This window comes from Allobosea sp. 10L417 (genome assembly GCF_056395485.1).
On the sequence record NZ_JBFTJP010000012.1, the window covers coordinates 1 to 111,487 of the forward strand.

Annotated in this window: 106 protein-coding genes and 10 pseudogenes; 55 read left to right on the top strand and 61 right to left on the bottom strand. The window is 63.6% G+C overall.

Annotated elements, in window-relative coordinates:
- Positions 1–323: Chromate resistance protein ChrB (locus AC1DE3_RS23730; RefSeq protein WP_476852816.1), on the bottom strand; the 323-nt coding region annotated here is incomplete at its 3' end.
- Between the two features lie 99 nt (positions 324–422).
- On the opposite strand from AC1DE3_RS23730, the gene AC1DE3_RS23735 reads away from it, so the two are divergent.
- From AC1DE3_RS23735 to AC1DE3_RS23750, 4 genes and pseudogenes are all read left to right on the top strand, one after another.
- Positions 423–1,391 carry a Fe-Mn family superoxide dismutase gene (locus AC1DE3_RS23735; protein WP_476797826.1) on the top strand — a complete coding sequence of 323 codons (969 nt, stop codon included), beginning with the start codon at positions 423–425 and terminating at the stop codon, positions 1,389–1,391.
- Entirely contained in the window at positions 1,388–1,858 is a 471-nt protein-coding gene (locus tag AC1DE3_RS23740) for a chromate resistance protein ChrB domain-containing protein (protein WP_476797825.1), read from the top strand. Before AC1DE3_RS23735 ends, AC1DE3_RS23740 begins: the two co-directional genes overlap by 4 nt.
- A 458-nt stretch (positions 1,859–2,316) precedes the next feature.
- Positions 2,317–3,206, top strand: a pseudogene (locus AC1DE3_RS23745) (DUF1259 domain-containing protein).
- Between the two features lie 83 nt (positions 3,207–3,289).
- Positions 3,290–4,344, top strand: a pseudogene (locus tag AC1DE3_RS23750) (Cj0069 family protein).
- Positions 4,345–4,688: 344 nt separating this feature from the next.
- On the opposite strand, the gene AC1DE3_RS23755 reads toward AC1DE3_RS23750, so the two are convergent.
- The 4 genes and pseudogenes from AC1DE3_RS23755 to AC1DE3_RS23770 form a co-directional block, all read right to left on the bottom strand.
- Positions 4,689–5,165, bottom strand: coding sequence for a DUF411 domain-containing protein (locus AC1DE3_RS23755; protein ID WP_476797824.1), 477 nt, complete (start codon positions 5,163–5,165; stop codon positions 4,689–4,691).
- A gap of 5 nt (positions 5,166–5,170) precedes the next feature.
- On the bottom strand, positions 5,171–5,386 hold the full coding sequence (locus AC1DE3_RS23760) for a heavy-metal-associated domain-containing protein (RefSeq protein ID WP_441514020.1): 216 nt from the start codon (positions 5,384–5,386) through the stop codon (positions 5,171–5,173).
- A gap of 154 nt (positions 5,387–5,540) precedes the next feature.
- Positions 5,541–5,954, bottom strand: coding sequence for a Spy/CpxP family protein refolding chaperone (locus AC1DE3_RS23765; protein ID WP_476797823.1), 414 nt, complete (start codon positions 5,952–5,954; stop codon positions 5,541–5,543).
- A gap of 489 nt (positions 5,955–6,443) precedes the next feature.
- A pseudogene (locus AC1DE3_RS23770) lies at positions 6,444–8,841 on the bottom strand (heavy metal translocating P-type ATPase).
- On the opposite strand from AC1DE3_RS23770, the gene AC1DE3_RS23775 reads away from it, so the two are divergent.
- Complete coding sequence (locus AC1DE3_RS23775; protein WP_441514022.1) at positions 8,825–9,019, top strand: hypothetical protein; 195 nt, start codon at positions 8,825–8,827, stop codon at positions 9,017–9,019. The pseudogene AC1DE3_RS23770 and the gene AC1DE3_RS23775 overlap by 17 nt on opposite strands.
- 29 nt (positions 9,020–9,048) lie before the next feature.
- Here AC1DE3_RS23775 and AC1DE3_RS23780 read toward each other — a convergent pair whose 3' ends face one another.
- From AC1DE3_RS23780 to AC1DE3_RS23800, 5 genes are all read right to left on the bottom strand, one after another.
- Positions 9,049–9,243, bottom strand: coding sequence for a copper-binding protein (locus AC1DE3_RS23780; RefSeq protein ID WP_476797839.1), 195 nt, complete (start codon positions 9,241–9,243; stop codon positions 9,049–9,051).
- 419 nt (positions 9,244–9,662) lie between these two features.
- Positions 9,663–9,818, bottom strand: coding sequence for a hypothetical protein (locus tag AC1DE3_RS23785; protein WP_476797822.1), 156 nt, complete (start codon positions 9,816–9,818; stop codon positions 9,663–9,665).
- An 8-nt stretch (positions 9,819–9,826) separates the two neighbouring features.
- Positions 9,827–11,386, bottom strand: coding sequence for a DHA2 family efflux MFS transporter permease subunit (locus AC1DE3_RS23790; RefSeq protein ID WP_476852830.1), 1,560 nt, complete (start codon positions 11,384–11,386; stop codon positions 9,827–9,829).
- Positions 11,370–11,876: an isoprenylcysteine carboxyl methyltransferase family protein gene (locus AC1DE3_RS23795; protein WP_476852817.1), complete on the bottom strand. Its 507-nt coding sequence runs from the start codon at positions 11,874–11,876 to the stop codon at positions 11,370–11,372. The genes AC1DE3_RS23790 and AC1DE3_RS23795 overlap by 17 nt, the downstream gene beginning before the upstream one ends.
- Positions 11,873–12,925: a type III polyketide synthase gene (locus AC1DE3_RS23800; protein WP_476797820.1), complete on the bottom strand. Its 1,053-nt coding sequence runs from the start codon at positions 12,923–12,925 to the stop codon at positions 11,873–11,875. The genes AC1DE3_RS23795 and AC1DE3_RS23800 overlap by 4 nt, the downstream gene beginning before the upstream one ends.
- A 904-nt stretch (positions 12,926–13,829) precedes the next feature.
- Here AC1DE3_RS23800 and AC1DE3_RS23805 point away from each other — a divergent pair.
- Both AC1DE3_RS23805 and AC1DE3_RS23810 read left to right on the top strand, forming a co-directional pair.
- A complete protein-coding gene (locus AC1DE3_RS23805; protein ID WP_441514040.1) occupies positions 13,830–14,180 on the top strand; it encodes an antitoxin Xre/MbcA/ParS toxin-binding domain-containing protein in 351 nt (116 codons plus the stop codon).
- An 8-nt stretch (positions 14,181–14,188) separates the two neighbouring features.
- Positions 14,189–14,686: an RES family NAD+ phosphorylase gene (locus tag AC1DE3_RS23810; protein ID WP_476781021.1), complete on the top strand. Its 498-nt coding sequence runs from the start codon at positions 14,189–14,191 to the stop codon at positions 14,684–14,686.
- 113 nt (positions 14,687–14,799) lie between these two features.
- Here the strand turns inward: AC1DE3_RS23810 and AC1DE3_RS23815 are convergent.
- The 6 genes and pseudogenes from AC1DE3_RS23815 to AC1DE3_RS23840 all read right to left on the bottom strand — a co-directional run.
- Positions 14,800–15,450, bottom strand: a pseudogene (locus AC1DE3_RS23815) (IS30 family transposase); the annotation flags it as partial.
- A gap of 108 nt (positions 15,451–15,558) precedes the next feature.
- Entirely contained in the window at positions 15,559–16,857 is a 1,299-nt protein-coding gene (gene melA, locus AC1DE3_RS23820) for an alpha-glucosidase/alpha-galactosidase (RefSeq protein ID WP_441514041.1), read from the bottom strand.
- Positions 16,858–16,911: 54 nt separating this feature from the next.
- Entirely contained in the window at positions 16,912–17,757 is an 846-nt protein-coding gene (locus AC1DE3_RS23825; RefSeq protein ID WP_476781017.1) for a carbohydrate ABC transporter permease, read from the bottom strand.
- 10 nt (positions 17,758–17,767) lie between these two features.
- Complete coding sequence (locus tag AC1DE3_RS23830; protein ID WP_476781018.1) at positions 17,768–18,712, bottom strand: carbohydrate ABC transporter permease; 945 nt, start codon at positions 18,710–18,712, stop codon at positions 17,768–17,770.
- Between the two features lie 10 nt (positions 18,713–18,722).
- Positions 18,723–20,006, bottom strand: coding sequence for an ABC transporter substrate-binding protein (locus tag AC1DE3_RS23835; RefSeq protein ID WP_476797819.1), 1,284 nt, complete (start codon positions 20,004–20,006; stop codon positions 18,723–18,725).
- 50 nt (positions 20,007–20,056) lie between these two features.
- The gene (locus tag AC1DE3_RS23840; RefSeq protein WP_441514045.1) at positions 20,057–21,121 is read right to left on the bottom strand and encodes a LacI family DNA-binding transcriptional regulator; all 1,065 of its coding nucleotides are present in this window, start codon (positions 21,119–21,121) and stop codon (positions 20,057–20,059) included.
- A gap of 254 nt (positions 21,122–21,375) precedes the next feature.
- Here AC1DE3_RS23840 and AC1DE3_RS23845 point away from each other — a divergent pair, with 254 nt between their 5' ends.
- From AC1DE3_RS23845 to AC1DE3_RS23860, 4 genes and pseudogenes are all read left to right on the top strand, one after another.
- Positions 21,376–22,302 carry a Gfo/Idh/MocA family protein gene (locus AC1DE3_RS23845; RefSeq protein WP_476797818.1) on the top strand — a complete coding sequence of 309 codons (927 nt, stop codon included), beginning with the start codon at positions 21,376–21,378 and terminating at the stop codon, positions 22,300–22,302.
- Between the two features lie 46 nt (positions 22,303–22,348).
- A pseudogene (locus tag AC1DE3_RS23850) lies at positions 22,349–23,321 on the top strand (aldose epimerase family protein).
- Between the two features lie 287 nt (positions 23,322–23,608).
- Complete coding sequence (locus tag AC1DE3_RS23855; RefSeq protein WP_476797817.1) at positions 23,609–23,740, top strand: hypothetical protein; 132 nt, start codon at positions 23,609–23,611, stop codon at positions 23,738–23,740.
- Between the two features lie 371 nt (positions 23,741–24,111).
- Entirely contained in the window at positions 24,112–24,468 is a 357-nt protein-coding gene (locus AC1DE3_RS23860; protein ID WP_476852818.1) for a hypothetical protein, read from the top strand.
- A gap of 75 nt (positions 24,469–24,543) precedes the next feature.
- Here AC1DE3_RS23860 and AC1DE3_RS23865 read toward each other — a convergent pair whose 3' ends face one another.
- Together AC1DE3_RS23865 and AC1DE3_RS23870 are read right to left on the bottom strand one after the other, a co-directional pair.
- Entirely contained in the window at positions 24,544–24,696 is a 153-nt protein-coding gene (locus AC1DE3_RS23865) for a DUF6894 family protein (RefSeq protein WP_441514050.1), read from the bottom strand.
- A 559-nt stretch (positions 24,697–25,255) separates the two neighbouring features.
- A complete protein-coding gene (locus tag AC1DE3_RS23870) occupies positions 25,256–25,669 on the bottom strand; it encodes a hypothetical protein (RefSeq protein WP_476797816.1) in 414 nt (137 codons plus the stop codon).
- On the opposite strand from AC1DE3_RS23870, the gene AC1DE3_RS23875 reads away from it, so the two are divergent.
- The 3 genes and pseudogenes from AC1DE3_RS23875 to AC1DE3_RS23885 all read left to right on the top strand — a co-directional run.
- The gene (locus AC1DE3_RS23875) at positions 25,668–26,162 is read left to right on the top strand and encodes a YciE/YciF ferroxidase family protein (RefSeq protein WP_441514052.1); all 495 of its coding nucleotides are present in this window, start codon (positions 25,668–25,670) and stop codon (positions 26,160–26,162) included. The genes AC1DE3_RS23870 and AC1DE3_RS23875 overlap by 2 nt on opposite strands.
- Before the next feature lie 47 nt (positions 26,163–26,209).
- Positions 26,210–26,620, top strand: coding sequence for a low affinity iron permease family protein (locus tag AC1DE3_RS23880; RefSeq protein ID WP_476797815.1), 411 nt, complete (start codon positions 26,210–26,212; stop codon positions 26,618–26,620).
- Positions 26,621–26,798: 178 nt separating this feature from the next.
- A pseudogene (locus AC1DE3_RS23885) lies at positions 26,799–27,094 on the top strand (DDE-type integrase/transposase/recombinase); the annotation flags it as partial.
- Between the two features lie 315 nt (positions 27,095–27,409).
- Here the strand turns inward: AC1DE3_RS23885 and AC1DE3_RS23890 are convergent.
- On the bottom strand, positions 27,410–28,393 hold the full coding sequence (locus tag AC1DE3_RS23890; RefSeq protein ID WP_476797814.1) for an AraC-like ligand-binding domain-containing protein: 984 nt from the start codon (positions 28,391–28,393) through the stop codon (positions 27,410–27,412).
- 111 nt (positions 28,394–28,504) lie between these two features.
- Between AC1DE3_RS23890 and AC1DE3_RS23895 the strand changes: the two genes are divergently transcribed.
- Positions 28,505–30,241, top strand: coding sequence for a putative bifunctional diguanylate cyclase/phosphodiesterase (locus AC1DE3_RS23895; protein ID WP_441514055.1), 1,737 nt, complete (start codon positions 28,505–28,507; stop codon positions 30,239–30,241).
- Positions 30,242–30,451: 210 nt separating this feature from the next.
- On the opposite strand, the gene AC1DE3_RS23900 is transcribed toward AC1DE3_RS23895, so the two are convergent.
- The 3 genes from AC1DE3_RS23900 to AC1DE3_RS23910 all read right to left on the bottom strand — a co-directional run bounded on the left by AC1DE3_RS23900 (position 30,452) and on the right by AC1DE3_RS23910 (position 32,989).
- The gene (locus tag AC1DE3_RS23900) at positions 30,452–31,888 is read right to left on the bottom strand and encodes an NAD(P)/FAD-dependent oxidoreductase (RefSeq protein WP_476797813.1); all 1,437 of its coding nucleotides are present in this window, start codon (positions 31,886–31,888) and stop codon (positions 30,452–30,454) included.
- A gap of 81 nt (positions 31,889–31,969) precedes the next feature.
- Positions 31,970–32,314, bottom strand: a complete 345-nt coding sequence (locus AC1DE3_RS23905; RefSeq protein ID WP_441514057.1) for a RidA family protein — start codon at positions 32,312–32,314, stop codon at positions 31,970–31,972.
- Between the two features lie 57 nt (positions 32,315–32,371).
- Positions 32,372–32,989, bottom strand: a complete 618-nt coding sequence (locus AC1DE3_RS23910) for a helix-turn-helix domain-containing protein (protein WP_441514058.1) — start codon at positions 32,987–32,989, stop codon at positions 32,372–32,374.
- A 301-nt stretch (positions 32,990–33,290) separates the two neighbouring features.
- Between AC1DE3_RS23910 and AC1DE3_RS23915 the strand changes: the two genes are divergently transcribed.
- The 3 genes from AC1DE3_RS23915 to AC1DE3_RS23925 are packed head-to-tail and all read left to right on the top strand — an operon-like array spanning position 33,291 to position 36,835.
- A complete protein-coding gene (locus AC1DE3_RS23915; protein WP_476797837.1) occupies positions 33,291–34,967 on the top strand; it encodes a peptide ABC transporter substrate-binding protein in 1,677 nt (558 codons plus the stop codon).
- Between the two features lie 30 nt (positions 34,968–34,997).
- A complete protein-coding gene (locus AC1DE3_RS23920; protein WP_476797812.1) occupies positions 34,998–35,951 on the top strand; it encodes an ABC transporter permease in 954 nt (317 codons plus the stop codon).
- Complete coding sequence (locus AC1DE3_RS23925) at positions 35,951–36,835, top strand: ABC transporter permease (protein ID WP_476797811.1); 885 nt, start codon at positions 35,951–35,953, stop codon at positions 36,833–36,835. The genes AC1DE3_RS23920 and AC1DE3_RS23925 overlap by 1 nt, the downstream gene beginning before the upstream one ends.
- Before the next feature lie 470 nt (positions 36,836–37,305).
- Here AC1DE3_RS23925 and htpG read toward each other — a convergent pair whose 3' ends face one another.
- The 5 genes from htpG to groES form a co-directional block, all read right to left on the bottom strand.
- Positions 37,306–39,195 carry a molecular chaperone HtpG gene (htpG, locus tag AC1DE3_RS23930; protein WP_476797810.1) on the bottom strand — a complete coding sequence of 630 codons (1,890 nt, stop codon included), beginning with the start codon at positions 39,193–39,195 and terminating at the stop codon, positions 37,306–37,308.
- Positions 39,196–39,300: 105 nt separating this feature from the next.
- Entirely contained in the window at positions 39,301–39,567 is a 267-nt protein-coding gene (locus AC1DE3_RS23935) for a hypothetical protein (RefSeq protein ID WP_441514062.1), read from the bottom strand.
- A 56-nt stretch (positions 39,568–39,623) separates the two neighbouring features.
- Entirely contained in the window at positions 39,624–39,824 is a 201-nt protein-coding gene (locus AC1DE3_RS23940; RefSeq protein ID WP_441514063.1) for a hypothetical protein, read from the bottom strand.
- An 85-nt stretch (positions 39,825–39,909) separates the two neighbouring features.
- Complete coding sequence (gene groL, locus AC1DE3_RS23945) at positions 39,910–41,535, bottom strand: chaperonin GroEL (RefSeq protein WP_476797809.1); 1,626 nt, start codon at positions 41,533–41,535, stop codon at positions 39,910–39,912.
- 56 nt (positions 41,536–41,591) lie between these two features.
- Positions 41,592–41,906 carry a co-chaperone GroES gene (gene groES, locus AC1DE3_RS23950; protein WP_112765056.1) on the bottom strand — a complete coding sequence of 105 codons (315 nt, stop codon included), beginning with the start codon at positions 41,904–41,906 and terminating at the stop codon, positions 41,592–41,594.
- Positions 41,907–42,168: 262 nt separating this feature from the next.
- On the opposite strand from groES, the gene AC1DE3_RS23955 reads away from it, so the two are divergent.
- Positions 42,169–42,438 (top strand): usg protein, encoded by a 270-nt coding sequence (locus AC1DE3_RS23955; RefSeq protein WP_441514065.1) that lies wholly within the window; start codon positions 42,169–42,171, stop codon positions 42,436–42,438.
- A gap of 99 nt (positions 42,439–42,537) precedes the next feature.
- A complete protein-coding gene (locus tag AC1DE3_RS23960) occupies positions 42,538–42,930 on the top strand; it encodes a DUF982 domain-containing protein (RefSeq protein ID WP_476852819.1) in 393 nt (130 codons plus the stop codon).
- Between the two features lie 320 nt (positions 42,931–43,250).
- Here the strand turns inward: AC1DE3_RS23960 and AC1DE3_RS23965 are convergent.
- Positions 43,251–43,720 (bottom strand): annotated as a pseudogene (locus tag AC1DE3_RS23965) (transposase); the annotation flags it as partial.
- A 317-nt stretch (positions 43,721–44,037) separates the two neighbouring features.
- Between AC1DE3_RS23965 and AC1DE3_RS23970 the strand changes: the two are divergent.
- Positions 44,038–45,024 (top strand): GlxA family transcriptional regulator, encoded by a 987-nt coding sequence (locus AC1DE3_RS23970; protein WP_476797807.1) that lies wholly within the window; start codon positions 44,038–44,040, stop codon positions 45,022–45,024.
- 66 nt (positions 45,025–45,090) lie between these two features.
- Positions 45,091–46,932 (top strand): putative bifunctional diguanylate cyclase/phosphodiesterase, encoded by a 1,842-nt coding sequence (locus AC1DE3_RS23975; protein WP_476797806.1) that lies wholly within the window; start codon positions 45,091–45,093, stop codon positions 46,930–46,932.
- Between the two features lie 47 nt (positions 46,933–46,979).
- Here AC1DE3_RS23975 and AC1DE3_RS23980 read toward each other — a convergent pair whose 3' ends face one another.
- Complete coding sequence (locus AC1DE3_RS23980) at positions 46,980–47,933, bottom strand: NAD-dependent epimerase/dehydratase family protein (RefSeq protein ID WP_476797805.1); 954 nt, start codon at positions 47,931–47,933, stop codon at positions 46,980–46,982.
- A gap of 92 nt (positions 47,934–48,025) precedes the next feature.
- Here AC1DE3_RS23980 and AC1DE3_RS23985 point away from each other — a divergent pair, with 92 nt between their 5' ends.
- Positions 48,026–48,946, top strand: coding sequence for a LysR family transcriptional regulator (locus AC1DE3_RS23985; RefSeq protein ID WP_476797804.1), 921 nt, complete (start codon positions 48,026–48,028; stop codon positions 48,944–48,946).
- A gap of 185 nt (positions 48,947–49,131) precedes the next feature.
- On the opposite strand, the gene AC1DE3_RS23990 is transcribed toward AC1DE3_RS23985, so the two are convergent.
- Positions 49,132–49,707: a mechanosensitive ion channel family protein gene (locus AC1DE3_RS23990; protein WP_476797803.1), complete on the bottom strand. Its 576-nt coding sequence runs from the start codon at positions 49,705–49,707 to the stop codon at positions 49,132–49,134.
- Between the two features lie 58 nt (positions 49,708–49,765).
- Between AC1DE3_RS23990 and AC1DE3_RS23995 the strand changes: the two genes are divergently transcribed.
- Positions 49,766–49,951, top strand: coding sequence for a response regulator transcription factor (locus tag AC1DE3_RS23995; protein ID WP_476797802.1), 186 nt, complete (start codon positions 49,766–49,768; stop codon positions 49,949–49,951).
- 367 nt (positions 49,952–50,318) lie between these two features.
- On the opposite strand, the pseudogene glnQ reads toward AC1DE3_RS23995, so the two are convergent.
- Positions 50,319–50,418: pseudogene (glnQ, locus tag AC1DE3_RS24000) on the bottom strand (glutamine ABC transporter ATP-binding protein GlnQ); the annotation flags it as partial.
- 156 nt (positions 50,419–50,574) lie between these two features.
- Between glnQ and AC1DE3_RS24005 the strand changes: the two are divergent.
- From AC1DE3_RS24005 to AC1DE3_RS24025, 5 genes and pseudogenes are all read left to right on the top strand, one after another.
- Positions 50,575–50,748, top strand: a complete 174-nt coding sequence (locus AC1DE3_RS24005) for a hypothetical protein (RefSeq protein ID WP_476797801.1) — start codon at positions 50,575–50,577, stop codon at positions 50,746–50,748.
- Between the two features lie 799 nt (positions 50,749–51,547).
- Positions 51,548–51,970: an ester cyclase gene (locus tag AC1DE3_RS24010; protein ID WP_476852820.1), complete on the top strand. Its 423-nt coding sequence runs from the start codon at positions 51,548–51,550 to the stop codon at positions 51,968–51,970.
- A gap of 19 nt (positions 51,971–51,989) precedes the next feature.
- Positions 51,990–52,421: a MarR family winged helix-turn-helix transcriptional regulator gene (locus AC1DE3_RS24015; RefSeq protein WP_476797799.1), complete on the top strand. Its 432-nt coding sequence runs from the start codon at positions 51,990–51,992 to the stop codon at positions 52,419–52,421.
- Positions 52,422–52,446: 25 nt separating this feature from the next.
- Positions 52,447–53,143 (top strand): annotated as a pseudogene (locus tag AC1DE3_RS24020) (aldehyde dehydrogenase family protein).
- A 652-nt stretch (positions 53,144–53,795) separates the two neighbouring features.
- Positions 53,796–54,380 carry a DUF6647 family protein gene (locus AC1DE3_RS24025; protein WP_476797798.1) on the top strand — a complete coding sequence of 195 codons (585 nt, stop codon included), beginning with the start codon at positions 53,796–53,798 and terminating at the stop codon, positions 54,378–54,380.
- Positions 54,381–54,751: 371 nt separating this feature from the next.
- On the opposite strand, the gene AC1DE3_RS24030 is transcribed toward AC1DE3_RS24025, so the two are convergent.
- From AC1DE3_RS24030 to AC1DE3_RS24050, 5 genes are all read right to left on the bottom strand, one after another.
- On the bottom strand, positions 54,752–56,590 hold the full coding sequence (locus AC1DE3_RS24030; RefSeq protein WP_476797797.1) for a TniQ family protein: 1,839 nt from the start codon (positions 56,588–56,590) through the stop codon (positions 54,752–54,754).
- Positions 56,587–57,657, bottom strand: a complete 1,071-nt coding sequence (locus AC1DE3_RS24035; protein ID WP_476797796.1) for a TniB family NTP-binding protein — start codon at positions 57,655–57,657, stop codon at positions 56,587–56,589. Before AC1DE3_RS24035 ends, AC1DE3_RS24030 begins: the two co-directional genes overlap by 4 nt.
- A 2-nt stretch (positions 57,658–57,659) precedes the next feature.
- Complete coding sequence (locus tag AC1DE3_RS24040; RefSeq protein WP_476852831.1) at positions 57,660–58,370, bottom strand: Mu transposase C-terminal domain-containing protein; 711 nt, start codon at positions 58,368–58,370, stop codon at positions 57,660–57,662.
- Between the two features lie 18 nt (positions 58,371–58,388).
- Positions 58,389–59,945 (bottom strand): ISL3 family transposase, encoded by a 1,557-nt coding sequence (locus AC1DE3_RS24045; protein WP_441514214.1) that lies wholly within the window; start codon positions 59,943–59,945, stop codon positions 58,389–58,391.
- A 385-nt stretch (positions 59,946–60,330) separates the two neighbouring features.
- On the bottom strand, positions 60,331–60,795 hold the full coding sequence (locus tag AC1DE3_RS24050) for a hypothetical protein (RefSeq protein WP_476852821.1): 465 nt from the start codon (positions 60,793–60,795) through the stop codon (positions 60,331–60,333).
- A 272-nt stretch (positions 60,796–61,067) separates the two neighbouring features.
- Between AC1DE3_RS24050 and AC1DE3_RS24055 the strand changes: the two genes are divergently transcribed.
- Together AC1DE3_RS24055 and AC1DE3_RS24060 are read left to right on the top strand one after the other, a co-directional pair.
- Positions 61,068–61,355 carry a type II toxin-antitoxin system RelE/ParE family toxin gene (locus AC1DE3_RS24055; RefSeq protein ID WP_441514106.1) on the top strand — a complete coding sequence of 96 codons (288 nt, stop codon included), beginning with the start codon at positions 61,068–61,070 and terminating at the stop codon, positions 61,353–61,355.
- Complete coding sequence (locus AC1DE3_RS24060) at positions 61,355–61,657, top strand: HigA family addiction module antitoxin (protein ID WP_441514107.1); 303 nt, start codon at positions 61,355–61,357, stop codon at positions 61,655–61,657. The genes AC1DE3_RS24055 and AC1DE3_RS24060 overlap by 1 nt, the downstream gene beginning before the upstream one ends.
- A gap of 111 nt (positions 61,658–61,768) precedes the next feature.
- Here AC1DE3_RS24060 and AC1DE3_RS24065 read toward each other — a convergent pair whose 3' ends face one another.
- The 4 genes from AC1DE3_RS24065 to AC1DE3_RS24080 all read right to left on the bottom strand — a co-directional run bounded on the left by AC1DE3_RS24065 (position 61,769) and on the right by AC1DE3_RS24080 (position 66,456).
- Positions 61,769–64,405 (bottom strand): AAA family ATPase, encoded by a 2,637-nt coding sequence (locus tag AC1DE3_RS24065; protein ID WP_476852822.1) that lies wholly within the window; start codon positions 64,403–64,405, stop codon positions 61,769–61,771.
- On the bottom strand, positions 64,402–65,526 hold the full coding sequence (locus tag AC1DE3_RS24070; protein WP_476797790.1) for a metallophosphoesterase family protein: 1,125 nt from the start codon (positions 65,524–65,526) through the stop codon (positions 64,402–64,404). Before AC1DE3_RS24070 ends, AC1DE3_RS24065 begins: the two co-directional genes overlap by 4 nt.
- Before the next feature lie 336 nt (positions 65,527–65,862).
- The gene (locus AC1DE3_RS24075) at positions 65,863–66,123 is read right to left on the bottom strand and encodes a hypothetical protein (protein WP_441514110.1); all 261 of its coding nucleotides are present in this window, start codon (positions 66,121–66,123) and stop codon (positions 65,863–65,865) included.
- Between the two features lie 66 nt (positions 66,124–66,189).
- Positions 66,190–66,456 (bottom strand): hypothetical protein, encoded by a 267-nt coding sequence (locus AC1DE3_RS24080; RefSeq protein ID WP_441514111.1) that lies wholly within the window; start codon positions 66,454–66,456, stop codon positions 66,190–66,192.
- A gap of 450 nt (positions 66,457–66,906) precedes the next feature.
- On the opposite strand from AC1DE3_RS24080, the pseudogene AC1DE3_RS24085 reads away from it, so the two are divergent.
- The 4 genes and pseudogenes from AC1DE3_RS24085 to AC1DE3_RS24100 form a co-directional block, all read left to right on the top strand.
- Positions 66,907–66,996: pseudogene (locus tag AC1DE3_RS24085) on the top strand (cold-shock protein); the annotation flags it as partial.
- Between the two features lie 14 nt (positions 66,997–67,010).
- Positions 67,011–67,328 carry a YciE/YciF ferroxidase family protein gene (locus AC1DE3_RS24090; protein ID WP_476797788.1) on the top strand — a complete coding sequence of 106 codons (318 nt, stop codon included), beginning with the start codon at positions 67,011–67,013 and terminating at the stop codon, positions 67,326–67,328.
- Between the two features lie 313 nt (positions 67,329–67,641).
- Positions 67,642–68,034, top strand: a complete 393-nt coding sequence (locus tag AC1DE3_RS24095; RefSeq protein WP_441514113.1) for a CopG family transcriptional regulator — start codon at positions 67,642–67,644, stop codon at positions 68,032–68,034.
- Positions 68,035–68,047: 13 nt separating this feature from the next.
- Entirely contained in the window at positions 68,048–69,154 is a 1,107-nt protein-coding gene (locus tag AC1DE3_RS24100; RefSeq protein WP_441514114.1) for an extracellular catalytic domain type 1 short-chain-length polyhydroxyalkanoate depolymerase, read from the top strand.
- A 508-nt stretch (positions 69,155–69,662) separates the two neighbouring features.
- Here AC1DE3_RS24100 and AC1DE3_RS24105 read toward each other — a convergent pair.
- Together AC1DE3_RS24105 and AC1DE3_RS24110 are read right to left on the bottom strand one after the other, a co-directional pair.
- Positions 69,663–70,262, bottom strand: coding sequence for an NADPH-dependent F420 reductase (locus AC1DE3_RS24105; protein ID WP_476797787.1), 600 nt, complete (start codon positions 70,260–70,262; stop codon positions 69,663–69,665).
- Positions 70,263–70,352: 90 nt separating this feature from the next.
- Positions 70,353–71,087, bottom strand: coding sequence for an SDR family NAD(P)-dependent oxidoreductase (locus AC1DE3_RS24110; RefSeq protein WP_441514116.1), 735 nt, complete (start codon positions 71,085–71,087; stop codon positions 70,353–70,355).
- Between the two features lie 195 nt (positions 71,088–71,282).
- On the opposite strand from AC1DE3_RS24110, the gene AC1DE3_RS24115 reads away from it, so the two are divergent.
- Positions 71,283–72,179 (top strand): LysR family transcriptional regulator, encoded by an 897-nt coding sequence (locus tag AC1DE3_RS24115; protein ID WP_476797786.1) that lies wholly within the window; start codon positions 71,283–71,285, stop codon positions 72,177–72,179.
- A gap of 276 nt (positions 72,180–72,455) precedes the next feature.
- Here AC1DE3_RS24115 and AC1DE3_RS24120 read toward each other — a convergent pair whose 3' ends face one another.
- Entirely contained in the window at positions 72,456–73,286 is an 831-nt protein-coding gene (locus AC1DE3_RS24120; protein ID WP_476852823.1) for a M15 family metallopeptidase, read from the bottom strand.
- 389 nt (positions 73,287–73,675) lie between these two features.
- Between AC1DE3_RS24120 and AC1DE3_RS24125 the strand changes: the two genes are divergently transcribed.
- The 8 genes from AC1DE3_RS24125 (at position 73,676) to AC1DE3_RS24160 (ending at position 79,788) form a co-directional block, all read left to right on the top strand.
- Positions 73,676–74,206: an NUDIX hydrolase gene (locus AC1DE3_RS24125; RefSeq protein WP_476852824.1), complete on the top strand. Its 531-nt coding sequence runs from the start codon at positions 73,676–73,678 to the stop codon at positions 74,204–74,206.
- A 330-nt stretch (positions 74,207–74,536) separates the two neighbouring features.
- Positions 74,537–75,583: a PhnD/SsuA/transferrin family substrate-binding protein gene (locus AC1DE3_RS24130; RefSeq protein ID WP_476797783.1), complete on the top strand. Its 1,047-nt coding sequence runs from the start codon at positions 74,537–74,539 to the stop codon at positions 75,581–75,583.
- Positions 75,584–75,609: 26 nt separating this feature from the next.
- Complete coding sequence (locus AC1DE3_RS24135; protein WP_476797782.1) at positions 75,610–76,467, top strand: ABC transporter permease; 858 nt, start codon at positions 75,610–75,612, stop codon at positions 76,465–76,467.
- Complete coding sequence (locus AC1DE3_RS24140; protein WP_441514122.1) at positions 76,464–77,210, top strand: ABC transporter ATP-binding protein; 747 nt, start codon at positions 76,464–76,466, stop codon at positions 77,208–77,210. The genes AC1DE3_RS24135 and AC1DE3_RS24140 overlap by 4 nt, the downstream gene beginning before the upstream one ends.
- Positions 77,211–77,234: 24 nt before the next feature.
- Entirely contained in the window at positions 77,235–78,584 is a 1,350-nt protein-coding gene (locus tag AC1DE3_RS24145; protein ID WP_441514123.1) for an LLM class flavin-dependent oxidoreductase, read from the top strand.
- Positions 78,585–78,744: 160 nt separating this feature from the next.
- The gene (locus tag AC1DE3_RS24150; protein WP_441514124.1) at positions 78,745–78,927 is read left to right on the top strand and encodes a PhnD/SsuA/transferrin family substrate-binding protein; all 183 of its coding nucleotides are present in this window, start codon (positions 78,745–78,747) and stop codon (positions 78,925–78,927) included.
- The gene (locus AC1DE3_RS24155; protein WP_441514210.1) at positions 78,924–79,304 is read left to right on the top strand and encodes an ABC transporter substrate-binding protein; all 381 of its coding nucleotides are present in this window, start codon (positions 78,924–78,926) and stop codon (positions 79,302–79,304) included. Before AC1DE3_RS24150 ends, AC1DE3_RS24155 begins: the two co-directional genes overlap by 4 nt.
- 58 nt (positions 79,305–79,362) lie before the next feature.
- Positions 79,363–79,788: a hypothetical protein gene (locus AC1DE3_RS24160; RefSeq protein WP_476797781.1), complete on the top strand. Its 426-nt coding sequence runs from the start codon at positions 79,363–79,365 to the stop codon at positions 79,786–79,788.
- Between the two features lie 110 nt (positions 79,789–79,898).
- Here the strand turns inward: AC1DE3_RS24160 and AC1DE3_RS24165 are convergent, their stop codons facing one another.
- The 7 genes from AC1DE3_RS24165 to AC1DE3_RS24195 form a co-directional block, all read right to left on the bottom strand.
- Positions 79,899–80,441: a flavin reductase family protein gene (locus AC1DE3_RS24165; protein WP_441514126.1), complete on the bottom strand. Its 543-nt coding sequence runs from the start codon at positions 80,439–80,441 to the stop codon at positions 79,899–79,901.
- On the bottom strand, positions 80,438–81,544 hold the full coding sequence (locus AC1DE3_RS24170; RefSeq protein ID WP_476797780.1) for an LLM class flavin-dependent oxidoreductase: 1,107 nt from the start codon (positions 81,542–81,544) through the stop codon (positions 80,438–80,440). Before AC1DE3_RS24170 ends, AC1DE3_RS24165 begins: the two co-directional genes overlap by 4 nt.
- 41 nt (positions 81,545–81,585) lie before the next feature.
- Positions 81,586–82,848, bottom strand: a complete 1,263-nt coding sequence (locus AC1DE3_RS24175; RefSeq protein WP_441514128.1) for an LLM class flavin-dependent oxidoreductase — start codon at positions 82,846–82,848, stop codon at positions 81,586–81,588.
- 17 nt (positions 82,849–82,865) lie between these two features.
- Positions 82,866–83,837, bottom strand: a complete 972-nt coding sequence (locus AC1DE3_RS24180) for an LLM class flavin-dependent oxidoreductase (RefSeq protein ID WP_476797779.1) — start codon at positions 83,835–83,837, stop codon at positions 82,866–82,868.
- A 20-nt stretch (positions 83,838–83,857) separates the two neighbouring features.
- A complete protein-coding gene (locus tag AC1DE3_RS24185; RefSeq protein WP_441514130.1) occupies positions 83,858–84,484 on the bottom strand; it encodes a GNAT family N-acetyltransferase in 627 nt (208 codons plus the stop codon).
- Positions 84,485–84,871: 387 nt separating this feature from the next.
- Entirely contained in the window at positions 84,872–85,222 is a 351-nt protein-coding gene (locus tag AC1DE3_RS24190; protein ID WP_441514131.1) for a DUF3088 domain-containing protein, read from the bottom strand.
- Between the two features lie 102 nt (positions 85,223–85,324).
- Entirely contained in the window at positions 85,325–86,251 is a 927-nt protein-coding gene (locus AC1DE3_RS24195) for a LysR substrate-binding domain-containing protein (RefSeq protein ID WP_441514132.1), read from the bottom strand.
- Positions 86,252–86,676: 425 nt separating this feature from the next.
- Between AC1DE3_RS24195 and AC1DE3_RS24200 the strand changes: the two genes are divergently transcribed.
- The 9 genes from AC1DE3_RS24200 (at position 86,677) to solA (ending at position 96,786) form a co-directional block, all read left to right on the top strand.
- Complete coding sequence (locus tag AC1DE3_RS24200) at positions 86,677–87,648, top strand: MsnO8 family LLM class oxidoreductase (RefSeq protein ID WP_476852825.1); 972 nt, start codon at positions 86,677–86,679, stop codon at positions 87,646–87,648.
- 34 nt (positions 87,649–87,682) lie between these two features.
- Positions 87,683–89,035 carry an LLM class flavin-dependent oxidoreductase gene (locus AC1DE3_RS24205; protein ID WP_441514134.1) on the top strand — a complete coding sequence of 451 codons (1,353 nt, stop codon included), beginning with the start codon at positions 87,683–87,685 and terminating at the stop codon, positions 89,033–89,035.
- Positions 89,032–90,210: a M20 aminoacylase family protein gene (locus AC1DE3_RS24210; protein WP_441514135.1), complete on the top strand. Its 1,179-nt coding sequence runs from the start codon at positions 89,032–89,034 to the stop codon at positions 90,208–90,210. The genes AC1DE3_RS24205 and AC1DE3_RS24210 overlap by 4 nt, the downstream gene beginning before the upstream one ends.
- 14 nt (positions 90,211–90,224) lie before the next feature.
- Positions 90,225–90,752 (top strand): GNAT family N-acetyltransferase, encoded by a 528-nt coding sequence (locus AC1DE3_RS24215; protein WP_441514136.1) that lies wholly within the window; start codon positions 90,225–90,227, stop codon positions 90,750–90,752.
- A 27-nt stretch (positions 90,753–90,779) separates the two neighbouring features.
- A complete protein-coding gene (locus AC1DE3_RS24220; protein WP_441514137.1) occupies positions 90,780–92,549 on the top strand; it encodes an amino acid ABC transporter permease/ATP-binding protein in 1,770 nt (589 codons plus the stop codon).
- Positions 92,550–92,592: 43 nt separating this feature from the next.
- The gene (locus AC1DE3_RS24225; protein ID WP_441514138.1) at positions 92,593–93,534 is read left to right on the top strand and encodes an ABC transporter substrate-binding protein; all 942 of its coding nucleotides are present in this window, start codon (positions 92,593–92,595) and stop codon (positions 93,532–93,534) included.
- A 77-nt stretch (positions 93,535–93,611) separates the two neighbouring features.
- Positions 93,612–94,532: an ABC transporter substrate-binding protein gene (locus AC1DE3_RS24230; RefSeq protein WP_441514139.1), complete on the top strand. Its 921-nt coding sequence runs from the start codon at positions 93,612–93,614 to the stop codon at positions 94,530–94,532.
- A gap of 7 nt (positions 94,533–94,539) precedes the next feature.
- Entirely contained in the window at positions 94,540–95,559 is a 1,020-nt protein-coding gene (locus AC1DE3_RS24235) for an LLM class flavin-dependent oxidoreductase (RefSeq protein WP_476852826.1), read from the top strand.
- Positions 95,560–95,598: 39 nt separating this feature from the next.
- Entirely contained in the window at positions 95,599–96,786 is a 1,188-nt protein-coding gene (gene solA, locus AC1DE3_RS24240; protein WP_441514141.1) for an N-methyl-L-tryptophan oxidase, read from the top strand.
- 48 nt (positions 96,787–96,834) lie between these two features.
- Here solA and AC1DE3_RS24245 read toward each other — a convergent pair whose 3' ends face one another.
- The 11 genes from AC1DE3_RS24245 to AC1DE3_RS24295 all read right to left on the bottom strand — a co-directional run bounded on the left by AC1DE3_RS24245 (position 96,835) and on the right by AC1DE3_RS24295 (position 108,169).
- Positions 96,835–97,002 carry a hypothetical protein gene (locus AC1DE3_RS24245; RefSeq protein WP_441514142.1) on the bottom strand — a complete coding sequence of 56 codons (168 nt, stop codon included), beginning with the start codon at positions 97,000–97,002 and terminating at the stop codon, positions 96,835–96,837.
- A 761-nt stretch (positions 97,003–97,763) separates the two neighbouring features.
- Positions 97,764–98,786 (bottom strand): PAS domain S-box protein, encoded by a 1,023-nt coding sequence (locus tag AC1DE3_RS24250; RefSeq protein ID WP_441514143.1) that lies wholly within the window; start codon positions 98,784–98,786, stop codon positions 97,764–97,766.
- 32 nt (positions 98,787–98,818) lie between these two features.
- Entirely contained in the window at positions 98,819–99,115 is a 297-nt protein-coding gene (locus AC1DE3_RS24255; protein ID WP_476780957.1) for a hypothetical protein, read from the bottom strand.
- Entirely contained in the window at positions 99,100–99,750 is a 651-nt protein-coding gene (locus AC1DE3_RS24260; protein ID WP_476852827.1) for a hypothetical protein, read from the bottom strand. The genes AC1DE3_RS24255 and AC1DE3_RS24260 overlap by 16 nt, the downstream gene beginning before the upstream one ends.
- Positions 99,722–100,606, bottom strand: coding sequence for an ABC transporter permease (locus AC1DE3_RS24265; RefSeq protein ID WP_441514144.1), 885 nt, complete (start codon positions 100,604–100,606; stop codon positions 99,722–99,724). The genes AC1DE3_RS24260 and AC1DE3_RS24265 overlap by 29 nt, the downstream gene beginning before the upstream one ends.
- Entirely contained in the window at positions 100,603–101,544 is a 942-nt protein-coding gene (locus AC1DE3_RS24270) for an ABC transporter permease (protein WP_441514145.1), read from the bottom strand. The genes AC1DE3_RS24265 and AC1DE3_RS24270 overlap by 4 nt, the downstream gene beginning before the upstream one ends.
- A 34-nt stretch (positions 101,545–101,578) precedes the next feature.
- Positions 101,579–103,171: an ABC transporter substrate-binding protein gene (locus AC1DE3_RS24275; RefSeq protein ID WP_441514146.1), complete on the bottom strand. Its 1,593-nt coding sequence runs from the start codon at positions 103,169–103,171 to the stop codon at positions 101,579–101,581.
- A gap of 64 nt (positions 103,172–103,235) precedes the next feature.
- Positions 103,236–104,927: a M20/M25/M40 family metallo-hydrolase gene (locus tag AC1DE3_RS24280; protein WP_441514147.1), complete on the bottom strand. Its 1,692-nt coding sequence runs from the start codon at positions 104,925–104,927 to the stop codon at positions 103,236–103,238.
- A 71-nt stretch (positions 104,928–104,998) separates the two neighbouring features.
- Positions 104,999–106,549, bottom strand: a complete 1,551-nt coding sequence (locus AC1DE3_RS24285) for an ABC transporter substrate-binding protein (RefSeq protein ID WP_441514148.1) — start codon at positions 106,547–106,549, stop codon at positions 104,999–105,001.
- A 1-nt stretch (position 106,550) separates the two neighbouring features.
- Positions 106,551–107,348 (bottom strand): polysaccharide deacetylase family protein, encoded by a 798-nt coding sequence (locus AC1DE3_RS24290; protein ID WP_441514149.1) that lies wholly within the window; start codon positions 107,346–107,348, stop codon positions 106,551–106,553.
- Complete coding sequence (locus AC1DE3_RS24295; RefSeq protein ID WP_441514150.1) at positions 107,345–108,169, bottom strand: polysaccharide deacetylase family protein; 825 nt, start codon at positions 108,167–108,169, stop codon at positions 107,345–107,347. Before AC1DE3_RS24295 ends, AC1DE3_RS24290 begins: the two co-directional genes overlap by 4 nt.
- Positions 108,170–108,384: 215 nt before the next feature.
- Here AC1DE3_RS24295 and AC1DE3_RS24300 point away from each other — a divergent pair, with 215 nt between their 5' ends.
- Both AC1DE3_RS24300 and AC1DE3_RS24305 read left to right on the top strand, forming a co-directional pair.
- Positions 108,385–109,173: an IclR family transcriptional regulator gene (locus tag AC1DE3_RS24300; RefSeq protein ID WP_441514151.1), complete on the top strand. Its 789-nt coding sequence runs from the start codon at positions 108,385–108,387 to the stop codon at positions 109,171–109,173.
- 49 nt (positions 109,174–109,222) lie between these two features.
- On the top strand, positions 109,223–110,938 hold the full coding sequence (locus tag AC1DE3_RS24305; RefSeq protein ID WP_476852828.1) for a M28 family peptidase: 1,716 nt from the start codon (positions 109,223–109,225) through the stop codon (positions 110,936–110,938).
- Positions 110,939–111,487 lie beyond the last annotated feature (549 nt).

Sequence of the window (111,487 nt, forward strand, 5' to 3'; positions counted from 1 at the left end):
GCCTCTTTGGAGATTTCCTCGTAGTCCTCGTCCCTAGCCGCATCGAACAGCGCGCGGGCCTGGCCATCCGAAAGGCCGTCGATCAGGCGCGCCTCACAGACCATAGCCTCGCCACCGCCCTCGACGATCTCCTTCAGCAGCCACTCGAAGTCCTCCTGCGTCTCGGCGTTCGCGGGCAACGCATAGACCGTGCTCTTCACCGCGACGGCACCGATCCCTTGCAGCCGGCGCCAGACTTTCACGCGGAAGTAGGCGGGCTTGCTGGGCAACTGGTGGATCAGCAGCAACCAGCGCTGGTCTGCCGAGGAGGCGTCATCGATCATATCTGCACCGTATCATCAAATAATCAGAAAGCAACACTTGTATCATTTTAGATTCGGGCGTAGCGTCCGCTTCCGTCGGGTATCCCGAAAGAGGGTGTCATGCATCGGATCATGCCTTTGCCCTTCAAGCCACCACGCCTCGAAGGGCTCTCCGAACGGCTTTTGGCGAGCCACTACGAGAACAATTACGGAGGGGCCGTACGGCGCCTCAACGCCATCGAACGCCGCCTCGACGAGCTCGACTGGAGCCAGGCGCCCGTCTTCGACATCAACGGCCTCAAGCGGGAGGAACTCATCGCCGCCAACTCGGCGATCCTCCACGAGATCTATTTCGACGGCCTCGGCGGAACCGGCGATGCCGCKGGCGACCTCGCCCTCGCGCTGGAACGCGACTTCGGCAGCGTCGCCGGCTGGCGCTCGAAATTCTCCGCCTGCGCGAAGGCGCAGGCGGGCGGGTCGGGCTGGACCCTGTTGGTCTGGTCGGAGCGCCACGGGCGCCTGATGATCCAATGGGGGCAGGATCACACGAACTGTCTCGCCGGAAGCATCCCGATCATGGCGCTCGATATGTACGAGCACGCCTATCACATCGATTTCAGAGCGAAGGCTGGCGCCTATGTCGACGCCTTCATGAAGAACATCCATTGGGAGCGCGTTGGTGCTCGCTTCCAGCGGCTTGCCATGAACCGTCGCATGATCGAGCCGAATACGCCTGCGGCGTCACCGGGCGGTATTGCCGCCGAGGACCTCTTGGCGCGCATGCAGCAAAAGGACGATTTCGTCCTTTTGGACGTCTGCCTTGCTGACGATTTGGCGAAGCGCAGTGACATGATCCCAGGAGCGCATGTGCGCCCGCCCGAGACAATTGCCGATTGGATTGGCGAGCTGCCAAAGGACAAGCCGATCGTCGTCTACTGCGTCTACGGCTTCCAGGTCAGCGGCGACGCCGTCGCTGAAATGCGTAGCCGCGGCCTCGATGCCTACTCGCTCGCGGGCGGAATTGCCGCCTGGCATGCGATCGGCGCCCCGACCGTTCCACTCACCATCGAAGGGAGGCCTACGCCATGAAATGGGTCATACGCGAACGCCCCGTCATCGATCGGATCGCCTGTCCCTGGTTGATCACCCGGTTTATCGACAAGGAACCCGAGTTCCTGTTCGTGCCGCCGGACCAGGTCCGGAAGGTGGCCGAGGAAACCGGTGCCATTCCCTATGATGTGCCCGGCGTCGAGTACACGCATGTCGGCGAGGGATGCAGCTTCGACACTTTCGTCGAGAAGCACGACCTGGCCAAGGATCCCGCCATCACCACGGTGGCCGCCATCGTCCGCGGAGCCGATACCGACAGGCACGATCTCACGCGGCAATCGGCCGGGCTGCTGGCGATCTCGATGGGGCTGCGCGATTTGTCTCCGGATGATCATGAGGTCCTGAGACGCGGCTTCATCATCTACGACGCGCTTTATGCCTGGGCATCCCGCCGCAAGGGTGAAACCCATAGCTGGCCACCGGTGATGAAGGCGACGGCTGCCTGATGATGGGCAACGTGCGTCGCGCCGTTGTGATGGCGGGTGGAGCTCTCGGCTTGGCGGTGCTCGTGGGCGTGGGCCCTGTGCAAGCGGAGACATTCCGCACGCTTCGTGGGGCGGAAATTCGAAACCGTCTCGCGAGCATGGAGTTCACCGATGAGGTTCACTGGGCACTCCTGTTCGGGCGCGACGGAACCCTCACGAACATCGCCATGGGCAAAAAGACCCTTGGGCGCTGGCGGGTGAAACAGGACCAGCTTTGCTTGGACCGCACTGCCGATGACCACCGCTGCTACGCCGTCCAAAACTCCGGAAAGACTTACCGTCTCCAGGAGCCCGACTTCGACATCTACGAGGAAGGCATCGTTCAGCGGCCGTCCGCCGGCACTGAGACCAGGCCCTGCGCCGTGAGCGCGGGCCCAGGGGCAGATCCAACGCGGGGGCGATGGAAATGGAGCATCGTGATGCGAGCATACTTTGCAATTGGAATTGGAATGGCGTTGGCGATCTCAGCGCCCGCGCATGCTGAACCGGATTGGGCCGCAGTCGGTAAGGCGCTCGGGAAGTCCGGTGCGCAGGCTCCGGGCCACATCTATCGCGTCGGGCTCCCTCGATCTGACCTGAAGGTCAGGCTGGACGGAGTGGAGCTGAAACCCGCGCTGGCGTTGGGCTCATGGTTGGCGTTCCTGCCGATGGGCGATCACGACGCCATGGTGATGGCGACCTCGTCCTGACCCAGCCGGAAGTGAACCCGGTCATGAAGAAGCTTGTCGAGGGCGGCCTCGAGGTGACGGCACTTCACAACCATCTCCTGAGGTCGGAGCCCGCGACCATGTACCTGCATGTCAGCGGCCATGGCGATGCCGTGAAGTTGGCGGGAGCGCTGCATGCTGGCTTGCAGGAAAGCGGCACGCCTCTCGGTGAGACGCCACCGGCACCCGCCGCCGCTTCCGCGATCGATCTCGACACGTCGGCCATCGACCAGGCGCTCGGATACAAGGGCAAGGTGAACGGCGGCGTCTATCAGGTCGGCGTCCCGCGTACGGAAAAGATCCGCGATGGCGGCATGGAAGTTCCGGAGGCCATGGGCTCGGCCATCGCCATCAACTTCCAGCCGACGGGGAACGGCAAGGCGGCGATCACCGGGGACTTCGTCCTGATCGCATCGGAAGTGAATCCGGTCCTTCGCACCCTTCGGGAGAATGGGATCGAGGTAACCGCGGTCCACAACCACATGCTCGAGGACACGCCACGGCTGTTCTTCATGCACTTCTGGGCGAATGACGACGCCCTGAAACTGGCCAAGGGCCTGAAGGCCGGGCTCGACAAGACTGCGAGCAGCAAGAAGTCCTAGCGCCCCGTGCGCGCCGATCGATCCCGGCCATCGATCGGCGTCTAGCTCCTCGGGGCCATCCCAATCAGCATCGAGGTGAGATGATGACTACCGCAATGCCCAAGATTGCCGTGGTTTGGCGAGGGGACAGGGAAGCGAGAACCACCGCGACGCCGCAGAACAATCGCTTCCATCTGATCTTCGAGGAGTTGAGCGCGATCGGCATCCAAGCCGAGCCCGCAGTGTATGACGAGGCCTTCTCGGGGGAAGTTCGTGATCAGCTCCTCACTGCGGACGGGGTCCTTGTCTGGGTGGATCCGCTGCATGCGGGCAAGACGCGGCATCAGCTTGATGCCTTGCTTCGAGATGTTGCGGCGAGTGGGCCGTGGGTCAGCGCCCATCCTGACACCATCCTCAAGATGGGGGTGAAGGAGATCCTGCACCGCACGAAACATCTCGGCTGGGGTACCGACAGCCACCTCTACCGGTCCGTGGCTTCCTTCCGGGAGGAGTTCCCGGAGCGATTGCGGACGGCGGGGCCGCGCGTCCTGAAGCAGAACCGCGGCAACGGCGGCCAGGGTGTGTGGAAGGTCGAGGGTCTCGGCGGATCGAATGGCGCGGAGATGGTGTGGATCCTCCACGCACAGAGAGGCAGTATGTCGGAAGAGGTCGCTCTCGCGGACTTCATGGCGAGCTGCGAAGACTACTTCGCTGGCGGGGGCTGCATTGTCGACCAGCCATTCCAGCCTCGTCTGCCCGACGGGATGATCGCTGCTACATGGGCGCGGACAAGGTCGTCGGGTTCGGCCACCAGCTCATTAAGGCACTCATTCCTCCGCCACCCCAGGGGCCGGACTCGGAGGCGGCGCAGCCCGGCCCTCGGATCATGCACGGGCCGTCGGCCGAGGCTTTTCAGAAGTTGCGGACTCTGATGGAAACGGAGTGGACGCCGCAGATGATGGACGTCCTCGGCCTCGACATCGCCTCCTTGCCGATCATCTGGGACGCCGACTTTCTCTATGGCCCGCGTACCGCCGCCGGCGACGACACCTACGTGCTCTGCGAGATCAACGTCAGCTCGGTCTTCGCCATTCCGGATGAGGCGCCGGCCGCCATTGCGGGACTTGTTGCCGCGCGATTGAGGGCCGGCCATCGGTGAGTGAGTAGATGGCGCGATGGGGCGACGCTATTGCCGAGGCGTGGATCGACGTTTCTCCGTCGGCGAAACCACCGTCCGCTGGTACGTGGAATATTGTACGGCCGACATCAGATCCACCTTTGCGGACCGGAGGACCGAGGACGAGGCAGTATCGACAGCGCTGGAGTGGGATCTGCCGTTCATTCCAGTAACTCACTGCCCCTTTTGCCGGAAGCGGTCCCGTCGCGGTGGTATCTCGATCTAGGGAACGATTTCACCGCCCAATGATGGCTTTGGCTCGTATCGATTGCAGAGGAAGCGTTGACGCGGGTCAACCCGCAACCTGAACAAGCTCGCTCCCGAGATCAGACGCGGTTCACACCGCGGTAGCGAGCGAAGGTAGTCTGGCCCGAAGGTCCGAACAGGACGACTTCGTAGCTGTCCGGCGCCTTGCCGGCCACCTCCATGCCGGGAGAGCCCATCGGCATTCCCGGAACGGCGAGGCCTCGAGCCCGAGGCATCTCGGCCAGCAGACGATTGACGGCGTCAGCGGGCACATGGCCCTCGATGACGTAACCGGCCACCTCTGCCGTGTGGCAGGAGGCAAGCTCGTCCGGCACGCCAAGGCGGAGTTTCACTTGGTCGACATTGGAGGATGTAACGACCTCCACGGGAAATCCGGCGGCCTTCATGTGCTCCACCCAGCCGCCGCAGCAGCCGCAGTTCGGATCCTTGATCACGACGACCTTCGGCAGGGCAGACGCAAAGACTTGTCCGGCCATGAGGGCCGCGCCGGAGGTTCCTAGGACAGCGAGGAAGCGGCGGCGGTTGAGCATGAGCATCTCCTTCAGGCGGCGACCGGGGTGTAGCCCGCCTTGGTGACGAGAGCCGAAATGGACGCAAGGTCGCGGCTCCCGCGGACGGATACCAGCTTGGAAGTCGGGTCGGCTTCGACTTGGGTGCCGGGCAGTCCCGTCTCGATCGCGTTCTTGATCGTGCCGGCGCAATGTCCGCAGGTCATGTCCTCGACCCGCAAGGTCAGGGCATTCGGATCACGCTCCACTGCCTGACTCGGTTGGGAGGGGTGATTGTTGCATCCGCACATGGAATTGATCTCCATTTCCTGTCGATGATGCGAGCAGGCTGCACCTTCCCATAAGGGCAAGGTCAAGCGGCGATTTCACCCCGGCGCGCCAATCACCATCCGGGATGGCGTGTCAGTGCTTGTTCGGGGTGCCATTGTCAGCGCCGTCGGATCCGTCGGGCATCATGGCGCCGCCGGAACCCATCATTCCCCGTTCCATCATGCCTTGGCTGCCCATTCGGACGAGTATCGGAAGCCGCCGCTTCTGGGCCTCGTCGAGGGTCGCGTGGAGAGGCGCAGCAGCGTCTGCGAGCTTGCGCATGGCCTCAGCTCCTTGGCTCATATGATCGGCCATGGTGCGGAGCATGCCCACCGGATCGTTTGCCGTCATCCCTTGGGTCTGGCGCATGGCCCGCATATGGCTGAGGTGAAGGGTCGCCAGGTTGCTGAGCGCAGCCTCGACAGGCGGCCATAGCTTTTCCTGGTCGGCGGACAGCTTCAGCCCGGCGTGGATTGCCGCGACGTGGGCATCGATGAAGGCGCTCATCCTCGGACGAGAATCGGCCGATCATTCCCTCGCTCATCATGCCGCCGGGCATGCCTTGACCTTGCATCATCTGACCCATTGGCATCGGCACTCCGGATTGGCCGGGCATTGCCAGAGGTTTTGCCGGAGCTGCGGGTTGGGCCTGCGCCGTGGTGGCGCCACCCGGATGATGCTGATCATGGGAAGTCGGTGCCTGGGCCAAACCGGGTCCAGCAAGGGCAATCAGAATGGTCGCGAGAACGGACGTCTTCATGGCAGGCTCTCCTTTGCGGATCAGTCCAAAAAGGGCGACGGACGGCGTCGACGCTGCTTTCGGGTTATGGGCGAACCATCGCAGCAGCCGAGCATGGTCGCCGGCGTAGACGGGGATTCTTCCCGACGCCACTTCATTGGAAGAAGCCTACCCGGTTTGGCGGACCGAAACATTGCGCCGCATCAAACTGCGGGAAGGGCCGGGTGGCTCCCGATGGGAGCGGCCCAGCCCAACGATCACAGCCGTACCGCCCGCAGGCGGATCGCATTGCCAATCACGCTGACCGAGGACAATGCCATCGCGGCCGCCGCGATGATCGGCGATAGCAGAATCCCGAAGAACGGGAAGAGCACCCCCGCCGCCACCGGCACGCCGAGCGCATTGTAGATGAAGGCGAAGAACAGGTTCTGCCGGATGTTGCGCATCACAGCCTGGGACAGCCGCCGCGCCCGCACGATTCCGGTCAGGTCGCCTTTCAGCAGGGTCACGCCCGCGCTTTCCATCGCCACATCGGTGCCGGTACCCATGGCGATGCCGACATCCGCTGCCGCCAGTGCCGGCGCGTCGTTGACGCCGTCGCCCGCCATGGCGACTACCCGGCCGTCCGCCTTGTACCGCTGGACGACGGCACTCTTCTGGTCGGGTAGAACCTCGGCCTCGACCTCGTCGATTCCGAGCCGCCTGGCGACCGCCCTCGCGGTCGTCCAGTTGTCGCCGGTGAGCATCACGACTCGGATGCCCTCCGCCCTGAGCCCGGCGAGTGCCTCGGGGGTCGAGCTTTTGACCGGATCGGCGATGGCGATGGCACCCGCCACCTTCCCGTCGATGCCGGCGAAGATCACCGTGGCGCCGTCCTCGCGCAACCTGTCCGCTTGCTCTGCCAGGGGGGCGGCGTCGATGCCATGCTCGGCCAGGAAGGCTGTGTTGCCGAGCACGACGCGCCGCCCCTCGACGGTACCCCGCGCGCCCTTTCCGGTAGGCGAGTCGAAATCGGCGACCGGTGCGGTGGCGAGGCCCCGGGCATCGGCGGCCGCGACGATGGCCACGGCCAACGGATGCTCGCTCGCCCGCTCGACGCTGGCTGACAGGCGCAGGATCTCGGTTTCAGCGAAGCCCGGCGCTGGAAGCACGGCAGTCACGGACGGCTTGCCCTCGGTGAGGGTTCCGGTCTTGTCGACCACGAGGGTGTCGACCTTCTCCATGTGTTCCAGTGCCTCGGCGTTCTTGATCAGAACGCCCGCCTGGGCGCCGCGCCCGACTCCCACCATGATCGACATCGGCGTGGCGAGACCGAGCGCGCAGGGGCAGGCGATGATGAGGACCGCGACGGCTGCAACGAGGCCGTAGGAGAGCCGCGGCTCGGGACCCCAGACGGCCCATGCGAAGAAGGCGAGCGCCGCCACACCGATCACGGCGGGCACGAAGTAACCCGAGACCTGGTCGGCCAATCGCTGGATTGGGGCGCGGCTGCGCTGGGCCTCAGCCACGAGCTGGACGATCCGCGACAGCATGGTGTCGTACCCGACCTTCTGCGCCTCGATCACGAGGCCGCCGGACTGGTTCATCGTCCCTCCGATCGCAGTCGCCCCGACTTCCTTGGTAACCGGCATCGACTCGCCCGTGACCATCGACTCGTCGACCGCGCTGTGCCCCTCGACGACGACGCCGTCGACCGGGACCTTCTCGCCCGGCCGCACCCGCAGGCGGTCGCCGACCTGCACGGTGTCGAGCTGGACTTCCTGCTCGGTGCCGTCGGACATGATCCTGCGGGCGGTCTTGGGCGCGAGGTCGAGCAGGGCGCGAATGGCCCCGCTGGTGCTCTCCCTTGCCCGCAATTCGAGCACCTGCCCGAGCAGGACGAGAACCGTGATGACGGAGGCCGCTTCGAAGTACACGGCTACCGATCCGTCATGGCCGTGGATTGCGGCCGGGAAAATCCCGGGCGCCAGCGTCGCCACCATACTGTAGACCCCAGGCCACGCCCGTACCCATGGCGATGAGCGTGAACATGTTGAGGTTGCGCGAAACCAGCGATTGCCCGCCGCGCACGAAGAACGGCCAGCCAGCCCACAGCACGACCGGCGTCGCGAGCAGCATCTGGATCCAGTTCGAGGTCTGCTGGCCGATGTAGTGGCCCAGGCCCGTCAGGTGCCCACCCATTTCCAACGCGACCACGGGCAGGGAGAGCGCCAGTCCGATCCAGAACCGGCGCGTCATGTCGATCAGTTCGTGGCTGGGGCCGGTTTCCGCCGTCGCGAGCACGGGTTCGAGCGCCATCCCGCAGATCGGGCAGGAACCGGGTCCCACCTGCCTGATCTGGGGGTGCATCGGGCAGGTATAGATCGTGCCTTCCGGCGGGGAGGCCGCCTTCCGGGCCGCCGCCCGCTCGACGTAGTAGGCTGGCTCGGCCATGAATTTTGACTGGCAGCCGGAGGAGCAAAAGTAATACGGCTTGCCCTCGTACTGCGCCCGATGCGCGGTTGCGTGCGGGTCGACCGTCATGCCGCAGACCGGATCCTTTACCTTGCCGGCCTCCTCGGCGTGTTCATGATGATCTCCCCCATGGGCGCCATGGTCGTGATGATGGCCATGGCCCTTGCTGGTCGGGGTGTCGGTCATGACGATTCTCCGCATACGCATCGATGAGCTGCGGCAAGACTGGGGCTTCCCATCATGGGAAGGTCAAGCGTTTGCGCTGGAGCCTCTATCCTTCGATGCGATCGAGGCGGCGTTCGATCTTGATGGACCATCCAAACGCTTGTTCTTCCCCAGCGTTCCGAGTGGCCGACCCGGTGCAAACAGTCAGGAATGATATTTACCATCCGGATCGGCCGGGAAGGGCTACTTCGCTTTCTGAAGCTTGGTCACCGTGATCTGCCCGTTGACGCGGTCGGCGTCGAATTTGATCTTGTCGCCGGCCTTCAGCCCTTTGAGCATGGCGGGATCGCCCGCTCGGAACACCATGGTCATCGCGTCCATGTCGAGGAGGCGTGCCCTGGTGAGGTTCACCTTTGGGGCAGTCGCGGGCCGCCACAGCGTCGCCGAGGATGGCCCGGCGCGCGTCCGGACTGTGAGTAGCAAGTCAGATCTGCTGCTGCGACGAAGCCATTGCTTGCTGTTATCGGAGGCGACTCAATTCGCCCGTGACAGGTTGATGGATGCTTCAAGCAGGGAGCCCCGAGCAATTTTTTATCGTGGCGAGGACATCCAAACCGCCATACGACTGCCTTCTCCCGGGCCTGACTTCCTCTCCGGTCCCTAAGCGCACTCCTGGCGTTAGCGATGAGCAACGGCGGCAAGGTCCGCTCCCTCAACTTGATCAGTAGGTAAGGTCAGCCAATGCAACGAGACGTTGGCCGAATGCCAGCGGAACGGACGGCTCGGCGCTTCCCCGGTCGCAAGTCGATTATCCGAGCCGGGATTTCCCGCGCTCGGACACGCTCTCAAGTTTGTGCTCATCGCGCCAGCCGGCCCTGGAACTCGATGTCGATCTGGTCGTCGACGATGTTGACGTCACGACCGATATCGTAGGCAGGGCGTAGGAAGCTGCCGCTGGCGCGGAAGGGCAAATGCGTCGCCGCGCCGGGCTTTTCCGACATATAGCTCGGCACCAAGCCCCTCAGACGCGAAGCTGATCGCCGATGGGCACCTTCCTGGCGAAGGGAACAAATGCCAATGCTGCGATTGTGAGGACAGCAACCAGTCCCCAGGCCTCGTTGATCGACAGGACCAGAGCTGCCTTCTCGACCAGTGGCTGAAGCAGCGCCTGCGCCTGCGCGTCGAGCGGCCCGGGCGGGCGCATTGCCATGAGTCCCACAGGCACGCCGATGAACTTCGCCGTCTCGACATCACCTCTTTGCAGCCGCTCCATGATCGCCGTGCCGTGCAAAGGCGAGCGGCTGTAGATGACGGTGTCGATCAGGGCGAGACCGATCGCGCCGCCAAGGTTTCGCATCAGGTTGAACAGGCCGCTGGCGTCTGGAACGCGCATCGGGGGAAGCTGTCCCAATGCAAGGCGCGTTGGTGGTAGAAGGCAAAACATGATTGACAGGCCACGGACGACCTGCGGCCAGAACATCGCGTCGTAGTCGGTCTGCGGGGTCTGAAGTGCACTCAGTCCCAAGCCGATGGCGAAGAGGGCGAAGCCGATGCCGGTCAACAAGCGGACTTCGACACGACGCTCCAGAGCGACGGCAACCGGCGCGATGGCAAGTTGGGCGACGCCGGTCACCAGCATGATCTTGCCGATCTCAAGGGCGTTGTGATCGCGCACGAAGGCCAGGAAGATCGGCATCAAATAGACCGATCCAAACAGCCCGATGCCGAGAACAAAGCTTAGGATGCTGCCGATCATGAAATTCCGGTCGGCAAACCTTCTGAGATCAACGATCGGATTGTCGGCTTGCAACGTCCGCTTGATGAAGCAGAAACCACTTGCCAGGCTTAGTGCCATGAGCCCCAGGATCAGGCCCGAAATCCATCCACGCTGAGGCGCCTCCTTCACTGCGATCTCGATCGCGGCCAGCGCGATCGCCATCATCACCAGAGACAGGRCATCGAGCTTGCGCGCTTCGGTGAAGTTCGGCTTGTCACGTGGCAGGAGGAAACCAGCAAGTCCTGCTGAGAGGATACCGGGAATGACGTTGATCAAGAACAGCCAATGCCAGGAATAGGTCTGCGTGATCCAACCGCCGACGATCGGCCCGACCGTAGGCGCCAGCACGGCAAAGACGCCAGCCAACGTCGTCGCGATGGGCTGCCTGCTCGGGGGAAAGAGCAAAAAAACAGCCGAAAAAACCGCGGGAATCAGAGTACCACCTGAAAACCCCTGGAGGACGCGCCAAGCGATCAGGGCTGGGAACGACTGACTCGCCGCACAGCCGATGGAAGCTACGGTAAAGATGGCGAGCGCCACGACGAACAGCCAGCGCATCGAGAGAAAGCGCGTCAGGAAACCGGTCAGCGGAATCGCGATGACCTCGGCGATCAAATAGGCGGTCTGGACCCAACTCATCTGGTCGGGCGGAAGGTCCAGTGCGCTCTGGATCGTCGGCAGGGACGTCACGACAACCTGCACGTCGAGGATCGCCATGAACATGCCGATGCACATGGCGGCAAAGCCGATCCATGTCGCCACGCTGACGCGCCTTTCGCCCATCACATCATCCCGGGGCGGCATGACGAACCTCTTCAAGTGCCGTATTCTCCGCGCGAATGCGGATCGTCAGGACGAGGCCGTTGGCGATCGAAAAGACAAGGGCGAACCATGGCAGGCCAAGGCACAGCGGCAAGACAGCGATCTCGCCAATGACGACGATGTAGTTCGGGTGCGACACGAACCGGTAAGGGCCCCGCGCCACGAGCCTTTCGCGGGGTGTTACGATGATGCGAGTCGTCCAACGACCGCCCAGCGTCGCCAGAACCCAAAAGCGCAGCCCTTGAAGCAGGCAGAAAACCGCGAGCCAGCCGAAATGGAGCGCGTGTGCCCAACCAAGCCCCCAGAGCCCGATCAGCCAGGTTGCGTGCAGCAGGACTATCAGCGGATAGTGGCCGGCAGCCTTCTCCACGGCGCCCTTGGCGAGCAAGGCAGACGTGTTTCTCTTCGCGAGCCAGAGTTCTCCGATCCGCTCGGCAGTCACCAGGGCCAGCAAGACGATGGCCGGTGTCATGTCCCTTGCCGCAGCGAGGCGCAGCTCACGGTGAAGCCCGGCCCCATCGCCGTCAGAAGCGTGCGCGAGGGCAGGCCTGCCGCGATCGCACGCTGGAGGACGAAGAGGGCGGTCGGAGCCGACATGTTGCCATAGTCGGAAAGGACGGCACGTTCGTGGTCGAGCGCTCCTTGCCCGAGTGACAACGCGATCTCCAGGGCCTCGATCACCTTCTTCCCGCCGGGATGACAGGCAAATAGATCGACGTCGGAAAGCGATAGCCTTTCACGCTTCAGCATGCCTGTGATGGCCGGGTTGAGCCGCTCCTCCACGAAGGGCGGGATCGCCCGGTCGAAGATCACGCCGAAGCCCTCGGGATCGACAGTCCATCCCATGATATCCAGCGTATCGGGCCACATGTGCTGCCCGGTCATCTCGACCGCGGCGATACCATCCGGTCCTGCCTTCAGGATGCAGGCTGCGGCGCCGTCGCCGAACAAGGCGGTCGCAACAATGTTGGCCTTCGTCAAAACATCAAGTCGGAAAGCCAGCGAGCAGATCTCGACAGCCACGAGGAGGATTGTCGAACCCGGGCGGGACGCGGCCAATCGAGACGCGATCGAGAAACCCGATACGCCGCCGGCACATCCCAGGCCAAACACCGGCACACGTTCGACGTCGCTTCGGAATCCAAGTCTCTCGGCGACACGGGCATCGAGGCTGGGGGTCGCTATGCCCGTCGATGAGACCGTCACGATCGTATCGATCTCGGATGCCTGAAGGCTGGCGACGCCCAGCGCCTTTGTCGTTGCCTCCACGAACAGGTCGCAAGCGCCAGCAATATAGGCGGCGCTGCGCTCGGGCCATCCTAATGGCTGCAAATACCACTCAATCGGCCGGACTGCATATCGGCGGCTGATGCCCGAACTTTCGAAAACGGCCGCAAGGCGCTCGAAATCGGGATAGCGGTCAGCAAAATTCCGATGGGCGGCGGCTGCAACATCGCATTGGCTCAATTCCTGGGGCGGGACAGCCGTCGCGATGGAAACGAGCTTGACCGGGTGAGCCATAGCCACTTCCTGCCATGGCGCGCGGTACCGCCCGATGCGGGCGGACCTGCAACACCATCCCAACTACGTGTCAGTGAGCCCATAAGTTCCTGGACAGGCTGCGTGATTACGGCGCGTGCCCGCGGACTGCTGGCTCGGTCTCGTGCTCACATTCTTCGCCGCCCTATTCTCAGCGTGATGGACCGACGTTGCGACGGCTGCCACGGTCGCGGGAACCTGGGCCTGGCCCTTGCTCCTGGTTACCTGGCTGCTGCTTGGCACCGGATATTCGGGGGTACAGACCCCAACCGGCAGATTGCTGCGGCGTTCCGCCCAGGCTGCCGACAGAACCGCCGTATTCGCGGCGCAGTTCGCGCTCTCATATGCCTGCTGGCTCTTAACCTACCCGCTTGCAGGCTGGCTCGGGGCGACGCTTCCGCTCTCGGTGCGTTGGTCTTCGCTGTGCTAACCTTCGCTGCGCTCGCCACGGCCACTCAGGTCTGGCGGGCGGAGGACGCCGAGAGCCCGGCGCACAGCCATGAAGACCTGCCTCCCGAACATCCGCACCTGGCCGAAGCCAACGGTCAGCCGCTTGATCGCCTTCCTCAAGAAGCCGGTCATCGCTGCCAAAAAGAAAGCCTGCCGCGAGTGCGGTGCGTTGATGCGCCAATAAGGCAAACTATGGTTCCACTCACAACGAGCCCGCCGCTGGTCAGCGGCGGGCTCTTTCTTGGGTGAGGCAGACAAGTACCAATGCGCTGTAGTGTCAAACTCAGCGTCTCTTGAGTCGAGTGAGGCGACGGCTCGGACCGCGTGACCAGATCGCTAAGCACTTCGCGTATGCCTGCTCGTTCAGCCCCTTGCAATGCGCTCATACTGACGCGATATAGCGTCAGTATGAGTGGCGGGCTCGAGGGAGGATATCATGGGTCTCGCGCAATATGCTGATGACGGCATCTTCGCTCCTCGCAAAATCGCGGACGCTTTCCGCACCACCAGCGAAGAGGTCGCCCGGACGGCTGGCCTCGGCAAGGACGCCGTCCAGCGGCGGGATCGGGTTCAGTCGGAGCGGACGCAGCGCCGACTGCGGGAGATGGTCGAGGTAATCAACAAAGTTGAATCGCGCTTCGGATCAGCGCTGATTGCTTATGCTTGGTATCGGTCGGAGCCGCTACCCGGCTTTTCCGGCCAAACTGCTATGCAGCTTGTACGCGCGGGCCGTGCCGAAGATGTGCTCGACTACGTAGACGCAGTTGATGCCGGCGTTCATGCCTGACCATGGCGATCAGCTACCAAGGGAAGCTTTATCGCGCGCTCAATCCGGTTTTTGCCCGCGAGCCGCTCTCAGGGCGCGGAGCTGAGCTGTATGGAGGGCGGTTCAATGCGAAGGGCATGCCGGCGCTTTACACCTCCCTGACTGTCCTGACAGCGCTGCGCGAGGCGAACCAAGTCGGCAACCTCCAGCCGACCACGCTCGTCTCTTATGAAGCGGAGATCGAGCAGATCTTCGACACGCGCGACGTCGACGCAATTGCTGCAGAGGGCATGGACACGGATTTGCTCATGGCGCCAACTTGGCGCGACGAGATGAAGGCGAATGGCGTATCCCAAACGCAATCCTTCGCCCGGCGATTAATGGGAAGCGGTTATCACGGCCTTTTGGTCCGCAGCTTCGCTCCGGGAGCAGGATTGGGTGATCTAAACCTGGTACTCTGGACTTGGAGTGATGCTCCGCCTGCCCGCCTGATCCTGATCGACGACGAGGGGAGGCTGTCGATATAAGTCGAACAATTGCAAGTGTGAGTTCTCGCTGAAGCGCGACTTGCGGCCGTGTGATCCGATCCAACCGACCGCATCTGGGCCCGGAAGACCTCGGCCGGTGTCCTGTAGCCCATTCATTTTCGCGGCGTGGTGTTCAAGCGCTCGCAAATGTCCTTGAGCTCTTGGTCGGCGAGGGAGAGGGGATCGACGTCGCGCGAGAGCCATTTCCTGGCCCGGCCGTTCGTGTTCTCGACGGGACCCTTCTGCCAGGGCGATTGCGGGTCGCAGAACCAGGTCTGAGACCCGATCCCGGCCTGGAGATAGGGCCAGTCGGTGAACTCGGTGCCGTGGTCGAAAGTGATCGAGCGGCGGCGCGATGGGGCAGGGCCTGCAGCACGCCGACGAGCCGCTCTATGATCGGCCGCGATTGCCGATCATTGTTGCGCAAGAGGACGGCGACGCGGCTGACCACCTCGACCAGCGATGTCACATTGGCCTTGCCGAACTTCTGACGGAACTGGATGAGATCGCATTCCCAGTGCCCGAACTGCTTGCGGTCGGCGACGACGTCCGGGCGGCGCAGGATGTTCAGTTCCGGGCTGAAGCGCTGGCCATGCCGGCGCCTGGCGCGGGCGGCGGCGCGCGCGGTGTTCCGGCAGATGCCGCCAGAGCTTGAGGGCCTGACCATCGGCCGAATAGGCGAACTTGTAGATCGTCTCGTGGCTGACCGAGATTGGAGGGCGCTCGAGCCGCATCCGGCCGGCGATCTGCTGTGGCGACCAGCCGTGCTGGATCCGTTCGATCACCGATTGGCCCAAGCGATCAGCCCGCCTTGAAGAGGCTCTTGCCCTGGCGCGCGCTTGGCGTCGGTCCGCTCCGGAAGAGCCGCGCCATCAGGCGGCGTTTCTCCATCTGGGCATGGCGTCGCCGTGAGCAGCCAGGAGTTCGTCGACCATCGCGCGCGTCTCCTTCAGCGACAGGACGCTCGCCGCATGTCGATCGAGAGCGGCGGCGCGGTGTACCCGTTCGCGGTCGCCCTCGAGCGCTGCGCGCACAGTCAGATCCTGAACGAAGACATGCGGGGCGCAATGGGCCGCCAGTTCGGGCGGAAGCGCTCCGGCGTGGCAGGGACGCAGGCCGTTCCGATCGACGATGATCGGCACCTCGACGCAGCAGCCTTCCGGCAAATTGTCGATCAGGTGCTTATTCTCGACATTCCCGTAGATCACGGTCGGCTCGCCGGTGACCATGGCCCGGATGATCAGCGATCCGTATTCGTCGCTGCGCTCCAGCGGGAAGGTCTCGTCGGCCAGAAGCTTGCGACGCGTCTCGGAATAGCGATCGAGATTGCGCAGGCTCCTGCGGACATATTCATCGACCGGCACGTCGTATTCGGCAATCTGGTCGTCGCGACGCAGGAAGTACGGCGTGTACTCGGCATTGTGCTCGCTCGACTCGCTGACGAACCAGCCGAGCGTACGCATCAGCTCGAAGCGAACCTTGTCCTTGGCGTAGATGTTCGGGTCCGCCATCGCCTGCCGCAGGGCTGGGTAGGCATCCCGGCCGTCGATTTGGAGCTTGAGGAACCAGGTCATGTGGTTGATGCCGGCGCAATCATAGCTCAGCTGCGGAAGCTCGACCCCGAGATAGGATGCGAGATCACGCGCCGTGTGCTGGACGTTGTGGCACAGCCCGACGACGCACTGTTCGGGGAAGGCGCGGTAGACCGCCCAGGTCAGGATGCTCATCGGATTGGTGTAGTTCAGCAGCACAGCATCCGGGCAGAGTTCGCGCATCTCCCCGACGAGATCGAGCATGAACGGGATCGTGCGCAATCCGCGGAAGATGCCGCCTATGCCGACGGTGTCGGCGATGGTCTGCTTTAGCCCGTATTTCCGCGGGATGTCGAAGTCGATCATGGTCGCTTCGTGCATGCCGATCTGGACCATGTTGATGACGAAGTCGCAGCCCGCGAGCGCACGCTTGCGGTCGAGATGCTCTTCGATGACGGCATCGGCGCCGAACTGCCTGGCGGTCCAGCGCGCCATCATGCCGCCGGTCTCGAGGCGCTCGGGATCGATGTCGTGCAGTGAGATCACGACGCGCCCGAGCTCGGTGAAGTTCAGGATGTCGGTCAGCAGGTTCTTGACGAAAACGGCGCTGCCCGCACCGATCATGGCAATCTTGACCACCGGACTTTCCTTTTCGACACGTCGGTTTGACTGCGCCCGCCGGCGGCGGACGGTTCACTTGAGCCCGGAGCCGGAAATGCCCTGGACGAAATAGCGCTGGAAGAACATGAAGATGATCAGCATCGGCACCAGCGAAAGCAGCGCGATGGCCATGATCATGGTCCATTCGGTATTGAACTGGCCGCGCAGCAGGTTCAGCCCGAGCTGGACGGTGTACATGTCCTGCTTGATCAGCACGATCAGCGGCAGTGCGAAGTCGTTCCAGCGCCACATGAAGGTGAAGATCACGAGCACCGCGATGATCGGCTTCGAGAGCGGCACGACGATCTTGAAGAAGATCGTCAGTTCGCTTGCGCCGTCGATCCGCGCGGCCTCGATGAGCTCGTCGGGGATCGAGACCATGAACTGGCGCACCATGAAAATGCCGAAGGCCTCTGCCGCGCGCGGCAGGATGACGCCCCAATAATCGCTGAGCAGACCGAATTCGGAGACCACCAGGAAGAGCGGCACGATGATGACCTGGAACGGGATCATCAGCGCGGAGAGCACCGCCAGGAACATGATGTCGCGGCCGACGAAGCGAAATTTCGCGAAGGCATAGCCGCAGAGGAGGTTGATGATCACGGTGATCACCACGGCGATCACCGTGATCACCAGCGAGTTCATCGCCCAATGAAGGAAGGGCACGCGCTCGATCGCCTCGGCGAAGTTGCTCCAGACGAAGCGCGAGGGCACCAGGCCGGCGGCGCCACTGAAGACCTCGTCCTTCGGCCGCACGGCGGTGGCGAACATCCAGTAGACCGGAAAGGCCATGACGCCGGCGCCGGCGACCAGGAGCAGCCAGATGCCCGTGGCCTCGAGGCGCCGGGGCAGGGCGCGCGGGTTCGTTCCTGCGATCATGCCCGGGCCCTCATGCGACATCTTCGACCCGCCGGTTCACCCGCCATTGCAGCAGGGTGAAAAGCAGGATCACGACGAAAAGGACCACGCCCATCGCGCTGGCATAGCCCATCTCGGAACTGACGAACGCGGCCTGATAGATGTACTGGACGATCATCGTCGTCGAAAAGCCGGGGCCGCCGCCGGTCATGACGTAGATCAGGTCGAAGACCTGGAAGGAGTGGATGACGCCCAGGATCAGCAGGAGGAAGGTGGCCGGGCGCAGCAGCGGCCAGGTCACGAAGCGGAACTGCTGCCACCGGCTGGCGCCATCCATCCGCGCCGCATCGTAATAGGTCGGTGAGATCGACTGGAGCGCCGCCAGGTAGACCAGCATGCAGAAGCCGATCCGGGTCCAGAGCGTGGTGACGATCAGGGAAAACAGCGCCCAGCGGGGCGATGACAGCCAGGCCACCGGCCTCAGACCGACATGCTGCAGCAGCATGTTGATTACGCCGTAATTGTCGTTGAAGAGCCAGGCGGCGATGACCGCCGTCGCGACATTGGAGATCACGACGGGCAGAAAGAAGATGCTGCGCAGGATCGTGCGGCCGAGGAGGTCGCGATTGAGCGCGACGGCGAGCAAAAGGCCGATGGCGAGGCTCATCGGCACCGTCGCGATCGAATAGACCACGGTGTTCTGCAGCGACTGCCAGAACAGCGCGTCATTGGCCAGGCGCCCGTAGTTCTCGAGCCCGACGTAGCGCGGCGTGTCGATCAGGCTCCATTCCCGCAGGCTGATGTAGAAGGCGTAGAGCAGCGGGAAGAAGACGAAGACCGAAAACAGCGCCATGTTCGGGGCGATGAACATGTACGGCGTCAGCTGGCTCCGCTTGGCCTGGAGCCAGTAGCGCAGGGGCGCGGCCGTCGCGGGCTGGGCTCGGTCCAGTCCGTTCAGCCTTTCCGCGACAGCCATCCTCCTGCCCTCAGACGAGTAGCGCCGAACGGACATGCCGCTCGATATTCGCGACCGTCGCGGCCGGGTCCTGGCCGGAGGTGAAGGCGAGTTCCAGCTCATCCGCCAGCCTGGCATTGAACCTGTCCCAGCTCGGCATAACGATGGTGCTGACGAGGTGTTCGGGCACGGTTGCCGACTGCTCGAGAAAGACCTTCATCTCCTCGTTGCGCAGGTCGTAGTTCAAGCCCTTGTCCTTCAGCGATTTGCGCACCGGCAGGAACTGGGCCTTCGTTACGAAGCTGCGCATCGCCTCTTCCTCGACCATGAACTTGACGAAGTCGGCCGCCGTATCGGCGCTCTTGGAGTCGCGGGAAACCGCGAGAGCGTTCCCGCCGAGATCGGCCGCCATGGCGACGTCGCGCGGCAGATAGGTGACGCCCCATTTGAACTTGGCCTGGTCTTGGATGAACGGAATCTGCCAGTCGCCATGCAGCAGCATGCCGATCTTCCCGGTGGCGAACAGATTCTGGACCGGCTCGGAGCTCTTCAGCGAGGTGTTGGGCGGCACCAGGGCCTCCTTGAACCAGCTCTGGGTCCAGGCGACGGTCTCGGTCGCTTCCTTGGTGTTGATCTGCGGAGCTTTGAGATCGGAGTCGAGTAGCTGGCCGCCATGCTGGTAGAGATACATCAGCCAGCGATAGGCGTTGGAGTTCTGCCAGTTCATGGCGAAGGCGTAGTTCAGCCCGGCCTTTTCCTTGATCAGCTTGGCGGCGGCGATGAATTGCTGCCAGGTCATCGCCCTGTCGAGGCTCTTCGGCGCGTCGATCCCGAGCTTCTCGAAGATCTCGGCGTTGTAGAACAGCGCGAAGGTATCGGTGTGATGCGGCAGTGCGTGAGGCTTTCCCTTGAAAGTCGAGGCGCGCCAGACCGAGGCGAGGAAATCCTGCCCGTACCCGGCATCGAGATATTGCGAGAGGTCGGTGGCAGCGCCGCTCTGCGCGTAGCGGCCGATCCGCTGATACTGCGCGCGGAAGATGTCGGGCGCCTGTTTGCCGGCGAAGCGGGTGTCGAGTTGCTGGTAGTATTGCCCGCTCGGCACGACCTCCAGCTTGATCGAGACATTGGGCTTCCGCGCCTTGTATTGCTCGATCAGCGCGTTGAACGCTGCGATTTCCGCATTCGAGCCCCAGGACGTCATGGTCAGGTTGACGGCACTCTGGGCGCTGGCTGCGCCCCAATACATGCCTGTGCTCGCGCCGGCCGCTGCTCCGAGGCCGGACAAGACGAAGTCACGTCTATTGATGCTTTTCATTGTCTTCTACCCTCCCTTGATTTTGTCGTGCACGGCTTCTGCGCGCGCTTTCAGGCACTCTCCTGGCGAAGCCCTCCATTCAGCATTCGGCCGCATGATTCCCGGACCAGGAGGCGCACCGGCAGGATCTGCTCGCGCGCAGCCTCCATGCGGCCTTCCAGGCGCTCGATCACCGCCTCGACCGACAGCCGGCCGATATCGGCGCGGGAATAGTCGACCGTCGTCAGCTCCGGCGTGACGAAGCCGCCCAGCCCGATGCCGTCGAAGCCGACGATCGCCATCTCCTCCGGGACGCGTATTCCGCGCTTGCGCAAAGCGTGCAGCGCGCCGATCGCCATCTGATCGCTGTAGACGAAGACGCCGGTGGGGGGGCTGCGCAGGGCCAGCAGCTCCTCCATTCCCGCGAAACCTCCGGCCAGGCTGGGCTCGGCCATGACCATGAGCTCCGGATCGACGGGCAGCCCGGCTTCGGCGAGCGCCCGCGCATAGCCGTCCGAGCGCTCCTTGCGTTTCAGCAGGCGCTGCGAGGCGCTCCCGATATGGCCGATCCGGCGATGGCCGAGCGCGATCAGATGGCGCGTCGCAACATGCCCTCCCATCTCCAGATCGACGCGCACGGCCTGAATGGCAGCATCAGGGCTGTGGTGCTGCATCACCACGATCGGCATGCCGATATCGGCAAGCCGCTTCAGATCGGCGGCGAGGTCGGCAGGCGGCGCGGCGACGATGACGCCGTCGGCGATGCCGCCCGACAGCAGGGAATAGGCGCGGCGCTGCACCTCGTCGAACTTGGCCGACATGATGTTCAGCGAGTAGCCGCGCTCCAGCGCTGCGGCATGGGCCGCGCCGATGATTTCGGCGTTGTAGAAGCTGTCGAGCGTGTAGAGCAGCAGCGCGATGACGTTCGTGCGCCAGCGCCGCAACGAGCGCGCCGCGTGGCTCGGCTGATAGCCGAGGCTGGTCGCGACATCGATGACGCGGGATCGCGTCTCGGGCGAGATGCCGATCTCGCCGCTGCGGTTGTTGAGAACGAGAGAAACCGTCGTCCGCGATACGCCGGCAAGCTTGGCGACTTCCGCGCTCGTCGTCCTCGCTCTGTCTCGCCGCGTCGCCACTCTGCGTCTTCACTCCCGCGAGTTTTTCTCTAAAATCGGAATCTAACACGAGTTAGTGAGAGGTTATTCGTGTTTCTGCCGGTGTCAATACGGCTCGTCGATCGTGCGCCGCCTGTGCGTTTGCGGTTGCGGTCACAGCCCGAAGCTCCCAGTGTCGCGCGCCTCATTCGGCATCCTCGGCAAGTGGGGGTGCCGGCGGCTGCCAAGGCCGGGCTGCCCCTGCGATCCGTTTCGATTGGGAGAGTGCCGAAGTGGTGACGCCGATACGCCTTGCGATCGTAGGTCTGGGCAAGATCGCCCAGGCGCAGCATCTGCCAGCCATCGCGGCGACAGCTGGCATCGAGGTGGTGGCCGTCGCCAGCCGCCATGCCAGTCTCAATGGCGTCGCGCATTTCGCGACGCTGGAGGAGCTTCTGGAGCGGGCTCCGGACATCGAGGCCGTCGCACTTTGCACGCCGCCGCAACCGCGTCGCGCTCAAGCGATTGCGGCGCTCGCCGCCGGCAAGCATGTGCTGCTCGAAAAGCCGCCCGGAGCCACGACGGGCGAGCTCGCCCCGATGCTGGCGAGGGCAGGCGAGAGCGGGCGGACGCTCTTCGCCATATGGCACTCGCGCTTTGCCCCGGCCGTCGTGCCGGCACGACGGCTGCTGACGCAGCACAAGGCACGCGCCGTGAAGATCACCTGGAAGGAGGACGTGCGGGTCTGGCATTCCGGGCAGGGCTGGATCTTCGAACCCGGCGGCCTCGGCGTCTTCGACCCCGGCATCAACGCGTTCTCGATCCTGACGGAAATTCTGCCGGAGCCGGTTTTCGCGACGGGAGCGGAGCTTTCGTTTCCGGCCAATCGACAGGCGCCGATCGCCGCCGACATCGAATTGGCGAGTCCCTCGAGCCTTCCGATCCGCGCCGCATTCGATTTCCGCCAGAGCGGCGAGCAAACCTGGTCGATCGAGATCGAGACAGATGCTGGGGTGCTGCTGCTCTCCTCGGGCGCAGCGAGGCTGAGTTTTGCAGGGGACCTGCTCGTCGACGAGCCTGAGCAGGAATATCGCGGCATCTATCGCCGTTTCGTCGAACTGATCCGCGCAGGCCGCAGCGAAGTCGACCTCACGCCGTTGGCGCTTGTTGCCGATGCCTTCATGCTCGGCCGCCGCCATATCGTGGAGCCGTTCGATGACTGAGCGCAGCCCGCCAATTCGCAGCGTGACGCTGCGCTCGCCCTCCGGCATGGAGGCCGAGATCATCGACAACGGCGCCAGCTTGCGCGATCTGCGCGTGCCGGCAGCGGATGGCTCTTGCCGGCGAGCGGTCCTTGGCTTGCAGAGCCTCGAGGATTATCCAGCACATTCGCCCCATATGGGCGCCGTCGCCGGCCGATTTGCCAATCGCATCGCGCATGGGCGCTTCTCACTGGGCGGCCAGGATTATCAGCTGCCCCTCAATGAGAATGGTCGTCACTCGCTGCACGGAGGCCATGACGGCTTCGGCAAGCAGCGCTGGACCTTCGTCGAAATCGGCGAGCGGTCCGCAACTGGCGCTGGTTTCGCCGGACGGCGATGCCGGATATCCGGGGACGGTCCGTGTCTGGTGTCGGTACAGCCTCAACGACGGCGCGACGCTGCGCATCGAATTTTCGGCCACGACCGATGCTCCGACGATCCTCAACCTGGCGCATCATCCCTATTTCAAGCTCGACGATGAGGCAGACGTGCTGAGCCATCGCCTGCAGATCGACAGCGATCTGGTCCTGACGACCGATGCCGAGCTCATCCCGGACGGATCGATTGCGTATGTGGGCGGCACGCCGTTCGATTTCCGGCAGTTCCGATCGATCGGAGCTGCATCTGCCGGGGCAGCGCAACCCCGCTACGATTGCTGCTTCCTGCTTCGGCGCGATGCCATGGAACGCGACGCCGCCTCGGGGCTGGAACTCGCGCGGGCAGCGACGCTGACCTCCGAGGTCAGCGGTGTGACGCTGGAAATCTGGACGACGCAGCCATGCCTGCAGCTCTATGACGGTGCCAAGCTCGCGCTCTCGGTGCCGGCACTTGGCGGGGCGAACTATGGCGCCTTCGCTGGCGTCGCGCTCGAACCGCAGCACGCGCCGAATTCGCCCAATCTGCGGCACTTGCCTTCGACCGTGCTTTCGCCGGGGATCGTTTACCGGCAAGTCAACGAGTACCGCCTGTTCCAACGCTAGCCACGCCGACCCGCGCCAGCCTGCGCTCTCTCGACGCGCGGGGGATGGCCGATGTCAGAACTCGTTAGACAAGTCTCTTTCTGTGCTCATTAGAAATGTCGCCTGCGGACTTAGGGTTGGAGGTCGCTCATCCGCGCTTCAGCGGGATATCGGTGGCGGCAGGCGGCACCGTCATCAAGACTAGCGGAAGCGAGATGAGAAGCTGGATGGCCGCGCGGCCGGAGCGATGTTGAACTCCCACGGCGAGAACAAGCTGACATGTCCCCAGACGATGGGCACCTGCCTCCTTGGCAGCCTCATATACCTCGGGCGGCGCCACCGGGGTTTGCGAGGACGGCACCGAGGTCCGCTTCGTCGTGACCCATTTCAGCGACCGCTACTTGGCAGTCTCCGGGCGTACCCAGGCGCTCGCGGCCTAAGAGCCTTTGATGTTTAGGCCAACGGCGTGGCTTGCTAGGAACATTAAAAGGTTCCGGGCGTTCCTTGACGTTGGAGCGCCGGGGTCATCGAATGTCCAGTGTGCTAAGCATACATCGCGTCGGCCTTGAATGGGCAGCACGAGATGTCACCGGCGCCAACTACGGACAGTCTCCCGAGCTGTTCGAGGCCATCGAGGCTGCAGAGCGCTTGGCAAGGCGTAACGGTGCTCAGGTGGTACTGAGCCGCGAAGCTCAGAACTACCTTCTCACGGAGCGGAAGGCGAAGCCCAAACGCTAAAAACCTCTGTCCCCCGCGCTTGATCGCGGTGGCTCCTCACTTCTCGCGTCGCACGCGAACGATTGGCCCTCAAGTGAAACCGACAGTCGAGACGTACACGGCAGTCTTGCCGTGGTACGAGCGCGCTGATTTTCAGCGCATGTGGGAGCTCGCCGACGATCATGACGACATGCCAAGCGATTATGAAGTCTGGTATGCGTCAGCGCTAGAAGTCATGAACGCCTGGCTCGCTCACGGGCGAGCGCTTCAGATTGTCACGATCCGTCCGGACGAATTTCTGGATTGGCTACGGGCTCGTGGGCTCCCGAACACCGCCGCGACCCGACTGAAGTACGTGGAGGAAAAAGCGAGAGGCGGCGCCGGCGATTTGGCGGGCTTGGCCGCGGCATCAGGAGCGAGCACGGCGTCTGAAGGAAATCCGCGCGCTTAGTCGCTCTCTTTTTTGAACTTCAGAGAGGCGCGGTAAACTTCCTGGCCGGCCTCATTCTCGACCCGCGCTCTCAGATCAAAGCGATTGCCATCCGGCAACTTGTCCTTGGCTATCGGCGAGGGCTCGCTGAGCATCCTCCTTGGCCGCTTTTTCATTCGGAAAATCCAGGGGCTTCTCGTCGCGGTCCACCCGGTTCCCCTCTTCGGTGGTGAAACGATATTTCGGCATGGGATTCCTCGCATTTTTGGAGGAATACAGAATCGGCCGGGGGTTCCTGTTCCCGACTCGCATATCATATAACGATGGCCAAGATTGCTGCGATGATAGAGCGGCACTGGAGCTTGGGAACTCCGCATGCACGCGGTCCGTACAGCGTCTAGCGTCCCTGTTGTGTGAGGCGTCTCATGGTTGCCGTGCGAAAGCCGGCCGAACTGCCGCCCCGCCGCCATAGCCCTATCAAGCGCGAGCTGTATCGGGAGATGCAAGGATAACGACGGCAACCGAGTGCTACTTCCTGATTGAGTCGGCCCGTCAATTGCTAACGCGGTGCGACGACTGACGTGCTTCGGTGCCTAGGAATTTTGCGCTCGCAGGATCGCGAGGCGCTTCGTGCGAACCATTTGCGACCGCCTCTTAAGCGCAGGGAACCATCATCCGCTTTGCCGGATTCTCGGGCTGGAGCGCATCGAGCAACTAACCGGCACCCCGGAAGGCATGCCCGAGGAGCGCGCTAATCCAGCTTGTTCTCGATGTCGAGATATGGCGGGCGACGCATCGTCTGTAAAGCTCAGGTTCGGCGGTAAGGCTTTTTCTGAAATCGTCGCATCACTCGATGCGCCAATTCGGTCGCATCATCTCCGCCATCAAGCGCAAGCGATATCACAACAAACTGCATACGCCGACGGTGCCACACTTTGTCAGCCGGTGCGATGCCTACTTCCACGTAGTTCCATGCAATTTCCAAAGCCATCTCCGCTCGCGATATAGCCTGCGTGTCTTCGAGAATGGCGAATGGGTCTGCATCGGGCATTTGTTCGCTTCGATTCGAGACTTTGCCTAAGCAGGACGCGCCACTGCGGAAGGCGCCATCAGTCATTAAAAAAAGACGGTTTGAGCTGTGATATTTCGTTAGAGACGGACTGCGGGAACTCGCGGTGCCCGAGATGGTTTGACGGCCATCATCAACCCGGAGGAAGATCATGGCCGCTCAAGAAAAGACCCTGGACGACCTGTTTTTGGACACGCTCAAGGACATCTATTACGCCGAGAAGCAGATCCTGAAGACGCTGCCAAAGATGGCGAAGGCAGCGCAGTCTCCGGAACTCAAGAAGGCGTTCGAAACTCATCGCGACGAGACCGAAGGGCATGTCGAGCGCCTCACCGAGGTATTCGATCTCATCGGCAAGGCTCCGCGCGGCAAGACCTGCGACGCCATCCTCGGCATCATCGAGGAAGGCAAGAGCATCATCGAGGAGTTTGAGGGCAGCCCGGCACTCGATGCCGGCCTGGTTGCCGCAGCCCAGGCGGTCGAGCACTACGAGATGGCCCGCTATGGAACGCTGAAGGCATGGGCGCAGCAGCTGGGCCACAAGGACGCGGTGACCTTGCTCGATCAGACGCTTAGCGAGGAAACGAAGACGGATAAGGTCCTCTCGCAGCTCGGCATCACGGCGACGAATAAAAAGGCCGCGTGAACGCGGAGGCGCCGGGCTCAGCGCGGCGCCTCTTTTCGGGGGTACTCATGACCACAAAGTATGAACATCGTCCCAGCAAGCACAATCGTGCTTCGCTCTTCACACGTTTAGCTCAGGCGGTTGCGACCTGGACCGGGAAACCTGTGACGTTCTTCGCTGCCGTCGCCATCATCTTGGTTTGGGCTGTCTCTGGCCCAATCTTCGGCTTCAACGACACCTGGCAGCTCGTCATCAACACCTCGACCACAATCATTACATTCCTGATGGTCTTCATCATACAGAACAGCCAAAACCGCGACACGGCGGCGATGCAGATCAAACTCGACGAGCTGATCATTCGGCTCGAAGGAGCGCGCGAGGAACTGCTGGACCTCGAGGAGCTTGATGAAAAGGACCTAGCCCTGATTCGCAAGGATTTCTGCGAGCGAGCATCAAAGGCCCGGAGCCGATCGGCTTAAGTGGCGGCTTCGGACCTATGGTGCAACCGGTATTCCAAGCCGAAGGCTGAGCTTCGACAAGCATGACGCATCCTGGCCTGCTGCCGGTCGTGGACACCGAGATTGGGTGTTTTATGAAGCGGGAGATGGCGTATGCGGCGAAGACAATTTGGGCGTGAGTTCAAGATCGAGGCGGTCCGCCTGGCCGCGTCGGCGCAGCCAGCCCAAGGATGACGGCCAGATGTCGACGTTCGCGCAGAATACGCTCGGCCGGGAGTTCCACGCCGAACGGCCCAACCAGCGCTGGATCGCCGACTTCACCTACATCTGGACCGCAGAGGGATGGCTTTACGTTGCAGCCGTCATCGACCTCTTCTCCCGCCGGGGGGTGGGCTGGTCGATGAAGGCCGCGATGACCGCCGGGCTCGTGACCGATGCGCTGATGATGACGATCTGGCGCCGGGAAAGCCGGATGCCCTGCTGCACCATTCGGACAGTAAATAGATCGAGGCCAGTTCCCGGGCGGTCTGTCTCAAATACCGATCGACCGTTTGGTAGGCTGGCGCCGCAAGGTGCCCCGTGCGGTCTGACCCGCATTCCGATCGACCCGCCAGTGTCTTTCCCTGGACCTGTCGGTGGGGAGACCATCGAATGTCGTTGCGCGCCAATTCCGGACATGGGGTGCCTGCCCGAAACCTGACATCAACCAAACGGCAACGAAAAGGCACCTCACGATCCAGGTGCTAAAAATAACGCGGGTGCGTTTTCCAGAACAGCGGCCGGTTTTTTTCCAAAACGCGATGGCGCGCCTCACGTCGCGTCGGTTGTCTTCGGCCCACCCGCCTCGCTCAACGAGCGGCGATATTCGCTGGGCAGTTGGCCAAAAGCTGCCTTGAACTTGCGGCCGAAATGGGTCATGTCCGAGAATCCCCAATTGTAAGCAATATCACTCACGGTCCGGTGCGATTGTGCAAGGTCTTCGAGGGCTTTCCTACAGCGCGCCAGCCGCCTTTCCTGGATGATGCGCGAGATCGACGTGTTTTCATCTGACAGCGCAGCATTGGCGTACCGCACGCTCACACCGGCCGCCGCCGCGACCGATGCCAGATCTATCTTCGGATCAGGCAGGCGCGCTTCAATTGCGGCACGTACTTTCATACGGACCAGCGCACGCGCTGACGAGGCGCTCCTCCCGTTCACGCCCCCCGCTTTTTCCAGCGACAGTGTCATCAGTTCCAGCGTCTGGTTCCGAATGGTTTCTTGGGCCAATGGGTTCAAGCTGGCGACGAACGATGGCAGCATTGCCAGAAAACTCGAGGTCAATCCGACCTCGGCTTCAACCGGCCGAAGGGTGCGGGCAGTGATCGCTCGTAAGGAGCCCAAGTGCGCTTCCAGTTGTCGCCTCGGCACTTTGACTACCAGCAGTCGCGAACCGGCCGAGAACTCCCCCGTGTAGGGCAGGCACGGATCGAGGACTGTTATGTCTCCAGGATGAAGCAAGGCATCTCGCCCCTCCTGTTCCAGGATCAAACGACCCGCGGCTTGGCGGCAGATCAGGACTTCATCGGAATTCGCATTTGCAGCGTGTGCGGCGCTGTGAACGACCGTCATCGCCGCATTGCTGAATTCGACTAAGCCGAGGTCAGCGAGAGCGCTCGACCGAAGCTCTGCATGAAATTCCGGCAGGCAGCGCGGCTTTGAATCGTGATGGATCACGTTCTGGCACGCGACGCTATGCCAGTAGTCAAACCGGTTGCGACGAGGAACGTCCGCCGTCGAGAATATCAACTCCACTTCAGCCTCCCGACTGGCGACGACGGCCGATCATTAATGCCCGCAGAGCCGATCGCCCGGCGTACAAATCGACTAAGGTTCTTGAAATCACAAACATGGCTTCAGTTCGACATGAACGAGATTCACGAACCAGACTTGGATAAATCCGACCTCCAGAATGAGCAGCGTGGATGTGGCTATGATCACATCGCCCTCAAACCGGATTTGACGAGCCTGCTTGACCTATCGACAGATGGAGTGCTCGTTGGCGATCTTCGGGAAAGGGATTGTCCACTGATATATGTAAATCCAGCGTTTGAGCGTATAACTGGGTATACCGAGAGCGAAGCAATTGGAAAAAACTGTCGCTACCTTCAGGGACGAGATAGGCTTCAGCCCGAAATTAAATATCTTCGAGAAGCGATAGATAGCGGACGCAGCGTTTGCGTAACGCTTAGAAATTATCGAAAAGACGGAGAAATGTTTTGGAATGAACTTAGGATCGAACCAATCAATATTGTTGATGGCCGGCCTGCTCACTACCTTGGCCTGATGCGTGACGTAACAGTGCGGAAATGCGCCCTGGATCGCGTCGAACAAAATGCACGTCTCGATCATTTAACCGGCGCGCTCAATCGCAATGCGTTCGCGGATGAGCTCAATCGTCTTGCAGTGGTGAAATCAGAGTCTCTGCTGGTCGCCAAGCTCGATGTTGCCGGGTTTCATGATATCAACTCTGGCTATGGTTACGATGCCGGTGATGAGGTTTTGACACAAATTGCCAAGCGCATCCGGAGCGTGGGTTTCTCGATCGTTTCACGAACGGGATCCAATGAATTCGCGATCGCGCAGCCGCTAGGGCACCAAAATAACACCCCAGAAACGATCAATTTGATCCGCTCTGCTCTAGCGCCAGAATTCCTCGTAGCGGGAGCGACAATCAATATTCGCTTTGCCATTGGCTTTGTCGTCGGCCTTTCGACTTTGGACGCGACGAAGCTGATGCGCCAGGCCGACTCCGCCCTGCGACGCTCCAAGTCCAGCAACTTTCTCGAGGCGTCTGAGTTCAAAGCCGAGGATGAGATGCGCAGTCGCAATCGCATCCGGATGACCAGCGAGATGCAGCATGCGCTGACAAACGACGAATTCGGATTTCAATATCAGCCCAAGATTGATCTCTCGACAGGGGCCATCGCGGGGGCCGAGGCCTTGCTGCGCTGGCGCCACGGCCTATTCGGCACGCAGATGCCCGGTAGCTTCATCACCCATGCGGAGGACACGGGGCTTATCCTCGAGATTAGCAGGCGTGGTCTCCACGCCGTAGCAGACTTCGCCGCCCGAATTAATCGAGCGCGCAGTCGTGCGCTCAACGTGTCAATCAACGTGTCAGCCATAGAGTTCAGGCATCGGGACATGCCTGGATTCGTGAACGAGGTTATTTCGGCGAGCGGCGTCGATCCTCGCTGGATCACGCTTGAGCTAACGGAGAGCAACATGGCGGAGAGCTCGCCCGCGATGATAGCTATCATGACGCGCCTGCGGGACCTTGGCGTTGGCCTCTCGATCGATGATTTTGGAACCGGATACGCCAATCTGCGCTATTTGGAGGAGTTTCCCATCACGGAACTCAAGATCGATCGCAGCTTCATCCGCGGACTTGAGCAGAGCCGATCGAAAACGATCATTATCGAAGCAATTGTTCGCCTGTCCAATGAGCTTGGTTTCCAGGTCGTTGCGGAAGGCATAGAGACGCCAGAGGAATGCGCGCGGCTGCAAGATCTGGGATGCCACTTGGGGCAGGGCTTCTTGTTCGGCAAGGCGATCGATCCGGAGGCTTTCGCAGAAGTCGTCGCGCAAGCGGTAGCATGAGCATTCGAGCCAAACCACGAGAGCGCAGAGTCCGAGAATGCCCCCTTCGCGCGTTGGCATCGCGCCCAGACTGCCCCCGGAACCGGACATTCTTGAGTTCAGGAAATGGCGCCAGACCTCGAACACCCTTGGGAAGGCTTGCTACCTGGCAGGCCCGGTTGGCAACGCCGACACCAGCCCTGCAGGGGGAGGTCGGGCTTCATTTGCGAGCTAACGCGTGCCGATCCGAAGGCCGAATACCTTCGGGACCGCGGCGGCCACGCGCATCATGACGCCTGCCCGATTGCCACGCTCCTCTGCCTCCTCGCAACCGATAATACCCCAGCGCACGAGCCTACCGCCAACAGCTCTGAAGGGTTCGGGTGGCAATTTAGGGACGTCGCGCGTGCACAGGGGCAGCGTCGACCATTCATCCTTCACGCCTAGTACAAGCGAGGCCAAGCATTGTCCGCCCATGTAGCTCGGGTTGACGCCGTGGCCGGAGTAGCCTGCTCCATAGTGGATGCGTGCACCTGCCACTGTCCGGAAGAAAGGCAGCCGGTCGGACGAAACGTCGATGCCGCCGCCCCACACCTTTTCAACGGGGACATCAGCCAAACCAGGCAACAGCCTGCGCAGTCCTTTCTCGGCTCGCGCCGCCGAACCGCGGTCAGTGGTCAATGCAGGATTCCTGGTGTTTCCGGCGAAGCTGATCGGCCCGGAACCGGATCCCATCAGGATGCGGCTATCTACGGTCTTTCGGAAGTAGTGGACGAACATGCGTAAGTCCGCGAGCCCCTGGTCGCGGTTCCAGCCCATCGCAGCTAGCTTCTCGGGCGCCGGCGCGGTCATCAGCGCGTAAGACGAGAACACGCTGACATGCGGGCTTACCTCTGGGCGCTTCGCCAATTCGATGTTCGTCGCGAGGACGACTTCGCGAGCGATGATCTCGCCGGCCGGCGTAGAGATCCGGTTTGGCGAACCGGGGTCGAGCCCGGTCATCGGCGTGTTCTCGTAAATTGCGACGCCAGCCTCAATGGCAGCTTTCCGCAGCGCCCGCGCCAACCGAGCAGGATGCACGTTAGCGCCTTCCGGCAGGTATAGGCCACCGCGGAATACCGGCGAGCGGCAATAGTCGGCCACCTGCTCTGGCGTCAGCGCCTGCGCGCTGTCGGGCACGCCGAGACGCTTTGCCGTTCCGACATAAAGCTGGATCTTCGCATCCTGCGCAGGGGCAGCTGACACACGAACATTGCCCGACTCGCGCCACCAGACATCGCGCCCGGGAGCTGTAGCAAAGGCCCGTATCGCGTCCTGGGCACGCGTACCGGCTCGTGCAACAGCAAGAGCGCCATCAGCGCCGATGTTGGCCGCCATGCCGGCAAGCGAGGCCCAGTATCCATGGACCTTCCCACCGTTCTTGCCGCTGGCGCCGGAGCCACAAAGAGAGGCCTCGATCAGCGCGATCGAGAGCTTCGGCGCGCGCTCGCGCAAAGCCAGAGCCGTCCAAAGCCCGGTGAACCCTCCGCCCACAATTGCGATGTCGACAGTGATCTGGCCGGAAAGCGAAGGCGAGGGCTTCTCGCCGCCCTCCGCGCGAAGCGCGTCGCTGAACCACCAGGAAGGATCCCCGGGGGAAACCGATGGATAGACGGATGGCTGCGACATGGCTGTGCACCGAATGGCGAGGCGAATTGAAGCGGAAGGTCGATGCCCTCCACCGTGCGACACGGCGAAGGGCTTATGAGCTCAGACGAGCGCCTGAACCTGGATTTCGACGAGGATGTCGTCGGCAGCCAGCTTCGACTCCACCGTGGCGCGAGCCGGGGGCTGCTTGGGGTCGACCCAGGCTTCCCATGCCGCGTTCATTTCATTGAAGGTGCTCACGTCCTTGAGCCAGATGTTGGCGACAACGATGCGCGTTTTGTCGGTGCCGGCCATCGCCAGGTAGTTGTCGATCTGGGCGAGGATGTCGGCGGTCTGTTCCTTGACGCCGCCGCTGCGGTCCTTGGCGGTCAGGCCGGACAGGAAAGCGAACCCGTTCGCAACCAGCACCTTGCTGAGGCGGCCGGTGACTTCGTGACGCGTAATCATGATTCCTCGTGACAGTTTAGAAGAATGGGCAGCCTCACGCGGCCCGACGCTATCGCCCTAAAGGTGCGATTCTCGGATGTTGATGATCCAAATCAGCCTTGCCTCACTGCCCGAGCGGTTGGTGAGGTAGTGTGGGATCGTGCTCGGAAACTGGAAGCTGTCGCCTTCTGCGAGCTGAAAGACTTCTTCTCCCACCGTCAGATCGACGTTGCCCGACGTCACGTAGCCGGCCTTGTCGCCCGGCCCAGTGAGCACATCCATGCTCTGGGCTCCGGGCGGCACAGTGAGGATCATGAAGCGGAGCTGATTGTTGTCGCGGGGCGAAAGCAGTTCTTTGGTGAAATGGCTCCCGCCGACGACGATCTTAGGTCGCTCGCCAGGACGTCGAACATAGGGGTTCTCGCGCGGAGCTTCGGCCTCGCTCTCAAGGAATGACCACAGCGTCACGCCAAGCGCGGCACGAAGCTTCTGCAATGTGCTGATTGAGGGGTTAGTTGCACCGCGCTCGATCTGGCTGATGCTGCCTGCCGAAACCCCAGCCTTCGCCGCCATCTCAAGAATGGTCATGCCACGCTCCGTGCGCAGAGCGCGAAGGCGGCGGCCGATCCTTTGATTTTCCAACTGCTCTTCGGTCTCGGATTCGAGGCTTTCGGCAGTCTGAATGGCATCCGACATGGGGGCTCACGGCTAAGAGTGATCAGAAGACGATATGATGAGGAGTGAACGGGCGCAACCATTATACTGAATTTATGCGACCTAGCGATTAAAGCTGTTTGGTATCATCACTTTAGAGATAATTCGGTCGCCTCACCGCCGCTGCGCTGCCCAGAATATGCTTGACGCCAGGCATCGATGATGAAAATTTTCGTCCAAAGTGAACCAGGTCGACAACGTTTTGGCCACTAGGTTCAGTATTCTGATGCTCGATCATCAGCCGGAAGCGACCGCCGGGCGCTTTGGAAGGGGAGATAAAAATATGACGATCAACCGGGCTGGCTGGCCATTTGACCTCAATCGCCGTGATCTATTCGGGCTTGGCGCCGGAGCACTCGCTGCTGCCACTAGCTTCGGCGCGCAGGCTCAGACTTCAGGCAAGCCCAATCCCCCGCCCCCCGCGAAGCCGAAAGGGGTGGTCGTCGTCGGCCTTTCGCAGGAGCCAGTCGCGTTCAATCCTCTGATGCCTGGCGTGGAAGTCGACGAGGTCGTCTGGACGAGCGTGTTCAACTCGCTCTGGGTCGCAGAGCCGGATGGCAGCCTCAAGCCGGATCTTGCGGTCGAAGTTCCGAGCGAAGCGAATGGCGGCATTGCTGAGGGCGGTCTCGCCTGGACGGTGAAACTACGCAATGACGTAAAGTGGCACGATGGCACGCCGTTTACCGCCGAGGACGTCAAGTACTCGCTCGAACTGATCAACACTCCCGGCTTCAAGGCCCGCACGCGCGTCGGCCACGCCTTCGTGAAGGACATCGTGGTCAAGGGGCCGCACGAGATCGCCTGGCGAATGGAGAAAGCCTACGCGCCATACCTGGCGATGCTCGCCAACACGCACATCGTGCCCAAGCATATTCTCGGGAAGGCAGGGGATCCGAACACGGCGGCGTTCAACAACGCCCCCGTAGGAACCGGCCCTTTTCGCTGGGGCACGCGCCAACCCGGCGACAACATCACGCTCGTCGCAAACGAGAGTTATCACGGCGACGGACCCTATCTCGAAAAGGCCGTACTGAAATACGTACCGGACATGACGGCGCTCTACGCCCAGTTCCGCACCGGTCAGGTCGACCTCGTCATCATCTCGGGCATTCCCGCCAACTTCTACCAGGAGGCGATCAAGCTTCCGGGGCGAAACGTGGCGGTCGCGCCCAGCGGCAACCTCGAAATCATCATGCCGAACCTCGGCAACAAGGCCTTTGCCGAGAAAGCGGTGCGCCAGGCGCTCTACGCTGCGATGGACAAACAGGCCATCATCGACGCGATCTATTACGGCGTTCCGAAGCCGACAGAGTCGTTCGCGCCGCGGGAGTCCTGGGCTTTCAACCCGAACCTGCCGGCTCAGAAGCGCGACCTCGACAAGGCCAACAAGCTTCTTGATGACGCGGGCTGGAAACGTTCCGGCTCGGGCACGCGGATGAAGAATGGCGTGCCACTCGAATTCGCCGTTTCGACGACGACGGGCAATCAGCTCCGTGAACAGTGCCAGCAGCTCATGCAGCAGGATTGGCAGCAGATCGGCGCCAAGATGACGATCAACAACATGCCCGCGGCCGTCATCTGGGGCGAGTTCTACGTTCGATCGAAGTTCGAGTCCTTGCTGGTCGGGACGACCTTCCGGACCGGCGTCGATCCCGACCCGGCCTCGCGCTTCGCTTCCGACGCCATCCCGGTCAAGGGCGGCAGCGGCGGCAACTACATGCAGTGGGAGAACGCCGAGGCCGACGCTCTGATGAAGCAGGGCCAGGAAACGTTCGATCAAGAGAAGCGCAAAGCAATCTACCTGAAGCTTCAGGAGATCGTCCGCGAGGAGCTGCCGATCCTGCCGATCTTCCAGTACGCGCCGATCGAGGGCGTCAAGGAAGGCCTCATCGGCTATCGCCCCAACATCAACCAACGCCAGAACGCCTGGAACATGGGCAGCTGGTACTGGGCGAAATGACCTGATGAGCAAAGCTGGGAGAGCGGTGTCTTGATCGGATTTCTCATCCGTCGCCTGGGCCAATCGCTGTTGCTGCTGCTCATCGTCTCGATGATCGGCTTCGCAATCTTGCATCTGGCGCCCGGTGGCCCGCTGTCCCAGTTCGCCGCAGGCGGCGAGATGACCCAGGCCGATCTGGACCGCATCGCGGAACAGCTCGGCCTGAACCGCCCTCTGCCGGTTCAATATGCGGAATGGCTATGGCGCATGCTGAGTGGCGATTGGGGGCGCTCTTACCGCGATCAGCAATCCGTGCTCCATGTGATCACCTCCCACCTGGGCGCGACGCTCGAATTGATGCTGACGTCAACGTTGCTCGCGATGGCGATCGGGGCCTGGGTCGGCATCCTTGGAGCGATCAAGCGCTATTCGTTGTTCGACGCGATGGCGACCGTCGGGGCGATGGTCGCCCTCTCGATCCCGACCTTCTGGTTCGGCCTCGTCGTGATCTACGTCTTTTCTGTCGGTCTCGGCTGGCTCCCGGCCGGCAACCGCTACACGGTCGGCGACGGCTCTCTGCTCAACCAGCTGCATCACCTGATCGGGCCCTGCATCGTGCTGGCCCTGGTTTCAACGGCGGTCTGGAGCCGATACATGCGCTCCTCGATGCTGGATGTCGTCAACCAGGACTACATCCGCACGGCTCGTGCCAAAGGCGTTCCCGAGCGTCAGATCCTGGTGCGGCACGCACTCCGGAACGCGTTGCTCCCGATGATCACCATCACCGGTCTGCACGTTCCAACGTTGCTATCAGGCGCCCTGGTGACGGAGACCGTCTTCGCCTGGCCTGGCATGGGGCGCCTGTTCCTCGATTCCATCAGCTATCGCGACTACCCCGTCGTAATGGGCATTCTGATGTTCTCAGCGGTTCTGGTGCTCCTGGGTTCATTGATCGCTGATCTGCTTTACGGGGTCGCTGACCCCCGTATTTCCGGGAGCCGGTGATGAGCGGCGCGCCATTCGTGAGCGAGGTTTCGCTCGGCCCGGCCCCGGGTTTCTGGACCAGCCCTGGTTTCCGGCGGTTCCGTCGTCACAAGCTGGCCGTCTTCGGTACCGTCACGATCGTCTTGCTGACGCTCGCCTGCGTGTTCGGTCCCATGCTTCTGCCTTATACGGACACCTTCATCGACATTCGCTCGCGCTTCGCAGTGCCTTTCTCAGGTCCGCACATTCTGGGAACCGACCCGCTCGGTCGCGACATTCTCGCCCGTCTCCTGATGGCAGGCCGCATCTCGCTCGCGGTCGGCTTCTCCGCCATGCTCATCGCAATGTGCATCGGCATTGTCGTCGGAATGGTCGCCGGCTTCTATGAGGGGGCCGTTGGCGCAGTCCTCATGCGCTTCGTCGACGCGATGCTGTGCTTTCCATCGATCTTCCTGCTGCTGGCGATTTCGGCGCTGGTCTCGCCTTCGGTGCCGTCAATCGTCCTCCTGATCGCCATGACATCCTGGATGGAGGTCGCGCGCGTCGTCGAGGCTCAGATCCGATCCCTCAAGACCCGCGAGTTCGCCCAGGCTGCCGTCTCCTTCGGCGCCAGCAGCCGGCGCATCATGCTGCGGGAGTTGCTGCCCAATGCCGTGGCGCCCATCGTCGTTGCAGCCACGCTGAATGTCGCACACGCGATCCTTGCCGAGAGCTATATCTCGTTTCTGGGCTTCGGCATCCAGCCGCCGACTCCGAGTTGGGGTAACATGCTTGAAAGCGCACAGAGCTATCTGACCAGCGCCCCTTGGCTCGCGATCATCCCCGGTGCCGCAATCACGCTCGCGGTGACATCGTTCAATTTTATTGGCGACGGACTACGGGACGCTTTGGATCCGAAACTTTAAGTTCGAACTCGCGCGGCCTGCCGACGCGGCTAACGTCCGCTTTCCAGCGGCAGCCCAATGTCAGGAAGCGGCGCAGCGTCGACATGACTTAAGCACGCCCCCTCTTCCGATGCTGTCGCGGTGCAACGCCGAAGCGCCTCAGACGTACGGGTCGATGATCGAATCCTCGTCGAGACAATCATCCGTCATTCCTTCCAGGGAAAGACGGACTGCTTCGGTCTCCTCTGCAGGCCAGCATTCGCCGCAGCTGCAGCAAAGACACCACGAGCGAGCAACTGCCACCAATCCTCGCTGGCAACTGCCAATGCCGCTAGGAGCTAGCCAGCACTCAGCGCCAAGAGCCGACTTCAACTCAGCGCCAGGAAGCGGACTATGCACGCGCTAGCAGCGCAGCGGAAAGCTCCCCCGCTCGCCGCGCTGCTAGACCGAAGAAAGTAGGTAGGACCTGTCCGCGCTCATCTCAAATTGCATCATTCAGCCTTTGCCGTGGCTCTCGCGACCACTCTGCCAACCCGTTCGGCGAAACCGCTCGCATCGGCGGGGGGCTCGCCATCGAGCACGCGGGCGGTGTCGAGGAGAAGATGAGCGATGTCAGCGCGCAGGGCACCATCTTCGATAGACGCGACGGCCGAGACCATCGCATGGCGCGGGTTGACCTCGAGGATCGGCTTGGCCGCGCTTTCGACACGGCCCGCGGCGCTGAGCAGGCGTTCGAATTGGCGATCCGGCCCCTTGTCCGACGCAACAAGGCAGACCGCGCTCTCGGTCAATCGGTCTGAGGATCGGACATCCGCGACCTCCTCGGCCAGAATCTCCTTCATCGACGTGAGAAGAGAGGTGATCTTCTCGTTCGTTTCTGCGGAAGGAGGCGCCGCGCCGTCGAGCAGCGGGATGAGACCGAGATCGGCGGCACCTTGCGTCACCGACTTGAACGGCTTGCCTTCGAAATCCGGCGCGGCCGACGCCCAGAAGCTGTCGATCGGATCGGAGAGAAGCAGCACCTCGATACCGCGCGCCCGGAAGCCTTCGAGCTGCGGGGAGCTGGCGATCCGGGAGGCATTGTCGCCGGCGATGTAATAGATCGCCGTCTGGTTCTCTTTCAGCGCACCGACATAGTCCTTCAGACTACGCCAGCTTTCACCTGAAGCCGTCGTGCGGAAGCGCGCGAGGCTTAGAATTTGATCCCGGCGAGCGAAATCCTCATAGAGCCCTTCCTTGATGACGACGCCGAAATTTTCCCAGATCAGCCGGAACGTGTCCGGATCCTGCTCGGCCAGCTTCGCGAGATCGGAGAGGACACGGTTGGTGACGCCCTTTTTGATCGCGCCGAGCAGCGGGCTGTCCTGGATCATCTCGCGGGAGACGTTGAGCGGCAGGTCGGCGGTGTCGACGATGCCGCGTACGAAGCGCAGGTAGCGCGGCAGGAGTTCGGCCTCGTCCGTGATGAAGACGCGCTTCACATAGAGCTTGATCCGCCCCTTGCGGTCGGCGTCGAAGAGGTCGAAGGGGCGCGCACCCGGGACGAAGGCCAGCGCTGTATATTCGTGCAGGCCTTCAGCGCGAAAATGGATCGTAGCGGCCGGCTCGTCATATTGCCCCGCAACGCTGCGGTAGAAATCGGCGTATTCGTCCTTGGTGATCTCGCTCTTGGGCTTGGTCCAAAGCGCGGCCCCGTCGGAGAGGGCGACGGCGTCTGCTCCCGGCTCCGTAATGAGTGAAATCGGGATGGGCACATGGCCGGACTGTTCTTTGACGATGCGCTCCAGCGTCCAGCGCTCGGCATAGGACTTGGCATCCTCCATCAGGTGAAGCGTCACGCGCGTCCCGCGAGACGGAGCCTCGTCCAGCGCCGCTGGCGCCACCGTGAACTCGCCCTTGCCGTCCGAGGACCAAGTCCAGGCTTCGGCGCTGTCGGCCCGGCGGCTGACGACCTCGACCTTCGCGGCGACCATGAAGGCGGAATAGAAGCCGACGCCGAACTGGCCGATGAGCTGCGCGCCGTCCTTGCCATCGGCGGTCGCGACCCGCTCCATGAAGCTACGCGTGCCGGAACGGGCGATCGTGCCGAGGGCCTCGATCATCTCGTCATGGCTCATGCCGATGCCGTTGTCGGCAATGGTCAGCTTGCCGGCCTCCGGTTCGGCCGAGATGGTGATCGCAAGCTTAGGCTCTTCTCCCAGAAGCTCGGGCTTGCCGATCGCTTCGTAGCGCAGCTTCTCGCAAGCGTCGGCTGCGTTCGAGATCAGCTCGCGCAGGAAAACGTCCCGGTCGGAATAGACCGAATGCACCATCATATGGAGCAGGCGAGAGACGTCGGCTTCGAAGCTGCGATGCTCGGCTGTGGTGGCGGTCGTTGTCATCGGGGTTTCTCGAAGAGACGGGGCGGCAGGGAGTTCCTGGCAGAGAGCGATATCCCGCGGAAACGCGGCAAGCTAGCCGGTCGGGGCGACGATTGGGAGCGGAACTCATCGGCTCCCCGACGCTTGTCGGTTGGAAAGCGTCCTGATCAGAGCAAGTATGGCGTTCAACCGCGCGGTCGCGAACTCGCCCGCGCCGGGCAATTGGGCCTCGACATGGGCGGCGACGGTCTGCCAACTTGCCGATCCATCCCGTGTCATGACGGCCAAGAGGTTATCCTTCAATCCATATGTCGCGCTTTCGGCGTTGGTGATGAGAGCCTTGAAGTGGTCGGAAGGGGCGATGTCCTTAGGTTGCTGCGGGCCGTCGGTCATGTCGGATGCCAGATGCGATTGAGACGAATGCAGGGGCTTTCCCGGGGGGCTCTCGACTAGGCTTTCTCGCGAAACCGATCGATCGCACGCTCTGCGAGATCATCCTCGTCGAGCGCCAGAGGAACCAGCGAAGCAACGATATATGCGAGGTTGTTTCGCTCGTGTTCGCGAGAGCCTTCCGGAAGCGACGGCTTGAGTTCGGCCCATGCCTTTTCGAGTGCGGCCTCGGCACGGGCCAGATCGACGGGATCGGTCAACGTTGAAAAGGGCATGGCTTTGCCTCGGCGTGCCGGGAGATCGCGGCGCTGGAAGAGGGCGCCGCCGAAGCGGCGCCCTCCATGCTCAATAGTCCATGCCACCGGCGGGCATGGCCGGCGCCGGATCCTTCTTCGGCGCCTCGGCGATCATCGCCTCGGTGGTGATCAGCAAGCCCGCGACCGATGCCGCATCCTGGATCGCCGTGCGCACGACCTTGGTCGGGTCGATGATGCCGGCTTTGACCAGATCGCCATATTCGCCGGTCTGGGCATCGTAGCCCCAGGCGTAATCCGTAGACTCCAGCAGCTTGCCGACCACGACCGCGCCATCCCCGCCGGCATTCTCGACGATCTGGCGGGCCGGGGCAGTGATCGCCTTGCGGACGATCTCGATGCCGGTCTTCTGGTCTTCATTGCTGGGCACGACACCTTCGAGCGCCTTGACCGCGCGCAGGAGCGCGACGCCGCCGCCGGGCAGAATGCCTTCTTCCACCGCAGCGCGGGTCGCGTTCAGGGCATCGTCGACGCGATCCTTCTTCTCCTTGACCTCGACCTCGGTCGCGCCGCCGACGCGGATCACCGCGACGCCGCCGGCGAGCTTGGCCAGACGCTCCTGCAGCTTTTCGCGGTCGTAGTCCGAGGTGGTATCCTCGATCTGGGCCTTGATCTGGGCTACGCGGGCGTCGATCTCGACCTTCGCGCCGGCCCCGTCAACGATGGTCGTGTTCTCCTTCTCGATGCGGACCTTCTTGGCCCGGCCGAGCATGTCGAGTGTGACGGTCTCCAGCTTGACGCCGAGATCCTCGCTGATCGCGGTGCCGCCGGTCAGGATCGCGATGTCCTCCAGCATGGCCTTGCGGCGGTCGCCGAAACCCGGAGCCTTGACGGCAGCGATCTTGAGGCCGCCGCGGAGCTTGTTGACGACGAGCGTGGCCAGGGCCTCGCCCTCGACATCCTCCGCCACGATCAGCAGCGGCTTGCCAGTCTGCACCACCGCTTCCAGTAGCGGCAGCATCGTCTGGAGTCCCGAGAGCTTCTTCTCGTGGATCAGGATGAAGGGGTCTTCCAGTTCCGCGACCATCTTCTCCGTGTTGGTCACGAAGTAAGGCGAGAGATAGCCGCGATCGAACTGCATGCCTTCGACGACGTCGAGCTCGGTCTCGGCTGTCTTGGCTTCCTCGACGGTGATGACACCCTCGCTGCCGACCTTCTTCATCGCCTCGGCGATCATCTCGCCGATCGTCCGGTCGCCATTGGCGGAGATGGTACCGACCTGCGCGACCTCCTCCGAACCGGTGATGGTCTTCGAGTGCTCGCCGAGCGACTTCGTAATCGCTTCGACGGCTAAATCGATGCCGCGCTTCAGGTCCATCGGATTGATGCCGGCGGCCACCGCCTTGGCGCCTTCGCGAACGATCGCCTGGGCGAGCACGGTCGCCGTCGTCGTGCCGTCGCCAGCCGCGTCGTTCTGCTTCGATGCCACCTCGCGGACCATCTGGGCGCCCATGTTTTCGAACTTGTCGGAAAGCTCGATCTCCTTGGCGACGGTGACGCCGTCCTTTGTGATCCGAGGCGCCCCGAACGACTTCTCGATCACGACGTTGCGGCCCTTGGGACCCAGCGTGACCTTCACGGCATTCGCCAGCGTGTCGACGCCGCGCAGCATCCGCTCGCGCGCGTCCTGCGAAAACTTCACGTCCTTCGCAGCCATGATTCCTCACTCCTTCAGACTTGAGGTTTCAGGTTGATGATGGGGATGAGGCCCCGTCAGGCGGCCTTCTTGAGGGCGGCAGTCGTCTCGACGACGCCCATGATGTCGGATTCCTTCATGATCAGAAGGTCCTGGCCATCGATCTTGACCTCGGTGCCGCTCCATTTGCCGAAGAGCACGCGGTCGCCGACCTTGACGTCGGGCGGCACGAGCTTGCCGGTCTCGTCGCGTGCGCCGGCGCCGACGGCGACGACCTCGCCCTCCTGCGGCTTCTCCTTGGCGGTGTCGGGGATGATGATCCCGCCCTTGGTCTTCTCCTCGGCGTCGATGCGCTTCACGACGACGCGGTCATGCAGTGGCCGAAACTTCATGAGTTCCTCCGGTTTCCATGTCGGTCACATGTCAAAGCGGGTCGGCCCTGTTCGGGTCTCGCGGCGAGGTTCCGCGCGCCCCTGAGGCGCCGTGCCCGCGCGATGATTTGGGTTGCCCGATTTTTGCCTTCAAGAGGCCGGCAGCACTTTTTTTGATTGAGTGCTAACAGGCTGAAAAGGCAGCGCAAACGCAACTTTTTGGCTTGCCAAGGCGTTGGAAACGCGCTGCCATCGGGACAGTGAAACCTGGGAGCTGAAAGGAATGGTTTCGACAGACTTCGCCCGCCAGATCGCCGGCTACGGATTGACCACCGCCGGGATCCTATACCGCTTGCCCGACCACCCTTCGATCCTGCAGGAGTACATCTGGCAGGACTACGACCTCGCCCCGCGCTTCCCCGAGCTCAACAAGTTCCTCGCCTTCTGGCAGACCAAGCTCGACGGCAAGCTGTTCCGCATCACCGTCGCGCACAAGGACCTGATCGGCCCGGCCGACCTCAGTGCGGTGAGCGGCGAATTCCGGCTCCAGTAGCGACGAGTTGCGCTTCGTCCCGATCGATCGCTGCAAGGGCTTGATCTGAGCAAAACCCTCACCAGAATCAGGGAGCCGCCGATCATGACAATCGGCTCGATGCGGGCGGCAATCAACCAAACCGGATCCATGTTGCTTCCAGGAGGATATGGCTATGGCAACGTTGGCAATCGCTCCTCGTTCGGGGAGGACTGCATGATGACATCAGACGACTTCGAGAGGCCGGTCGTGATCCTGACCGGGCTCGGGTATCCGGCGGCAATCGCCTCTGCGATGGAGGCCTACATGTTCCTGGCCGACTTGCCGATCAGCAGGCGAGATGCGGTCCACGGCTTTGCGCTGAAGGCTTGCCTGGCGGCGATCCGCGGCGAGATCGAACCGGATACGGCGCGCGGCTTGTTCGCGTCATGGGCGGAAAAGCACGAGCTTCTCGCGCCCGACGTCGCCGCATTCGCCGGCAGCCGGAGGGAAGGCTCGCGCGGCCACGCCTGATTAAGGGCCCGACCTCGCTTTAGCGAGGCCGGGCTCTTCGTAAGCTGGGTCTCCGCAGGCGCCCGCCGGTTTGTGTACGCCATGCGCCGATACCGTTCTCTAACGGGTCAAGGTCTGGCAGCTTTGTCATGAGCGGTTGATGCCGTTGGGTGCCTGCGTTCTCTGCGTACTCTTTGGCACTCGATGGGGTCAGCTGGGCGCAAAATTGGCTAGTTGAAAGCGCAGTCGGCCGACATTGGGCAGCGGCATGCTACGGAATCGGCGCCATCATCTGCTCCCTCCCTCGGACGTCGCTCCTTGGGAGCTCGTAGCGACTTAGCCTCGACATCGACGATGACGGCATGGTCGAGATCGATCAGATAGTTGGTGCATAGGCGAACCGTCCATTGCGCCGGCGGATCGGAGCGCGGAACTTCGGATCAGCCCTTCCGCGATGCAGCGCGGGACGGTCTTCTCGAACAGCTCGTTTAGGAGATCGTTCTCACGAAAGCGGCCATGCCGGTTCTTCGAGAAAGTTCGAGTGGTCGGGAACATCGCCCTCCAGCCCAAGTCGCCAAAACCAGCGATAGGCCAGGTTCAGATGGACCTCGTCACAGAGCCGACGCTCCGAGCGGATCCCGAAGCAGTGCCGATGAGCAGCATCCGGATCATCGGCTCGGGATCGACCGAAGGCCGGCCCATCTCGCTGTAGAACGGGCGCAGATGCGCGCGAATCTCCGAAAGTTCGACGAAGCGATCGATAGCGCGCACCCAATGCTCACGCGGCGTAAAACAGAGCTTCTTGCGCCACCCGCCGCTCGCCCCTCGTCGCGCCGCCCTCCGTTAGGACGACTGAATCAGGATTTCACAGCCGCAGCAAAGCCACCATTCCAAGTTTGCCGAAAGCGACAATTCCTGAGAGGATGACAGCATGACGGCAAGAGGATGATCACCTGCGTACGTGAGTGTCAATCGCGGGGGGGCCTCTGATTTTCTTGAGCAGCCCCGCTTAGCCGGAATTGGCCGGCGCCATCGCAGCATGCGTCAGAAGCCACCACGTAGACCGACTGGCTGCTGCGGGCTGGCATATCGCCATATCCCAGTCAGCGCTTCTCGAGGAATATCCACGTGCGGGTCATCATCTTCGCGCCTTCCGACGTTCACTCGCTGGAACTCGCGGGCTTGATGGACGTGTTTGCCGAAGCGAACGCGCGTGTTGCCGAAGGTTTCTACGAGGTCGGTATCGTTGCGGAAGAAAACCGCCCGCTCCGCTGCGGGTCGGGACTGAGAGTTTTGCCCGACTCAGACTACCTTATGTGTCCGAAGGATCCCGACACCCTTCTTGTGGCTGGAAGCGTGGGCATACCCAATGCCCCCGGCAAGGGCATGATCGACTGGCTCTCACGCGCAGCCCCGCAGACGCGACGTTACGGCTCGGTCTGCACGGGAGCTTTCCTGCTTGGTGACGCAGGACTTCTCGGCGGACGCCACGTCGCAACGCACTGGCAGTATGCGCCTCTCCTCGCCCAACGCTTCCCAGAAGCGAAGGTGGACGGAGACCGGGTCTTCATCCGGGATGGCCCCATGGTCACGTCCGCCGGATCGAGCGCGGCGATCGATCTCGGCCTTTCGCTCGTCGAAGAGGATCTTGGCCGGGACGTTGCGCTTTATGTCGCCCGCCGTCTGGTTGTGTTTCTGAAGAGGCCGGGGGATCAGTCTCAATTCAGCATGCATCTGGCGGCGCAAGGTGTCGACCGCAGTCGCCTCTACAAGGTCCTGCAGTACATCCTGAACCACCCGGCTGCTGATCTGTCCGTCAACGCCTTGGCGAAGATCGCGGCAATGAGCCCGCGCAACTTCACGCGGGTCTTCACCCAGGAAGTGGGAACCTCGCCGGCCGAGTATGTCGATCTCACACGGATCGATGTCGCGCGCTTTCTGCTCGAAGGCAGCCGATTATCGATCGATTCTATCGCCGCGAAATGCGGTTTCGGCTCGGCGCGGGCGATGCGTCGCGCCTTTCTTGCGCATCTCGGAGCGATGCCCTCGGACTACCGCGATCGGTTCCGGACATCTGGAGACGGGTCGAGACCCACTATGTCCGAAATCGGCTGACGGTTGTCTCGAAACCGCCGTGCCCGCGGATTGCCCGGCTACGGGCAACAGCGCCATTGCTTGGGTATGAAGGAGTTCAAGGGACTGAAGCCGTTGGAGTTCATGAAGTTCGCGCCGGGACCCTGCGCTGGGAATGGGGATCTCGGCTCGGACGCGCTGCTCCGCTCGATTCTGCCGCCGCTCGTCGAGGAATTCTCCGACGGTGTGGCGATCGCCCGGGTTTCCGGGGGGAACGGACCGCTTCTCTACGTCAACCGGGCCTTCGAACGTCTAACGGGGTATGCGCGTCACGAAGTGCTCGGGAAGGATTGCCGGTATCTACAGGGCAATGAACGCCATCAACCGGAAGTCGCCCGCATCGGAGAGGCCATCAGGGCCACCGAACCGGTGGACGTCACGCTTCGCAATCATCGTAAAGACGGGTCGGTCTTCTGGAACAACCTCAGCCTTAGACCTTTCACCGTCGGTGGCGAACTGCTCTACCTTGGTATTCTTCGCGACGTGTCGGCGACGCGCCAGACAGAGATCGCCCTCGATCGCGCTGCAAACCTCGACGTTGCAACAGGCTGCCTCAACCGTCAGTCGTTCATCGTTAGCGTAGAAAGGCACTTCGCGACATGTGCCGGCCCAGTGCTGTTCGTGAAGTGCGACATCATCGGCTTCCACGACATCAACGCCGGGTACGGCTATGACGTCGGGGACGCCCTGCTGATGGAAACCGGCCGCCGGCTGCGCGGGACCGGGGCTGCTCTGGTCGCTCGGATCGGCGCCAACGAATTCGTCCTGGCCTTCGAACTGACCGATGAGGCCAGCGGGCCACCGATCGTGGCCGAGGTTTGGGCCGCTCTCGCCCCCGATTTTGTGATCCCTGGGGCACATGTTTCCCTGCGTTTCGCCATCGGCTATGCGCTCGGCCAACCCGACGGCAACTTGATCACCTTGATCCGGAATGCCGGCGCAGCGCTGCACGCGGCAAAGGCAGCTCCGCTGAGCGGGCCTCGCCGGTTTCAGCACGCCGATGAAGAGGAGGCGCGCAATCGGGTCCGAATGACCCGCGAGTTGAGAGCCTCTCTCGCAAAGGATGAGTTCATCCATCACTTCCAGCCCCAGGTCGATCTCGCGACAGGCCAATACGTAGGTGCGGAAGCCTTGATAAGGTGGAATCACCCCCTGTTTGGTATCGTCCCGCCAGGCCGATTCATCGAAGCGGCGGAGCGCAGCGGCGTGTTGCTCGACCTCGGCGAACGTGGGCTTGCCGCCGTTGCCGCCTTTGCGCGCAGGATCAACGAACACCGGGATAAACCGCTGCGCTTTTCCGTGAATGTGTCCGCGACCGAGTTTTTGCATCGCGACATGGCGGAAGTTGTCGACCGTGTTTTACGACAGTCCGGCGTCCGGCCGGACTTGCTGACACTCGAAATCACCGAAAGTATGTTTCTCAATGACACGCCCGGCGTGCTGGAGGCGTTCCGCCGGCTGCGGAATCTCGGCGTCGGCCTCTCCGTCGATGATTTCGGGACCGGATATTCCAACCTTCGGTCCCTTGAGGCGTTTCCTGTGACCGAGATCAAGATCGACCGGAGCTTTGTCGGAGGCCTGACCGCCAGCCCTTCGAAGACGGTCATCGTCCGGGCCATCATTGACTTGGGGCGCGCCCTTGGACTCACCGTCGTAGCGGAGGGCGTAGAGACGGAAGCTCAGCGAGTGCTGTTGAAGGGCATGGGCTGTCCAATCGGCCAGGGCTTTTTATTCGGTCGCCCTGAGGGCGGCGAAGGTTTTGCCGCGAACCTGCGTCGGGAATCTCCCGACGACTCGACACATCGCGCAATGAGCGATGGCTCCTTTCGAGCCAAGACATCATTCGGCTCTCTGGGCACCCTTCATTCCCCACGCGGCGACAAATCCTGACGGAGCGCGCCAGGAGTAGACGTTGGCATGCTGCCCGAAACCGGACGTCAGCGCGGACCAGCCAATGCCTCCGAAAGGCAGCCTACAGCCACCAGTGTTGTGCGAAGAGCGTCTTCAAGTGGCGTGTGCGGCTCGGGGCCGATCGTCTCGATGAGGCTCTGGTTGTCGAGGCGCACGCCGTGTGTCCAGAAGGGGCGCATCTCGAACAGTTCGCGCATCGTGACATCGAACAGGCCCGCGATGGGAAGCACTGGCCACGGGAAGGGCCAGATCCGCGCCGAAGTCCTCCCTGCTGCGCGAAGTACCGCCCGAGCGAAGGAGCGGCCGTCGGCATCCCAGTACCCCGCGAAGTGGTAACGCGCGAAGGGCGGCAGCATGTCCTGCCGATGGAGAAGCCGCGCGAAGGTCTCCGCAACGTCCGGCAGATAGGCCCAGGCGTGCCCGGCACCGCGGCGCGAGGGTGTCATCACGCGATTGACCGGCTTGCCGGGCTGGATCATCCCCTGCGAGAGCCAACTGTTGCCGGGTCGAGGTCCGAAGAAGTCGCCAGCGCGCAGAATGAGCGCTCGCAGCCCCGGCGTCCTCCGCATCCGTTCCTCCATCTCGCGCCGGATCGCACCCTTGCGGGTCTGGGGCCGCTGCGGCGCATCCGGATAGGCGACCGGCATTTCGGCCGGATCATAGTTGTAGATCGTGCCCGGCAGGGTCAGCCGCGCGCCGTTGGCGAGGGCGGCGGCGATGCTGTTGTCGAGCATCGGCATGACCAACTTGTCCCAGTCACGATAGCCGGGCGGGTTTACGGCATGCACGATGGCCTCGACATCCTCGGCGGCCGCGAGAACGGTGGCCGGATCCAGCGCGTCGCCGACCCGCCAGTCGATCCCGTCGCCGTGACGGGGCGTGCGGCTGAGGCCGCGCACCTCCCAACCGTGGGCGATCAGGGCCCGTGCCGTCTCGCCGCCGATCCCGCCGCTTGCGCCGAGTACCAAAGCCTTCCGCATGGGTCATCTCCCTTCGAGTTCCGGAAGAGAGATGCGCTGTCTGAGGTCGGAAGGAAATTGCCGAACTTTGACGGTCAGCCTATCATAGTTTGATGAGCTGGGATGACGTGCAAGCCTTTCTCGCCGTGTTTCGAGAAGGCAGTTTGACGGGTGGAGCCCGCGCACTCGCGCTTGCTCAACCGACTGTACGACACAGGATCGAGGCGTTGGAGCGCCAGGTCGGCACGGCACTTTTCACCCGAACTCCTACAGGCCTGACGCCAACGGAGACCGCTTTGACGCTCTTTGGCCATGCCGAGGCGATGAGCCATGCAGCAGAAGCCCTGCTGCGCACCGCATCCGGCTCAGCCCGTGAGATAGCCGGCGTGGTGCGGGTCTCCGCCAGTGAGGTGATCGCGATTGAGGTGCTGCCACCTATCGTCGCCCGGTTGCGCGAGGCCTATCCGGAGCTGGTCATCGCGTTAAGCCCGAGTAACCGCAACGAGGACGTGCTGCGGCGAGAGGCCGATATCGCCGTGCGGATGGCGCCGACGGCGCAGGACGGCCTGGTCGCCCGTCGCATTGGGGCCATCGCGATCGGCTTGCACGCTCACCGCGACTATCTGGACCGGACCGGATGGCCACGCGACCTCGCCGATGTGATCGCGACCGGCCTGATCGGGCTTGAGCATGACGATGCCATCTTGAAAGCATTACGTGCTGCCGGCTCGCCGCTCGCGATGGCTAGAACCGTCTTTCGCAGTGACAATCATCTGGCGCATCTCGCAGCGATCCGGGCAGGCGTCGGCTACGGCTTGTGCCAGGTGCCGCTCGCGGCACGTGACGGCGCTCTCGTTCGCCTATTCCCTGACGACGCCACCTTCGACCTGGAGACCTGGATTGTCACGCACGAGGACCTTCGCTCAATCCCACGGATCAGCGCCGTGATGGAAGCAATACGGGATGGGTTGAGACACTACATCCGCGGCGGTGAGCCGGCGGCGTGCGTGTCGTCACGACCGACATGCCCGTAACCATATGTCTCGAACGTTGAAATGGCCCACGACCGCCCGCTTTCACCATGAAGCAACCGAGCCGCCGGATTGGGCGGCGTGCGCAGATCGGGCGAAATTGCCTTGCGGCTGGCTGGGGCGCTGCCTGCGTCGGGCCGCGGCCGGATACGTACTGAGCTTCTCGGGCGCCTCCAGCCGCACCAAGATCAGTCTCTATCGACGACCGTTGAGCCAGACTCAGATCGCGGCATCGTGCCAAAGCCCTGCGTCGTAGCTGCCACTGCTCCGGCGGCGGCATCCGCATGACCCGTTGCGCCATGCACCACCACCGAGTGCGACGCAAAGGCGATGCCGCGCTCGCCGAACACTTTTACGATCCTCTTCAAGGCCTCTCGCTGGATCACGGTTGGTTTTCCCGGCCGAACCGTGAATTTGAAGCGCACCACAAGAGCCGCCTCCTGAATGTCGACGACACCCTGCATCTTGAGCGGTTCGAGGAATTCGGGCGCGAACTCCGGATCGGCCAGCAGCTCTTCGCCGATCTTCTTGACGGTCTTGCGCACCACCTCGGGATCGACATCGCGTGCCAGGCGCAAATTGAATTTGACCATCAGCCAGTCGCGGCTGCTGTTCGTCACGGAGCCGAGCTGGCCGAACGGAACCGTATGCACCTGGCCGTGCTGGTGGCGGAGGCGGACGGATCGAAGTGAGATGCTCTCCACCGTCCCCTTGAGTTGTCCGGCCTGGATGTATTCGCCGATACGGAAGGCGTCATCCGCCATGTAGGTCCTGCGAGATGCCGGTCGCGCAACAAAGCTTGCTCGGACGCACGTTGCCCAAATGACGCATCGCGAGCGAGAGGTTATGCTCGGCTTGGTAGCTGGCGAGACGAACAAGGAAATCGCACGACGTCTGGGCATTAGCCCCCGGACAGTGGAAACTCACCGTGCACATGTCATGGAGCGGCTGGGCGCAAGAACTCTGTCGCAAGCGGTGTTGCTGGCTGCCTCCACCGGCCTCCTATAGGCACGAACCTCCAGATGAGGCCGATCTCCGTTTGCGCCCAACCGGGATAGCGACCTGATTTGCAAATGAAGCTCGCTACAGGTGCCCGTCCGTATTGCTGTGTTGACCTTCGTCTGGAACTCGATCCGACGCGGTTGTCGCGATCCATTCGGGACCGCGCGCGTATATCTCCGGACATCGAGGTTGGCCCCGCGCAAAACGCCTGCCTATCATGGCGGCCGCGCTTCACTTGAGTTCGGTCGACTTCGCTCGGCGAGCCTCGCTTATCGAACGGCGGTATTCGCTCGGCAATCTCGCGCTTCGACATCGGCACACTGGGCTATGTCTTCGACATCGTGCTCAATCGTCGTCCCTTCGGAGCAAAGCAGCCGCATGGTGTCCAGCACTTCGCCCACGAGCTGAGGGTCGAGAGCGGACGTCACTTCGTCGAGCGGCATATAGTCCGGCGACATGGCGAGCGCGCGTGCTCGTGAAATGTACATTTCAGTCAGGAAGAGGCCTTTTTCCGTCATTGTAAGAGAGCCCGTCATCAGGTCAGCGGCGATGAGGGCGCGCCCCCCTTCCGCTTCGCCCCTTGACCACGCGTCCAGCGTGCGCTCCGCTAGGGCATCTGGGAGGAATCGATGGCAGACGAGACCCCCGAACATCAGCTAGCCAGAATAATAGCTGGGCCGCTTACGCCAGCGATGCAAAAGGTCGTCGACGAGCAAAACGCGAAGATGCGGCAGCTGACGAAGGATGCGCTCGCGAAGACCGTCAAGGACATAGAGAAGCGCCCCAGCAGCAAGTTCAAATAACCGGCCCGCACCGCAGCCGGGCCGGGGGGTATGCGAGCGTCAGCGCGCGAATTGACCCGCGATCGAGCCAAGCAGTGCGAGCGCTCCAAGCGGGGACAGGCTTCTGCCTGTTGATTGGCGGATCGTAGGTATGGATCATGCGCCGCTCAGCCCGAAGCTGATGGGATCCCCCAGCGTCGGGCGGTGAATCCACACCTCGATGGCGCTTCGGGTTGGCGATGAGAAGTCGCCCGAGCCGGAATGGACGTTGCCGGAAGGCGCGTATGTCAGGACCAGGCCGAAGCGACACCCTTTGACCGCGCCGCAGCGGGGTTCGGCGTTCGTTCACGAAAATGACGTAACGTCATGGCGTTTCCTGGACGAAAAGCGCGACTCAGTGCCGCCCGCCGCGTCCTCTCCGTTGTACGCGGCGGGCAGTACTCCTACCAATCGTGCCGCTCGCCGCCGAACTGGGCTTGAAAGGCCCAAGCATGAGCCTCGTTGCGAAAGCTAGTGCGCACGCGGCGCGAGTGCGGGTCCATGGTAATGCGCACCTGGTGAGGAATCTTCCACTCGATCAGGTAGTCCAGTCCAGACCGGTCTCGTCATCAGGGCGATGCGGTCCGCACCGTTCACGCTTCCTCATACGCGGCCTTCACATGGGAGGCGCTGAAATAGCTGCAAATCCATTGCCGATGTCGCGTATGGCGGGATCACTGTCGCGAAAAATGACCTTTGTCGTTGGCCGGGCAAACCGGCGTCCCCAGCCTATTGCGATTATACAGTATATCTGTATAATTATGACATGCAGGAGGATCGCATGTTGCTGGATTATGCAAAGACTGTGGTGCGGCGCTTCAACGAGCAGGTGATAATGGGTGGGGATCGTCAGGTTTTTGAAGCACTGATCGCGCCTGCCTTCATAAACCGCTCCGCGCCTCCGGGCTCTCCGAACGGGCCAGAGAGCATGTGGAACACCTTCCAGAACATACTGCGCCCGGCATTGGCGGGACTTTCCGTCACGATCCACGATCAGGTTGCTGAGGGCGACAAGGTGACCACGCGCAAGACCATCTCAGGCACGCATGTCGGTCCGCTGCTGGGCGTCTTGGCGACAGGCAAAGAGGTCAGCATCGAGGTTATTGACATCGTGCGTGTCGAAGACGGCCGCTATGCCGAGCACTGGGGCATCAATAACCTTCCAGCAGTGCTCTCCAGTCTGAAGCAGGCGAGGAGGGATTGAAAACTGTGGGAATGATGCGGTGAGCGAGACCGAGGCACACCGGTTAGCGGAAGAATTGCGGCGAAGCGTCGGTAGCTTTGTTCGCGCAATCCGTCAGGGGGCCGGAACCAGGAAATCGGCGCAGTCTGAGACACTCGACATGCTCGGCCGGCTCGGACCGATGAACGTCGCGAAACTAGCGGAGACGCGCGGTGTCACCCACCAAACGATGCGGATCGTCGTTGCGCAGTTGCAAGAGGCCGGGCTGGTGACCCTAGAATTCGATCCATCCGATCGCCGCAGCCGATTGGTGTCAGTGTCCTCCGTTGGCCGTGACGCACTCGTGGAGGAGAGGCGATCGCGCACATCGCATATCGCTGGTTTGATACAACGTCGTCTCTCTGCCGAAGAGCGCGACGTCCTTCGCGCCGCAACGGCGATCCTTAATCGCTTGGCTGCGCCTATGTCGTAAGTCGGTCCGTGAGCGACATTTCGCAATGAGTGGTGCTGCATCGCCTGGCCAGGGGCCACTTCGCGTGAGGCAGGTACTGAACATCGTCTGGGGCGAGCCGGCGGCCATCTCGGACGTGCTGATCCGGCATCCGCTGGTCAAGAAGATCTCCTTCACCGGCTCGGTCGCGGTGGGCAAGCAACTGGCTGCGCGGGCCGGCCAGTACATGAAACGCACGACGATGGAGTTGGGTGGCCGCGGCCGCGGCCGTTTTGGCTGCGCAGAAAGTTCGGAATGCCGGGCAGGTCTGCATCTCGCCGACACGGTTTTATGTGCAACGCAAGGTGCATGACCGCTTTCTGTCGCAGCTTGTCGACGGCATGGCGATGGCGAAGACACGTGTCGGAGCCGGCTTCGAGGACGGAACCCAGATGGGTCCGCTTTGCCATGAGCGCAGGCTGAACGAGATGGAGACGCTGGTCGAGGACGCGCGCCAGAAAGGCGCCACCATCGCGCTCGGCGGCGAGCGGACGAGCAATCGCGGCTTCTTCTTCGCGCCCACAATCGTGGCTGGAGAAACGGAAGACATCCGCCTGATGAAGGAGGAGCCCTTCGGGCCGATAGCGGTGGTGTTGCCGTTCGAGGATTTTGAGGACGTTATCTCGCGTGCGAACGGCCTTCCGTTCGGTCTGGCATCCTACGTCAACACCGGATCGCATGCCCATGGTGTGGTGGCCGCATGAGCCTCGTCGAGCGCTTCGCGCCGGGCGCGGCCCCGCGAAGCATCGTCGCCGTCAGGATCGACACCTCATGGCGATGGCGCCGCGGCGGCAACCTGAGGAAGCAATGCCGGTCTCTGCCAGAGAGCGGGCGATCCTGTTCGGCCCGATGGCGGAAAGGGAGATTGCGGCGGTCCCGGATCCATTCATGCCCAGCCAGCAGCCCGGCCCCGGGCATCTCGATCGGAGCATCGCGCCGCCGTCCCGCGCCTCGCACGATCCCGCAGACCACGCCGCGCCCCGAAATACCCATAGCACGGCCCCGGACCGCGGGTTCCCCCCCAGGAGGCTCTCAGACGCGGGCCCACGAGGCTCGCCATCAACGCTGCGCAAGGGCCCGCATCTGAGACCCTTCACGAGGGCGGACGTTGGCTCTCTGCCGGAGAGCGGACATTCCGTGAGCAAGGCTTCCGCCGCCGAACGCCGACCAGCCGACCAGTCGCCTGGCACAGAGGAGCCGAGGGCGTTTGCTTGGATGACGAACCAGGGGCACAAGTCAATAGGGTTCCCCAGCGAGCCATGTTACCTTACGAAACCGCCGGCTTTGCCCAAGCCGAGCATGTGGCGGTGTCGACGGGCAGTTCGCAATTGACGGCATTTGCTGCGGACGAATGCCATGAAGTTCATCAGTCAGCGTTCGGTCGCGGTTGCCGCGTTGCTCATGGTTGCCGTGATCTTTGAAGCGCAGGCACGCGACGAGACGATCGAACGCCTGCGCCTAGGCTCAGGCTTCGAGATCGTCATCGGTGAGAGGCAACCCGATCCGGAAGGACCGCTGCTGGAGGCTCTTGCAATCTGGGTCGGTGCGAAGCTGAGGCAACCGGTGCCCGCCGCCTTGCCTAGGCTCGTATTCAAACCGAATAGCCAGGTCGCAGCATTGCGTCTCAAGCAATATGCGTCCGAGCTCGTGCAGCAGCGGGGGCGGCCGAGCATCATCTCAATCTACGACGCTCGCGAGAAAATCATCTACCTCGAAGAGGCGTGGAGCGGCGCAACGGCAGCGGATTTGTCCGTTCTTGTTCACGAGTTGGTTCATCACTTTCAAGAGGCACAACAGACCAAATTTGAGTGTGATGCTGCGCGGGAGGCGAAGGCCTTCGAACTGCAGGAAAAGTGGCTGAGATTATTCGGGGAATCTCTTGAAGAGGCATTCCAGATCGATCCATTCACACTCCTAGTCAGGACTTCCTGCGGAATGTGAGGATGTTTCAACCGAGCCTGACGCCATCGATCGGCTTTGTCTCCATTCGGTTTCGCGCCAGGTGCGGAATCTCCGGGCTCTAGCCGGGTTTGATCCGCCCGGTCTCGTCCTGAACAATAGGAAAGAGCTTAGAGCGCCGCTCGCCCGTTCGTCAGCGGGGAGTGTGCCTGCACCCATAGTTTGCCGCAAAATGGAAAATCGACTTTGAAATCATTGATGAATTTCTAGACCATGACAACGGCGATACCGCGATTGACGCAACAGCCTGCCGCAGTTTCAGGGACACTCGGGAGCCTGGCGCGACGCCGAAACGAAAAATGCCCCGAGGGAGGTCCCTCGGGGCATTGGCTTCTTGAGCAGAGTGCGAACGGCTAGGTCGGCAAATCGGCGCGACGGTAGAAGTGCCCCTCGAGGATATCGGGATCGAAGGCGAACCCGACACCGGCTTCGCGCAGAATCCGCATCAGCCCGCGCGACGCCACTCCGCGGTCTTTCGCAAGCTGGCTCAGGCTGACGAAGGTCGACTGAAAATCAGCAAGGTCGCCGGGCATAACGATCGTCTGCGGGCATCGGTTCGTCGGGTTGATTGCTTCCCGGGCGGGCAGGTGGCCATCACGGAGGAGGGCCTTCACCGCGTTCGTCCCCGTCAGGAGACGCTTCTCGACCTGCCTGAGGGAAATGCCACCATGGTCATCGAGGCGGACGCAGCTCCTGACCTCGTCGACGTTGACGATGGCCGAGAGATAGCCGGTCTCGCCTTCCAGCTTGCCCACCCATCGCAACCTGCCGTCCAAGATCAGCTTCACGATCTCGGCCGCTGAGCAGCAAGCGTGCCGTCCGGCATCGGGAAGGTTCGCTTGGTCGGACGAGAGCACTGCGACGGGTTCCGCGCCATCCAGCAAGCGGGAGAGGAAGGTGTCGAGTTCGGCACGGGAAAACGCGTGAGTGTGGACCGTCTCGTTCCCGCCCTCCACGAACGGCTCGATGAAGCCCTGCTCGAAGAGCATGCGGATCTGTACCCGGGGTGCGTTCAGGTATTCACCGGCCGCCTTGAGTGACATTGAACTCGCCGCTTCGCCCAGCCAGTCGGCCGCGAGCTCGGCAGGAAAAACGATGCGGTCGTCCGTCAGAGCCAGATCGTCATCGTTGATCACGCCCAGCTTCCAAAGGAGCTTACGGAGGCGCTTCGGATGACATCCGGTTTCACGCCAGGCAGACCGGATCGAGTGGATCCGCCGAACGGCGACGGGTTCGCCGAAGATGACATCGCCGGGCCCCAGCGGCATCGTCTCGATGCAGCGTTCTCGAAAGATCGTCCGAAAGCGATCGTAGACCGGATCGTCGTCCTCGTGAGCGAGCCACTCGTAGAAGCGGCCATATGTGGCCCGCAGGCCCCAGTCATGAGCCGTTGACGCCCTCCGCAGGTCATCGATCAGATCGACGAACGTCGCGGCTCCGCCGATCAAGATCTCATAGCCCGCACCGCCGGCCTTCGACCATTCGCTGGCCGACATCGCTTCTGCGCGAAAGCGAGGACCGAACAGGGCTACGGCTCCGAGCATCTCGCTGATGCGCGCCGCCGCGTACCAGGGCAGGTCGTCCGCTGACGCTGTCGGCTCGCGGTCCTTCGCCCAGAGCCGCTCCAGCAGATAGCGCTCCAGAGGGGTCTCCGGCAGAGCCGGTGCGGTTTCAACCAATTGATCAAGATCCGGAGCGGTTTCAACGATCGCGCGGGCGAAGTCGTAAGCGCGAACTCCGGCGCGGGTCCCCTCAAGGCAGACGAGGGCAATCCCATGCCTCGAGCAGGACCGAACCGACGCGAGTGACCAAGCGGCCCGGGCGAACATCCGCAAGGCCGGCGGCCCACCATGCTGCGCGGCATCCTCCTGAAGGCAGGCGGGGCATACGTGAATCCGCTCGCGCCGCAAGCTCGCCTTGCGCAGCGTCTGACCGTTCAGGAAGAAATCATCCCTGGTGCGAACCAGGGCGTAGGGAGAGAGGGCCCCCTCCGGCAGGTCGCCCAATCGCTCGAGGCGGCTCAGCCCTTCCGGCTTGCCATGTGCGAGATCGTACACATCGAAGTTCATGTCGTGGCAGAAGTCACGGAGCGACGGGCAGCCATGGAGAGCCGCAAGGCGCGACGCAAAGCTGGTTGGCGTCTCAGCCTGGCCGAGAGGGAGATTCATCGCGAGTTGATGGTGCATGTTCATTTCGCCCTCCTTTTGCGGGTTTCAGACTGGTCGGGAACGTCTGCGGTGGAGTCGGCCGGGGCGGGCACGGCGATCCCCGTCGGCACGAATTCCCAGTCACGGACCAAGAAAATGTTGGCGTCGTCGGCGCAGCCGGTTGCCGCGCGGATCGCGAGCGCAAAGTGCTCCGAGCTGAGGCTGCGCGACTGAGAAACGATGGCCTCTTCCGCGGCCGAGCGGCAGATCTGCACGATGCGACCAAACTGTCCCTCTGCCGCCCGGCAGAGGCGAGCGAGGAACTCGTCGCTGTCCAGCCCTTCCGTCGGAAGGCAAGCGCCGTTCGTCGCGATCTTGTCGACGATGTAGCGCAGGCGCTTGACGCCCCGGGGGAAGGTCACGGCATCGAAGCTGTAGAAGCGGCAGCGCCTTCCGAGCTGGACGTCGCGGTGGGCGAATTGAACGAGAGAAGGGAGGCCGGACAGAACCAGGCAGACCGGCCAATCCGGTTGTTGCATGACGTTCTTGAACGTGTCGCTCAGCTTCTGAATATCGGGTTCATTCATGAGGTGCACGGCATGCTGCGCTTCATCGATGTGCACGATCCGGACCTTGCGAAGGCGAAGCTGCTCGCGAACCCTGTTCCACGCGACGTTTTCGCGGACGTCCCGCTCGATCGGATAGCCGAGCACCCGCAGCAGCTCGACGCCGAGCTGCTTCAGAGTACAGGGGGAGGGCGCGGTGATCGACACGATCGGCATCGACCTGCCGATAGGCAGGTTCTCCGGCAGCAGCTCACGTCGACCTTCGATGATCCTGCGGAGGGCTTGGCTTTTCCCCGCGCCGCTTTCGCCGACAAGGACGAGCGCGCGCCCTTCGGCGCGGCGACCGTTGAGCATGAGCGACGACGTGTCGATCAGGCGCTCGAACTCGGCCTCCAGGGCGGTGTCGCGCGCCGACCGCAGATAGCCGCGATGCAGCCGCTCGAGTGCGGCGAGGCGGCGTGCGCGCTGCTCGGCAGCGGAGTGCTGGGAGAGCGCGATGTCGTCGTCGGGAAAATCGTCGTCGATGTCCTCAAAGGAATCCGTCATGGTCAGTCCTCCAAATCCATGTCGCCGTCGTCGGCGAAGTCATCGTCCTGCTCGTCGCTCTCGCCGGGGTCGTCATGGCCGAGGGCGGAATCGGTGAAATCGCCATCACCGGCGACGCCGAGCACGTCGTCATCGGTTGCGGGGGGCGCGGCCTCTTCCCGGATCCGGAAAGTGCGGAGCAGGTTCTGTTCGGCCGTCTTGAAATCGCTTTCCGTGATGACGGTCGGCTTCAGCTTCGCAGACCGGTGCGCGTTGCGAGCGATTTCGCGGATCGCCACGATCGCCTCGATGAGCGCGGGACGGGCGATGGCCGCCTGCGCGGCGAAGCGCTGGCGCAGCCGGGTGTTGGCCGCGATCCATTCGTCCGCGCTCACGCCCTTGGCAAAGTCCTCGACGCACTTGACCGAAACCCAGCCCGCCTTGGTCTGGATCGAGATTTCCCCGAGATCCTGCGGGTCGACGCGGATCTGAGCCTCGCGCTGATTGATCGTCCGCCGAAGCTCCTGGACGTCCCGGGACTGGTAATGCAGGCCAAGGAAACGCACCCCGCGTCCGCTGATCCGGCGGGCGGTGCGGATGCCGAAGACATTGCGCGCTTCGCTGGGGCTGGGGGCAGGGCGGACCGAGCATTCGCGAGCCAGGCGCTTCCAGGCGTCGAGAGGCGTTTCCCGGCCGAGACTGTGTTTCGGCGTGCAAGTTTGGGTCTGACGCAGTTCTGCTGACGCTTTGGGTCATTGCGCGCCGATCAGACGGGCTTGGAGAAGATCGATCTTGCCGCGGCCGTACATTTGGCGTTTGACGAGCTTGAGCCGGGTGATCTGGCCCTCGGTTTGACCGTTCGACCAGGCAGAGAGGATCGCTGCTCGCACCGCGGCCTCGTCTCGTCGGACGCCATTCGCCAATGAGGCGACCAGGCTTTGGGAAGCGCGCTCGATCCAGGAAGCCAAGGGCTCGGCCCGCCTCGCTCTGATCATGGCATGGAAGTCGGCGACAATCTCGCGAGCCTCGACCAAGGCCGGGACGCCGTTCTCGATCGCGGCGATCGTAACAGTTTCGGCCTTCGAGAGATTGTCGCGACCAGTGGTCATCAACCTCGCGATGGTCCGGGCCGATGGGACGCGAGCGAGGCTGCTTGCGTCCGTTTTTTCCGCGCGCCGTCGGCGTGTTGCCCATTCCGAGACGACTCTAAGGCTTCCTCGGAAGCCGTTCCTTCGCATTGTGCGCCAAAGGGCTGATGCATTGCGGTCGCCTGCATCCCATTGGGCATCAAGCCAGGGTAGATGCGCTTCCAGAGAACTCTGGCGAGGTCGGAAGACGTCGCTGCGCTCGCCACGGACGATCCGCCTGACGGTCTGGCGGTGATGGCCCGTGCGCCTGACGATCTGTTTGATCGGCACGCCCTCCTGCCAGAGGGCAAGGACCGCTGCGTTTGTCTCCTCGCGCCGCAAATATCCGTCATATTGCAGCTTCTCGGCTGCCGTCAGCAAAGCGGGATTGATCACGGTGGCGCCGATGGCGCCGCGGATCTGACGCATCGACTTGCGCACGGCGTCGAGGAAAGCGCGGCTGGCATTCTCCATCAGGTGCCAGCGGTCGGCAACCTGGACGGCCTGCGGCAGTGCTCGCGCCACCGCCTCTCCGTAGCCCCCGCCACGGTCACGGGCGACTGTGTGGACAGCGGACTGATGCCGGAGCCAGGCTTCCGATGTCGCCGGCTCCCGGTCAGGAAGTAGGACGACCGGCCGGCGGCGTTCGAGGTCGCAGACGATGGTGCCGTAGCGGTGATTGCGCCGCCACGCGAAGTCATCGATGCCGATCACGCGCAACGGCTCGCTCGGCACCCGGGCACGCTGCCGGACCACGCGCAGCAGCGTATCGTTGCTGACCGGCAGCATCATCCTGGCGGCAAAACTCGCTCCCGGCCGGCCGCCCAACGCGAGCCCGAGATGCTGGACGATATGATCGAGACGATCGGTCCGGCGTGCTCGCGGCGCAAGGACACTGTCACCAAAGCGCTCCGCGAAGATCTGGCGGCCGCATAGGACCGCATCGCACCTGAAGCGCCGGACGAGGATCTGGAGTTCGACGCGTCGGCCGCTGAGCGGCAGGTCTTTTGCCCGCCGGAAATACCGGCTCTGAATCCGTTGCGAGATCGCCCCACAATCAGGACATGGACCGGCGCTGACGGCCGCCCGAGCTCGGACAACAACACGATCTCCTTCGATCGCGATCTCGTCGACCATCAATCCTGAAGGAACCAGGTTGGCTGGCCGAAATCGCTGCTTCATCATGCTGATTCCTTCTGGAAACCAGCGTCAGAACAGCCCCAACCTGCAGCGAAACTGAGTCAGACCCAACATTGGACGCCGATCGGGGGGCAACTTTGCAGGCCGTTTGACAGATTAACATTATCGAACTCAATTGGGCGCAAGTCTCTCGACGATTTCAGCTCTGAAAATGCCTGCCAACGCGAGCGCTGGATTATGTCCGCGTTGGTTTCCAGGCCTTCCAAAGCCGGATGAACGGTCTCACGATTCATGCTTCTTCTACAGATCTAAGACACTGCCCGGGTCGCGGGAATGCGACCGACCTTTCGGTAATCTGCCCGGCGGGTCCACGATGTCTATCGTTTGCTCGTATGTTTTGCCTCACGCTTAGATTAAAATGTTTCGACTATTGGGAGCCGAGAATGGCCCGACGAGGTAGTTGGCAGTCGGCAAGCCGGTAGAAGCCCCGACGATCACGGACCCAAGCGAAGCGATGGTCAATCGCCAGAATTTGGAGTGTGACGACCTGCTCACCTTCTTCGTAGAAGGAGCCGATTTTCGAGGCGCCTGCGCAAAAGCCGACGATGCGCKGCAGCACTTCTCCACTGTCCCAGATACCCCAGCCCTGAAGCGGGGCCGAATCCGTCAGGTCGTCACGACTGGGATTCCAACCCGTCTCTAGACGCGATAGATCGCTCTTGAGCCCTTCCAACTCCTGCGCGATCGTGAGCCCATTCTCGAAGTCAGAAGGAGCTTCCGCGCCGGGACAATCTGAGCTGACTTCGTTTGCCAGCATGTAAAGGCTGACGCCGCGCGCCGTCTCTACGAGCGCTTCGCCGAAAGCATCATCAATGATCGATTTCAAACGCATGGTGTCGATTCCTCTGTGAACTAAGGAATCGTACGACGAGACCTTGCAAGTCACATCAACCAGCTTTCGCAATCCATCAAAACCACGATAGGGACCGCGCCCACCGGGGGTGTTGCGTTGCCGCTGCCGCCAATGCGCGCGGGACGGACTTGCGCAGGATGGTATGACTGAGTGGGCCGTCCTTCTTCGTCATATCGGGCGCATAAGCGGCAGCCGGTGTCTGGTGTCAATTGACGGTTGACACTATGCAGGCCGGACGCTAGCGTGTTCACGTGGACATCGAGAGTATCAAGGATAAGGCACTCCGGAGGTTCGCGGAGACAGGCAGATCCAAAGGATTGCCTGGCGATCTCGTGGGACGACTTCGGAACATGCTGGCGTTTCTGGCGGCGATCGAGTCTGCCGAAGAACTGTACACCCCGCCAAACTTTGGTGCACATCTGCTGACCGGCGACCGAGCTGGCGTTTGGTCGCTCACAGTTACGAAGAACTGGCGGATAACGTTTCGCGTCAATCAGGCAGGTGCGATCGAGGACATAGATTTGGAGGATTATCACTGATGGGGATCAAGCTTCACGCAAGTTTTGCTGTTCACCCTGGAGAGTGGCTTAGAAGCGAACTGGTCGAGCCCTATGGGCTGAATGTCACCGTCGCGGCCGAGAAGCTCAAGGTCACTCGCCAGGCCATGAGCAACCTGCTGAACAGTAAAGCCGGATTGTCGGCAGAGATGGCAATCCGCTTCGAAAAAGCCTTTGGCGTTCGCGCGGATACCTTGCTGCGGATGCAGGCTGTGTACGATCTCGCTCAGGCTCGCGGGCATGAAAAGGAGATCATCGTGGAACGGGTTGCGAAAGCTGCGTAGCCATCAGGTATGCGGACCAGTTCCGCAGTACGGTTCGCCGCTCTGCAAACCCAAGCCAGACGGCGGGCGCCGGAAGCACTGAGGCCGGGATATATTCCGGTGGCTCCTCGATTAGGAAGCTGCGACAGGGTCCCAGGGAACCGTGTGCAACACATTCCCGCCCAGTCGGGCGAAGGCGCGCTGGCGACACGAAAACACGACGATCTGTTGGCTTTGAGCCTGCCGATGGAGAGCGTCGAACATCTTTTCGATGCGGTCGTCATCGGAATAGACCAGCGCATCGTCCAGGATTACGGGTGTGATCTGTCCGTCCTTGGCGAGCAGCCGCGCGAAAGCGAGACGCGTGAGGATAGCCAACTGCTCACGCATGCCGCCGCTGAGAAACCCAACCTCTTCCTCGAGGCCGTTGCGTTCGACTGCTCGCGGCAGCAACGTGTCCTCATCGAACGTCACGTCGGCGTCGTCGAAGAGTAGGCCGAGCAAGGGGCGCAGCTCCTGAAGTACGGGAGCAAAATAATGATCCCGCGCCTCCGAGCGGGCGCCTTCTAGAGCGCTTCGCAGACGAGTTAGAATTGCGACCTCGCGGCTCAGAACAGCGACCTTCCGGTCCGCCTCTGAGAGTTTGTCACGCGCTTCCTGCCAGGCTTCCTCGATGGCGGATTCCGCACGGGTTTGAATACGGCCGTTGAGGCCTGCAGCTTCCTCCCGCAGCCGGACGATCTCGCTCCTGGCCGCCTCTACCAATGAACGCATCCGCGCATATCTGGCCTCGGCCGCGGGCAAGTCGCTATTGCGCGCCGCCATTTCAGCAGCATGTTCGGCGATCCGCTGGAATTTGGCTGACGCTTCCTTCTCGGCGCGCTTGAGGTCCTCCTCTCGCTCCGACCACTCAACCGTCGCACCCAGAGTTTCACGGATGGCGGCGAGCGAAGAAGCGAGGGCCGCCACCCGCCGCTCGGCTTCGACCATGCTCGTCGCGAGCAGCTCCGCCCGCGCTCGGGCCGCTGTAGCGGCCTCTCTTGTCGATCGCATAAGAGCTTCCGCCTCACGCGCGGCTGCTCGTGCCACGCCGAGGTCGCCGGTGACTTGGCTGGAGTCCGCGACTTCGGCTTCTAACCGGACAATCTCTTCGTCAAGCGCGCCCCACCCCGTTGGCGCGAGGAGGTCGAAGCGTTGACGAGCGAGGGCTAACTGGTTGCTTAGGTCTCGCAGTTGCGCCTCTCTCTGTCGACCTGCGGCCAGGCTCTCGATGCCCATTTCCGCCAGCAAAGCACTCTGGCGAGCCTTCAGCGCGACGATGTCACGCTCAGTCTTTTCCGATCGAGGCACCGATAGCGACAGCCGGCCGACGTTCACGATGTCGATGAGGGTGGTACCCAGCAGTGGTCGTTCTTCGCCATGCTGCAATATGGCAGAATCGATCGAGACTGCCGCATCGACCCCAGTTGAATATTCCACACGTAGGAGCGGTGCCTGGGCTCGCTCGGCTGCCCGTTGTCCAGCGAGATGTTCCTCGATTTCTCCGAGTTCCGCGAGCTTTTTGGGCGGTAAGGTCAGGTTCTTGATCGATGCTTGGATGACTTCGACATCTTTGCGCGCTGCGTCGGCGTCGTCTCGCGCCTTCCGAACGAGCGCCAGTCGGCTGGCTGCTGACGTGGCGCGAACGGACTTTTCGAGTGCCGCCACATAATCCCGCTGTTCTCGTTCGTTCTGCTCGGCGGCAATAACATTGGCAGAAGCCTGCGTAGCCGCCGACTTCGCTTCGTGGTGTTGCGTGCGATGCGCATCCCGATCAGCTTCGGCGGCCATCAGCAAATCGACGAGTTCGTTATGGCGCGCCAGAGACTGTTGAAAGGTCGACAGAGCAAAACGCGCCGCTTCCAGTTCGTTGCGGGCGAGAGCCTCGCCGCTCCGAGCTGCGTCGAGCTCCGAGCGATGGGCTTTGGCCAACGCTAGAATCGCCTCGCCATCGGCCAGAGCAGCATGACGATCACGCTCCTGCTCTGGAGTGTCGATCTCTGCCAGCCGCCCCCGCACAGATCGGCGGTGGTCCAGAGCCGCGCGCAACTCGACGACTTCACCGCCGAGGCGAGCCTCCAACTCCCTGAGCCGCTGTTGCTCTTCCAACGCGACCGCGTAGGGACCGCCTGTTTTTGCCTTACCTGTGGTCGTGACAAGTCGTGTCAATTCGGCTTCGCAGGCGGCGAGCGCATGCGACATCCGTCGGCCACCAGTCAAAGCTTCAACTTCGCCTTGAATGGATGTCAGGACCGTCTCTCGGGCCCTTCTCTCGGTTTCATCATCCGACTTGGCGCGCTTTTCGATACCGGTCGTTCCTTGACGAACCCAGAGGAGCCCCGCGGGACCGCCAGTACCGCCACGCACCAAGTTCGACATGAAGCGTTCTGCTTCATCCGCTTGCGCGATCAAGCGCCCGCTATCGCGTTCGCGGACTTGTGCTCGCCGCCCGCTGTAAAACTGCTTTGTCAGCCGGAATGCGCCGTCAGCTGTCAGAAGGTCAGCCTCGACGAGGGGGCTGCCCCCGCTATACGGCCGGAGAGCCTGCACCGCACTAGGCGTTCCAGTATGAGCTTGGAAGAACAGGGCGTGCAACGCATCGAAGCAGGTCGATTTCCCATATTCATTTGCGGCGCAGAGAACGTTGACACCTTCGCCGATGTTTTCAATCCGGACGCCCCTCCCGCCGAAGCGGCGAACGTTGTGCAGGCGCAGCGGCGTCAGCTTCATGCCAGCACACCCGCGCAATAGGAAAACAAGCGGGTCAGCGCCTGTCGGGAGACTTCCCGCTCCCCCGCTGACCGAGTATCGTCATGACATTCAGAAAGAAGATGCTCGGCTGCTCGTCGCAGCGCTCCGACACGGTCGATGAGATCGAGATCCCCGACTTCGCATTCGGTCACCAAAGCTTCTGCATCGAACTGCATGAGAGCAAATTCGGGCGCGATCGCTGCAACAGCGGCGTCGAGTTCCAATCTTGCTTGCGGCCCTGCCCGCCCCGCGGCGAGGATGCGCAGCAGGGTTTGTCGACGTGCTGGTCCATCGGGACATCTGCTGAGCAGATTGCCCGCCCCAGCTTCGCCGGGAAGGCAGTCGAGCTGGATCGTTCGCCAATCAAACAGCGACGTTTGTACGGCTTCGATCGCTGGTTCTGCACCATGTGCTGCCACCGCCACGAGCAGTGCTCGCCCAGGTTCATCGTGTTTGAATCGGTCGGGTTCGGGCGTGCCAGAGTACCAGGTTCGCGTTCCAACGCTCAGTTGGCCGTGCCAATCGCCTAGCGCGAGATAGTCCAGACGTGCGCGGGCGGCTCGATCAGGCGCAATGATGTCGGTCGCAGCTTCCTCTTCGGAAAAGCTTTGAACCGCACCATGTGCCAGCCCGATGCGGATGGTGCCATCTGTTGTCGCGGCCGAGCTCATCCATTCCGTCAGATCGCGGCCGGGGCGTCGTGTTGTGCAGGGGGCCGACAACAGGACTACATCGTCGGCGAGCGCCGTTGGGGTGGGGGCAAGCGCGAGATGGACATTGGCCGGAAGTCCCGCACTCGCCGAAGACCAGAGCTCATCGGCTGCCAAGGAGTCATGGTTACCTGGGAGAATAAACCAACGCAGATCACGGTGGCCGGCCATGGCCGCGAGCGCTTGGCGAAGAATCGCAGGACTGGGGGTTTCCGTGTGGAATGTGTCCCCGGCCAGCAATACGGTCTCGGCACCGCCTGATCGGGCCTTGGCCGCGAGGCGATCAAGGACCGTATGCCTTGCGTCACGCAACCGGCCTCTCAACTCCTCTGGCATGGAGCCGAACGGCTTGCCCAAGTGCAGATCGGCGCTGTGCAGGAAGCGAAACATGTCAAACCTATAGAGCGCATGCTGACAGCTCTTCCAGACATTTTATGTCGCGGGCGCGCCTCACCGACGCGCCCACGACGTCTAAGCGAGGCGCTCGATCACTTACACGCGGATCTATGGATGCGACCTCCGGAGGTAGGGCCTCCCCCTCGTTTGTTGGCCTCTGTTCAACACGACGCTTTCTGACGTACGATTCCAGTCCCACCCGCGGATCGCCCACACAGCCTGCTCGTTGTGCTTTTTCATCTGACCTTGCTGTTCGTTGAATTCGGGGAAGCTGACATAAGTTGCCAGCCGTCCCTTGGGTGGCTCGCTCGTCGCGGAGCCTCGAAGGCGTCAGTCATTCTCCGGCGGCACACCGCGCGTTCCGAATGGAGGGACGTCTACCAATGTCGCAATTAGGCGCAGCAACGCGCGTTGCTCTGGCCGCTCCTTGGTTCCTTCTTCGAGAAACGCTCCTAGCGCGATATGACTGAGTTGACCTCCCGAAGGCCCGTTTGGCTGGTGTATAACGAAGGCATTTCCGGTGGCCGGTTCTCTCCCCAGATACCAGCTTTCGCCATTTGGACCGCGGTAGAGTTCGCGTCGTTCGCTCATGATGTTCCGTTCTCCTGCGCGCGAATTAGCTGCCAGCGGCATACGATTTCGCTGCTCGGCAAGACGCTACTTCGCGCGGTCCAGGCGGTCGAACATCGCCGTAATGGGATTATGGCTGCTCCGCGGCTTGGCATTTCTGAGGTGCCCATTGCCCATGATCTGCCCCTCTCCGATCACTCGCTCACGATCGTCTTTGCCCTTGATCCGATATTGTGGCTCGCCGTTCAGCGAAGTCGGGAGGAGCCTGGTGACGTCGTAGGTGCCGGCAGCGTCTCGGTCGAAAAAGCCGAAGGCGAGGGAAACTTCGTCGCCGATCACATATCGATGGGGCATGATGACTCCTTGATGCACGCAGCTTCTGGAGCTGAGATGTATCCTACCATGCCTTGCCCATCTGTGGGGATTTATTCAGTCTGTTCGCCTCATCGACGTCGATTTCGCGCAAACCGTACGATCTTGAAAATATATCTGATAAAAGAATATTGTAATACCGTGCCGAATTCGTGCGGAAAACAAGAATTCCGATTTTGAAGAACCCACAACTATGGTATTTTTATTTGTGTCCCAAAAATTTAGCAGATGGATATCGCTATATCGAGATTGCCTGGATGGCTTTTTTTGTTTTTCTCGCGCTTCGGCTCGGCATCGATGATGACCCCTCTTCGAGATCGTTCTGAACTCGCTCGACATCCTGTCGGCGAGCGACAGAGTTCGTCACAAAGAGGGTTTTCAGGACAACGGCAACGTTAATGGTTCAATTCCACCAAGGGCTGCTTCGGTTTCATCCAGCCGGATGACGGCAGCCAGGCCGTCTTCGTCCATATTTCTGCCATCGAGCGGGCTGGCATGCGTGACCTGCGGGAGCCCGAACAATCCGGGGACCACCCATGGCCACGACCCCGAAGCCGCTGGATGAGATGTTCCTCCACATGCTCAAGGACGTCTATTACGCCGAGAAGCAGATTCTTAAGGCGCTGCCCAAGATGGCCAAGGTCGCCAAGGCGCCCGAGCTGAAGAAGGCCTTCGAGACCCATCGCGACAAAACCGACGGACATGTCGCGCGTCTCGGCCAGGTCTTCGAGATCATCGGCAAGGCACCGCGAGGCAAGACCTGCGACGTCCTCGCCGAGGAAACCAAGACGGACAAGACCCTGACCCAGCTCGGCGCGCCTGCGAACTCGGCGGCTGTCGCCAAGGCCGCCTGATCACGCCGCTGCATCAGACCCCGACGGCATTTGCCATCGGGGTCATTTTTGCGCTCGGGATAATTTGTCGTCATGTTCGAAGCCGCCTTGAGGTCGCTCGCCGGCCATCGCGACAACTGGTCCAGTCATCTCGCCGTCGACGGGTCCTTGTTGAAGGCGTGATGCCATGATGTGCATCCGCACACACCGGCGGTCTGGCAGTCAGCATAATGTGGGGGCTCGCTGGTCTCCGCATCCTGAGCTGCGCCAGCGGTCTTGCGCTTCGGCGCCAAGCATCCATATACCATCCATGTGGATGGTATATGGATGCCTGATGAAAACCCCCGATAGCGAGAAACTGACTCTCAATCTCGGCTTCGTCGATCTCGGCCGCATCGACCTGCTGGTCAGGGACGGCTTCTACTCGAATCGGTCCGACTTCATTCGCACGGCGATCCGAAACCAGCTTTCTAGCCATGCCGATGTCGCGGCGCAGGCCACGACGCGGCTGTCTCTCGAACTCGGCCTGAGGACATTCACCCGGCGCGATCTTGAGGCGGTCAAGGCCGCCGGCGAACGACTGGAGATTCGCGTCCTGGGTCTGGCCGTCATTGAGGCGGATGTCTCCCCTGAGCTTGCCCGGGAGACGATCGCCTCTCTCACCGTGCTAGGCGCGCTGCATGCCGCTCCCGAAATCAAGGCGGCTCTGGCCGACCGACTGAGCTGAAAAAGGACACCCCATGAACACGCGCATCCGCTCCGCCCTCGGCGAAGCCATGTCACGTCTCAAGACGGCCGATCTCGTCGGCGCGACCGCCACCATCCAGCGCGCGCTAACCGGAACTCCGCCCCAGACATGGACACGCCGCAAAGAGGGACAAGCGGAATCGGCCGGTTTCAAGGCTCATGGAACGTGGGGCCTGGGAGAGACCCTCAAATCCCTCGGGGCCGTACGGACCCAATTCGCCGAACGGACCGGCACGCGCCGTCACCCGGCCGAGGCCGGAGACGATGACGGTCGCTTTCGCACGCGCAGCTACCGCAACGGAGCCGGCTCCCTGAATTACAAGCTCTACGTGCCAGAGGGTCATGCCGAGCGGAAACTCGCTCTGCTCGTGATGCTGCATGGCTGCACCCAGGACCCCGATGATTTTGCGCGGGGCACTCGGATGAATGCGCTAGCCGAAGAATTCGGCATCGTCGTCGCTTACCCTCATCAACTGCGTTCGGCCAATTCCCAGGGTTGCTGGAACTGGTTCGACGTTCGTCATCAGCGGCGCGGGGCCGGTGAGCCCGCCGTTCTGGCCGGGCTGGCGCAGGACTTGAGCGCGGAATTCGGCCTCGATCGGGAACGAGTCTTTGTTGCAGGCCTGTCTGCGGGCGGCGCCATGGCGGATGTGCTGTCCTCCACTTATCCCGACGTCTTCTCGGCCGCCGGCATCCATTCCGGCTTGCCACACGGCGCCGCCAACGACGTCATGTCGGCGTTTGCCGCGATGAAGGGCAACGCGAAGACAGCACCTCGAGCGAAAGCTGGCGCCATCAGGCAGATCATCTTCCACGGCACGGCGGATGCCACTGTTCACCCCTCAAATGGTGAGGCGCTGTTCCAAAAGGCAGGAGTACAATCCGGTCGTTCGCCCGAGTTGATCACCGGCACCGTCGTCAACGGCAGAGAGGTCGTCCGCAGGGTGGTCGGGCCCGAGACCGGATCGGCCACCGCGGAGTATTGGGTGGTGGAGGGTGCCGGGCACGCCTGGTCGGGTGGAGACCGGACCGGAAGCTTCGTAGACGCGAAGGGGCCCGACGCCTCGCGGGAAATGATCCGGTTCTTCCTCGGCCACTGACGGACTCGGTCTGCAGATGAGACCCATTTTCTTTCGCTAACAGAAAATAGATTGCCCCAAAGTGCCTCGATACCGATGAAGCTCACCCGTTACAAAGAAGCAGGAAGGCACAGCGGCGGCGGAATCTGATCCGGGCCTGAGGAAAGACGTTATTTGTGCACTGGCCGCAGTGATCGAGGACGTGGCAAACGCGGTCCCTAAGGGCCGCGAGAATGTGTGCTCCCAAGCGACTGCGCAATGTCGGCATTTGGCGCATCTGGTCCGACCAGAATCCGGCGCTTCTGGCCCGCTTCCACCCTTGGGAATGTTTGCCAGCTGGCAAGCCGGTCGGCAACGCCGACACCAGCCCCTGCAGGGGGAGGGCGAGCTTATTGCCAACGTTCACAGGGGCCATCTTCAGGTTGCCTGCCTGAACTCAGCGCGGAAGGTTAGGTTGGGCGCGTTCCAGCCACATGATCAAGGGAAGGGGCGGAGGATACACCCCTCGCACGAACTGCCAGCCAATCCTCTACTGCTCCTTCTTGAACATGTTCTGGAAGATCAGCGCGCCCCAGACGGAGCCGCTGGCGTGAACCAGCGCGCCGCCCTCGTCGAACCGCCCCAGATTGACGGGGGCGAAGCCGAGCTGCCTGGCCAGGGCTGCCACGGATGCGGCCGCGTCCTCGTCGTCGCTCGACAGGAACACGACCCGATGGCCGCCCGCCACGACCGGGTCCATTGCAAGAGCCGCTGCGCCCAGGTGGTTGAACCCCTTGACGACCTTGGCGCCGGCATAGAGCTTCGCCACGAAGGCGGAAGACAGCAGGCCGTCCATGTCCTCCAGCGGAGCCTGGGAGTTGGTCGCATCGACGAGGGTCTTGTGTTCCCAGCTTGGCAAAGCCTTGGCGAGGTCCGGATGCGAGTCGGACCTGATCGCCAGGAAGATCGTATCGGCCTTGAGGGCCTCTTGCCGGGACTTGGCGACGACCTTGGGGCCGATCGCCCGGGCCTGCAGAGCTAGGGCCTCGGGCGGGCGGCGGCTGGCGACGGCCACCTCGAAGTTCCTGCGGGCGAAGGCGTGGGCCAGGGCCTGGCCGATCTTGCCGAAGCCGATGATCGCGTAGCTCATGATGGTCTCCGATATAGGAGGGAGGGATGGCCCGGCCATCAACGGCGCAGCCATCTGGTCTCTGTCGGGCGGGGATTTTCGGGCAGCGCCTCAGATGGCCGAGAAGCCGCCGTCGACGGACAGCTCCATGCCGTTGACGAAGCTGGAGTCGTTGGACGCCAGAAACAGCGCGGCTCCCGCTATCTCCTCGGGAAGGCCCATCGTCCCTCGCGGGATCAGGGACTCGAACATCTTCTTCGCCTCCTCGGTCAGAACCTCGTCCTGCATCGGGGTGGCGATCGGTCCCGGGTGCAGCACGTTCACCCGGATGTTTCTGCCCTTCAGCTCGTTGAGCCATCCTCGCGCGAAGGCGTGCAGCGTCGCCTTGCTCGCCGCGTAGACGCTGTAGCCGGGAAAGCCCTTCAGTGAGGCCACCGAGCCAGTCATGAAGATCGACCCGCCGTCGTTGAACAGCGGCAGCGCCTTCTGCACCGTGAACAGCGTGCCGCGCGCGTTGAGGCCAAAGGTCTTGTCGAAGAGCTCTTGCGTGATCTCGCCCAGCGGCGCCGCCTCGCCGATGCCGGCGCTGGCGTAGAGGACGTCGATCCTGCCCTTCTCCTGCTTCACCGTGTCGAACAACCGATCGAGGTCGTCGAGATTGGCCATGTCGCCTTGAACGGCGGTGACGTTACGGCCGATCTGCTTGACGGCCTCGTCAAGCGCCTCTTGCCGCCGACCGGTGATGAAGACATAGGCGCCTTCGTCGACAAACCGCTTGGCACTCGCCAGCGCCATGCCGCTCGACCCGCCCGTGATGACCGCGACCTTACCGTCCAGCTTACCCATGATCGTCTCCTTTGGGTTCCTTCGTGGCCGTGAGAGGACGACCCGAGAGCCCCGAGATGGCCCTGGCGGCACGCGACGGTGAGTGCGGAGGCGTGAACATCGGTGGTGCGAAAACTAACCGGGTGAATTGGATGGCAACATCGGATCACTGCGCCCGAGCTTTGAAGAGGCACCTTTCCGGTGCAGGATTATGCTATGATCGATTGGGACGATGTTCGCTATTTTCTGGCCGTCGCGCGCGCCGGCTCAGTGCGGGCCGCCGCCGAGCGCCTCGCCGTGAACCACGCGACCGTGCTGCGGCGCGTCGCTAAACTGGAGCAGCGGCTCGGGGCGGGAGTGTTCGAGAAATTGCCGACGGGCTACCGCCTGACGACGGCGGGAGAGGAGGTTTTGGAGTTCGCCGAGCAGATGGAGACCTCGTCACACCAACTGGAGGCGCGCGTGTTCGGGCGCGACCGGAGCGCGCGCGGCCTCTTGCGGCTGACGCTGCCGCCTTTCCTCGCGACGCATCTGTTCATGCCGGACCTCTCTGATTTCGCGCGCCTGCACCCCGAAATCGAGATCGAAATCATGTCGACCGGGGAGGTCGCGAACCTGACCAATCGAGAGGCCGATGTGGCGATCCGCTTCGTCGTCGACCGCAAGACCCTCCCGCTCAATCTCCACGGCCTGATGGGACCGGAACTGGCCAGCGGGGTCTACCTGTCCCGCGACCTGCTGGCGAAGTGGCGGGCGGGCGCGCAGAGGCCCATCCGGCCGATCGTCATTAACGATCACGGCATCCCGGACTGGGCTCGCGCGGGCGAGATCCGAACTGCCGAGGTACCTTTCAGGACCCCGGACGCCGAGGCGCAAATAGCCGCGGTTCGCCAAGGGATCGGCTTGACGAGGCTGCCGTGCTTTGTCGGCGACTCCGATCCCCAGCTGACCCGAGCGCCAGGTATCCTGCCGCAGCGCAACGGCGTGCTCTGGCTCCTCACCCATGGCGAGACCCGCAAAACCAAGCGCGTTCGGCTGTTCATGGAATTCGCTTCCCACAGGTTCGCTGTCTACGCACCGTTGCTTGCGGGACTGTCCGTATCGAGCAACTGACACGGCAAGTCTTCCGCGACACTGTGGAGCATACGACACCTTGGAGGCACCCCGTTGTCGCGTTGGAACTAAATGGGAGACAACGCATCGCGCTGAATGTCCGGTTTATACCGCGCAGCTGAGTTCAGCTATTGGCGCAGCTTAGACACGGCCGATGGAAACAATGAGCTTGGCTCTGGGCTGAATTACTTTACCACGGAGCCCGAACTGCTTCTGGAAAAAGCTTGTGGTGCTCGGCGCGCTGCCGGGATTTGGCAGCGGCGACGGCTGCTCAGATCACCGCTTGCGGGCGTTCGGCGAGACAAGCTCGAAATGCGAGCGGTCCATATGCTTGTAGCCGTGGAAATGACCACCCCATCGGAGCGATACGCCCAATTCACGTCCGGCCTGCGCCAGCGCGTCAGCAATCCGATTCTGAATTTCCGGATCAAAGACGATCTGTCCCGTCTGATCGAGCGGCCATAGGTCCACTGCCTTGCCCGACCGGTGCGAGCTGGCACTAGTCAATGACCAGCCCCAGGCAACCGCCATGCGTTGCTGTTTGCGGTCACGTCTCCCGGAGCCGATCACGAAGCGCAGCCCTGGATTATCGGCTTGCGCCTTCCGCACGACTTTGGCGAGGATTGGTCGGATGGCCCGAAGATTCGCCTCGTGGTTTGCCAGTGGATTTGAATTCCATGCGCGGAACATCGCGAGTTGATCTCGCCCGAATTCATCCCGAGGGGGAATTGTCGCGTAGATGCCGGCCGGCCCGTACCGCGGCGGATCGGCAAGGACATCCGGCGAAGTACGCAATCTACCGCCTGGTTCGCTGTGAGCTCCGCTGTTCAGGCCGAAACTGAAGAGCGCAATGCACCACAATCTCCAGTGGTAACCTGCCTTTCCACGCATCATGACCCGCACAATCGCAGTCCGATGGTGCCAAAGGAAGGCGGCCAGCTTGAGTTTGACCTCAAGCAAAGTTGAGCACCCGCCAAGGAGCAGGCTGCTTTCGGCTTGGCATGTCCGGTTCCGGGTGATCGCCCAATGTCCGACTCTGGCGCACGACGGCCGGGCGGATCGGGCCTCGTATGACTGACTGGGTCGATTATTGGTCAGGTTGGTCATGATGGCCCGGCGCCCCGTGATCGAAGGGCCAGAGCATCAGTTACTTCGTCCTCGATGGCTTTCAGAAGCTCCTGATAATCGTTTGCAACCGCGCGAGCCTCCGATCCGCGCTCATCGCTTCAATAGCCGAACGCTACTGCCGCGAGTTCATAGCATTCAAGTAGTTCGATAAGAGGGCCATTCGCGAGTTGCTCAAGTTCAATCCCTTGTCAGGCCACTGGACCATCAGGCGGGTCAAGCCAGATTTCTGCTCGGGTGTCATGGTTGGATTCCGCTGCCCGCTACAAACTGCGCGCCTCGCCACGCTCCGCATATTGCCTTTGAGGACAGGCTGACCTGGATCGGGATCGCGCACGTGTCACGGACAATTCACGTGGACGCTTGTCCCCGTGATTCAAAAATTGCGTGGTCGGCCCGCGCCCGCATGTTGTCTCAAGCTTGATTGGGCGGCCATTCTGGCCTCGGCGACGCTCGATGAAAACGACCCGCTCATGAAGAAGCTCCAAGGCAAAGCGAAGCTGCAGGTGGGTGCGCTGCCGCTGCGTAGAAATGCGGCGGGACAATGGGAAATATTGCTCGTGACGACGCGCTCCACTAAGCGTTGGACCGTTCCGAAAGGGTGGCCGATCAAGAAGCTCAAGGCTCATGAGGCCGCCGGCAGAGAGGCTCTGGAGGAGGCTGGTGTCGTTGGGCCCGTCAAGAGAAAGCCAGTGGGGCGATTTCTTTACTGGAAGCGGCTGCAGGCGAGCTTCAGCCTCTGCAAGGTTCGGCTTTACCCAATGCACGTGACACAACAGCTAGCCCATTGGCCGGAGGAAGCGCAGCGCCTTCGACATTGGTTCAGCTTGGAGGACGCATCGGATCTGGTCGAAGAGCCTGGCCTTCGGAAGGTTCTCGCAACGTTGAAGCCGGAGCGCTAAGCTTCAGACTAGGATCTGGACCAAAGACGAAAATCCATGCCGGCGGCCCAACCGGGGCACGTCCGCATTCTGGCAGAATCTCGAAGTCCGCTACTGGCGCGAGATCACCCCAACAGTGGGCGACGCGACTGCAGATCGGATAGCTCGCAGGACGCGCATCAGGCTGAACGACCCATTCCTTCCTGAATCCCATAAGAGGCTTGGAAGGTTCTTCGGATTTATATCGTATCTTAAAAAGAACATTCGTTTGACTAAACAAACGATTCTTTTGCAGGATTTGGTGAGGTCAGCGGTGATCGCCGACGCAACCAATCTGCAAAGGGGACGACCATGGCAGATGCGACTGGGTGGTCCAAGCATGTCCAAGCCGGCCGCCGTGCGCTGCTGAAGGCGTCGCTGCTTCTCCCTTTCGTCTCCCACGCCATCGCTGGCGCAGCGGCTCAGGGGGCACTTCTTCCCCAACACATCCCTGCCGGGACGAAACTGGTTGTGGCCGATCAGAACGAGGCTTTGCAGACACTGATCCGCGCCTCGGGCGTGCAGGCGAAGCTGTCGAGCGACGTGACCTACGCCAATTTTCTCGGCGGTCCGGCGATCCTCGAAGCCTTCCGCGCCGGAGCGCTCGACCTCGCCACCGTCGGGAACACGCCGCCGATACAGGCCCATGCCGCCAGCGAGAAGATCCCGATCGTCGCCGCGCGCGTCTCTTCCGAGACCGACTATTTCCTCGCGGTCCGCGCCGGCCTGAAGATCGGCAGCCTCGAGGAGCTGAAGGGCAAGAGTATCGCCTATGGCGAAGGCACGGGGCGCCAGCCCTTCGTGCTCAACGCGCTGAAGCTCGCGGGCCTGACGCGCAAGGACGTGAAGCTCGTGCCCCTCAGGGCTGCAGACTTTCCAGATGCTATCCGGACCGGGCAGGTCGATGTCGCCGCACTCAACGAGCCGCATTTCTCGCGCTACCTCGCCGATTTCGCCGATCGCGGCGCCAGCGCCCTGCCCAAGGCGCAGAACGACCGCCTGCCCAAGAGCCTGACCTATCTCTACGCCAGCCAGAAAGCCCTCGACGACCCGGCGAAGGCGGCGGCAATCCGCGAATTCGTGGCAGGCTGGATCGACGCCAGCCGCTGGTCGCACCAGAATGTCGATGCCTGGGTGGATGCCTATTACGTCAAGCGCCAGAACCTGAAGCCGACCGATGGCCGCAAGATCGTGGAATCCGAGGGCGAGTTCCAGTTTCCGCGGCTCGCCAGCCTGATCGCCAAGCAGCAATCGCTGATCGACGTGATCCACGAAGCCGGCGACCTGCCGAAGCGCCTCGATGCGCGGGAGGAATTCGACCTGCGCTTCGATGAGGTCATCGGCACCAAGATCAACTGAAGCCCTGCTCGGAACGGATGGATGCCATGAGCCTGATAACCTATGCCACAGGCTTCCAGGCCGACGCGAACGCCTGGGAGCGCTCCGCCGGAACGCAGGAGCCGCGGCCGCCGCAGCTCGCGCCCTCGCGACTTCCCCCCGGCGGAATCCTGTTCGGCCCGATTGCGCTGGTCGTCATCTGGGAGCTGGCGTCGAGCCTCGGCTGGCTCTCGCCGAAATTCCTGGCAGCGCCGTCGACGGCGGTCCTGACCGGCTTCGAACTCCTGAGCAACGGTACGCTGGCCGACCATTTCCTCGCCTCGGCGAAGCGGGCCTATCTCGGCCTCGGCATCGGCGTCGCGATAGGGCTCACGATGGCACTCGCGGCCGGGCTTAGCCGCATCGGCGAGGCCTCTCTCGACGGGCTCGTCCAGATCAAGCGCGCCGTGCCGACGCTGGCTCTGATCCCGCTCGCCATTCTCTGGCTCGGTATCGGCGAGGCGATGAAGATCGCGCTGATCGCCTCTAGTGTGCTGGTGCCGATCTACATCAACACGCATGCGGCGCTGCGAGGCATCGACATCCGCCATGTCGAGCTCGCCCGCAGCGTCGGGCTTTCGCGTAGCGCCTTCCTGCGCGAGGTTGCGCTGCCGGGCGCGCTGCCCGGCTTCTTCACGGGCCTGAGACTGGCCGTCACCACCTGCTGGACGGCGCTCGTCGTGCTGGAGCAGATCAACACCACAGAGGGCATCGGCTATCTGATGAACCGCGCCCGCGACTATGGCCAGACCGATGTCATCGTCGTCGGCCTCGCCATCTATGCCATCCTCGGTCTGGGCTCGGATTTCGCGGTGAGGTTTTGGGCGCGGCGTGCGCTGTCCTACCGCAAGGCGCTCGCCTCATGAATGCGTCCGCCCATCCGCTCAACCTGCCACAGGGCCATGGTCCCGCCGCCGTCAGCCTGCGTGGTGTCACCCGTCGCTTTTCCGGGCGCAGCGTGCTCAGCGACGTCTCGCTCGATTTCGCTCCCGGCCAGTTCGTCGCGCTGATCGGCAAGAGCGGCTCGGGCAAGAGCACCTTGCTGCGGGCCCTGGCCGGTCTCGACGACGGCGTCGAAGGCGAAGGCCGGATCAGCGTGCCCGCCGACCGTTCGGTTCTCTTTCAGGATTCCCGGCTGCTGCCCTGGAAGAATGCGCTGCAGAATGTCGTCTTCGGCCTGCGCAGGGCGGATGCGGACGAGCGTGGCCGCACGGCTCTTGCCGATGTCGGGCTCGGCGGACGCGAGGACGCGTGGCCGAACGCTCTCTCGGGCGGCGAGCAACAGCGAGTCGCGCTGGCGCGCTCGCTAGTGCGTCAGCCACGCCTGCTCCTGGCCGACGAGCCCTTCGGCGCCCTCGATGCCCTGACGCGCATCAGGATGCACGATCTGCTCTTCCGCCTGATCCGCCAGCATCAGCCGACCGTGCTGCTGGTCACACATGATGTCGACGAGGCGATCAAACTCGCCGACCGCGTTCTGGTGATGGAGGACGGCCGCATCGTCGTCGACCGCCCGGTCGCCCTGGCGCATCCACGCCTGAAGGATCCCGATTTCGAAACCTTGCGCGGCGAACTGCTCGCAGCGCTCGGCGTCACCGACGCCGTCTAGCCGCCACCCAGAGGATCGACCGTCATGGCACGCGAACTCCACCTCAATCTCTTCATCAACGGCCGGGGCCATCACGAAACCGCCTGGCGCCATCCCGCCTCGACCAAGAAGGCGTTGAGCGATCTCTCCTATTATCGCGACCTCGCGCTGGCGGCGGAAGCGGCCAAGCTCGACTCGATCTTCTTCGCCGACCAGCTCGCGCTCGGTGACGAGCTTGCCCATGCGGCGCGGGGCGAGCTGGAGCCGATCACGCTGCTGGGGGCGCTTGCCGCCGCGACGAGCCGTATCGGGCTGATTGCCACCGCGTCGACCACCTATAACGAGCCCTATAATCTCGCTCGCCAGTTCGCTTCTTTGGACCATATCAGCGGCGGGCGCGTTGGCTGGAACATCGTCACCTCATGGGCGCCGGGCGCTGCCGTCAATTTCGGTCAGGACTCTCAGGTCGGCCTCGACCAGCGCTATGCGCGCGCCCACGATTTCGTCGAGGCGGTGTCCAAGCTCTGGGACAGTTGGGCCCGGGACGCGATCGTCGATGACCGTGCGGGTGGGACCTACGCCCTGCCCGAGCGGGTCGGGCGCGCCGAGCACCGCGGCAGCCATTTCAGCGTCGCTGGAGCGCTCAACATTCCGCGCTCCCCTCAGGGGCGGCCGGTCTTCGTTCAGGCTGGAGCGTCAAAGGACGGGCGCGCCTTCGCGGCGCGCTACGCCGAGGCGATTTTCACGGCACATCTCACCAAGGAAAGCGCCGTTGAATTCTATGCCGACATCAAGACGCAGGCCCGCGCGCGCGGCCGAAGCTCCGACCAAATCGTCATCCTCCCTGGTCTCAGCGCCGCTATCGGCTCGACCGAGGCGGAGGCGAAGCGGGTGTGGGGGGAGCTGAACGAGCTGTCTCATCCGAGCGTTGGACTGGCCAGGCTGTCGAGCCGCTTCGGTGGCCATGACTTCTCGCATCTCAATCTCGACGACGTCCTGTCGGTGGCGGATTTCCCCGACCCGTCGCAGGTTCAGGCTTCTCGCAGCCGGTCCCAGTCAATCACCGCACTGGTCGCACGCGAGCGCCCGACATTGCGCGGCCTGCTCCACAGCCTCGCCGGCGCGAGGGGGCATTTTACCGCGACGGGGACGCCGGAACAGATCGCCGACATCATCGAGGACTGGTTCACCTCGGGCGCCTCGGACGGCTTCAACGTCATGCCGCCGATCCTGCCGGCACAGTTCGAGGTCTTTGCGGATGAGGTGGTGCCGCTGCTGCGCAAGCGCGGCCTGTTCAGGAGCGACTATCGCGATGGAACGCTGCGCGACCGGCTCGGTCTCGCCCCGGTTCCCAGCCGCTTCGATCCGCCCGAGCCAGCCAAGCGTTCGGCCTGAGCGTCGGCGCGGACCCAACTGGAAAGACCAGCCGACTGCTCTCACGGTGGATTCGTTCTTCCCTCGTCGCCGCGCTTTGGAAGCAAAGACCTCTCCTGCCGTGGGATAAGGCCCATCTGCCTCGGGCCGAGGTTGCGCGGAAGCGAGCGTGAGATGATGGATGCGGCTGCTGGTGCCCGAAACCGCCAACATCCGTAGCCTCAAGGATCTCAAGGGCAAGTCGGTCGCCGTGACCGATCCGGCGAGCCCGGTGCGGAATTTCTTCGCCATCCGCCTCGCCGAGATCGGGCTCGATCCCGAGAAGGACGTGAGCTTCCCCAGGACCTGTTCGGCGAAGCGCTGAAGAAGGGCGAAGTCCAGGCGCTCGCCGGCGACGATCCGCATCTCTACCTGATCCGGGAACGCGACAAGCTCGTCGAGCTCGCCACTAATCTCGAAGGCCAGTACGCGAAATCGACCTGCTGCGTGCTCGGCCTGCGCGGCGCCCTGATCCGCAACCAGCCCGAGGTCGCCGGAGCGATCTCGCGCGCCATCGTCGAGGCACAGGCCTGGACGGCGGCCAATCCCGACGAGAGGGCCGAGATCTTCGCGCCCTTCGTTCCGGCCAAGGTCACGCCCGAGACGGTAGCCGCGATCCTGCGCAGCCACACCCATGACCATCATTCCACCGGCGCGGCGTTTCGCGACGACGTCGCCCTGTTCTCAAGCTCGTCAACGTGATTCGCAAGAACACCGACGCCAAGGCCTTTGCGCAGAAGATCCTCCCCAATGTCCCCGTTTGAACAGACCGGGTCCGCACCCGCATTCGACCGCCCGCGCCCGCATTTTCTCGCCTGCCGAGATGAGCTGGTCCGGCGCGGCGCGCGTGCCGGGCTTCGACGCCCGCTGTGCCGACGGAACACTGCTTTCGCCAGGAAACGGCAAGCCGATGTGGCTGCTAGTGAGCGGCGGCGAGAGTGAAACCGTGCTCGCTCAGGTCGACGGAGCCACCGAGCGCTGCTCCGTTGAGGATCCAGCGCCTTGGGCGGTGGCCTTGGCCGCGCTCACCGGCGGCCCTGTGCCGCCAGCGCAGGTTCTGGTCGACGCCAATGGCTGGCTACGACGCGCCTTCCGGACCGAGGATGACGCCTCGCCGGAACTCGTCGCGGCCGAACTGTCGCGCATTCGAGCCAGCCCGTTCGACGGCTCTTCGATCCACCACTGACACCATGCGGTCGCCATCGCAGAGCCAGGAGACTGCGACATGTCCTGCCGTGGCCGTCAGCCCGGCTAAGAGCCCGAACTTGCACCACTGTGTCTTGCGGCCATCCTTCACTAAATGCCGGCGCCGGCCTGCAATTCGTCGTCGAGCTGGCCGTAGACGCCGCGCCAATAGAGCAGCGCGCCCTCGTTCTGGGCGTGGCTGATCGCCTTGATGCGCCCGATGAGGATCGTGTGGGAGTGACGCTCGAGCGCCTCTTCCGTGTCGCAATCGATGACGGCAAGGGCGCCGTCGAGCGTCGGGGCCCCGGTCACGAGCGTCCCCCAGTCCGCACCGGCGAAGCGGGCCTCTCCTTTGAAGCCGCCACGCCCCGCGAAGTGGTCGGCGATCGGTCTGTGCCGGGCGCCGAGCACGTTGATCGCGAAATGGCCGGCCGCCTCGATCACAGGCCAGGCCGAGGCTGTGCGGTTGACGCAGACGATCACCGTCGGCGGCTCTGCGGATAGCGCGGTGACGGAGGTCGCGGTCAGGCCCGCCCTGCCGCCGCCATGGCAAGCGGTGACGATGCTCACCGCGCCGGCCACATTCCGCATCACGGATTTGAAGGCATCCGTCGCGATGTCGTCCGCCGTGAGGCGGGTGGGCAAGTAGTTCATGTCGCTCCTCGATCGGCCGATCGGGCTCTCTGGCCGTTATGCAACAGGGGCAGCAAGGTCCGGCCCTGCCGTTCGATCTCGCGTAGATAGGGTGTGTCCGACAGGATGAACTTGGTGATGCCCAGATCGCGGTATTTGAGCAGGGACTGCGCGACTTCTTCCGCCGAGCCGACCAGCCAAGTCGTCCCCGCGCCGCCACCACCGAACTTTCCGGGCGTGGTGTAGAGAGCGCTGTCGAGCACCCCACCGCGGGCCTGCAGGTCGAAGAGGCGCTGTTGGCCGACTGCGACGCCGCGCCGGTGATCATTCCAGCTCGCACCGCTGCCCGTCGCCATTTCCGCGACCTTGGCCTCGGCCGCAGCCCAGGCCTCGGAAGAACTGTCGCGCACGAGCGTGGTGATCCGTAAGCCGAATTCCAGAGGAGGCAGATCGCGGTCCAGCCGCCTGGAGAGCGCCTTGAGACGCTCGATCCGCTGACGGATGTCGTCAAGCGGCTCGCCCCAGAAGAGCTGAACGTCCGCCTCCACCGCTGCGACGCGCTCGGCCGCCTCCGAGGCACCGCCGAAATAGAGCGGCGGATGCCGCCTATCGCCGCTGACGCGGATGCGGGGTTGGGCCGTCGAATCCGTGACCCGAAAATACGCGCCTTCGAAGGTCACATTCTCCTTCGTCCACAGGCGGCGGATGAGACGCATGAACTCCCGCGTCCGCTCGTAGCGGTGGGCCTGGTCGCCCTCGCTGTCGCCATAGGCGGCAAGGTCGTCCTTGCCGGAAACGATGTTGAAACGGACCCGGCCGTCGCTGAGACGGTCCAGCGTCGCGCCGGCCGCGGCAAGATGAGCCGGGCGCCAGTAGCCCGGGCGGATCGCAATCAGTGGCTGGAACCGCGTCGTGCGAACGGCGAGCGCGGTCGCGAGCGTGAAGGTGTCGGGCCGTCCCCAACCCGTGCCGATCAGCGCGCCGGCCCAGCCGTTTTCCTCCAGCGCCCTGGCATGGCGCGTCAGCGTCTCCAGGCTGTTGTGGTCGGCGCTGACGGTGTCGCCGCGATGCCCGAAATCGACGGCGTTGGGGATGTAACAGAGATGCTCCGTCGTGGCGCTCATGAGGCCGATCCGTTCATTCATCGCCGCCTTCGGCCGCGGCGTCAGGCCGCGAGGCCGAGATGGTCGCGCAGCGACGTGTGCTGATAGTCGCGGCGGAATACGCCGCGATCCTGCAGCACCGGGATGACCTTCTCGACGAATTCGTCGAAACCGCCCGGCGTAAGATGCGGGGCGAAGACGAAGCCATCGGCCGCGTCCTCCTGCACATGGCGGTCGATCTCTTCTGCGATCTGATGCGGCGTGCCGATGAACTGCTTGCGCTCGGTCACGCGGATGATGAGGTCGCGGATGCTGAGCCCCTCGTCTTCGGCCAGTTCGCGCCAGGCCTTGGCGGTTTCGAGCCTGTCATCGTAGCGGTTCGCGCGGCCTTGAGCGAGTTGGGCAGAAACATCCGGCTCGATCTCCGGCAAGGGGCCGTCGGGATCGCAGGCGGAGAGATCGCGATTCCAGACCTGCTCCAGAAAAACGATCGCGCCCTTGGGGCTGACCTGCTGGAGCCGGATGGCGCGGTGGCGCGCCTTCGCCTCCTCCGGAGTGTCGCCGAGAACGAAATTGGCCCCGGGCAGGATTTTCAGCGAATCGCGGCTGCGGCCGTACCGGGCGAGGCGGTCCTTGGCGTCGGCATAGAAAGCCTGCCCCTCATCGAGCGTGCCGTGGCGCGAATAGATCAGGTCGGCATGGCTTGCTGCGAGCTCGCGTCCGGCGTCGGAATCGCCGGCCTGCGCGATGACCGGCCTGCCCTGCGGCAAGGGCGCGGCGTCGGTCGTCCCGGCAATGTCGAAATGCGCTCCATGGGCTTCGAATGCACCGCCGCCCCATATCTTGCGCGCGGTCTCGATGAAATCGCGGGCGCGTTCATAGCGCTGGGCGAAGGGCAGATGGTCGCCGCGCCGGAAATTGGCGCCGGTGAATGCCCCGGGAGAGGTCACGACGTTCCAGCCCGAGCGGCCTTCGGAGAGGATGTCCAGCGTGGCGAGCTGGCGCGCCAGCGGATAGGGCTCGTTGAAGGTCGTGGTCAGTGTGCCGATGAGACCGACATGGTGGGTAACCGAGGAAAGCGCGGTCAGGATGGCCAAGGTGTTGGGGCGACCTGCCACGTCAAGCTCGTGGAAACGGCCCTTCTGCTCCCGGATGCGCAGGCCTTCGGCAAGGAAAATGAAGTCGAATTTGCCGCGCTCCACCGTCTCGGCAAGGCGGTGGAAGGACGAGAAGGCGATCTGGCTGCCGGCCTGAGGGTCGCTCCAGACGGTGAAATTATTCACGCCGGGAAACTGCGCGCCGAGGATGACCTGTTTCCTGCTCATGACATCAACCCTCGTCTTCAGGCCGCGGATGCGTAGCGGCTGGGCGTCGCCGGCAGGCCGAAGCGCCGCCGCAGCGATCCTCCGGCCGCCGGCCGCACGAGACCGGCTGCGCGCAGTGCCGGCGCGGTATGGGTCGCGAAGGCTTCAGCCTCCTCCGGCGCGCCCGACAATGTGAGGCTCACCGCGCGCGCACCGGCCGCGGCGGCCCGCCGCAAAGCCGCGAACAGGGTATCGCTCTCGCCGAGCTCGGCCACGATCAGCGTCTGCTTCGCGCCGGGGCGCTCCCTGAAGGCGGCGATGTGCGCGATCCCCAGGACGGTGAGGTCAGCCTGGACGGCCGTCGTATCGTCATCGCCGGGGGCCCAGCGCGCGGCGACGACCGGCTGCCCCTGCGGCGGGCGCGGGGTGATCGAGGGACCGAGAACCTTGAAGGCCTCTCCTGCGAAGTCGACGTAGTGCAGCTTGCCACCGTCGAGATAGCGCTGCGTGCGGGTGTCCCGGATGACCGCGTCGTCCTCCCAACTGTCCCAGAGGCGCCGGACGACGTCGATGGCGTCGGCGAGATCACGGTCGAGCGCCTTTTCGCTTCCGGCATCGGGAAAGCCGTTGAGACGGCCGATCGCCGCGAATGCCGCCGCGTTTCGTTCACTCCGCAAACGTTGCACGAGCAGGCCGGCCCGGCCTTCGCTGACATGGTCGAGCGTCGCGATCGCGGTCGAGACATGGAAAGGCTCGGCAAGGTTGAGCGCCGCTCCCGCGATGAGGCCTATCCGCGGCGCCAGGGGCGCCAACCAGTTGGCGAGCAGGGTGGCGTCCGGGCCGTCACCGTCCGGGCGGCCGAAGCCGTCCTCCAGAACCGCGAATTCGGCCACGCCGTCGAGCGTCGTGATCAAACGCGCCCAGCGTTGCCGCCAGTTCGTCGCAAGGCCGTGGGCGCGGCCGCCGAGATCCACTGTAACGCCGAGGATGAGCGGTTCGATCGGGTTCATGTCGTTGGTCCGGAGAGGGATCAGGCGGCCAGCACGCCGTGATGGGTAAGGCGCGCCAGGATGCGGGCTTCCTGCTCTTGCTTAATCACGGCCACGCGTGCGGTCGCGGCCTCGAGCGACTCGGCCGGCGGCTTGACCGGCGAGGCGTCCGGGCGCGCGGCCGCGCGGCCGATCTGCTTCTCGAAGGGCAGGGAGCGATAGAGAGCCGGATCGGCCGCAACGTCGAAGAGCGGCCGATAACCCAGCTTGAGATAGAGCGCGGTCGCTTCGGGTTGGCGGAATCCGGTCGTCAGGTAGGCGCGCGTATAGCCGAGCGCTGCGGCGCGCACCTCGAGCTCCGCGACGACGCGCTCGGCGAGCCCCTGGCGGCGAACGTCGCCATCCGTCCAGATGCGCTTGAGCTCGGCGGTCTCGTCGTCATGGCTCATGAAGGCGCCGCCGGCGATCGTGCGGCCATCGCGCTGCAGGAGGATGAAATCGCCTAACGGGGGCTGGAAGGCCTCGGACGGATAGCGGAACAGTTCCGAGCGGGCGCCGCCCGGCCGGCTGTTGGCGCCGTAGCGGCCGTCATATTCCCGGATCAGCCCCTCGACGAGGGGGTGTGCCGGATCGTCGTGATGCGACGACCGGATGAAGACGTCAGTCATGGTGAGATCTCCGTGAACGGCCTTTTCGCGACGCGCGGTGGCATCGGCGCGGCAGGACAGCCTTTCCACCATCGGCCGGCCGGTCGCTGGTGCGCGATCGTTGCCGGTGCCTATGCTGGACAGATCAATGCCCTGGAAGAAGGCAGACGATGCAATTCAATGGCTCGCGCGGCTGATCTGTCAAATTCAATGATCGCATATGCTTCTTCTCGATAATAATAATGGCGGATACCGAGAATGCACTTCCGATGCATTGCTGTAACGCATTGAAATTATTCTATCGCAGCGAGGCATGGCGCTTGCCTTTTTCTCGAAAGCATTCACTGAAGCCCCTGCCTGGGAGATGCCGCCAGCATGTCCGTTCCGCTCGCGCCGGGCGTGCCGGCCTCAGTGCGGCCAGGGCGTGCCGTGCCGTTCGGCCAAAACTTCGAGAATGCGGCGCGTGTCGTTGAGAAAGCGGCGGCCGTCGCTCTCAAGGGCATCGGGCGGAGCGGTGGATGCGTCGGCGAAAACGAGGACCGGCAGGCCTTGATGGGCTTCGTCCAGCGCGGCGATGACCGCCTCGCGCGGGCGAGCGAAGGGCACGCGCCGGACTTCGACGGCGTCCTTCAAGGCGGGAAAGCTCGCCAGCACACCTTCGATTTGATTGCAGAACGGGCAGAACCAGAGCTTGCCCGGCAGCTTGGGGTCGGCGAAGCCGGGTTCGATCAGGAAGATGGTGTCGCGCGGCGTGCTCATGATGTGACGGCTCCGTTGCGGAGGAAACGGCCGATCGGCCGTCGAAGAAGACCACACGCGTCGCAGGTCGATGACCTGCTGGACGCGTGTGACCGGCTGGACTCATCGCGGCTCAGAGCCGACCGCGGCGCGCACCGTCGCGGCTGTCAGCTCCGGCCGGCAGAGTTCGATGAAGCGCTGGGCGTAGCCGGGCAGGAAACGCCCGCGCGGCACGGCGATGTAGGAGGTCGCCTCGGGAAACAGATCGTCGGCGATCTTGACAAGATCCTCGTCCCGTTTCGGATCGAAGGCGATCTCAGTGACGATGCCGAGCCCCAGCCCGAGAGCCACATAGGACTTGATCACGTCCGTATCGATGGCGTCGACGACGATGTCCGGTGTCAGGCCTTGTTCCCGGAACGCCGCGTCGATCAGCGGCCGACCGGTGAAGCCGAGGCCGTAGGTCACGATCGGCCGCTGCGCGATCGTCGCGAGGTCGAGCCCGGTTCGACCGGCGAGGGGGTCTGAGCGGTCGGCGATGACGATGTGGCGCCAAGTGTAGTAGGGAAAGGTCGCGAGTTCGGCGGCGCTCGTGAGGCTTTCGGTCGCGATGCCGATATGGGCTGAACCCTCGCGCAGGCGGGTGACGATGTCGCCGGGATCGCCCTGGCTGATCGAGAGCCTGACCTGCGGAAACTCCGACCGGAAGCGCTTGACGATTTCGGGCAGGGCGTAGCGCGCCTGGGTGTGGGTCGTGGCGATCACGAACTCGCCCGCCGACGGGTCGCGGAGATGGCCGGTCACGCGCTTGATGCTCGTCGCGTCGGCGAGAATGCGCTCGACATAGCCGAGCACGGCGCGCCCGGCCTCGGTGAGGCCCAGCATGCGCTTGCCGCGCCGTTCGAACAACGCGACGCCGAGTTCGAGCTCGAGATCCTTGATGTGCTTCGAGACACCGGATTGCGACGTGTTCAGCGCGGCCGCGGCCTCGGTGAAGTTGAAGCCGCTGCGGACGGCCTCCTGAACAATGCGGAACTGCTGGAGATTCATCGATCAGGAAGGGAAGTTGGCGATCCGGACGCGTGGGCGAAGACCGCGATCATAAGGGGTGAGCGCGAGGGGGTCTTTCCGAAGTCGACCCCACCCGGAGGAGGACTTCCGCCATGATGCGGGGCTGGCGAATGCGCTCTTCTGCGGGTCTCTCGTTGCGATGGCCGCGGGCTGTGGCTGAGCAGACGGCCCGGATGGCCGCGCCCTTTTGCCGGACGCCCCCGAGGAGCTAGGGCCTTATCGCGAATTTTGGTTGCGGCAGAGAAGAAGTTCTCTCCGATCGCGATTTAGAGGAGAAGCAAGCGTTCGGATTCCGAGTGTTATCGACGCTGACGATAAGAAAATTCTCAATCCTTATTTCGCCGGACGGTCGCGCGCCGTGACAATCGCCGCCTCTCGCCCTCGATGGGCCTGCGGAGCGAAACATGATTTACGCGCTGAGCCTGCTAGACAAGAGTCCGATCGCGGACGGCTCGGATCCCGAGCAGGCGCTTGCCGATTCCGTCGCCTATGCCCGCCACGCCGAGCGGCTGGGCTACCATCGCTTCTGGCTGGCCGAGCACCACGGCAACGGCGAGGTTGCAGGCGTCGCGCCGGAGATTCTGGCGGCCTGGATCCTCGCTTCGACCGATCGCATCCGCGTCGGCTCCGGCGGGGTGATGCTGCAGCATTACAGCCCGTTCAAGGTCGCTGAGAGCTTCAAACTGCTCTCCGCCCTTGCACCCGGCCGCGTCGATTTCGGCATCGGCCGGGCGCCGGGCGGGCTTCCTCTGGCGACGCAGGCTCTCCAGTCCCGTCTGGACCGCTCAGTGCCGCCGGATTTCACTGCTCTGGTCGAGGCGCTCGAGGGCTATTTAAATGACGATCTCGCCCGGCCGCTCGCCCGCGCTACACCGCGGCGCATTCTGCTTGGCGGCTCGCCGGAGAGCGGCGCTCTCGCCGCGCGGCTCGGCTGGGAATTCGTCTTTGCCGGTCATTTCAACGGTGATGCCGCGCTCATCGAAGCCAGCCTCGGGGCCTATCGAGCCGGGGGCGGCCAAGCGCCGGCGCTGGCGGTTCATGCCTTCGCGGCATCGTCCTCGGCGGCGGCACGGGAGGCAGTGCGGGAGACGCGCATCTTCCGCGTGACGCTCTCGGATGGTCGCGCGGTGAATCTGCGCAGCCGCGAGCAGGCAGAGAGCTTCGCGCGCGAGGCGGGCGACGCAAACTTCACCGTCCGCGAGACCCATCCCCACGTCATCGCCGGCACCGGCGAGGAGGTGCGCGCCGAGCTCGATGCCCTGGCGACGCGCTTCGGCGTGGCGGAGGTCGTGCTCGACAACCCGGTCCGCGACGCGGCCGCGCGCCGGCACTCCATCGAGCTGATCGCCGCCGGCGCCCAGCGGGCCGCAGCCTGATCCTGCATCCCTCTCCAACCCGACGAGGCCCCCCATGAGCGCGAACGCCGCGAAACCCGTCTCCTTTGGCATCATGCTTCAAGGCGCCGGCGGGCATATGAATTCCTGGCGTCACCCGTCCGGCCCAGCGGACGCCAGCGTCAATCTCGACTTCTACGTCGAGACCGCCCGCAGGGCGGAAGCCGCCGGCATCGCCTTCGCCTTCGTGGCGGACGGGCTCTACATCAACGAGAAGTCGATCCCGCATTTCCTCAATCGTTTCGAGCCGCTGACGATCCTTTCGGCGCTGGCGGTCGCGACGACGAAGATCGGGCTCGCCGGCACGGTCTCGACCTCCTATTCGGATCCGTTCACCGTCGCCCGGCAATTCGCCTCGCTCGATCAAATCTCGAAGGGCCGCGCCGGCTGGAACGTCGTTACGACCCCGTTGGAAGGCTCGGCGACGAACTACAGCAGACCGCATCCCGAGCACGCGCTGCGCTACGAGATCGCCGACGAATATCTCGAGGTGACACAGGGCCTCTGGGATTCCTGGGATGAGGACGCGGTCGTCAGGGATCGTAAGAGCGGCCGTTTCTTCGATCCGGCCAAGCTGCACCGGCTCGACCACAAGGGCCGCTTCTTCCAGGTCGAGGGGCCGCTCAATATCGGCCGGTCGAAGCAGGGCCAGCCGGTGATCTTCCAGGCTGGCTCGTCGGACGCAGGCATCAAGCTCGCAGGCAAATATGCCGACGCCGTCTTCACCCATTCGCCCTCGCTCGAAGAGACGAAGGCCTTCCGCGACCAGGTGCGCGTCGCCGCCGTCGCCCATGGCCGCAGCGCCGACGACGTCAAGGTCTTCCCCGGCATCGGGCCGATCGTCGGGCGCACGGCCGAGGAGGCGCAGGCGAAATACGAGGTCATCCGCAACCTGATCTCGATCGACGACGCGCTGGCCTATCTCGGCCGCTATTTCGATCATCACGACTTCACGCAATACCCGCTCGATGCGCCGTTTCCCGAGCTCGGCGACATCGGCAAGAACAGCTTCCGCTCGACGACCGACCGCATCAAGAAGACTGCGCGGGAGCAGAATCAGACCTTGCGCGAAGCGGCGCTTGCGGCCGCGACACCCAAGCCCAATTTCATCGGCACCGGCGCGCATGTCGCCGGGGAGATCATTCGCTGGATCGACGCTGGGGCGGCGGACGGCTTCATCCTCGGCTTCCCGGTGACGGCCGAGGGGTTCGCCGATTTCGTCGAGCTGGTCGTGCCCGAGCTGGAAGCGCGCGGCCGCTATAGCCGCGATCTCGCGGGCGAAACCTTGCGCGACCATCTCGGCTTGCCGTTCAAGGTGAGCCGCTATGCGCAGGCGCAGCCCGCTCAGGCGCTGGCGGTGGCCGGATGAACGCGCCGGTCCGCAATCCGTCGCCTGTCCTTCCCGAGGTCGCGGAAGAACTCGATCGCTTCATCGCGCTGCGCCGTCATTTCCACCAGAATCCGGAGCTCTCGACGCAGGAGAAGGAGACGGCCCGGCATATCGCCGAGTTGCTGGGCGAGTGGGGCTACGACGTCGAGACCGGGATCGGCGGCGAGGGCGTCGTCGGCACGCTGCGTGTCGGAACCGGCACGAGGGCGCTGGGCATCCGTGCCGACTTCGACGCGCTGCCGATCGCCGAGGCGACGAACCTGCCGCATGCGAGCCGGAATGCCGGCGTGATGCACGCCTGCGGCCATGACGGGCATACCGCGATCCTGCTCGCCGCCGCCCGGGCGCTCGCCCGGCGCAAGCGCTTCGACGGCACGCTGCGGCTGATCTACCAGCCGGCCGAGGAGATCTCCGTCGGCGCCAGAAGCATGATCCGCGACGGCCTCTTCGAGCGCTTCCCGGTCGATGCGATCTTCGGCCTGCACAACTGGCCGGGGGTGCCCGAGGGCGTGTTCGGATTCGTGGACGGCCCGGCCATGGCGGCGGTGGACAAGGCCGTCATCAGGATCGTCGGCCACGGCTGTCACGGCGCCGCGCCGCATGAGACGGTCGATCCCGTGCTCGCCGCTGCCCATGTGGTGACGGCGCTGCAGAGCCTGGTCTCCCGCAACGTTCCCCCGCTGGAGGCAGCCGTCGTCACGGTCGGCTCGATCCATGGCGGCACGGCTTCCAACGTCATTCCGGATTCGGTCGAGCTCCAGGCGACGATCCGCAGCTTCTCTCCCGAGGTGCGCCGGCTCCTCTCCGAGCGCCTGCCGGCCCTGGTGAAGGCGCAGGCCGAGGCCTTTGGCGCGACGGCGGACGTCGAATACCGGCTGGGAATGCCGGCCGTGGTCAACCATGCGGGCCCATCGCAGTTCGCGCGCGAGACGGGGCTCGCCGTCTTCGGCGCCGCCGGGGTGGAGCCGAATCTGGCGCCGCGGACGGCGAGCGAGGATTTCGCCTACTTCCTCGAGGAGCGGCCCGGCGCCTTCCTCTTCGTCGGAGCGGGCAAGGGGCCGCCGCTGCACTCTCCCCAATACGACTTCAACGACGCGCTGATCGCGCCGGCCGCGCCCTACTGGACGCGCCTCGCCGAGCGCTTCCTCGCCTGATGACGGAGAATCCGATGACGGATTTGTTTGTCTCGACCAGCCCGGAAGATCCGCTGGCGCAGCCCCTGATTCAGGATCTGATCCGAGAATATGACGGCCGCTATGGCGATGTCCCCGGCCGCGACCCGGCTGTCGTCGAGCTCCATCGCTACCCGCCCGAGCTGTTCCTGCCGCCGCGCGGCCATTTCCTGCTGTTGTTGCGAGGCCGGGAGCCTATCGCCGGCGGCGCCTTCATGCCTCATGCGGAGCCCGAGACGGCCGAGGTCAAGCGTGTTTGGGCGCGCTCCGATCTGCGCCGCCAGGGGCTGGCCGCCCGGGTCGTGCGCGAACTGGAGCGTTTGGCGCTGGAACAGGGCTACCGCCGCTTCTACCTGACGACCGGCAGCCGCCAGCCGGAGGCTGTCGAGCTCTATCGATCGCTCGGCTACGAGCCGCATTTCGACCTGAACGTCGACGCCGGCAAGTTCAGCCATCTGCCCTTCCGCAAACGCCTCGTCGCGTCGATCGACCTGCCCTTTGAGGCCTTCGCCGTTTCGGCCTGAGCCCCCATCCCGTCACAGGATCCAGCCATGACCCTCGCCCTCGACGGCAACGCCGCGACCGTTCCCCCGACGTCCGTGCATGCGGGACGCGCCGGGCTCCGGATCGTTCCGGCCCGTAATCCCTGGCGCATCGCCGGCGGCGCTTTCGCAATCATCGTCGTCGTCGCCGTGCTCAATTCGGTGCTGGGCAATCCGCGCTGGGGCTGGGACGTGTTCGCCGAGTGGTTCTTCGCGGAACCCGTGCTGGTCGGTCTCGGCCGGACGCTGCTTCTGACGCTGCTCGGCGCTCTGCTCGGCTTCACCTTCGGGGCGCTTCTGGCGCTGGCGCGGCTCTCTGGCTCGGCCCCGCTGGCGGCGGTGTCCTGGACCTTCGTCTGGATCTTCCGCTCGATCCCGTTGATCGTCCTCCTGCTGATCCTCAACAATCTCGGCTATCTCTACGAGACCGTCTCGCTCGGCGTGCCCTTCACCGGCTGGACGCTGTTCTCCTACCCGACGACACAGCTCATCAGTCCCTTCATGGCGGCGGTGCTCGGCCTGACGCTCAACCAGGCCGCGTTCTCGGCCGAGTTCATCCGCGGCGGCCTGCTTGCCGTCGACCAGGGCCAGCACGAGGCCGCGGCCGCGCTGGGCCTGCCGAAGCGGCGCCAGTTCTTCCGCATTGTGCTGCCGCAGGCGATGCGCTCGATCACGCCGACCGCCTTCAACGACATCATCGGCCTCGCGAAGGGCACCTCCAACGTCTACATCCTGGCGTTGCCGGAGCTGTTCTACACCGTCCAGGTCATCTATCGCCGCAATCTGGAGGTGATCCCGCTGCTGATGGTGGCGACGGTCTGGTATCTCGTCATCCTGACCGCGCTGTCGGTGGTCCAGTCCCAGATCGAGCGCTATTACGCCCGCGGCGCGTTACGCCAGCGCCCGCCCTCGATCTTCGACCCGCTGCTGCGGCGCTTCGCGCGCGGCAGCGCCTCGGCCGCGGCGACGCCCACCGTGCCGGGCGAGCCTGTCGCACAGGCCCCGCTCGCCCATCGCCGCGGCGGCGAGATCACCATCCGAAGCGTCTCCAAGAGTTTCGGTGAGCTCAAGGTGCTCGACGACGTCTCGCTGACTCTGCCTTCGGGCTCGGTCACCGCGATCATCGGCCCGTCCGGCTCGGGCAAGTCGACGCTGCTGCGCTCGATCAACCATCTCGAACGCCTCGATCGCGGCGCGATCACGCTCGACGGCCAGCTCATCGGCTATCGGCAGCAGGGCGAGCTCCTCTACGAGCTGAAGGAGCGCGAGGTACTTAGCCGGCGAGTCGATGTCGGCATGGTGTTCCAGAACTTCAACCTGTTTCCGCATCTGACGGCGCTGGAGAACATCGTCGAGGCGCCAATCCATGCGCGCCGCACGACCCGTGCCGAAGCCGAGGCCGCGGCCCGCGAACTTCTCGCCCGCGTCGGCCTCTCCGACAAGGCCAATGCCTATCCGCGCCAGCTCTCGGGCGGGCAGCAGCAGCGCGTCGCGATCGCCCGCGCGCTGGCGCTGAAGCCCAAGGCGCTGCTCTTCGACGAGCCCACCTCGGCGCTCGACCCCGAACTGGTCGGCGAGGTGCTGGCCGTCATCAAGGAGCTGGCCCGTTCCGGCGCGACCCTCGTCATCGTCACCCACGAGATCGGCTTCGCCCGCGAGGTTGCCGACCAGGTCGTCTTCATGGATGGCGGCCGCATCGTCGAGGCCGGCCCACCAGAGCGGGTGCTCGACGCGCCCGAACAGCCGCGCACCGCGGAATTCCTCGCCAAGGTGCTGTGAAGCCCCACCGCCTCCATCCCCCTCTCGACCGAAAGGCCCGACCATGACCTCGTCGAACGCATTTTCCCGCCGCGCCTTGCTCGGCCTCCTCGCCGGAGCCGCGCTATTCCCCTCGCTCGCCTTGGCGCAGCAGAGCTTCGACCTGACCGCGGCGCAGAAGGGTCAGCAACGCGCCGAGGCGGTCCCCGAGGCGATCAAGCTCTTGAAGGATGTGAAGCTCGCAAAGCCGGGCACACTCACCATCGCCACCACCGGCACTCGCTTACCCTTCGGCATCAACGCGACCGACGACCAGAAGGTCATCGTCGGCTCCGAGCCCGACATCGCCCGGCTCGTCGCCGACGGCCTCGGCCTGAAGCTCGAACTGGTGCAGGTGGCCTGGGCCGACTGGCCGCTGGGCGTCACGTCCGGCAAATACGACGCGGCGATCTCGAACATCACGGTCACCGAGCAGCGTAAGGAGAAGTTCGACTTCTCGACCTACCGCAAGGACCAGCTAGGCCTGTATGCCGGCGCCAAGAGCGGCATCAAGGAAATCACCAAGCCGGAAGATATCGCAGGGCTTAAGGTCATCGTCTCGTCGGGCACCAACCAGGAGCAGATCCTGCTGCGCTGGATCAAGGCCAATGAGGCCAAGGGCCTCAAGACCACCGAGGTGCAGTATTACGACGACGATGTCGTGCTCTATCTCGCGCTCGATTCCGGCCGGGCCGACGTCTATTTCGGGCCGAACGGCATCCTCGGCTTCAAGTCCGCGCAGACCGGCACCACCCGGCTGGTAGGCTCCTTCTCGGGCGGCTGGCCGGAGACCGCCGAGATCGCCGTGACGACGAAGAAGGGCGCGGGCTTCGCGGATGCGATCGCCGCCGTCATCAACGCTCAGATCAAGAACGGCAACTACCAGAAGTCGCTGGCGCGCTGGGGCCTCGCGGCAGAGGCGATAGAACTCTCCCGGGCCAATCCGGCGGGTCTGCCCAAGAGCTGACCTGCGCGTCTTCGCCAGCTTTCTTCCCCTCGATCTACGGGGCGCCGGTGGGCGCCCCCTTCGCTCGGAGACCCGCCATGATCACCCGCAGAGCGGCCATCGCCGCCGCCGTATTCTCGCTCGCGGCGCCTGCCCTCGCCCAGTCGGTCTACGACCTCAATCCCGAACAGCCAGGCCGGCCGCGCGTGCAGCCCAACCCGGCCGCCATCACGGCAATCTCGAAGGACTTCAAGTTCGTGGAGCCCGGCGTGTTCACGGTGGCGACCAACGCCAGCACGCCGCCCCTTGCAACCTATGCGACCGACTCCAATACGCTGGTGGGTGCGGATCCGGATGTCGCCCAGCTCATCGCCGACAGCCTCGGCCTCAAGCTCAAGCTCGTACCGACACCCTGGGCCGACTGGCCGCTCGGCGTGATCTCCGGCAAATACGACGCGGCGATCTCGAATATCGGCGTGACGGAGCAGCGCAAGGAGAAGTTCGATTTCTCCAGCTACCGGCTCGGGCTGCATGGCTTCTTCGTCAAGGCCGACAGCAAGGTCGAGAAGATCGCCGAGCCGAAGGATCTGGCAGGCCTGCGCGTCGTGCTCGGCGCCGGCACCAACCAGGAACGCATCCTGCTTGAATGGAGCAAGCAGAACGTCGCCGGCGGGCTCAGGCCGATTGAGCTCATCGCCTTCGACGACGAGGCCAATCGCCTGCTGGCCCTGTCCTCCGGGCGCGCCGACGTCATCGTCCAGCCCCATGCGCAGCTTCTCTTCATCCAGCAGCGCGACCGGAACATCAGGCGCGTCGGCGTGCTCAGCGCCGGCTGGCCCGAGCGCTCGGACGTCGCTGTCGCGACCCGGAAGGGGGCCGGCCTCGCCGAGGCGATCACGATCGCGCTGGACGGCGTGTATCGCGACGGCCGCTTCGACGCCGCTCTGAAGCGCTGGGGCGTCGAAGAGGAGCGCCTCGACAAGCCGCAGACCAATCCTCCCGGCCTGCCGAAATATTGAGGGCGCGATGGTTATTGCCTCGCTCGGCTTCCTGACACCCGGCACCTTTACCCTGGACGATCCCGCCGCCGGCCTCGAGCGAGGGCTCGAGTTGTTCGCGCTGGGTGAGCGCCTCGGCTACGATTCGGCTTGGGTCCGGCAACGGCATCTCGAGCGCGGCGTCTCCTCGGCCGCGACCTTTCTCGCCGCCGCAAGCCAGCGCACGCGCCGGATCGAGCTCGGTACGGCGGTCATCCAGCTCGGCTACGAGAATCCGTTCCGCCTCGCCGAGGATCTCGCCACGGTCGACGCTCTGTCCCACGGGCGCCTGCAAATTGGGATCAGCGTCGGCGCGCCCGCCCATTCCGACTATCTCGGCGCGCATTTCTTCGACGGCGTTCCCAAGGCCGCCGACTACGGTTACGAACGGGCGCTGCGCCTGCGCGAGAACCTGCGCAGCCCGCTGCTGGGCGACGAGCATGCGGTGATCGCCTCGCCCGCCGGGCCGCAGCGGCCGCGCCTGCATCCTGTCGCGCCCGGACTCGACGAGCGCCTATGGTACGGCGGCGGCTCGTTGCGCTCGGCCGCCTGGGCCGGGCACAACGGCTTTGATCTGCTGACCGGCAACATCGTCCAGGGCGAGACGACGGATCGCTTCTTTGAGGCCCAGCAGCACATCGTCGAAACCTTCCTCGACGCCTGGTCCGGCGCACGTCCGCCGCAGATTGCGCTGGGGCGGGTCATCGTTCCGACGGATGGCGCCGATGTCGCCTCGCGCCGCCGCTACGCGGATTATGCGCAAGGCCGGACGGCCCGCACTCTGGACCCGCAAGGACCGAAGCGTACGCTTTTCGCCCCCGATCTCGTCGGCAGCACCGACCAGATTCTGTCGCAGCTGCGCAGCGATCCGGTCCTGCCTCATGCGACGGCCTTCAGGCTGGAGCTGCCCTATGATTTCGAGCTCGCCGAATACCAGCAGATCCTGGACGACGTGCTGCGCCGCGTCGCTCCGGAGCTGGGCTGGCGGCAGCCGGCCGTAGCCGCCTGAGCGGCCAGTTCGTGTCGTGCCACTGCAAGGTCGCCTCCCATGAACAACCGTCTGACGGCGGACATCGTCGTACTCGGCCTCGGCGCCATGGGCGCCGCCAGCCTTTTCCAGCTCGCCGCACGGGGAGCGGACGTCCTCGGCGTCGACCAGTTCCGGCCACCGCACGAGCTGGGCTCGAGCCACGGAGAGACGCGCATTACGCGCCTGGCTGTCGCAGAAGGATCGGCGCTGGCCCCACTCGTGCGTCGGTCACACGAGATCTGGGCGGAGCTCGAAGAGCGCAGCGGGGAGAGCCTGTTCGGGCGCGTCGGATTTCTCGCCATATCGAGCGAGGTGCCACGGCCGAGCCCGGCCGATTTCGTCGAGCGCACGCTTGCCGTCGCGCGTGCAACTGGCACGCGCCATGAACTGATCGGCGCGGACGAAGCAGGTCGCCGCTATCCCTGGCTGAGCCTGTCCGAAAGCGACCGCGTCTATTACGAACCGGAGGGCGGGTATCTCAGCCCGGAGCGCTGCATCGCAGTCCAGCTCCGTCTCGCCGAGGCATCGGGCGCGCGCGCGGCTTTCGACACGCGCGTAAGCGAGATCGTGCCGCATGGCGATCATGTCGAGCTGCGAACGGGGCGTGGCACGATCGCGGCTGGCCAAGTCGTGGTCAGCGCGGGTGCCTGGGCCGGCCGCCTGCTCGGCCCCCGCATCGCGAGCCTGCTACGGCCAACCCGCGAGATCCTGCACTGGTATCGGGTCGATCCCTCGGTGCCGGCGGGCTGGGACGAGGCCCCGGTCTACATCTGGTCCTACGGCCCGCGCCCGGAGGACGGCTTCTACGGCTTCCCAGCGCGGGACGGCGCGGTGAAGCTCGCTCACGGTGAGAAAACGCACGGCGTCGATCCCGACGATTTCGACCGCTCGAGCGAGGATGGAGAATCCAGAGCCTTCTATTCGCGTGCGGCAGAAGGTCGGCTGAAAGGGCTGCGGATCGGCGAGACGCGGCGCAAGACCTGCCTCTATACAGTCTCGCCCGACAACGGCTTCATCATCGATCGCTGGCCGGACAGCGAGCGCGTGCTCGTGGTGTCCCCCTGCTCGGGGCACGGCTTCAAGCATTCGGCAGCAATCGGCGAGGCGGTCGCCCAGACGATTTTCGATGGCGCGAGCGGCATCGATCTGTCGAGTTTCGGGTTGGCCCGGTTCCGCGATCGCACCGAACTGCCGATCTCCAGATGAGCCGGTGGCGCGACGCTGCCCCCCGGATGGGGTGGCCGCCGCGCCGGTTCATTCCACGTAGGAGAGATAGCGTTCGCCGCTGTCGGGGAAGATCACCACGATGGTCTTGCCGGCATTCTCGGGCCTGGCAGCCAGCGTCAGCGCGGCAGCGGCCCGATCCGAAAAGAGTTTCGGCGGCCGATGCTTCGCCTCTCTGTCCCGCTCGCGCTCCTGCATTCGCTTAGCCTGCGCTCGTGCTTCATGTGAGCCCTCTCTGACGCCGCAGCCCAAGAACCCCAGTTGCCCAGAACAGTTGCATCCTTCCCGCGAAGGATGGCCCGCACGGCCGGGCCCACGCTTTCCTCCAAAACACGTCCATGAACCGTATCATGCTTCTCGCCTTGGGATCGCTGTCGCTTGCCGGCTGCCAGACGCCGATCCGCTGGGCGTGGCGTTGGCGCGACGGTCCGCCGACGCTGCCGCCACCTAAGCCGCACGGCGGATAGGAACGAAGGATGCGGTCGCGCGTTCCGCCTTCGAGACACCTCGAATCCTCACCTGGCGCCGTCAGCCTCGGCTGTCGGGGCCTTTTTTGTGCGAACGGACCCCGCCAGAGAGCTTGGCGTTTGGCCATAAATAATGGGATCACCCTATGCCTGGATATCGTTTCACCACCGACAACGGGAGGTGGACAAGGCGACGAGGCTTTGGTCTACCCCGATGACAAAGCCGCCGCGCACGCCGCTCAGGAAGCTTTGGCCGACATGGCCAAAGAGGAGCTCCTGACGGTCCGGCGCTGGATCTCAGCGCGTCTGTCGAGAAACATGATGGTCAGCCCGTTTACCGTGCAACTTTAAAATTCAGGGGCGAGACGGCCGAGTAAGCTCAAGGAGCGGCGGCCGCAGACGACGTGTCCACCGATGACGCGGTCGAAGCAGTCCAGGGGGCGCTGGATAGTCGCCAAACGTAGGGCGGTGTTGCAAGCCGATTGAGGCCCATCAAGCTAGGGACGTTTTCGGAATAGAGAGCGAAAGGGCCAGACCTGACTCCTGCCAATCTCGCTCGACGGTAGCGTGTAATGCGCCAGCCAATCCTTGCTCCAACCTGCTACCGAAACCTGCAGCTCGTAGGACGGGGGCAGGTCCGCCCATCTCCTTCCAGGTCAGTATGAGGTCATCATCGGAACGAGAAATCTCGATCATGAGACGGCCGGCATCCCTGGACAATGATCCATGTTTTGCGGCGTTCGTAGCCCATTCGTGGAGCAACAGAGCCAAATTGGTGACGGCCTTTCCCCCTATTTCACAATCGTCGCCGCAGACCTCGATCCGGTCATCGAGGGCGTAGGGTTCCAGGATGACTTGGACGAGCGAACGAAGCGTCAAGTGCCCGGAATCGGGCCCGTGGGAACGGTCCGCGAGGATCAGTTCGTGGGCCCGAGCCAACGAAGATAGTCTGGCCTGCAGCCCATCGATAACCTCGGCTTGATTACCCTTCGAGCGGGCGCTGATAGAGACGATTGCCGTTGCCAGGGCGAACAGGTTTTTGATGCGATGATGCATCTCGCCGATCAGCAGCTGCTGTTGCTGCTGAGCTCTCAGGCGTTCGGTGATGTCACGGGCAATTTTAGAAGCGCCGACGATTTTACCAGCTTCATTACGGATGGGCGAAATTGTCAGCGAGATGTCGATCAGTGAGCCGTCCTTGCGTCGACGTTGGGTCTCGAAATGATCAACGCGGTTGCCCTTCTGGATCTCCGACAGAATCATCGGCTCTTCATTCAGCCTGTCGGGCGGAATTAAGATGGTGACGGATCGGCCTATTACTTCTTCGGGCGGGTAGCCGAACAGCCGCGTCGCGCCGCCATTCCAGCTCTGGATAATTCCGTTCAAGTTCTTGCTGACAATCGCATCATCCGATCCGTCGATGATCGCTGCCAGCCAGTCTCTAGGATCTGGCGTACTCGCGCTGTCGTCTAATTCTGGCCGCAGAACTGCCGAAACTACCATGCTATTCGACAATCTAGCCTCCGCCATATTGTACAAAGGCAACGCTACCGCATGAAATCGCTGCTTTGCTTCGCCGCGCGCGCTATCCGGTGAATCCAGACGCGAACACTATTTTGACGATTGGCCTTATCTGACGCTACCTTGTCAAGTTGCACACTGGTAAGGGAGCGATACTGTTGCTCTGCTTCAACACTGAACTTCACCTCGCCGCCTCGTCGTTCGGCCGTGGTTCGAGCAGCTTGCACCGCCTCTTGGATATGGGGCGAGTGGCCATAGGTCGCCCCCGTAACATCGCGGTAGGCCCACACCGGGCCGACGCGGCAAACTAGAAGCTTCTGCATTCGCGTGTTCCAAAGCAGGTCTGTAAACGCCCCAAATTTACAAAGGTTCCCGCGCATTTCCCTGGGAGGAAGCATAGCCGCTGGCCTTTAGGGGGCTGCGGTTGAACGGGCGATAGGATCAATTCTTTTGCCTGCTGCCGGCCGTAACGAAGGTTCTCGCCGACTATCGCGATATCATTATCGAGATCGTCACGACCTATGAGCTCTCGGACGTCGTCGCCGAGGCGTTCGACGCCGCCGTCAGGCTGGGCGAGCACGTCGCCAAGGACATGGTCGCGGTTCGGCTCGGGCCCGACATCCCTATGGCGATCGTCGGGACGCCCGGCTACCCCCCAGCTCAGCCCGCTCCGGCCATGCCGCAGGACCTCGTGGGCCACCGCGGCATCAATCTGCGCCTGCCGACGCCAGGCACGGTCAATGCTTGGCGACTCGTCCAGGATGAGCGAGAGGTCCGCGCGCGCGTCGATGGGCCGCTGGTCTTCAATGCTGTCAGCGCATACGGGCTCGACTATAAGACTGACGCGAGCCAATACACTGCGCTTCGTTAATGGAGCGATCGGACGAGCGATCGCTTTATCAAGATTACAGGCTGTGTGACATGTTGGTTCAATAGATTCTACGCGGGTCGAGGGCATCTCGCAGCCCATCCCCGAGGAGATTGACGGCAAGCACTGTGGCCGAAAGGAAAGCTGCCGGGATCAGCACGATATAGAACTTGAGCTGCCAGAGCGTCCTGCCCTCCGCCATGATGTTTCCCCAGGACGGTGTAATCGGCGGCGTCCCTGCGCCGATGAAGGACAGCACGGCTTCGGTGACCATCGCCGCCGCGCTGATATAGGTCGCCTGCACAATCAGGGGAGAAAGCGAGTTCGGCAGGATGTGGCGGACGATGATCCGGGGCGTACTCGCACCGGCGGCCGTGGCGGCCTCGACATAGGGCTGCTCGCGTAGGGAGAGAACCGTCGAGCGGACCAGGCGCGTCACGCGCGGGATCTCGACGATCGTCAGGGCGACGATCACGTTGATGACCGAGCCCTTCGTGAGAGCCATCAGCGCGATCGCCAGTAGCATCGACGGGATCGACATCAGCCCGTCCATGATGCGCATGACGACGACGTCGACGCGCTTGATGAAGCCCGCTATCAGGCCGATCAGCAGGCCGCCGGCCGACGAGAGGATCGCGACCGAAAACCCGACCAGCAGCGAGATGCGGGCGCCATACAGGACGCGGGAATACAGGTCGCGCCCGAGCATGTCGGTGCCGAAGAAGAACTGGGCGGAAGGCTCGCGCAGCCGGCGCGCCAGCGACGTCGCCGTCGGGTCAATCGTGCCCAGCATCGGGGCCAGTATGGCGATCGCGACCATTGCGATCAGGACGGCCGATCCGAACGGGATCGTCGGATGCCGCCGCATCAGCTTGAGCGCCTCGGCAAGGCGGGAGCCTTCGGAAGACCTGCCAACGGTGCCGGCGTGGAGCAGGGAGGAGTTCAATAGCGGATCCTCGGATCGACGAGCGTGTAGATAAGGTCCACGGCCAGGTTGACGAGCACGTAGACGAACGAAAAAATCAGCACGAGCCCTTGGATGACGGGGTAGTCGCGGCGCAGGATGGCATCGACGGTCAGCCGCCCCATGCCAGGTATCGTGAAGACGGTTTCAGTGACGACCGTGCCGCCGATCAGCGCGGCGAAACCGATGCCGATAACCGTGATGACCGGCACAGCACCGTTCTTGAGCGCGTGCAGGAACAGGACGGAGTGAGGGCCCAGGCCCTTGGCGCGCGCGGTCCGGACATAGTCCTGCTGCAGGACCTCCAGCATCGATGCGCGCGTGATCCGGGCGATCAGGACGATGTAGACGAAACCGAGCGTGACGGCGGGCAGAATGAGGCGTTGCAGCCACGGCCAGAGCCCTTCCGACAGCGGCGAGTAGCCCTGCGGCGGTAGCCATTGCAGCTTCAAGGCGAAGGCCCATGCCAGGATGTAGCCGACGACGAAGAGCGGTACCGAGAAACCGACCACCGAGACGCTCATGATCGTCCGGTCGATCCAGCTGCCGCTCTTCCAGGCCGCAACCACGCCGAGCGGGACGGCGATGCAGACCGAGAGCAGGAGCGTCAGCAGCATGACCGAAACAGTCGGCCCAACCCGCTCCGCCATCAGCGCCGTCACCGGCTGGCCCGTGAAGACGGAGTTGCCAAGATCGAAATGGACCAGCCGCCACAGCCAGTTGCCGAATTGCACGAGGAAGGGCTGGTCCAAGCCGAGGCTCTGCCTGATCCGCTCGATATCCGCCGTTGAAGCCTGGTCCCCCGCGATCATCGTTGCGGGATCGCCGGGTGCGAGGAACAGCAGCGAGAACACGGTCAGCGCGACGACCAGCATGACCGGTATCGTCGCGAGGATGCGTTTCAGGATGTAGGCGAGCATGGAGCGGTCTCCTCATGCCGCAGGGAGGGCGAAATCAGCCACGACGGATGTTCCAGAACACCGTCGCAGTCGGCACACGATCGACCAGGTGTTTTTTGAGCGCGGTCTGGCGGTAGATGGCGCCGAGCGGAAGGGCCGGGAGCTCATCCATCCCGACGACCTGCATCTCCTGCGCGATGCGCTTGCGGTCGTCGACGGATGGCGAGTTGAGCCAGGCGTCGCGGAGTTCTTCGAGCTTCGGAACGGTCGGCCAGCCGAACCAGGCGTTGCGCCCATTGCCGCGCAGCATGATGTTGGTGCCGGGATCAACGAACCAGGTGCCGGGGAAGAGCCAGCAGCTCAACGACCAGCCGCCCTTGTCGATCGGCTCTTCGGAGCGGCGGCGCTGGGCGACGGAAGCATTGTCGAGAAGCGCGATATCCAGATTCAGGCCGAGCTTGCCGAGCATGTCCGCCGCGACCTGGGCCAGCGGCGTGGTCGAAGCCGGGCTGTCAGCGGCGCCAAGCAGGCGAACCCGCTCGTTGGCATAGCCAGCCTCCTTCAGGAGCTGCCGGGCCTTCTCGATGCTGCGGGGACCTTTCAGCGGGTCGAGGCCGGCATCGCTGGCGAGCGCCGTGCCGGGTGGGAAGAACCCGCTGCCGGTCGCGAAGTTCTGCGGGTTGGTGCCGGCGACGGACATGCAGAACTCCGCCTGGTCGATTGCGGGGAGCAATGCTTGGCGAATCTTCTTGTTGTTGAACGGGGCATGCAGGGCATTGATCCGCATCATCGCCATCGAGGGGATGTCCTCGAGGCGCGGCAGGTCGATATCCTTGAAGCCGGCCAGCAGCTCGACCGTTTCTGACGTCGGTCCGCCGATCCAATCGACATCACCAGTCTGGAGCGCCGCGGCGGCCGTTGCGGCGTCGGGAATGCGGCGCCATTCGACACGATCGAAATGGACCATCTTCGGGCCTGCCGTCAGGCCGCGCGCGGTGCTGGGCGTAGGCTGATAGCCCTGGAACTTCTCGAACACCGCAAGATTGCCAAGCTGGAACTCGTCGGCCTTGAACTTGAACGGGCCCGAGCCGGTCCGATCGGTGATCTGCGTCTTCACATCTGTCTGGGCGACCCGCTCGGGCATGATGAGAGGCACGGGAGCGCTGAGTTGCCCCAGTACGGCGGGCAGGATCGGGAAGGGGCGCTTGAGGCGGAAGCGCAGCGTCCGGTCGTCGACCGCGACGAGTTCGTCCGTCAGCGCGAACAGCGTCGCGCCCATCGGCGCGGCCTGCGACCAGCGCTTCAGGCTGGCGACGCAATCGCGGGCGCGGATCGGCTCGCCGTCATGGAAGGTGATGTTGCTTCGCAGCGTGATGGTGCAGCTACGCCCGTCATCGCCCCAGAGCAGGCCTTCGGCAAGCTGCGGCTGCGGCTGGAAATTCGCATCCAGCCCGAACAGCGTATCGTAGATCATGTAGCCGTAGTCGCGGGTGATATCGACCGTCGACCACATCGGGTCGAAAATCGTCAGGTCCGTATAAGGCACGAACCGAAGCACTTTCTGCCGGGCTGATTGCGAAAGAGCCGGAGCACTGATGCCGGCGAGTGCGGCGGCGGCGCCGGCTTTGATGAAGCTGCGACGGTCCATGGTGATCCCCTGTTGGATTGTGCGGCTGTGAAAGCCGCAGCGATTGGTCGAAAGCCGGACTGGGTCAGGGCGTGCCGTTGCGCGCGGCCTCGACCAGCTCGATGGCTTGCGAAAGACCATGCGCGATGCGGTTGGCGCGCTGGCGCAAGTGCACCCCCGCCATCCGGGTGGCATCGGCATCGAGGCGATTGAGCGTCAGAGCCGCCGCCAGCCCGGGCAGGATCCTGCTGGCCCGGCCGAGGTCGAACTCGAAGGCGCTGCGCGCGTGATAAAGAACCGGGTTGAGATGGCGGCCGAGGCGCAGAAGGAGCCGGTCGTCGGATGCGGTCGGCGCCCAGCCGGCGAGCGCATCGGCAAGTCTCTCGGCAAGGCAGGTCAGGCGCGCGATATCGTCGAGCGCCGGGGCGGCGTCACGATAGACGCGCAGGCCTGCGAGCACGTCGCCCGCCATGGCTGCGGGCTTGAAGGGCAGGGCGCGGGCGTCGATCAATCCCGCGACGAGGTTTCGATAAATTAGCGTGTCGACGGCCAGGACTGCGGCGTCCATATGCTCGATCGTGTCCTGATCTGTGTGCCACCACCAGGCCAGGCCGCTGCCGTGTAGATGTTCCGGGCTGGCAGCCGGGAGGAAGGCGCTAACCTGAGCCGTGGCGAGCCCGATTCCGCTGAAGCTCTGGTCGGAGTTACGTGCCGAGCGCCGGGGATCGATATAGGGATCGAGCCGCTTGACCGAGCGGTCGACGAAATCCTCTTCCTCTTGCGTCTGCTTGCCGACCGTTCCGTCAAGCACCTGCCTGACGTAGTCGACCAATTCAGCGGTCGTGTTCCGCAGGGCCTTGGTGGTGCCGCCGCGGCTGCCGACAATATCGACATTGAGATAGGCGATGGCGTCCCGGTAGAGCGAGGCACGAAATGCGTCGGCATACCAGGATGAGCCGGCGTAGCCGCCCTGTTCGTGCCCGGTCCAGAAGGCGAACTTGATGCCGTAGCGGGGCTTGGGCTGCTGCTTGAGCAGCCGCGCGAGCTCGATCAGTAGGGCGACGCCGGCCGTGTTGTCGGTCGCACCGTCCCCCCATGTGCAGTAATGCGCGCCGAGCAGGACATAGCCCGGCTCCCGCCCCTCGATCTCGCCGACGGGCTGCTGGGCGGCACGCCATTCCGTGCGGATTTCGCTGGTCATGGTGATCTGCGAGCCGCTTGCGATGGCTTGCGCCAGAACGGCGGCGGCGTCGCGCGAAACCTGTATCGCGGGCACGCTCGGCAGCAGGGCGAGATCGGCCGGGCCTGTCGGCGCGCCCCACAGCGGCGAAGCCTGTACGTAATGGCGCTGCGGCCCATGCGAGATGGCGATGACGCCGAGCGCGCCGGCCTTCTGCGCACTGATGCAGGAGTCGTAGCGCGGTAGTCCATCGATCACCAGAAAGGCGCCGTTCAGGTCGGCCGATTCCAAAGAGCGGGTGACGCGGCCGCTCAGCTTGTCGGCAGAGGCCGTGAAGGCGGAGCCATTGGCCGGCAGCACAGTGCCATTGACAGCGAGAGACGCCTTGACGGGCCAACTGATGAAGGCGTCGAGTTCGAGGATCTGATTGGCAACGCCGCAGGACGTCAACTGTTCGCATATGAAGCGACAGGCGGTTGCGGCGCTGTCCGATCCCGGCAGCTTTCGGCCGAGCGCGGACAGGGTGGCCACCGTCGCCTGCAACCTCACCGCGGAGATGCCGGCAGCTTTCGGATCAGTGAGTATCGCAAGCGTCATCTGGCCCTCGGCCGTCATGAAAAGTGGGATTTGCGGAGCGACGGCATGGCGATCGCTCCGGGCAGCGGAGGTCAGGGAGCGACCGAAACATTCCAGTAGCGCGGCTTCTGGCCGGGCCAGGACTGGAAGCCGGTGACGTTCTTCCGGAAGGCGACCGTCGTGGCGCGCGTGCCCCATACGACGAGCGGCGCTTCCGCCATCTGCAGGCGATGCAGCTCATCGTAGAGCGCCTGCTTGTCCTGGCCGTCATCGGCAAGAACGAGCTTCTTGAGGAGCTCCTTCGAGGCGGGGCTGTCCCAGACCTTGTCGGCCTGGCGCGCCTTGTCGCCGGTGAAGCGCTCGACGATGAAGAGCGGATCGAGATAGGGTGTGAGATTCCAGACCATCATCTGGTAGCGCCCGCTGTAGAAGCGCTCGAACTGCGTAGCGAATTCCAGTATTTCGACATCGACATTGAGGCCGACGGCCTGCAGCATGGACTGGAGGTAGATCGCTGTATCGCCCATCACAGGAGATGCCTTGCTGGTGATCAGAGCAATCCGCTCGCCCTTGTAGCCGGAGGCCTTGATCAGGGCGCGCGCCTTGTCGGGGTCGTATTCTGCGCCGCTGCGCTGGACCTTGCCGTAGAATTTACTCGTCAGCGGGATCAGCGACGGAGAGGCGATGCTGTCATCGTCCAGCACTGCCTTGGCGAGGCTCGCGCGATCGATCGCATGGCTGATCGCCTGGCGGATGCGCGGATCGGCCAGCACCGGATCGCGAGATTGCAGCGGGATCGTGTAGATGCCGGCGACCGGCGTCGTGACGACCGTGACGTTCTTATCGTTGGCGAAATCATTGATTGAGGCTGCATCGACGTCGGTCCAAAGATCGAGCTGGCCCTGCAGGATGCCGAGCTTGGCGACCTGGGCGTCCGGGACGAGATTGATCCTAACCTTCTCGACTTTCGCTTCCTTCGCGCCGGAAAGCCCGTCCGAAGGTTCCGTCCGCGATCTATAGTCTGCGAACCTCGTGAGCTCGATGAATTGGCCCTTGCGCCAGTCGGTCATCTTGAAGGGGCCGGTGCCGATCGCCGCGACCCAGTTGCCGTTGGCATCGACCGCATCGGGATGGGCGATGCCGGCGGAATCGCAATCGCCGCGGGCCATGGCGCTGAGGAAGGAGCCGCTCCGCTCAGCGAGCTGGAATTCCACCCGGCGATCGTCGAGCGCCTTGACCGACTCGATCTTCGTCGCGTTCGTGCCATTGAAGGCGCCGCGACAGGGCCACGCGGATTTGGGATCGAGGAAGTGCTCCCAGGTCCAGACCACCTCCTTCGCGGTCAAAGGCGCGCCGTTGTGAAACTTGATGCCGTCGCGGAGGGTGAAGACATAGGTCTTGCCATCGGCGGAGGTGTCGATCTTCTCGGCCAGCATGGGAGCGACGCTTCCGTCGGCGCGCCATGCGACCAGGCCCTCGTAGATGTTCTGAAGGACGCTGCCCGTTGCTGTGTCGGGGCTGCGGCCGGGCATCACACCCCGGATATCGGATGTGAGCATCGTCCGCAGAGTCTGGGCCGAGGCAGGACTTCCGGCCGCCGCAAACGCGGTCAATCCGAGGGCGAGGGCTGCAAGAGCACGCATCTCAATCTCCGGTCGTGTCAGATGTCGGCGCGATGCCGGCTGTTCGAAAGCGCTCCGCCACTTCGGCGCAGAGCAGGGGCTCGGCTCCCCGCGCCTCGGCCAGCCCGACGAGGCGCTGGACCAAGGGCAGGCGCGCGGCGCGCCCGACGCCAATGTCGGCGCGGGGATGGAAGGTGAGGCAGGCGTAGCTGTCGACCGCGAGCAGAGCCGAGAGCTCCTCGCTCATCAGTTCCTCGGCCCGGTCCTGGGTGACACGCCGGCGGAAATGCGTGGCGTCGGTCAGCCCCTCCGAGATCGGCAACTCGACCATGCCATCGCCGCCATGCCCGCCCAATGCGTAGGGACAGTCGTCGTCGAGGAAACTGGAATCGTAGAGATAGCCGAGGCTCTGAAGGATCGGGATCGTATCCGGGGACAGGGTACCCGTCGGAGATCGAAAGCCGCGCGGCGACGCTCCGCTCAGGCGAAGCAACGTCTCGTGCGCTTCGCCGATGGCTGCGGCTTCCGCCTCGCGGCCGAGCGCGGGGTGGTCTTCGAATGCTCGGCCGTGATTGGCAATCTCGTGGCCGTCCCGCAGGCAGCGCTCGACGAGGTGAGGCAGCTTTTCAGCTTCCGTCGCCGGCCAGAAGAACGTCGCTGGAAGCCCGCCTTCGCGCAGGGCGTCGAGCAGGCGGGCAAGGCCGATGCGATAGGTGTAGCGGCCATGGGCATCACGGCCGAACAGCTCCGCTTCCGGAGTGCTTGCGGCCTCCGGGCCAATGCCGTGCACGTTCACGGTGATGAGAAGGGAGCCGGTCATGCCCGTGTCTCCTGCCAGCGGGAGGGCTCGCTCAGGCAGTATTCCGCGAGTTCGCGGCAGGTCATGAAGCGGATGCCGGGCGTCGCCCTCGCGTGAGCCAGGAAACGGTCGACCGCCGCCGCCCGCGCCGGGGTGCCCGAGCCGCCACCCGCTCGGGGATGCACGGTGAGGTGGACATAGCCGTCGCGATCGAGCGCGGCGTCGAACTCCTGCACGAAGTTGCGCTCCACCTCCGCTGCCGAGGCGCCGCCCGTGAAATACATCGGGAAATCGTCGAGAGAGACGGTGTTGTTCGGCAGGATCATGAAGCCATCCTCCAGCAGGTAGGGGATGTCCTCGTCCTTCTCGCTCGCGTCGTAGATATAGCCGAGGCGCCGCAGGGTCGGCAGCGTCAGCCGGCTCTTGCGCCCGGATGGCGAGCACCAGCCGACCGGCGCCGCACCGAAGCCTTCGAGAATCCGATGGGTCTTTTCGAGCAGCTCCGGCTCCCTCTCGCCGAGGTCGAAGCCTTCATGCTGATAGCCATGGGCTGCGATTTCGTGGCCTGCTTTGCTGATATCGAAAAAGGGCTCCGGCCAGTGCTCGGCGTCATAGCCGCAGCAGAAGAAGGTCGCTTTCACGTCGTGACGGTCGAGCATCTCCAGATAGCGGTGGATGCCGCGCCGCAGCGCGTAACTGCCGCGGCCGTGGATGCCGAGCGCGTTCTGGCCGCGGCCGGCTTCGACGGCGGGGCCATCGACATGGATCGTGACGCAGACGACGGCCCTGGCGTCACCGGGCCAGCGGATCCGGCCGAAGCGGACTTTCGCGTCTGAAGCCATCGGTTTTTCGTTCCCTGCGATCTCGATGACGCAGCCGTTGTTGGAGGAGCGCTGCCAAAGGTCGATTTCGGAGGAGCTTGCGTCGGACTTGCGTCGATGTCAAATTATTGAACCGATGGTTCATCTAGCGAACCAAACGACATTGTGGTAGTGGCGAACTTCACAAGAGGGCGGCCCCGCCATCTTGGGGGCCGAGCAGAAGGAGAGCGCCAACGATGAGTGCGTCCCCGCCCAAAGAGATCGAGAAGTACCGGGTCGATGCCGTCGACGCCGCGCTCGGCGTTCTGCAGCTCATTGCGGAAACGCCCGATCTCGGCCTCTCTGAGATCACGCGGCGTTCAGGGCAGAGCAAGGCGAGGGTGTACCGGCTGCTGTGCAGCCTCGAGGCCAGCAATTTCATCAGCTCGACACCCGAGCGGCGCACTTATCGGCTGGGGCTGGCCGCGCTGGCGATCGGCAATGCGGCGGAGCGGCAGATCGATATCGCGAGGATTGCCGGGCCGATCATCGCGAAGCTCGGCAGCGGCACGGGCGAAACGGTCCAGCTTCGCGTTCGCGACGGCCGCAACAGCCTCTGTGTGGCAGGTTGGGAACCGGAGCGAGCAGTGAAGGTGCTGGCGGGCATAGGCGGAAGCAGGCCCATGCATGCCGGCTCGGGCGTCGTCCTTCTCGCCTTTCAGGACGAGGCCTTTCGGGAGGCGCTGCTCAGTGAGCCGCTGAAGGCGTTCACGGACCGGACCTGCGTCGATCCCGATCGGCTTCGGCAGGTGCTCGCGCATGTTCGCGGCCAGGGCTTCTATGTCAGCCATGGCGAGGTTAGCCCCGACCTGATCTCGATCTCCGCGCCGGTGATGGGTCCCGACGGCAAGATCATCGCGACGATCCATATCGGTGCGCCGACAGGCCGGGTGAGCGAGAGCCTCCTTCCCACCCTCGTCGAGACCGTTCGCAGCGCGGCGCGTGAGCTTTCGGCGCTGCTCGCGGCCTCTCGAAGCGCCGGCTGAACGTGTCGGCCCCTTTCACGCAGATGCAAGAGACAAGGATGCCATCGCCATGGCCATAGCAATGCAAGCCGAAGGTGGCCCGGAACCGGCGCTTGTCGGCGCGGTGTCTGCGGCCCGCATGATGTCTGGGCTTGGAACCCTGGCTCAGTGGTCGAAACTGGCCGGAACAGCCGGGGAGGCGGCCAGCTTTTCGTGGATCAAGGAGCAGCTGGACGGGCTCGGCCTGCGAACCGAGCTCATCCAGCATGACGCCTATATCAGCATTCCCGGGCCGGCCCGGCTCATCGTCGATGGACGAACGATACCGGCAATCACGCATTCGATGTCGCTGCCTTCGCCGGGCGATGGGCTGGTGGGGGCGCTCATCGATCTCGGCGACGGCTCGCGTGCAGCCTTTGCCGAACGGGATGTCCGCGGGCGGATCGTTCTGGTCGATGGGATCGCAAGCCCCGGTATAGCCCTGCTGGCCTCGCAGGCGGGTGCGGCGGGCGTTGTGCAGATCAGCCCCCACCATCTGCTGCACGAGATGTGCATCTCGCCGATCTGGGGCAATCCGTCGATCGATACGCGTTCAGCCCTGCCGAGTGTCGTCGTGCTGACGATCGGAAATGCGGATGGCGAAGCCCTCCGGAAAGCTCTGCAGGATGCTGCGGTGGAGGTCACGCTTCATGCGGAGGTGGATACCGGCTGGCGCAAAACCCCGCTTCTCGTCGGCGATCTGCCGCTAGCCGAGGATCCGCCAGGACCTTTCATCCTGCTCTCATGCCATGTCGATACTTGGTTCAAGGGCGTGATGGACAACGGCTCCGCGAATATCGTGATGCTTGAGGTCCTGCGGCTGTGCCTGGAGCATCGGGAGGCTTGGCGCCGGGGCATTCGTATCTGCTTCTGGTCCGGGCATTCCCAGGGGCGCTATTCCGGATCGGCCTGGTATGCCGACAATCATTGGGCGGAGCTCGACGCACGCTGCGCGGCCCATGTGAATCTCGACAGCCCCGGAGGAATCGGAGCGAAAGATCTGACCCGGACGGGAGCGGCCGGTGGGCTTTTTGGCATCGCAGAGGCCGCTATCGCGGAGGAGACCGGGCAAAAGCTGGCCGGGCGCCGCAAGGCGCGCTCGGCCGACGATTCTTTCCCGGGAATCGGCATCCCCTCCGTTTTCGGGAGCCTCAGCCTGCAGGAGCCGGGCGCGCTGAAAATGCGCAACGATCTCGGCTGGTGGTGGCATACCGAACACGACCAGCTCGACAAGGTGGATCCCGATCTGCTGGTACGGGACGCGCGGATCGTGCTGCGCGTCGTGCTGGACCTCCTGACGCGAGAGCGGCTGCCGATCGACTATACCAACCAGCTGGCCGATCTCGCCGGCGAACTGGATCGCTTCGGGGATCGCCCTGAGATCCCGCCGCATCTCCGCAAGGCCATCGGCAATGCGAGAGCTCTGGCCCTGGATCTCGCGGGCTTCGATATCCTGGCGCTCGACGCTTCGGTGCATGATCGCGCGGTCATGCGGCTCAGCCGCATTATCGTTCCGCTCGACTACACCCGGGGGAATCGCTTCGTACACGATGCCGCGCTTTCGCTGTCATCCTGGCCGGTTCTCGATCCGCTCCGGCGACTTGCTTCCTGCGCGGCTGGAGACGAGGCCCGGTTTGCGGAAGTCGATGCGGTGCGTGCGCTAAATCACTTGACCCACAGCCTTACCGAAGCATCGCGCCTGCTGGCGGCCGCCTCGGATCCGCCAACCGATCCGGCCGGAGTCTGACAGCACGAATGCGGGGGTTTCGACCGGTGAGCCCCGGCTGCACTGGGACGGGCACGATGCGAAACGGCATACAGCTCGCCACCGACATCTATCTACATCCGGCGAGGCATCCAACCGGAGAGCAAGCAGGCACCATGTGGCGCTGCGCGGACAGAGAGATAAGCGCTGCTCTGGTTCCCACAAGGTCGCGGACCGAGATCTTCTCCGGGAAGGAACGGTACAGGCTTAGCAGCGTTCAACCTTCGCACTGACAGTTGACGTAGGCACCCATGGCAGATCCACAGAGCCCGGCAGTCGAGAGTCTCCGGCAGGAGCAAAAGTCTCAAAAGAAAGCAGAGCGGGCGCTCACCTCCGATCAGAAGCTCGAACAGGCCCTCAAAGACACCTTTCCCGCGAGCGACCCTGTGGCCCAGCAGGTGCCCACGACACCGGGCGCCGCGGAGGAGGAGAAATGATCCGGGCAGCGGTCTTCAGCCTGGCTGGTGCCTGGGTTGCCGGGAAGGTGGGAAGGGGCGAAATCCCCGAGCGCCTTGCGGTTCCGATAACGCT

What these genes read in the sequence shown, in the direction of transcription:
- AC1DE3_RS23740 (WP_476797825.1), top strand. Translation starts at nt 1,388, where the DNA reads ATGAAATGGGTCATACGCGAACGCCCCGTCATCGATCGGATCGCCTGT.
- AC1DE3_RS23755 (WP_476797824.1), bottom strand. Translation starts at nt 5,165, where the DNA reads ATGCTCATGCTCAACCGCCGCCGCTTCCTCGCTGTCCTAGGAACCTCC.
- AC1DE3_RS23765 (WP_476797823.1), bottom strand. Translation starts at nt 5,954, where the DNA reads ATGAGCGCCTTCATCGATGCCCACGTCGCGGCAATCCACGCCGGGCTG.
- AC1DE3_RS23775 (WP_441514022.1), top strand. Translation starts at nt 8,825, where the DNA reads ATGACGATTCTCCGCATACGCATCGATGAGCTGCGGCAAGACTGGGGC.
- AC1DE3_RS23795 (WP_476852817.1), bottom strand. Translation starts at nt 11,876, where the DNA reads ATGACACCGGCCATCGTCTTGCTGGCCCTGGTGACTGCCGAGCGGATC.
- AC1DE3_RS23800 (WP_476797820.1), bottom strand. Translation starts at nt 12,925, where the DNA reads ATGGCTCACCCGGTCAAGCTCGTTTCCATCGCGACGGCTGTCCCGCCC.
- AC1DE3_RS23805 (WP_441514040.1), top strand. Translation starts at nt 13,830, where the DNA reads ATGGGTCTCGCGCAATATGCTGATGACGGCATCTTCGCTCCTCGCAAA.
- AC1DE3_RS23825 (WP_476781017.1), bottom strand. Translation starts at nt 17,757, where the DNA reads ATGATCGCAGGAACGAACCCGCGCGCCCTGCCCCGGCGCCTCGAGGCC.
- AC1DE3_RS23830 (WP_476781018.1), bottom strand. Translation starts at nt 18,712, where the DNA reads ATGGCTGTCGCGGAAAGGCTGAACGGACTGGACCGAGCCCAGCCCGCG.
- AC1DE3_RS23835 (WP_476797819.1), bottom strand. Translation starts at nt 20,006, where the DNA reads ATGAAAAGCATCAATAGACGTGACTTCGTCTTGTCCGGCCTCGGAGCA.
- AC1DE3_RS23865 (WP_441514050.1), bottom strand. Translation starts at nt 24,696, where the DNA reads ATGCCGAAATATCGTTTCACCACCGAAGAGGGGAACCGGGTGGACCGC.
- AC1DE3_RS23875 (WP_441514052.1), top strand. Translation starts at nt 25,668, where the DNA reads ATGGCCGCTCAAGAAAAGACCCTGGACGACCTGTTTTTGGACACGCTC.
- AC1DE3_RS23870 (WP_476797816.1), bottom strand. Translation starts at nt 25,669, where the DNA reads ATGATCTTCCTCCGGGTTGATGATGGCCGTCAAACCATCTCGGGCACC.
- AC1DE3_RS23880 (WP_476797815.1), top strand. Translation starts at nt 26,210, where the DNA reads ATGACCACAAAGTATGAACATCGTCCCAGCAAGCACAATCGTGCTTCG.
- AC1DE3_RS23895 (WP_441514055.1), top strand. Translation starts at nt 28,505, where the DNA reads ATGAACGAGATTCACGAACCAGACTTGGATAAATCCGACCTCCAGAAT.
- AC1DE3_RS23900 (WP_476797813.1), bottom strand. Translation starts at nt 31,888, where the DNA reads ATGTCGCAGCCATCCGTCTATCCATCGGTTTCCCCCGGGGATCCTTCC.
- AC1DE3_RS23905 (WP_441514057.1), bottom strand. Translation starts at nt 32,314, where the DNA reads ATGATTACGCGTCACGAAGTCACCGGCCGCCTCAGCAAGGTGCTGGTT.
- AC1DE3_RS23910 (WP_441514058.1), bottom strand. Translation starts at nt 32,989, where the DNA reads ATGTCGGATGCCATTCAGACTGCCGAAAGCCTCGAATCCGAGACCGAA.
- AC1DE3_RS23915 (WP_476797837.1), top strand. Translation starts at nt 33,291, where the DNA reads ATGACGATCAACCGGGCTGGCTGGCCATTTGACCTCAATCGCCGTGAT.
- AC1DE3_RS23925 (WP_476797811.1), top strand. Translation starts at nt 35,951, where the DNA reads ATGAGCGGCGCGCCATTCGTGAGCGAGGTTTCGCTCGGCCCGGCCCCG.
- htpG (WP_476797810.1), bottom strand. Translation starts at nt 39,195, where the DNA reads ATGACAACGACCGCCACCACAGCCGAGCATCGCAGCTTCGAAGCCGAC.
- AC1DE3_RS23935 (WP_441514062.1), bottom strand. Translation starts at nt 39,567, where the DNA reads ATGACCGACGGCCCGCAGCAACCTAAGGACATCGCCCCTTCCGACCAC.
- groL (WP_476797809.1), bottom strand. Translation starts at nt 41,535, where the DNA reads ATGGCTGCGAAGGACGTGAAGTTTTCGCAGGACGCGCGCGAGCGGATG.
- groES (WP_112765056.1), bottom strand. Translation starts at nt 41,906, where the DNA reads ATGAAGTTTCGGCCACTGCATGACCGCGTCGTCGTGAAGCGCATCGAC.
- AC1DE3_RS23955 (WP_441514065.1), top strand. Translation starts at nt 42,169, where the DNA reads ATGGTTTCGACAGACTTCGCCCGCCAGATCGCCGGCTACGGATTGACC.
- AC1DE3_RS23960 (WP_476852819.1), top strand. Translation starts at nt 42,538, where the DNA reads ATGCGGGCGGCAATCAACCAAACCGGATCCATGTTGCTTCCAGGAGGA.
- AC1DE3_RS23975 (WP_476797806.1), top strand. Translation starts at nt 45,091, where the DNA reads ATGAAGGAGTTCAAGGGACTGAAGCCGTTGGAGTTCATGAAGTTCGCG.
- AC1DE3_RS23980 (WP_476797805.1), bottom strand. Translation starts at nt 47,933, where the DNA reads ATGCGGAAGGCTTTGGTACTCGGCGCAAGCGGCGGGATCGGCGGCGAG.
- AC1DE3_RS23985 (WP_476797804.1), top strand. Translation starts at nt 48,026, where the DNA reads ATGAGCTGGGATGACGTGCAAGCCTTTCTCGCCGTGTTTCGAGAAGGC.
- AC1DE3_RS23990 (WP_476797803.1), bottom strand. Translation starts at nt 49,707, where the DNA reads ATGGCGGATGACGCCTTCCGTATCGGCGAATACATCCAGGCCGGACAA.
- AC1DE3_RS23995 (WP_476797802.1), top strand. Translation starts at nt 49,766, where the DNA reads ATGACGCATCGCGAGCGAGAGGTTATGCTCGGCTTGGTAGCTGGCGAG.
- AC1DE3_RS24005 (WP_476797801.1), top strand. Translation starts at nt 50,575, where the DNA reads ATGGCAGACGAGACCCCCGAACATCAGCTAGCCAGAATAATAGCTGGG.
- AC1DE3_RS24010 (WP_476852820.1), top strand. Translation starts at nt 51,548, where the DNA reads ATGTTGCTGGATTATGCAAAGACTGTGGTGCGGCGCTTCAACGAGCAG.
- AC1DE3_RS24025 (WP_476797798.1), top strand. Translation starts at nt 53,796, where the DNA reads ATGAAGTTCATCAGTCAGCGTTCGGTCGCGGTTGCCGCGTTGCTCATG.
- AC1DE3_RS24030 (WP_476797797.1), bottom strand. Translation starts at nt 56,590, where the DNA reads ATGAACATGCACCATCAACTCGCGATGAATCTCCCTCTCGGCCAGGCT.
- AC1DE3_RS24035 (WP_476797796.1), bottom strand. Translation starts at nt 57,657, where the DNA reads ATGACGGATTCCTTTGAGGACATCGACGACGATTTTCCCGACGACGAC.
- AC1DE3_RS24045 (WP_441514214.1), bottom strand. Translation starts at nt 59,945, where the DNA reads ATGAAGCAGCGATTTCGGCCAGCCAACCTGGTTCCTTCAGGATTGATG.
- AC1DE3_RS24060 (WP_441514107.1), top strand. Translation starts at nt 61,355, where the DNA reads ATGGGGATCAAGCTTCACGCAAGTTTTGCTGTTCACCCTGGAGAGTGG.
- AC1DE3_RS24065 (WP_476852822.1), bottom strand. Translation starts at nt 64,405, where the DNA reads ATGAAGCTGACGCCGCTGCGCCTGCACAACGTTCGCCGCTTCGGCGGG.
- AC1DE3_RS24070 (WP_476797790.1), bottom strand. Translation starts at nt 65,526, where the DNA reads ATGTTTCGCTTCCTGCACAGCGCCGATCTGCACTTGGGCAAGCCGTTC.
- AC1DE3_RS24075 (WP_441514110.1), bottom strand. Translation starts at nt 66,123, where the DNA reads ATGAGCGAACGACGCGAACTCTACCGCGGTCCAAATGGCGAAAGCTGG.
- AC1DE3_RS24080 (WP_441514111.1), bottom strand. Translation starts at nt 66,456, where the DNA reads ATGCCCCATCGATATGTGATCGGCGACGAAGTTTCCCTCGCCTTCGGC.
- AC1DE3_RS24090 (WP_476797788.1), top strand. Translation starts at nt 67,011, where the DNA reads ATGGCCACGACCCCGAAGCCGCTGGATGAGATGTTCCTCCACATGCTC.
- AC1DE3_RS24095 (WP_441514113.1), top strand. Translation starts at nt 67,642, where the DNA reads ATGAAAACCCCCGATAGCGAGAAACTGACTCTCAATCTCGGCTTCGTC.
- AC1DE3_RS24100 (WP_441514114.1), top strand. Translation starts at nt 68,048, where the DNA reads ATGAACACGCGCATCCGCTCCGCCCTCGGCGAAGCCATGTCACGTCTC.
- AC1DE3_RS24105 (WP_476797787.1), bottom strand. Translation starts at nt 70,262, where the DNA reads ATGAGCTACGCGATCATCGGCTTCGGCAAGATCGGCCAGGCCCTGGCC.
- AC1DE3_RS24110 (WP_441514116.1), bottom strand. Translation starts at nt 71,087, where the DNA reads ATGGGTAAGCTGGACGGTAAGGTCGCGGTCATCACGGGCGGGTCGAGC.
- AC1DE3_RS24115 (WP_476797786.1), top strand. Translation starts at nt 71,283, where the DNA reads ATGATCGATTGGGACGATGTTCGCTATTTTCTGGCCGTCGCGCGCGCC.
- AC1DE3_RS24120 (WP_476852823.1), bottom strand. Translation starts at nt 73,286, where the DNA reads ATGACCAACCTGACCAATAATCGACCCAGTCAGTCATACGAGGCCCGA.
- AC1DE3_RS24130 (WP_476797783.1), top strand. Translation starts at nt 74,537, where the DNA reads ATGGCAGATGCGACTGGGTGGTCCAAGCATGTCCAAGCCGGCCGCCGT.
- AC1DE3_RS24135 (WP_476797782.1), top strand. Translation starts at nt 75,610, where the DNA reads ATGAGCCTGATAACCTATGCCACAGGCTTCCAGGCCGACGCGAACGCC.
- AC1DE3_RS24140 (WP_441514122.1), top strand. Translation starts at nt 76,464, where the DNA reads ATGAATGCGTCCGCCCATCCGCTCAACCTGCCACAGGGCCATGGTCCC.
- AC1DE3_RS24145 (WP_441514123.1), top strand. Translation starts at nt 77,235, where the DNA reads ATGGCACGCGAACTCCACCTCAATCTCTTCATCAACGGCCGGGGCCAT.
- AC1DE3_RS24150 (WP_441514124.1), top strand. Translation starts at nt 78,745, where the DNA reads ATGCGGCTGCTGGTGCCCGAAACCGCCAACATCCGTAGCCTCAAGGAT.
- AC1DE3_RS24165 (WP_441514126.1), bottom strand. Translation starts at nt 80,441, where the DNA reads ATGAACTACTTGCCCACCCGCCTCACGGCGGACGACATCGCGACGGAT.
- AC1DE3_RS24170 (WP_476797780.1), bottom strand. Translation starts at nt 81,544, where the DNA reads ATGAGCGCCACGACGGAGCATCTCTGTTACATCCCCAACGCCGTCGAT.
- AC1DE3_RS24175 (WP_441514128.1), bottom strand. Translation starts at nt 82,848, where the DNA reads ATGAGCAGGAAACAGGTCATCCTCGGCGCGCAGTTTCCCGGCGTGAAT.
- AC1DE3_RS24180 (WP_476797779.1), bottom strand. Translation starts at nt 83,837, where the DNA reads ATGAACCCGATCGAACCGCTCATCCTCGGCGTTACAGTGGATCTCGGC.
- AC1DE3_RS24185 (WP_441514130.1), bottom strand. Translation starts at nt 84,484, where the DNA reads ATGACTGACGTCTTCATCCGGTCGTCGCATCACGACGATCCGGCACAC.
- AC1DE3_RS24190 (WP_441514131.1), bottom strand. Translation starts at nt 85,222, where the DNA reads ATGAGCACGCCGCGCGACACCATCTTCCTGATCGAACCCGGCTTCGCC.
- AC1DE3_RS24195 (WP_441514132.1), bottom strand. Translation starts at nt 86,251, where the DNA reads ATGAATCTCCAGCAGTTCCGCATTGTTCAGGAGGCCGTCCGCAGCGGC.
- AC1DE3_RS24200 (WP_476852825.1), top strand. Translation starts at nt 86,677, where the DNA reads ATGATTTACGCGCTGAGCCTGCTAGACAAGAGTCCGATCGCGGACGGC.
- AC1DE3_RS24205 (WP_441514134.1), top strand. Translation starts at nt 87,683, where the DNA reads ATGAGCGCGAACGCCGCGAAACCCGTCTCCTTTGGCATCATGCTTCAA.
- AC1DE3_RS24210 (WP_441514135.1), top strand. Translation starts at nt 89,032, where the DNA reads ATGAACGCGCCGGTCCGCAATCCGTCGCCTGTCCTTCCCGAGGTCGCG.
- AC1DE3_RS24215 (WP_441514136.1), top strand. Translation starts at nt 90,225, where the DNA reads ATGACGGATTTGTTTGTCTCGACCAGCCCGGAAGATCCGCTGGCGCAG.
- AC1DE3_RS24220 (WP_441514137.1), top strand. Translation starts at nt 90,780, where the DNA reads ATGACCCTCGCCCTCGACGGCAACGCCGCGACCGTTCCCCCGACGTCC.
- AC1DE3_RS24225 (WP_441514138.1), top strand. Translation starts at nt 92,593, where the DNA reads ATGACCTCGTCGAACGCATTTTCCCGCCGCGCCTTGCTCGGCCTCCTC.
- AC1DE3_RS24230 (WP_441514139.1), top strand. Translation starts at nt 93,612, where the DNA reads ATGATCACCCGCAGAGCGGCCATCGCCGCCGCCGTATTCTCGCTCGCG.
- AC1DE3_RS24235 (WP_476852826.1), top strand. Translation starts at nt 94,540, where the DNA reads ATGGTTATTGCCTCGCTCGGCTTCCTGACACCCGGCACCTTTACCCTG.
- solA (WP_441514141.1), top strand. Translation starts at nt 95,599, where the DNA reads ATGAACAACCGTCTGACGGCGGACATCGTCGTACTCGGCCTCGGCGCC.
- AC1DE3_RS24245 (WP_441514142.1), bottom strand. Translation starts at nt 97,002, where the DNA reads ATGCAGGAGCGCGAGCGGGACAGAGAGGCGAAGCATCGGCCGCCGAAA.
- AC1DE3_RS24255 (WP_476780957.1), bottom strand. Translation starts at nt 99,115, where the DNA reads ATGCAGAAGCTTCTAGTTTGCCGCGTCGGCCCGGTGTGGGCCTACCGC.
- AC1DE3_RS24260 (WP_476852827.1), bottom strand. Translation starts at nt 99,750, where the DNA reads ATGCCCTCGACCCGCGTAGAATCTATTGAACCAACATGTCACACAGCC.
- AC1DE3_RS24270 (WP_441514145.1), bottom strand. Translation starts at nt 101,544, where the DNA reads ATGCTCGCCTACATCCTGAAACGCATCCTCGCGACGATACCGGTCATG.
- AC1DE3_RS24275 (WP_441514146.1), bottom strand. Translation starts at nt 103,171, where the DNA reads ATGGACCGTCGCAGCTTCATCAAAGCCGGCGCCGCCGCCGCACTCGCC.
- AC1DE3_RS24280 (WP_441514147.1), bottom strand. Translation starts at nt 104,927, where the DNA reads ATGACGCTTGCGATACTCACTGATCCGAAAGCTGCCGGCATCTCCGCG.
- AC1DE3_RS24285 (WP_441514148.1), bottom strand. Translation starts at nt 106,549, where the DNA reads ATGCGTGCTCTTGCAGCCCTCGCCCTCGGATTGACCGCGTTTGCGGCG.
- AC1DE3_RS24290 (WP_441514149.1), bottom strand. Translation starts at nt 107,348, where the DNA reads ATGACCGGCTCCCTTCTCATCACCGTGAACGTGCACGGCATTGGCCCG.
- AC1DE3_RS24295 (WP_441514150.1), bottom strand. Translation starts at nt 108,169, where the DNA reads ATGGCTTCAGACGCGAAAGTCCGCTTCGGCCGGATCCGCTGGCCCGGT.
- AC1DE3_RS24300 (WP_441514151.1), top strand. Translation starts at nt 108,385, where the DNA reads ATGAGTGCGTCCCCGCCCAAAGAGATCGAGAAGTACCGGGTCGATGCC.
- AC1DE3_RS24305 (WP_476852828.1), top strand. Translation starts at nt 109,223, where the DNA reads ATGGCCATAGCAATGCAAGCCGAAGGTGGCCCGGAACCGGCGCTTGTC.